The organism is Streptomyces resistomycificus, from assembly GCF_001514265.1.
GTDB lineage: Bacteria > Actinomycetota > Actinomycetes > Streptomycetales > Streptomycetaceae > Streptomyces > Streptomyces resistomycificus.
Genome location: NZ_KQ948992.1, coordinates 600,907 through 697,917 on the forward strand (window position 1 = coordinate 600,907; position 97,011 = coordinate 697,917).

85 protein-coding genes, 1 tRNA gene and 2 pseudogenes (1 of these 88 only partly in view) are annotated in these 97,011 nt (G+C 71.4%); 52 read left to right on the forward strand and 36 right to left on the reverse strand.

Annotated features, from left to right (window positions below):
* The 7 genes from AQJ84_RS20895 to AQJ84_RS20925 all read left to right on the forward strand — a co-directional run.
* A protein-coding gene (locus tag AQJ84_RS20895) for a LysM peptidoglycan-binding domain-containing protein (protein WP_030040948.1) crosses the window boundary here: on the forward strand, positions 1 to 2 show a 2-nt sliver of it. The gene continues 697 nt to the left of window position 1, outside the view; only 2 of the gene's 699 nt are visible here; the start codon falls outside the window, past its left edge; its stop codon straddles the left edge of the window (only 2 of its three bases are visible, at positions 1 to 2).
* Between the two features lie 324 nt (positions 3 to 326).
* Entirely contained in the window at positions 327 to 1,607 is a 1,281-nt protein-coding gene (gene eno, locus AQJ84_RS20900) for a phosphopyruvate hydratase (RefSeq protein ID WP_030040947.1), read from the forward strand.
* Between the two features lie 111 nt (positions 1,608 to 1,718).
* The gene (locus tag AQJ84_RS20905; protein WP_030040946.1) at positions 1,719 to 2,195 is read left to right on the forward strand and encodes an FtsB family cell division protein; all 477 of its coding nucleotides are present in this window, start codon (positions 1,719 to 1,721) and stop codon (positions 2,193 to 2,195) included.
* 22 nt (positions 2,196 to 2,217) lie between these two features.
* On the forward strand, positions 2,218 to 2,748 hold the full coding sequence (locus AQJ84_RS20910; protein ID WP_030040945.1) for a DUF501 domain-containing protein: 531 nt from the start codon (positions 2,218 to 2,220) through the stop codon (positions 2,746 to 2,748).
* Complete coding sequence (locus AQJ84_RS20915; protein WP_030040944.1) at positions 2,745 to 3,698, forward strand: Ppx/GppA phosphatase family protein; 954 nt, start codon at positions 2,745 to 2,747, stop codon at positions 3,696 to 3,698. The genes AQJ84_RS20910 and AQJ84_RS20915 overlap by 4 nt, the downstream gene beginning before the upstream one ends.
* A 453-nt stretch (positions 3,699 to 4,151) precedes the next feature.
* Positions 4,152 to 5,546, forward strand: coding sequence for an NAD(P)/FAD-dependent oxidoreductase (locus AQJ84_RS20920; RefSeq protein ID WP_037803026.1), 1,395 nt, complete (start codon positions 4,152 to 4,154; stop codon positions 5,544 to 5,546).
* Positions 5,547 to 5,745: 199 nt separating this feature from the next.
* Positions 5,746 to 7,038, forward strand: coding sequence for a class I SAM-dependent methyltransferase (locus tag AQJ84_RS20925; RefSeq protein WP_030040942.1), 1,293 nt, complete (start codon positions 5,746 to 5,748; stop codon positions 7,036 to 7,038).
* 53 nt (positions 7,039 to 7,091) lie between these two features.
* Here AQJ84_RS20925 and AQJ84_RS20930 read toward each other — a convergent pair whose 3' ends face one another.
* Together AQJ84_RS20930 and AQJ84_RS20935 are read right to left on the reverse strand one after the other, a co-directional pair.
* The gene (locus AQJ84_RS20930; RefSeq protein WP_053191346.1) at positions 7,092 to 9,620 is read right to left on the reverse strand and encodes an ABC transporter permease; all 2,529 of its coding nucleotides are present in this window, start codon (positions 9,618 to 9,620) and stop codon (positions 7,092 to 7,094) included.
* Positions 9,620 to 10,390, reverse strand: a complete 771-nt coding sequence (locus AQJ84_RS20935; protein WP_030040940.1) for an ABC transporter ATP-binding protein — start codon at positions 10,388 to 10,390, stop codon at positions 9,620 to 9,622. Before AQJ84_RS20935 ends, AQJ84_RS20930 begins: the two co-directional genes overlap by 1 nt.
* A 414-nt stretch (positions 10,391 to 10,804) precedes the next feature.
* Between AQJ84_RS20935 and AQJ84_RS20940 the strand changes: the two genes are divergently transcribed.
* The 3 genes from AQJ84_RS20940 (at position 10,805) to AQJ84_RS20950 (ending at position 13,258) form a co-directional block, all read left to right on the forward strand.
* Positions 10,805 to 10,888: transfer RNA gene (locus tag AQJ84_RS20940), tRNA-Leu, on the forward strand.
* A 150-nt stretch (positions 10,889 to 11,038) separates the two neighbouring features.
* Positions 11,039 to 12,211, forward strand: coding sequence for a 4-hydroxybenzoate 3-monooxygenase (locus AQJ84_RS20945; protein WP_030040939.1), 1,173 nt, complete (start codon positions 11,039 to 11,041; stop codon positions 12,209 to 12,211).
* Between the two features lie 150 nt (positions 12,212 to 12,361).
* The gene (locus AQJ84_RS20950; RefSeq protein ID WP_030040938.1) at positions 12,362 to 13,258 is read left to right on the forward strand and encodes a Bax inhibitor-1/YccA family protein; all 897 of its coding nucleotides are present in this window, start codon (positions 12,362 to 12,364) and stop codon (positions 13,256 to 13,258) included.
* A gap of 72 nt (positions 13,259 to 13,330) precedes the next feature.
* On the opposite strand, the gene AQJ84_RS20955 is transcribed toward AQJ84_RS20950, so the two are convergent.
* Complete coding sequence (locus AQJ84_RS20955) at positions 13,331 to 13,561, reverse strand: DUF4287 domain-containing protein (RefSeq protein WP_030040937.1); 231 nt, start codon at positions 13,559 to 13,561, stop codon at positions 13,331 to 13,333.
* 134 nt (positions 13,562 to 13,695) lie between these two features.
* Between AQJ84_RS20955 and AQJ84_RS20960 the strand changes: the two genes are divergently transcribed.
* The gene (locus tag AQJ84_RS20960; protein ID WP_030040936.1) at positions 13,696 to 13,977 is read left to right on the forward strand and encodes a hypothetical protein; all 282 of its coding nucleotides are present in this window, start codon (positions 13,696 to 13,698) and stop codon (positions 13,975 to 13,977) included.
* A 25-nt stretch (positions 13,978 to 14,002) separates the two neighbouring features.
* Here the strand turns inward: AQJ84_RS20960 and AQJ84_RS20965 are convergent, their stop codons facing one another.
* From AQJ84_RS20965 to AQJ84_RS20975, 3 genes are all read right to left on the reverse strand, one after another.
* On the reverse strand, positions 14,003 to 14,785 hold the full coding sequence (locus tag AQJ84_RS20965; RefSeq protein WP_030040935.1) for a hypothetical protein: 783 nt from the start codon (positions 14,783 to 14,785) through the stop codon (positions 14,003 to 14,005).
* Positions 14,786 to 15,067: 282 nt separating this feature from the next.
* Positions 15,068 to 16,285 (reverse strand): acetyl-CoA C-acetyltransferase, encoded by a 1,218-nt coding sequence (locus AQJ84_RS20970; protein ID WP_030040934.1) that lies wholly within the window; start codon positions 16,283 to 16,285, stop codon positions 15,068 to 15,070.
* A 97-nt stretch (positions 16,286 to 16,382) separates the two neighbouring features.
* Positions 16,383 to 17,408, reverse strand: coding sequence for an SGNH/GDSL hydrolase family protein (locus AQJ84_RS20975; protein WP_030040933.1), 1,026 nt, complete (start codon positions 17,406 to 17,408; stop codon positions 16,383 to 16,385).
* 159 nt (positions 17,409 to 17,567) lie between these two features.
* On the opposite strand from AQJ84_RS20975, the gene AQJ84_RS20980 reads away from it, so the two are divergent.
* Positions 17,568 to 18,956, forward strand: coding sequence for a cystathionine beta-synthase (locus AQJ84_RS20980; RefSeq protein ID WP_030040932.1), 1,389 nt, complete (start codon positions 17,568 to 17,570; stop codon positions 18,954 to 18,956).
* 395 nt (positions 18,957 to 19,351) lie between these two features.
* Here AQJ84_RS20980 and AQJ84_RS20985 read toward each other — a convergent pair whose 3' ends face one another.
* The gene (locus AQJ84_RS20985; RefSeq protein ID WP_030040931.1) at positions 19,352 to 19,780 is read right to left on the reverse strand and encodes a hypothetical protein; all 429 of its coding nucleotides are present in this window, start codon (positions 19,778 to 19,780) and stop codon (positions 19,352 to 19,354) included.
* A 222-nt stretch (positions 19,781 to 20,002) separates the two neighbouring features.
* Here AQJ84_RS20985 and AQJ84_RS20990 point away from each other — a divergent pair, with 222 nt between their 5' ends.
* Positions 20,003 to 20,905 carry a MurR/RpiR family transcriptional regulator gene (locus AQJ84_RS20990; RefSeq protein WP_225889113.1) on the forward strand — a complete coding sequence of 301 codons (903 nt, stop codon included), beginning with the start codon at positions 20,003 to 20,005 and terminating at the stop codon, positions 20,903 to 20,905.
* Between the two features lie 144 nt (positions 20,906 to 21,049).
* Positions 21,050 to 21,634, forward strand: a complete 585-nt coding sequence (locus AQJ84_RS20995; protein ID WP_107082711.1) for a hypothetical protein — start codon at positions 21,050 to 21,052, stop codon at positions 21,632 to 21,634.
* Positions 21,635 to 21,642: 8 nt separating this feature from the next.
* On the opposite strand, the gene AQJ84_RS21000 is transcribed toward AQJ84_RS20995, so the two are convergent.
* The 5 genes from AQJ84_RS21000 to AQJ84_RS21020 form a co-directional block, all read right to left on the reverse strand.
* Positions 21,643 to 22,017 carry a roadblock/LC7 domain-containing protein gene (locus tag AQJ84_RS21000; protein WP_030044401.1) on the reverse strand — a complete coding sequence of 125 codons (375 nt, stop codon included), beginning with the start codon at positions 22,015 to 22,017 and terminating at the stop codon, positions 21,643 to 21,645.
* 20 nt (positions 22,018 to 22,037) lie between these two features.
* Positions 22,038 to 22,556 carry a roadblock/LC7 domain-containing protein gene (locus AQJ84_RS21005; RefSeq protein ID WP_030044402.1) on the reverse strand — a complete coding sequence of 173 codons (519 nt, stop codon included), beginning with the start codon at positions 22,554 to 22,556 and terminating at the stop codon, positions 22,038 to 22,040.
* Positions 22,557 to 22,602: 46 nt separating this feature from the next.
* The gene (locus tag AQJ84_RS21010) at positions 22,603 to 23,472 is read right to left on the reverse strand and encodes a hypothetical protein (protein WP_053191348.1); all 870 of its coding nucleotides are present in this window, start codon (positions 23,470 to 23,472) and stop codon (positions 22,603 to 22,605) included.
* Positions 23,469 to 23,876, reverse strand: a complete 408-nt coding sequence (locus AQJ84_RS21015; protein ID WP_030044403.1) for a hypothetical protein — start codon at positions 23,874 to 23,876, stop codon at positions 23,469 to 23,471. Before AQJ84_RS21015 ends, AQJ84_RS21010 begins: the two co-directional genes overlap by 4 nt.
* A gap of 168 nt (positions 23,877 to 24,044) precedes the next feature.
* Complete coding sequence (locus tag AQJ84_RS21020; protein ID WP_078632361.1) at positions 24,045 to 25,493, reverse strand: type III PLP-dependent enzyme domain-containing protein; 1,449 nt, start codon at positions 25,491 to 25,493, stop codon at positions 24,045 to 24,047.
* Positions 25,494 to 25,608: 115 nt separating this feature from the next.
* On the opposite strand from AQJ84_RS21020, the gene hutU reads away from it, so the two are divergent.
* The 4 genes from hutU to hutI are packed head-to-tail and all read left to right on the forward strand — an operon-like array spanning position 25,609 to position 31,110.
* On the forward strand, positions 25,609 to 27,273 hold the full coding sequence (gene hutU, locus AQJ84_RS21025; protein ID WP_030044405.1) for a urocanate hydratase: 1,665 nt from the start codon (positions 25,609 to 25,611) through the stop codon (positions 27,271 to 27,273).
* A gap of 2 nt (positions 27,274 to 27,275) precedes the next feature.
* A complete protein-coding gene (locus tag AQJ84_RS21030; protein ID WP_374935399.1) occupies positions 27,276 to 28,565 on the forward strand; it encodes an allantoate amidohydrolase in 1,290 nt (429 codons plus the stop codon).
* Positions 28,562 to 29,905 (forward strand): formimidoylglutamate deiminase, encoded by a 1,344-nt coding sequence (locus AQJ84_RS21035; RefSeq protein ID WP_030044407.1) that lies wholly within the window; start codon positions 28,562 to 28,564, stop codon positions 29,903 to 29,905. Before AQJ84_RS21030 ends, AQJ84_RS21035 begins: the two co-directional genes overlap by 4 nt.
* A gap of 32 nt (positions 29,906 to 29,937) precedes the next feature.
* Complete coding sequence (hutI, locus tag AQJ84_RS21040) at positions 29,938 to 31,110, forward strand: imidazolonepropionase (RefSeq protein ID WP_030044408.1); 1,173 nt, start codon at positions 29,938 to 29,940, stop codon at positions 31,108 to 31,110.
* A gap of 109 nt (positions 31,111 to 31,219) precedes the next feature.
* Here the strand turns inward: hutI and AQJ84_RS21045 are convergent, their stop codons facing one another.
* Positions 31,220 to 32,113 carry an RNA polymerase sigma factor SigF gene (locus tag AQJ84_RS21045; RefSeq protein WP_107082712.1) on the reverse strand — a complete coding sequence of 298 codons (894 nt, stop codon included), beginning with the start codon at positions 32,111 to 32,113 and terminating at the stop codon, positions 31,220 to 31,222.
* A gap of 250 nt (positions 32,114 to 32,363) precedes the next feature.
* On the opposite strand from AQJ84_RS21045, the gene AQJ84_RS21050 reads away from it, so the two are divergent.
* From AQJ84_RS21050 to AQJ84_RS21070, 5 genes are all read left to right on the forward strand, one after another.
* Positions 32,364 to 32,750, forward strand: a complete 387-nt coding sequence (locus tag AQJ84_RS21050; RefSeq protein ID WP_030044411.1) for an STAS domain-containing protein — start codon at positions 32,364 to 32,366, stop codon at positions 32,748 to 32,750.
* 220 nt (positions 32,751 to 32,970) lie between these two features.
* Positions 32,971 to 33,537, forward strand: coding sequence for an ATP-binding protein (locus AQJ84_RS21055; protein ID WP_030044412.1), 567 nt, complete (start codon positions 32,971 to 32,973; stop codon positions 33,535 to 33,537).
* A gap of 148 nt (positions 33,538 to 33,685) precedes the next feature.
* A complete protein-coding gene (locus AQJ84_RS21060; protein WP_030044413.1) occupies positions 33,686 to 34,393 on the forward strand; it encodes an LPXTG cell wall anchor domain-containing protein in 708 nt (235 codons plus the stop codon).
* Positions 34,394 to 34,540: 147 nt separating this feature from the next.
* A complete protein-coding gene (locus AQJ84_RS21065) occupies positions 34,541 to 35,617 on the forward strand; it encodes a hypothetical protein (RefSeq protein ID WP_053191372.1) in 1,077 nt (358 codons plus the stop codon).
* Positions 35,614 to 36,939, forward strand: a complete 1,326-nt coding sequence (locus AQJ84_RS21070; protein ID WP_374935397.1) for a hypothetical protein — start codon at positions 35,614 to 35,616, stop codon at positions 36,937 to 36,939. The genes AQJ84_RS21065 and AQJ84_RS21070 overlap by 4 nt, the downstream gene beginning before the upstream one ends.
* 85 nt (positions 36,940 to 37,024) lie before the next feature.
* Here AQJ84_RS21070 and AQJ84_RS21075 read toward each other — a convergent pair whose 3' ends face one another.
* A complete protein-coding gene (locus tag AQJ84_RS21075; RefSeq protein WP_030044416.1) occupies positions 37,025 to 38,521 on the reverse strand; it encodes an oligopeptide:H+ symporter in 1,497 nt (498 codons plus the stop codon).
* Positions 38,522 to 39,022: 501 nt separating this feature from the next.
* On the opposite strand from AQJ84_RS21075, the gene AQJ84_RS21080 reads away from it, so the two are divergent.
* Together AQJ84_RS21080 and AQJ84_RS21085 are read left to right on the forward strand one after the other, a co-directional pair.
* The gene (locus AQJ84_RS21080; protein ID WP_030044417.1) at positions 39,023 to 39,700 is read left to right on the forward strand and encodes a response regulator transcription factor; all 678 of its coding nucleotides are present in this window, start codon (positions 39,023 to 39,025) and stop codon (positions 39,698 to 39,700) included.
* Between the two features lie 62 nt (positions 39,701 to 39,762).
* On the forward strand, positions 39,763 to 41,037 hold the full coding sequence (locus AQJ84_RS21085) for an ATP-binding protein (RefSeq protein WP_030044418.1): 1,275 nt from the start codon (positions 39,763 to 39,765) through the stop codon (positions 41,035 to 41,037).
* Positions 41,038 to 41,047: 10 nt separating this feature from the next.
* Here the strand turns inward: AQJ84_RS21085 and AQJ84_RS21090 are convergent, their stop codons facing one another.
* Positions 41,048 to 41,596, reverse strand: a complete 549-nt coding sequence (locus AQJ84_RS21090) for a GtrA family protein (protein ID WP_030044419.1) — start codon at positions 41,594 to 41,596, stop codon at positions 41,048 to 41,050.
* Between the two features lie 153 nt (positions 41,597 to 41,749).
* Here AQJ84_RS21090 and AQJ84_RS21095 point away from each other — a divergent pair, with 153 nt between their 5' ends.
* The 3 genes from AQJ84_RS21095 to AQJ84_RS21105 are packed head-to-tail and all read left to right on the forward strand — an operon-like array spanning position 41,750 to position 44,594.
* The gene (locus tag AQJ84_RS21095; RefSeq protein ID WP_030044420.1) at positions 41,750 to 42,889 is read left to right on the forward strand and encodes a 5-(carboxyamino)imidazole ribonucleotide synthase; all 1,140 of its coding nucleotides are present in this window, start codon (positions 41,750 to 41,752) and stop codon (positions 42,887 to 42,889) included.
* Positions 42,886 to 43,410: a 5-(carboxyamino)imidazole ribonucleotide mutase gene (gene purE / locus AQJ84_RS21100; RefSeq protein ID WP_078632363.1), complete on the forward strand. Its 525-nt coding sequence runs from the start codon at positions 42,886 to 42,888 to the stop codon at positions 43,408 to 43,410. The genes AQJ84_RS21095 and purE overlap by 4 nt, the downstream gene beginning before the upstream one ends.
* A gap of 5 nt (positions 43,411 to 43,415) precedes the next feature.
* Entirely contained in the window at positions 43,416 to 44,594 is a 1,179-nt protein-coding gene (locus tag AQJ84_RS21105; RefSeq protein WP_030044422.1) for a dipeptidase, read from the forward strand.
* Here the strand turns inward: AQJ84_RS21105 and AQJ84_RS41100 are convergent.
* Positions 44,543 to 45,003 (reverse strand): annotated as a pseudogene (locus tag AQJ84_RS41100) (oxidoreductase); the annotation flags it as partial. The gene AQJ84_RS21105 and the pseudogene AQJ84_RS41100 overlap by 52 nt on opposite strands.
* Here AQJ84_RS41100 and AQJ84_RS21115 point away from each other — a divergent pair.
* Complete coding sequence (locus AQJ84_RS21115; RefSeq protein WP_030044424.1) at positions 44,966 to 45,334, forward strand: MerR family transcriptional regulator; 369 nt, start codon at positions 44,966 to 44,968, stop codon at positions 45,332 to 45,334. The pseudogene AQJ84_RS41100 and the gene AQJ84_RS21115 overlap by 38 nt on opposite strands.
* 5 nt (positions 45,335 to 45,339) lie before the next feature.
* Here AQJ84_RS21115 and AQJ84_RS21120 read toward each other — a convergent pair whose 3' ends face one another.
* The gene (locus AQJ84_RS21120; protein ID WP_030044425.1) at positions 45,340 to 46,029 is read right to left on the reverse strand and encodes a response regulator transcription factor; all 690 of its coding nucleotides are present in this window, start codon (positions 46,027 to 46,029) and stop codon (positions 45,340 to 45,342) included.
* 149 nt (positions 46,030 to 46,178) lie between these two features.
* Between AQJ84_RS21120 and AQJ84_RS21125 the strand changes: the two genes are divergently transcribed.
* Positions 46,179 to 47,303, forward strand: a complete 1,125-nt coding sequence (locus AQJ84_RS21125; RefSeq protein ID WP_030044426.1) for a dipeptidase — start codon at positions 46,179 to 46,181, stop codon at positions 47,301 to 47,303.
* Between the two features lie 26 nt (positions 47,304 to 47,329).
* On the opposite strand, the gene AQJ84_RS21130 is transcribed toward AQJ84_RS21125, so the two are convergent.
* Positions 47,330 to 47,722 carry a VOC family protein gene (locus AQJ84_RS21130; RefSeq protein WP_030044427.1) on the reverse strand — a complete coding sequence of 131 codons (393 nt, stop codon included), beginning with the start codon at positions 47,720 to 47,722 and terminating at the stop codon, positions 47,330 to 47,332.
* 25 nt (positions 47,723 to 47,747) lie between these two features.
* On the reverse strand, positions 47,748 to 48,107 hold the full coding sequence (locus AQJ84_RS21135) for a VOC family protein (RefSeq protein WP_030044428.1): 360 nt from the start codon (positions 48,105 to 48,107) through the stop codon (positions 47,748 to 47,750).
* 102 nt (positions 48,108 to 48,209) lie between these two features.
* On the opposite strand from AQJ84_RS21135, the gene AQJ84_RS21140 reads away from it, so the two are divergent.
* On the forward strand, positions 48,210 to 48,713 hold the full coding sequence (locus tag AQJ84_RS21140; RefSeq protein WP_030044429.1) for a CGNR zinc finger domain-containing protein: 504 nt from the start codon (positions 48,210 to 48,212) through the stop codon (positions 48,711 to 48,713).
* Between the two features lie 319 nt (positions 48,714 to 49,032).
* Here AQJ84_RS21140 and AQJ84_RS21145 read toward each other — a convergent pair whose 3' ends face one another.
* Entirely contained in the window at positions 49,033 to 50,376 is a 1,344-nt protein-coding gene (locus AQJ84_RS21145) for a UDP-glucose dehydrogenase family protein (protein ID WP_030044430.1), read from the reverse strand.
* Positions 50,377 to 50,578: 202 nt separating this feature from the next.
* On the opposite strand from AQJ84_RS21145, the gene AQJ84_RS21150 reads away from it, so the two are divergent.
* Positions 50,579 to 51,736, forward strand: coding sequence for an acyl-CoA dehydrogenase (locus AQJ84_RS21150; protein ID WP_030044431.1), 1,158 nt, complete (start codon positions 50,579 to 50,581; stop codon positions 51,734 to 51,736).
* Between the two features lie 80 nt (positions 51,737 to 51,816).
* On the opposite strand, the gene AQJ84_RS21155 is transcribed toward AQJ84_RS21150, so the two are convergent.
* Positions 51,817 to 52,374, reverse strand: coding sequence for an acyl-CoA thioesterase (locus tag AQJ84_RS21155; RefSeq protein WP_030044432.1), 558 nt, complete (start codon positions 52,372 to 52,374; stop codon positions 51,817 to 51,819).
* Between the two features lie 119 nt (positions 52,375 to 52,493).
* Here AQJ84_RS21155 and AQJ84_RS21160 point away from each other — a divergent pair, with 119 nt between their 5' ends.
* Positions 52,494 to 53,786: an LCP family protein gene (locus tag AQJ84_RS21160; protein ID WP_053191352.1), complete on the forward strand. Its 1,293-nt coding sequence runs from the start codon at positions 52,494 to 52,496 to the stop codon at positions 53,784 to 53,786.
* Positions 53,783 to 54,409 carry an HAD family hydrolase gene (locus tag AQJ84_RS21165; protein ID WP_053191354.1) on the forward strand — a complete coding sequence of 209 codons (627 nt, stop codon included), beginning with the start codon at positions 53,783 to 53,785 and terminating at the stop codon, positions 54,407 to 54,409. The genes AQJ84_RS21160 and AQJ84_RS21165 overlap by 4 nt, the downstream gene beginning before the upstream one ends.
* A gap of 66 nt (positions 54,410 to 54,475) precedes the next feature.
* On the opposite strand, the gene AQJ84_RS21170 is transcribed toward AQJ84_RS21165, so the two are convergent.
* Both AQJ84_RS21170 and AQJ84_RS21175 read right to left on the reverse strand, forming a co-directional pair.
* Complete coding sequence (locus AQJ84_RS21170; protein ID WP_030044435.1) at positions 54,476 to 54,835, reverse strand: ferredoxin; 360 nt, start codon at positions 54,833 to 54,835, stop codon at positions 54,476 to 54,478.
* Between the two features lie 119 nt (positions 54,836 to 54,954).
* Positions 54,955 to 56,418 carry an LCP family protein gene (locus AQJ84_RS21175; protein WP_079022660.1) on the reverse strand — a complete coding sequence of 488 codons (1,464 nt, stop codon included), beginning with the start codon at positions 56,416 to 56,418 and terminating at the stop codon, positions 54,955 to 54,957.
* A gap of 126 nt (positions 56,419 to 56,544) precedes the next feature.
* Here AQJ84_RS21175 and AQJ84_RS21180 point away from each other — a divergent pair, with 126 nt between their 5' ends.
* Positions 56,545 to 57,582 (forward strand): glycosyltransferase family 2 protein, encoded by a 1,038-nt coding sequence (locus AQJ84_RS21180; protein WP_030044438.1) that lies wholly within the window; start codon positions 56,545 to 56,547, stop codon positions 57,580 to 57,582.
* A gap of 15 nt (positions 57,583 to 57,597) precedes the next feature.
* Here the strand turns inward: AQJ84_RS21180 and AQJ84_RS21185 are convergent, their stop codons facing one another.
* The 6 genes from AQJ84_RS21185 to AQJ84_RS21210 all read right to left on the reverse strand — a co-directional run bounded on the left by AQJ84_RS21185 (position 57,598) and on the right by AQJ84_RS21210 (position 67,194).
* Entirely contained in the window at positions 57,598 to 59,088 is a 1,491-nt protein-coding gene (locus tag AQJ84_RS21185; RefSeq protein ID WP_051870227.1) for an LCP family protein, read from the reverse strand.
* A gap of 226 nt (positions 59,089 to 59,314) precedes the next feature.
* Positions 59,315 to 61,015 carry an LCP family protein gene (locus tag AQJ84_RS21190; RefSeq protein ID WP_079022661.1) on the reverse strand — a complete coding sequence of 567 codons (1,701 nt, stop codon included), beginning with the start codon at positions 61,013 to 61,015 and terminating at the stop codon, positions 59,315 to 59,317.
* A 198-nt stretch (positions 61,016 to 61,213) separates the two neighbouring features.
* The gene (locus tag AQJ84_RS21195; RefSeq protein ID WP_198536315.1) at positions 61,214 to 62,908 is read right to left on the reverse strand and encodes an LCP family protein; all 1,695 of its coding nucleotides are present in this window, start codon (positions 62,906 to 62,908) and stop codon (positions 61,214 to 61,216) included.
* Between the two features lie 76 nt (positions 62,909 to 62,984).
* Positions 62,985 to 64,730 carry an LCP family protein gene (locus AQJ84_RS21200; RefSeq protein ID WP_079022662.1) on the reverse strand — a complete coding sequence of 582 codons (1,746 nt, stop codon included), beginning with the start codon at positions 64,728 to 64,730 and terminating at the stop codon, positions 62,985 to 62,987.
* 230 nt (positions 64,731 to 64,960) lie between these two features.
* Positions 64,961 to 66,244 (reverse strand): LCP family protein, encoded by a 1,284-nt coding sequence (locus AQJ84_RS21205; protein ID WP_078632369.1) that lies wholly within the window; start codon positions 66,242 to 66,244, stop codon positions 64,961 to 64,963.
* A 194-nt stretch (positions 66,245 to 66,438) separates the two neighbouring features.
* A complete protein-coding gene (locus AQJ84_RS21210; RefSeq protein ID WP_030044446.1) occupies positions 66,439 to 67,194 on the reverse strand; it encodes a TIGR03089 family protein in 756 nt (251 codons plus the stop codon).
* A 121-nt stretch (positions 67,195 to 67,315) separates the two neighbouring features.
* Here AQJ84_RS21210 and AQJ84_RS21215 point away from each other — a divergent pair, with 121 nt between their 5' ends.
* Complete coding sequence (locus AQJ84_RS21215; RefSeq protein WP_030044447.1) at positions 67,316 to 68,854, forward strand: peptidoglycan recognition protein family protein; 1,539 nt, start codon at positions 67,316 to 67,318, stop codon at positions 68,852 to 68,854.
* A gap of 166 nt (positions 68,855 to 69,020) precedes the next feature.
* Complete coding sequence (locus tag AQJ84_RS21220) at positions 69,021 to 70,103, forward strand: mannose-1-phosphate guanylyltransferase (protein ID WP_030044448.1); 1,083 nt, start codon at positions 69,021 to 69,023, stop codon at positions 70,101 to 70,103.
* A 143-nt stretch (positions 70,104 to 70,246) separates the two neighbouring features.
* Here the strand turns inward: AQJ84_RS21220 and AQJ84_RS21225 are convergent, their stop codons facing one another.
* The 4 genes from AQJ84_RS21225 to AQJ84_RS21240 form a co-directional block, all read right to left on the reverse strand.
* Positions 70,247 to 71,251: a DNA-3-methyladenine glycosylase family protein gene (locus tag AQJ84_RS21225; protein ID WP_030044449.1), complete on the reverse strand. Its 1,005-nt coding sequence runs from the start codon at positions 71,249 to 71,251 to the stop codon at positions 70,247 to 70,249.
* Between the two features lie 138 nt (positions 71,252 to 71,389).
* Positions 71,390 to 72,817 (reverse strand): coenzyme F420-0:L-glutamate ligase, encoded by a 1,428-nt coding sequence (locus tag AQJ84_RS21230; RefSeq protein WP_374935398.1) that lies wholly within the window; start codon positions 72,815 to 72,817, stop codon positions 71,390 to 71,392.
* Complete coding sequence (gene cofD, locus AQJ84_RS21235) at positions 72,814 to 73,773, reverse strand: 2-phospho-L-lactate transferase (RefSeq protein WP_030044451.1); 960 nt, start codon at positions 73,771 to 73,773, stop codon at positions 72,814 to 72,816. The genes AQJ84_RS21230 and cofD overlap by 4 nt, the downstream gene beginning before the upstream one ends.
* Before the next feature lie 96 nt (positions 73,774 to 73,869).
* The gene (locus tag AQJ84_RS21240; RefSeq protein ID WP_030044452.1) at positions 73,870 to 74,415 is read right to left on the reverse strand and encodes a cysteine dioxygenase; all 546 of its coding nucleotides are present in this window, start codon (positions 74,413 to 74,415) and stop codon (positions 73,870 to 73,872) included.
* Positions 74,416 to 75,082: 667 nt separating this feature from the next.
* Between AQJ84_RS21240 and AQJ84_RS21245 the strand changes: the two genes are divergently transcribed.
* The 3 genes from AQJ84_RS21245 to AQJ84_RS21255 all read left to right on the forward strand — a co-directional run bounded on the left by AQJ84_RS21245 (position 75,083) and on the right by AQJ84_RS21255 (position 80,745).
* Positions 75,083 to 75,346: a WhiB family transcriptional regulator gene (locus AQJ84_RS21245; RefSeq protein WP_003975777.1), complete on the forward strand. Its 264-nt coding sequence runs from the start codon at positions 75,083 to 75,085 to the stop codon at positions 75,344 to 75,346.
* Between the two features lie 198 nt (positions 75,347 to 75,544).
* Positions 75,545 to 79,261, forward strand: coding sequence for a glycosyltransferase (locus AQJ84_RS21250; protein ID WP_079022663.1), 3,717 nt, complete (start codon positions 75,545 to 75,547; stop codon positions 79,259 to 79,261).
* Positions 79,258 to 80,745 carry a DUF5719 family protein gene (locus tag AQJ84_RS21255; protein ID WP_030044455.1) on the forward strand — a complete coding sequence of 496 codons (1,488 nt, stop codon included), beginning with the start codon at positions 79,258 to 79,260 and terminating at the stop codon, positions 80,743 to 80,745. The genes AQJ84_RS21250 and AQJ84_RS21255 overlap by 4 nt, the downstream gene beginning before the upstream one ends.
* Positions 80,746 to 80,856: 111 nt before the next feature.
* On the opposite strand, the gene AQJ84_RS21260 is transcribed toward AQJ84_RS21255, so the two are convergent.
* Positions 80,857 to 81,306, reverse strand: coding sequence for a metallopeptidase family protein (locus tag AQJ84_RS21260; protein WP_063753196.1), 450 nt, complete (start codon positions 81,304 to 81,306; stop codon positions 80,857 to 80,859).
* A 292-nt stretch (positions 81,307 to 81,598) separates the two neighbouring features.
* On the opposite strand from AQJ84_RS21260, the gene AQJ84_RS21265 reads away from it, so the two are divergent.
* The 9 genes and pseudogenes from AQJ84_RS21265 (at position 81,599) to AQJ84_RS21290 (ending at position 89,543) form a co-directional block, all read left to right on the forward strand.
* Complete coding sequence (locus AQJ84_RS21265; RefSeq protein WP_078632371.1) at positions 81,599 to 82,024, forward strand: DUF3499 domain-containing protein; 426 nt, start codon at positions 81,599 to 81,601, stop codon at positions 82,022 to 82,024.
* A gap of 124 nt (positions 82,025 to 82,148) precedes the next feature.
* Positions 82,149 to 82,436: pseudogene (locus AQJ84_RS44755) on the forward strand (hypothetical protein); the annotation flags it as partial.
* A 79-nt stretch (positions 82,437 to 82,515) separates the two neighbouring features.
* The gene (locus tag AQJ84_RS44240) at positions 82,516 to 83,244 is read left to right on the forward strand and encodes an L-lactate permease (protein ID WP_259294309.1); all 729 of its coding nucleotides are present in this window, start codon (positions 82,516 to 82,518) and stop codon (positions 83,242 to 83,244) included.
* Positions 83,172 to 83,777: an L-lactate permease gene (locus AQJ84_RS44245; RefSeq protein WP_225877434.1), complete on the forward strand. Its 606-nt coding sequence runs from the start codon at positions 83,172 to 83,174 to the stop codon at positions 83,775 to 83,777. Before AQJ84_RS44240 ends, AQJ84_RS44245 begins: the two co-directional genes overlap by 73 nt.
* A 111-nt stretch (positions 83,778 to 83,888) precedes the next feature.
* The gene (locus tag AQJ84_RS21275; protein ID WP_030044458.1) at positions 83,889 to 85,256 is read left to right on the forward strand and encodes a phosphomannomutase/phosphoglucomutase; all 1,368 of its coding nucleotides are present in this window, start codon (positions 83,889 to 83,891) and stop codon (positions 85,254 to 85,256) included.
* Positions 85,257 to 85,833: 577 nt separating this feature from the next.
* A complete protein-coding gene (locus tag AQJ84_RS41115) occupies positions 85,834 to 86,004 on the forward strand; it encodes a Trm112 family protein (protein ID WP_007382472.1) in 171 nt (56 codons plus the stop codon).
* A 60-nt stretch (positions 86,005 to 86,064) separates the two neighbouring features.
* Positions 86,065 to 87,192, forward strand: a complete 1,128-nt coding sequence (locus tag AQJ84_RS21280) for an SIS domain-containing protein (RefSeq protein ID WP_053191364.1) — start codon at positions 86,065 to 86,067, stop codon at positions 87,190 to 87,192.
* 108 nt (positions 87,193 to 87,300) lie between these two features.
* On the forward strand, positions 87,301 to 88,452 hold the full coding sequence (gene manA / locus AQJ84_RS21285; RefSeq protein ID WP_030044461.1) for a mannose-6-phosphate isomerase, class I: 1,152 nt from the start codon (positions 87,301 to 87,303) through the stop codon (positions 88,450 to 88,452).
* Positions 88,453 to 88,562: 110 nt separating this feature from the next.
* Entirely contained in the window at positions 88,563 to 89,543 is a 981-nt protein-coding gene (locus AQJ84_RS21290; protein WP_030044462.1) for a cation diffusion facilitator family transporter, read from the forward strand.
* A 127-nt stretch (positions 89,544 to 89,670) separates the two neighbouring features.
* On the opposite strand, the gene AQJ84_RS21295 is transcribed toward AQJ84_RS21290, so the two are convergent.
* Positions 89,671 to 91,842 (reverse strand): fructose-specific PTS transporter subunit EIIC, encoded by a 2,172-nt coding sequence (locus AQJ84_RS21295; RefSeq protein ID WP_030044463.1) that lies wholly within the window; start codon positions 91,840 to 91,842, stop codon positions 89,671 to 89,673.
* 469 nt (positions 91,843 to 92,311) lie between these two features.
* Here AQJ84_RS21295 and ahcY point away from each other — a divergent pair, with 469 nt between their 5' ends.
* Positions 92,312 to 93,769: an adenosylhomocysteinase gene (gene ahcY, locus AQJ84_RS21300; RefSeq protein WP_053191366.1), complete on the forward strand. Its 1,458-nt coding sequence runs from the start codon at positions 92,312 to 92,314 to the stop codon at positions 93,767 to 93,769.
* 156 nt (positions 93,770 to 93,925) lie between these two features.
* Positions 93,926 to 94,540 (forward strand): hypothetical protein, encoded by a 615-nt coding sequence (locus AQJ84_RS21305; RefSeq protein WP_030044465.1) that lies wholly within the window; start codon positions 93,926 to 93,928, stop codon positions 94,538 to 94,540.
* Between the two features lie 43 nt (positions 94,541 to 94,583).
* Here the strand turns inward: AQJ84_RS21305 and AQJ84_RS21310 are convergent, their stop codons facing one another.
* Positions 94,584 to 95,627: an RDD family protein gene (locus AQJ84_RS21310; RefSeq protein ID WP_079022664.1), complete on the reverse strand. Its 1,044-nt coding sequence runs from the start codon at positions 95,625 to 95,627 to the stop codon at positions 94,584 to 94,586.
* 133 nt (positions 95,628 to 95,760) lie between these two features.
* Between AQJ84_RS21310 and AQJ84_RS21315 the strand changes: the two genes are divergently transcribed.
* A complete protein-coding gene (locus tag AQJ84_RS21315) occupies positions 95,761 to 96,768 on the forward strand; it encodes a stage II sporulation protein M (RefSeq protein WP_030044466.1) in 1,008 nt (335 codons plus the stop codon).
* Positions 96,769 to 97,011: the final 243 nt, after the last annotated feature.

The window sequence follows — 97,011 nt, forward strand, 5'->3', positions numbered from 1 at the left end:
GACACGCGGCTTCCAGCTGAACCACAGGCCCCGCACATCCGTGGACTCCATCGTGGAGGCCTCGTGAGGGCCACCCCCGTCCCCACGGGCTCCCCGCTCCGGTGCGTCTTCCCCCGTACGCACCGGGGCGGGGTTTTTTCACGTCCGACACTCCGGGACTCTTTTGTTCCGTTCGGAAACAATTTACTCTCGGTTCTGTCCAACGGGCGGTCGACCGCTGGCCGAACGCCCGGAGCCGGTTAGGCTCGTCTCGCGGAGCCGACCGCGGCTCCGACCAAGGGCCCCCGGCCCCGCGTACCCGCGTCACATCCATAAAGGAGATGCTCGTGCCGTCCATCGACGTCGTCGTAGCCCGGGAAATCCTGGACTCCCGAGGCAACCCCACGGTCGAGGTCGAGGTCGGCCTCGACGACGGCAGCACGGGTCGTGCCGCCGTTCCGTCCGGCGCCTCCACGGGTGCCTTCGAGGCCATCGAGCTTCGTGACGGCGACCCCAACCGCTACCTGGGCAAGGGTGTGGAGAAGGCCGTCCTCGCGGTCATCGAGCAGATCGGCCCGGAGCTCGTCGGCTACGACGCCACCGAGCAGCGCCTGATCGACCAGGCGATGTTCGACCTGGACGCCACCGACAACAAGGGCTCGCTCGGCGCCAACGCCATCCTGGGCGTCTCCCTCGCCGTCGCCCACGCCGCCTCCGAGGCCAGCGACCTGCCGCTGTTCCGCTACCTGGGCGGCCCGAACGCGCACCTGCTGCCCGTTCCGATGATGAACATCCTGAACGGCGGCTCGCACGCCGACTCCAACGTGGACATCCAGGAGTTCATGATCGCCCCCATCGGCGCGGAGTCCTTCTCCGAGGCGCTGCGCTGGGGCGCCGAGGTCTACCACACCCTCAAGAAGGTGCTGAAGACCAAGGGCCTGTCCACCGGCCTCGGTGACGAGGGCGGCTTCGCCCCGAACCTGGAGTCCAACCGCGCCGCCCTCGACCTCATTCTCGAGGCCATCAAGGAGGCCGGCTACACCCCCGGCGAGCAGATCGCCCTCGCGCTCGACGTGGCCGCCTCCGAGTTCTACAAGGACGGCGTCTACACCTTCGAGGGCAAGGAGCGCTCCGCCGCCGACATGACGGAGTACTACGCCGAGCTCGTCGAGGCGTACCCGCTCGTCTCCATCGAGGACCCGCTGTTCGAGGACGACTGGGCCGGCTGGAACGCCATCACCGAGAAGCTGGGCGACAAGGTCCAGATCGTCGGCGACGACCTGTTCGTCACCAACCCGGAGCGCCTGGCCCGCGGCATCGAGGAGGGTTCCGCCAACGCCCTGCTCGTCAAGGTCAACCAGATCGGTTCGCTGACCGAGACCCTGGATGCCGTCGAGATGGCCCAGCGCAACGGCTTCAAGTGCATGATGTCCCACCGCTCCGGCGAGACCGAGGACGTCACCATCGCCGACCTCGCCGTCGCCGTGAACTGCGGCCAGATCAAGACCGGCGCCCCGGCCCGCTCGGACCGCGTCGCCAAGTACAACCAGCTGCTGCGCATCGAGGAGATCCTCGACGACGCCGCGGTGTACGCCGGCCGCAGCGCCTTCCCGCGCTTCAAGGGCTGACGGCACTGACCCAACCAGGGTCAAGCCTTAGCCAGTCGTACGTACGTCCCCGTACTCGGTCCCGTACCGTGTGCGGGGACGTACGCACGTGGAAGGGGAGGCGGAGAGCCGATGGCCGTGAAGGACCGCGACCGTTTCTCCACCGCGACCAGGATCAAGCTGCTCGGCGAGCAGACCGCGGCCCGCGTCTACCGCTCCCAGACCAAACGGCAGGCCCGCCGATCCCGGCTCACCGGCCGGGCCGCGCTCCTGGCCCTGGTCCTGTGCACGCTGATCGTGGCGCTCGCCTATCCCATAAGGCAGTACGTCTCCCAGCGGGCCGAGATCGCCGACGTCCAGCGGCAGCAGGAGCAGGCCGCACAGCGGGTCGAGCAGCTGCGCGACCTCAAGGCGCGCTGGCAGGACGACGCGTACGCGGAGCAGCAGATCCGGCAGCGGCTGCACTATGTGATGCCGGGGGAGACGGGCTTCATCGTCATCGACCCGGACGCGGCCAGGCGGTCCCGCACCGATCTGGGGGCGGCCGACCGCCCCTGGTACGCGAACGTCTGGGACGGCGTCGACAAGTCCGACGCCTCCGACCAGTGAACTGACCGATAGAAAGACAGGCATGCACACGCCCCCGCCGACCACCCCGCGCACCGAGCCCACCGACGCGGACGTCGAGGCCTTCAACCAGCAGCTCGGACGCCCGCCGCGCGGCCTGCGCGCCATCGCGCACCGTTGCCCGTGCGGGCAGCCGGACGTGGTCGAGACGGCCCCCCGTCTCCCCGACGGCACGCCCTTCCCCACGCTGTACTACCTGACGTGCCCGAAGGCGAACTCCGCGATCGGCACCCTCGAGGCGAACGGCGTCATGAAGGAGATGACCGAGCGGCTGGAGAAGGACCCGGAGCTGGCCGCCGCCTACCGCGCCGCCCACGAGGACTACGTCCGGCGCCGCGACGAGATCGAGGAGCTGAAGGGCTTCCCCAGCGCGGGCGGCATGCCGGACCGGGTGAAGTGCCTGCACGTCCTGGTCGCCCACTCCCTGGCCGCCGGCCCCGGCGTCAACCCGCTGGGCGACGAGGCGCTGGAGATGCTGCCGGAGTGGTGGCGCAAGGGCGCGTGCGTGACCCTCACGCAGGAGGACGGTCAGTGACCCGGGTCGCCGCCATCGACTGCGGTACGAACTCCATCCGTCTCCTCGTCGCCGACGCCGACCCGGCGACCGGTGAACTGGTCGACCTGGACCGGCGGATGACGATCGTCCGCCTCGGCCAGGGCGTCGACCGCACCGGGCGGCTCGCCCCCGAGGCGCTGGAGCGGACCTTCGCCGCCTGCCGTGAGTACGCGGCGGTCATCAAGGAGCATGGCGCCGAGCGGCTGCGTTTCGTGGCGACCTCCGCCTCCCGGGACGCGCAGAACCGGGACGAGTTCGTGCGGGGCGTGCTGGACATCCTCGGCGTCGAGCCGGAGGTCATCACCGGCGACCAGGAGGCGGAGTTCTCCTTCACCGGCGCCACCAGGGAACTGACCGGCCGTGACGACCTCGCCAGGCCCTACCTGGTCGTCGACATCGGCGGCGGTTCGACCGAGTTCGTCGTCGGCGACGACGGGGTGCGCGCGGCGCGCTCGGTCGACGTCGGCTGCGTCCGGATGACCGAGAGGCACCTGGTGCGCGACGGGGTGGTGAGCGACCCGCCGTCCGAGGAGCAGATCGCGGCCATGCGGGCCGACATCGAGGCGGCCCTCGACCTCGCCGAGCAGACGGTCCCGCTGCGGGAGGCGCACACCCTGGTGGGCCTGGCCGGCTCGGTGACCACGGTCTCGGCGATCGCCCTGGACCTGGCCGAGTACGACTCCGCGGCCATCCACCACTCCCGTGTCTCCCACGACCGGGTCCGCGAGATCACCGACCGGCTCCTGCGCTCCACCCACGCCGAACGCGCGACGATCCCGTCGATGCACCCGGGCCGTGTGGACGTGATCGGGGCGGGCGCCCTCGTGCTGCTGTCGATCATGGAGCGGATCGGCGCGGCGGAGGTCGTCGTGAGCGAGCACGACATCCTCGACGGGATCGCGTGGAGCGTGGCGGGAGAGCGCGCGTAACACCGTCGGCGATCTCCGCCCGCCCCCTGCGGGACTCTGCTGAGCAGGGCGGACGCCCGTTTGAGCATGATCGAGAGGCCTTCGCGGGCCTCTCGGCAACACCCCGTCGGAAAAGTTCGTGAAGTTCTTCACAAGGAATTCGGCCCTGTCGGAGGACGAACGCGTCCCGGTTGACCCTTCCGGGGGCCCAGCACCCCTGTGAACGTGTTCAAAAGAGGTGAGCGCGGACGTTGCGCGAGGGTGCCGCAAGGGTGTGTCGCGGGCGCCTCACGAGGGCGCCCAGAGTGCAGAGAGGCAGCTCACGCGGCATTGACAACGCCCCGCCCTACACGCTGGTTCCCGCTCCGCGCCATGACGTGGATCACGCGAGCGGCGGAGGATAGCACACACCCCGAGGATGCTTGTGAAGGGGCGCACGAGCGACCCCCCTGAGGCGGGTGGATACTCGATGGCATGAGCACCACGGAGCGTCCCAGGATCCTCGTAGTAGGCGGTGGGTACGTAGGCCTGTACGCAGCTCGGCGCATCATGAAGAAGATGCGCTACGGCGAGGCGACCGTCACGGTCGTCGACCCCCGGTCGTACATGACCTACCAGCCCTTCCTCCCCGAAACCGCCGCCGGCAACATCTCCCCGCGCCATGTCGTCGTCCCGCTGCGACGCGTGCTGCCCAAGGCGGAGGTTCTGACCGGCCGGGTCACCACCATCGACCAGGACCGCAAGGTCGCCACCGTCGCCCCGCTGGTCGGCGAGGCGTACGAGCTGCCCTTCGACTACCTGGTCATCGCGCTCGGCGCGGTCTCCCGCACCTTCCCGATCCCCGGCCTCGCCGAGCAGGGCATCGGTATGAAGGGCATCGAGGAGGCCATCGGCCTGCGCAACCACGTCCTCGAGCAGCTCGACAAGGCCGACTCCACGAACGACGAGGACATCCGCCGCAAGGCGCTCACCTTCGTCTTCGTCGGCGGTGGCTTCGCGGGTGCGGAGACCATCGGCGAGGTCGAGGACATGGCCCGCGACGCGGCCAAGTACTACAGCAACGTCTCCCGCGAGGACATGCGGTTCATCCTCGTCGACGCCGCCGACAAGATCCTGCCCGAGGTCGGCCCCAAGCTCGGCCTGTACGGCAAGGAGCACCTGGAGAGCCGGGGCGTGGAGATCTACCTCTCCACCTCCATGGACTCCTGCGTCGACGGCCACGTGGTGCTGAAGAACGGCCTCGAGGTCGACTCCAGCACCATCGTGTGGACGGCCGGCGTCAAGCCGAACCCGGTCCTCGCCCGCTACGGCCTCCCGCTGGGCCCGCGCGGCCACGTGGACACCCAGGCCACGCTCCAGGTGCAGGGCACCGACTACATCTGGGCCGCCGGCGACAACGCCCAGGTCCCGGACCTCGTCGGCCGCAAGGCCGGCAACGAGAACGCCTGGTGCCCGCCGAACGCGCAGCACGCGCTCCGTCAGGCCAAGGTGCTCGGCGACAACGTGATCTCCGGTATGCGGGGCTTCCCGCAGAAGGAGTACAGCCACGGCAACAAGGGCGCCGTCGCGGGTCTCGGCCTGCACAAGGGCGTCGCGATGATCGTCATGGGCAAGATGAAGATCAAGCTCAAGGGCCGTCTCGCCTGGTACATGCACCGTGGCTACCACGGTCTCGCGATGCCGACCTGGAACCGCAAGGTCCGCGTCTTCGCCGACTGGACCCTCGGCATGTTCCTCAAGCGCGAGGTCGTCTCCCTCGGCGCGATGGAGCACCCGCGCGAGGAGTTCTACGAGGCCGCCAAGCCGGCCCCGATCGCTCCGGCCAAGGCCGAGGAGAAGCCCAAGGTCGAACAGGCCAAGGCCTCCTGACCTCCGGTCACTGATCCACCCGAAGGACCTCCCGCCATCCGTGGTGCGGGAGGTCCTTCGGCGTTTCCCGAGGCAAGGCCTGTGGTGCGTACACGCGTTTTGCCCAGCCGTAACGCGAACGAGGGACTGCGGTCCGGCCCCGCAGGTGTTTACGTGGATGTCGGACATTCCGGGATCCCCCGTCATGGAGGTGTACGCCATGGCAGACGCCGCGTTGCGGCTGAAGAGCCTCGTCGAACAGTTGTTGGGTGTGCCGCTTCGGGTGCGCGTTCGCGCCTGGGACGGTTCGGAGGCGGGGCCGCCGGGCGCGCCGACCCTCGTGGTGCGCAACCGGCGGGCCGTGCGCCGGCTGCTGTGGAAGCCGGGCAGGCTGGGCCTGGCCCGTGCCTGGGTGGCCGGGGACCTGGACATCGAGGGGGACCTCTACGCCGCACTCGACCGGGTGTCCGGCCTGGTCTGGGAGCGCGACGAGGACGCCCCCGGGCTCACCCGGACGCTGCGCGACCCGCAGGTGCGGGCCGCCGTCCGGGGGCTCGTCGCCCTCGCCGGGCCCCCGCTGCCGCCCGCCCCGCCCCGTGAGGAGATCCGCAGACCACGGCGCCATCTGCACACCAGGCGCACCGACCGGCGCGCCATCAGCCACCACTACGACGTCGGCAACGACTTCTACGAGATCGTCCTCGGGCCGAGCATGGTGTACTCCTGCGCATACTGGCCGGCCCCCGACGCCACCCTCGAGAACGCCCAGCACGACAAGCTCGAACTCATCTGCCGCAAGCTCGGCCTGACGCCCGGTCAGCGCCTTCTGGACGTCGGCTGCGGCTGGGGTTCGATGGCCATCCACGCCGCCCGCGAGCACGGGGTCGGCGTCGTCGGCATCACCCTCTCCCACGAGCAGGCCGCGTACGCCCGTAAGCGCGTCGCCGGCGAGGGGCTCACCGACCGGGTCGAGATCCGCGTACAGGACTACCGGGACGTGGCCGACGGGCCGTACGACGCGATCTCCTCCGTGGGGATGGCAGAGCACGTCGGCGCGGACCGGTACCTGGAGTACGCCGAGGATCTCTTCCGGCTGCTGAGGCCGGGCGGACGGCTGCTCAACCACCAGATCGCGCGTCGGCCGCACCGGGACGAATCGGCCTACTCCGTCGACGAGTTCATCGACTCCTATGTCTTCCCCGACGGCGAACTCGCCCCCGTCGGCACCACCGTCACCCAGCTCGAACGCGCCGGGTTCGAGGTGCGGGACGTCGAGTCGATCCGCGAGCACTACGCCCTCACCCTGCGCCGCTGGGTGACCAACCTGGAGGCCGACTGGCCGCAGGCCGTGCGCGTCGCCGGTGCCGGGCGGGCCCGCGTGTGGCTGCTGTACATGGCCGCGTCCGCGCTCGCCTTCGAACACAACCGCATCGGCGTCAACCAGGTGCTCGCCGTGCGCGCCCCCGAGTCCGGTGTCTCGGGGCTGCCCCTGCGTTCCCGTACCTGGAACTGAACACGACGGGGCCCCGCCCGCGGAAGCGGAACGGGGCCCCGACCGCCGTACGGCTACTCGGACTTGATGGCCGCCAGCATGTTCAGGCGCCCCGCCCGACGGGCCGGCCACAGCGCCGCAAGGACGCCCACCGTCGCCGCCAGGAGCAGGAAGATGGCCATCCGGGCCCACGGCAGGACCAGCTCGTACGTCGCCAGGGTCGATCCGAGCAGTTCGCCCGCCGCCCAGCCGAAGAACACGCCCAGGCCGATTCCGAGGACCCCGCCGAAGAGGCAGATGACCAGGGACTCCAGGCGGACCATCCGCTTGACGCCCCTGCGGTCCAGGCCGATCGCGCGGAGCATCCCGATCTCCTGGGAACGTTCGAAGACCGACATGGCCAGGGTGTTGATGACACCGAGGACGGCGACCAGGACGGCCATCGCGAGCAGACCGTAGAGCATGTTCAGCATCAGCGTGAACATCTGCGCGATGTCGTTGGAGAGGTCCTTCTTGTCCTGGACCTTGATGGCCGGGTTGGAGCCGAGTGCCTTCTCCAGCTTGTCCTTGGTCGCGCCGGAGGCGCCGTCGGACGTCTTGACCATCACCTGCATGTCGGCGGGGTCGGTCTGGTGCGGGGAGAGCGTGGCGAGGTCCAGCATGATGCCCTGGATCATCTCGTTGCCCTCGTACACCCCGGCGACGGTGAGCTTCTGCTTCTTTCCGTCCTCGTAGGCGACGGTGAAGCTCGAACCGGCCTTCCAGCCATGCGACTCGGCCGTCCGGTCGTCCACGACGACCTGGGTGCCGCCCACCTTGAAGGAACCGCTGTCCACCTTGAGGTCGGTCAGCTCGCCGATCGTGCTGCCCGTGACGCCGGTGAGGTACTCGGTCTCGCCGCCGATGCGGGAGGGCGCGTTGCGCAGCGGGCTGGTGGCGGTGACGTCGTCGATCCGCCCCAGCTTCCTCGCGACGTCCGGGGACAGCTGGTTGCCGTTGGCCATGGAGACCACGTAGTCCGCCCGGATCGCCGACGAGGCCATCTTGTCGATCGACTTCTGCAGGCTGCCCGCCATCACCGTCATGCCGGTGATCAGGGTGAGGCCGATCATCAGCGCCGAGGCGGTGGCCGCCGTGCGGCGCGGGTTGCGCACCGAGTTCTGGCGGGCCAGCTTGCCCGAGACGCCGAAGACGCGCAGGACCGGCGCCGCGGCCGCGATCAGCGGGCGGGACAGCAGCGGGGTCAGGACGAACACGCCGATGATCAGCAGGACCGCGCCGAGACCCATGGGAGCCTGGCCGTCCGAGCCGGACATCGTCGTCGCCGCGAGGACCACCGCGACGCCCGCCGCCGAGAACAGCGCGCCCAGCGTGTTGCGCAGCACCAGCGATTTGGTGGTCGCCTGTGCGTGCACGCTGCTCATCGCCGCCACCGGCGGGATCTTCGCCGCCCGGCGGCCCGGCAGCCAGGCCGCCAGCATGGTGACGAGGACACCGACCGCGAGGGCCGCCAGGACCGTACCGGGGGTGATGACCAGGGGCCCGTCCGGGACGGTCGCGCCGAGCGTGCCCATCAGCGACCGCAGCCCCGCACCGATGCCGACACCGGCGGCGAGGCCGGTCACCGCGGCGACCACGCCGACCACGAACGCCTCGATGAGGACGGAGCGGGTGACCTGCCGGCGCGAGGCGCCCACGGCCCGCAGCAGGGCCAGTTCCTTGGTGCGCTGGGCGACCAGCATGGTGAAGGTGTTGGCGATGATGAACGTGCCGACGAAGAGCGCGATGCCCGCGAAGACCAGCAGTCCCTGCTTCAGGCCGGACATCGAGGCGGAGATCGCCTCCGCCTGGCTGTCGGCCAGTTCCTGTCCGGTCGTGGTCTCGACGGTGTCCTTCGGCAGGGCCTTGTCCAGTTCGGCCTTCAGCGCCGACTGGCTGACGCCCGCCTTCGCCTTGACGTCGATCTGGTCGTACGTGCCCGGCTTGCCGAACAGCTGCTGGGCCGCCGCCGTGTCGAAGAGGGCGAGGCTGCCACCGGCGGCGACGTTGCCGTCGTCGGTGCTGAAGATGCCGGTGATCTTCGGGTCGAGGACCGGCCCGTCCACCGACAGCCGTACGGTGTCGCCGACCTCGTACCCGGCCCGCTTCGCGGTCTGCGAGTCGATGAGGACCTCGCCCTCGCCGCTGGGCGCGTGCCCGCTGACGAGCGGATACCGGGGGTCCTCGGCGCCCCAGTAGTTGCCGCCCTGGGACTGGAAGCCGCCGCCGATCAGCTTGCCGTCCTTGTCGGCGATGGCGGTGAAGCCGTTGACGACGCCGATGGCGGAGGCGGCCCCCGGCACCTTCGCGCTCTCGTCGAGCAGCGCCTGGGTCAGCTCGGCCCGCTTGCCGACGGTGTCGCCCTTGTCCTCCTGGAGTTCGGCCTCCACGGCCACGTCGACCTGGTCGAAGCCCTTGGCCGAACTCTTCTGGTAGGCCTGGGAGATGGTGTTAGTGAAGACCAGCGTGCCGGACACGAACGCGACGCCGAGCATTACGGCGAGCACGGTCATGAGCAGCCTGGCCTTGTGCGCGAAGACGTTGCGCAGGGCGGTGCGGAACATCAGCTGGTACGGCCCTTCGCGTCGAACTGCTTCATGCGGTCGAGTACCGATTCGGCCGTCGGGCCGTGCACCTCGTCGACGATCCGGCCGTCCGCCAGGAACACCACCCGGTCCGCGTACGCCGCCGCCACCGGGTCGTGGGTCACCATCACCACGGTCTGCCCGAGCTCCCGTACGGAGTTGCGCAGGAAGCCCAGCACCTCGGCGCCTGAGCGGGAGTCGAGGTTTCCGGTCGGCTCGTCGCCGAAGATGATGTCGGGCTTGGAGGCGAGGGCGCGGGCCACGGCGACGCGCTGCTGCTGGCCGCCGGACAGCTGGGAGGGACGGTGGCCGAGCCGGTCGGCGAGGCCCACCATCGCGATGACGGAGTCCAGCCACTGCTTGTCCGCCTTGCGGCCCGCGATGTCCATCGGGAGGGTGATGTTCTCCAGGGCCGTCAGGGTCGGCAGCAGGTTGAACGCCTGGAAGATGAAGCCGATCTTGTCCCGGCGCAGCCTGGTCAGCTGCTTGTCCTTCAGGGAGCCCAACTCGGTCTCGCCGATGCGCACCGAACCGGAGGAGAAGGTGTCCAGGCCCGCCACGCAGTGCATCAGCGTGGACTTGCCGGAACCGGACGGGCCCATGATCGCGGTGAACTCGGCCTGCCGGAAGTCGACGGAGACCCGGTCGAGGGCGACCACCTGGGTCTCGCCCTGTCCGTAGATCTTCGACAGATCCGTGGCACGCGCGGCCACGGCGGTGGCCCGGCCGGCGATGGATGCGGTGGTCACGAGAAGGCACTCCAGGAGGACGAGGATGTGTCGGAGGGACGTCATCCATCGTCCGGCCCGCGAGCTGCCGTGTAGTCAGCCGTTGTTCCGGTTCCGAAGGCAGCCTCGGGTCGGACCACACCGAGCGGTGTCATACCTGGGGATGACGGCCACCCCTCATACCTGCCTCATACCTGCCCCGCGCGCCACCGTGCAGAGAACAGGTGGAGCCCCCTCGTTCGGGCGGTGAAATTCCGTCATTCCGCATACGCGGCCCGGGGCCGCGCGTAAGGCTGTTGGCAAGTGCGGACGGCCTGTTCCGTGGGCTGATGCACCCTCAGACGTCAATAGAATAAGACAACATCGGTCCGCTCTTCCGCTGTTCGGGGGACGGGTCCCGATAGGCTCGGAACCTCGTTGCGGAGCCCATGGCCTGCCCGGATGGTGGAATGCAGACACGGCGAGCTTAAACCTCGCTGCCCCTTCGCGGGCGTGCCGGTTCAAGTCCGGCTCCGGGCACTTCCGACACCTGCACCCTCCATTGAAGACTTCAACCGCATGACCGTTGACAGCGGGCGTATGCCGTCGGAGACTCACGTCAGGAAGTTGGTGAAGAAAACTTCACCACGCGAACGCCGTGACGCACACGCGAACAGAGAGGCGGGGTCGATGCGCACCACCGTCGGCATCATCGGAGCGGGCCCCTCGGGACTCCTCCTCGCCCGGCTGCTGCACAACGCCGGCATCGACTCGGTCGTCCTGGAGAGCCGCGACCGCTCCTACGTCGAGCAGCGACAGCGGGCCGGAATCCTCGAACAGGGCACGGTGGACGTGCTGCGCGCGGCCGGCGCAGGGGACCGCATGGACCGCGAGGGCCTGCGCCACGACGGCATCGAGCTGCGGTACGCCAGGCAGCGCCACCGCGTCGACTTCCCCGCCCTCACCGGCGGCCGGTCCGTGATGGTCTACGCCCAGACGGAGGTGTGCAAGGACCTCATCGCGCTCCAGCTCAAGGAGGGGGGCCCGCTGCTGTTCGAGGCGGAGGCGCTGGCCGTCGAGGGCGCCGACACCGACAGCCCGCGCGTCCGCTTCCGGCACGAGGGGGTCGAGGACGTCCTGGAGTGCGACTACGTCGTCGGCTGCGACGGCTTCTGGGGAGTCGCCCGGCAGGCGATACCCGCCGAGCTGACCCGCATCTTCGAACGGACGTACCCCTTCGGGTGGCTCGGCATCCTCGCCGACGTCCCGCCCTCCCACGACGAGCTGGTCTACGCCCACCACGACCGCGGTTTCGCCCTGCTGTCCATGCGCTCCCCGTCCGTCTCGCGTCTCTACCTCCAGGTGCCCGAGGGCACCGACGCCGAGGCGTGGAGCGACGACGACATCTGGGCGGAGCTGGAGCGGCGCTTCGAGACCGCCGACGGCTGGCGCCTGGAGCGCGGCCCGATCACCCAGAAGTCGGTCACCCCGATGCGCTCCCACGTCCACGAGCCCATGCGGCACGGCCGCCTCTTCCTGGCCGGGGACGCGGCCCACATCGTGCCGCCCACCGGCGCCAAGGGCCTCAACCTCGCCGTCGGGGACGTCGTCACCTTCGCCCGGGCCCTGACGCACGAGCGGCAGACCGGTTCGGCGGAACTGCTCGACGCGTACTCGCCGACCTGTCTGCGCCGCGTCTGGCAGGCCGAGCGCTTCTCCTACGACATGACGACCCTGCTGCACCGCGCCCCCGACGCCACCCCCTTCGAGGACCGCCTCCGGCTGGCCCGGCTGGAGCGGCTGGCGTCCTCCCGGGCCGCCGAGACCGAGCTCGCCGAGGCGTACACGGGGTTCCCGTTCTGAGCCGCCCCTCCGTGGCCGGGAATCGCCGGGCCGCGTAGCGTGTTGCGGAACACGACGAGGGAAAGATCCTCCCCAAGCACTAGGGTCATTCCTTTGCCTACCTATTACTCTTGAGCCAAGGCCCACACAGGGTGGCCATGGAGGAGTGAAATGAGGAGCAGCAACCCGGTCTTCTCGCGACGGGGGTTCAGCCGCGACAACGGCTACGCGGGCTTCAACACCGCGCCGCAGGCCGGGGGCGCCGCTGTAGGCACGCAGGCCAACCCGTACGCGCAGCCGCAGGCCGGCAACCCGTACGCGCAGAACCCTTACGCGCAGCAGGACCTACAGCAGGGCGCACCGCCCCAGGCCCCGGTCACCACCGGCCGGATGACGATCGACGACGTCATCCTGCGCACCGGCACCACGCTCGGCGTCCTGATCGTCACGGCCGCGCTCGCCTGGGCGCTGCTGCCGGTCGACGACGCGAACATCGGCCGGTCCTACGGCATCGGTATCGGTGCCGCGCTGATCGGCATGGTCCTGGCCTTCGTACAGTCCTTCAAGCGCAAGGCCTCGCCCGCGCTGATCCTGACGTACGCGGCCTTCGAGGGCGTCTTCCTCGGCGTCCTGTCCAACATCGTCGACAGCCGCATCGCCGACGGCGCGGCCATGCAGGCCGTCATCGGCACCATGGCGGTCTTCGCCGGTGTGCTGGTGGCGTACAAGGCCGGCTGGATCCGCGTCAACCGCCGGTTCTACGGCTTCGTGATGGCGGCCGCGCTCGGCTTCGTCCTGCTGATGATGGTGAACCTGCTGTTCGCCGTCTTCGGCGGCGGTGACGGCCTCGGCTTCCGCAGCGGCCCGCTCGGCGTCATCTTCGGCGTCGTCGGCATCCTGCTCGGCGCCTGCTTCCTCGCCCTGGACTTCAAGCAGGTCGAGGACGGCGTCGCGTACGGCGCGCCCCGCGAGGAGGCGTGGCTGGCGGCCTTCGGGCTGACGCTGACGCTGGTGTGGATCTACATGGAGTTCCTGAGGATCATCGCGATCCTCAACAGCAGCGACTGACACCCGCCGCGGTAGTCGCGAAGGGGCCCCGGGTCACGACCCGGGGCCCCTTCGTCGTGTCGTGGTGCGCGCCTAGGCGAATTTGCGCGCCGCCCTCCTCAGGTCGTACTCGTGGATGATCGCCTTCGCGTGGCCGTACGCGAGGTTGTGTTCGTGGCGGAGCCAGCTGACCTTCTCCTCGAAGCGGAAGAGTGAGGGGCCTTCTTCGACGGTGCGGAGCCAGTCGGAGACTTCACGACCGGTGCAGTGGGGGATACGGGCGAGCATGTTGCGGTGGGTCTCCTCGGAGAGGACGTGGGACATCGGCGCCTCCGGACGCAAAAGGGATGTAAGCCGGTCCTTCAGGTCACCGTGCCTGAGCGTTCGCCCGTTGGCAACAGTCTCGGTGCGACGCGTAGGCTCGCGCCGTGGTGGATACGACGCGTCTGACCCAAGCGGTGGATCACTTTGCCGATCGTCTTCGGGCGGCGCCGCAGAGCCGGTTGCAACGAGGGGCCGCCGCCGAGGCACTGGGGCTGGCGAGGGAGTTCGCCCGCAGGACCCAGCTCGTGGAGGCGCCGGAGGCCGAACCCCGTCAGATGCCGGACGCCGGGATGTTCGCCGCGGCCGACCAGATCACCGTGGCCGTGCACGACCTGGCCCTCGTCCTCACGGACGAGGGCCAGGTCGACGAAGCGGTGCAGCTGGTGGAGGAGGCGCAGAAGCGGGCCGGTGTGTGACCCGCCGGGCCCGGCCTGACGAACCCTAGAGGGACGCGATGACCCGGTCCGCCAGGATGTAGACGTTCTCCTCGCCGCACGCGAAGGTCAGCGTGTAGGCGCCGGAGATGCCCGAACCGCCCAGCAGGGTCGGGGTCTCGCCGGCGTTCAGGGCCGCGGCCAGGCGCTCCGCGGTCTCCCGGTGGCCGGGCGTCATGCACAGGGTGGTGCCGTCGGCGAAGACGTAGACGTCCAGGGTGCCGAGCGGCCCCGGGCGGACGTCGGCCAGCTCGACCTGGGACGCGGCCAGTTCCTCCAGCGTGGCGACCGTGCGCTCGTGGTCGTTCACGACGGGTGACGCGACCGGTACGAAGTCCGGGTGCGAGGGGTGGCGGCGGCGGGCCGCGGCCAGCTCGGCGGACTCCCCGGCGAACTCGTCGGCGTCCACGCCGGACTCGGTGACCGGCTCCAGCGGCTCCAGGCCCACGAAATCGGCCTGCCGGGGCAGGAACAGCTCGCTGTCGGGCAGACCCAGCAGCGAGGGCGCGTCGGAGGCGTCACGCGCCTCCTGGGCGGCCCAGAAGGCCCGCGCCTCGGCGAGCTCGCGCTCCCGTTCCTCGGCCAGGGCCTCGGAGACGGCGGCGCGTATCTCGTCGACGTCGGCCGAGTGGCGGGCGGCCGGCACGAGACCCCGCGCGGCGGTGGCGTTGCCCTCGGCGATCTCGGCGTGCAGGGCGGCGACCTGTCGGCGCAGCACCATGAGGGTGCGCAGGACGGCGACGCCCACGGCGCCCGTGGCGGCCGTGGTGACCAACAAGGCGATCGGCATGGCGCTCACTGACGTACTCCCGGTTCAAAGTCGACCCCCGACTTCCTACATCAGCTTGAAGGGCGGACTATCCCGCTGTCAGTGCGTAACGTCACGAATCGGACAGGGCTTTGGGCTCGGGGGTACCTGCTGAACTGTCCTGACCTGCGTGAATCCCTTCCCGGAGGGAGATAGGTCACATCCTGGGGGAGATTGGATCACAAAACGGCCCGGAACCCAGGCGGTTCAAGGGTTCCGGGCCGATGTATGACTCTGGGTTCCCGTACGGCTACGGGAGGTTGGTCAGCTCAGCCGCTCGATGACCATCGCCATGCCCTGGCCGCCGCCGACGCACATCGTCTCCAGTCCGAACTGCTTGTCGTGGAACTGGAGGGAGTTGATGAGCGTGCCGGTGATACGGGCGCCGGTCATGCCGAAGGGGTGGCCGACGGCGATGGCGCCGCCGTTGACGTTCAGCCTGTCGAGGTCGATGCCGAGTTCGCGGTAGGAGGGGATCACCTGGGCGGCGAACGCCTCGTTGATCTCGACCAGGTCGATGTCGTCGATGGTCAGGCCGGCCCGGCGCAGGGCCTGCTGGGACGCCTCGACCGGGCCGAGGCCCATGATCTCGGGGGAGAGTCCGGAGACGCCGGTCGACACGATGCGGGCCAGGGGCGTGAGGCCGAGCTCGCGCGCCTTCGTGTCGCTCATGACGACGACCGCGGCGGCGCCGTCGTTCAGCGGGCAGCAGTTGGCGGCGGTGACCAGGCCGTCGGGGCGGAAGACCGGCTTGAGGCCCGCCACGCCCTCCAGGGTGACGCCGGCGCGCGGGCCGTCGTCCTTGGAGACGACCGTGCCGTCCGGGAGGGTGACCGGGGTGATCTCGCGCTCCCAGAAGCCGTTCTTGAGGGCTTCCTCGGCGAGGTTCTGGGAGCGGACGCCGAACTCGTCCATGTCCTGGCGGGTGATGCCCTTGGCGCGGGCGAGGTTCTCGGCGGTCTGCCCCATCAAGATGTACGCGTCGGGGATGAGCCCGTCCTCGCGCGGGTCGTGCCAGGTGGTGCCCTCCTGCGCGGCGACGGCGACGGTACGGGCCTCGGCCTCGGCGAACAGCGGGTTGTGCGTGCCCGGCATGTCGGAGGTGCCGTTGCCGTAGCGGGAGACCGTCTCGACACCGGCCGAGATGAAGACGTCGCCCTCGCCGGCCTTGATGGCGTGCAGGGCCATGCGGCTCGTCTGCAGCGAGGAGGAACAGTAACGGGTGATCGTGCAGCCGGGCAGGTGGTCCATGCCCATCTGTACGGCGACGATCCTGCCGAGGTTGTGGCCCTGCTCGCCGCCGGGCAGACCGCAGCCGAGCATCAGATCGTCGATGTCCCTCGGGTCCAGCTCGGGGACCTTGGCGAGGGCCGCCTGGATGATCGTGGCGGTCAGGTCGTCCGGGCGCAGGTCCTTGAGGGAGCCCTTGCCGGCGCGGCCGATGGGGGAGCGGGCGGTCGAGACGATCACGGCTTCGGGCATCACGGCTCCAGACAAGAGGCGGCACGGCTGTCTGGGAAGTTACCCGTACGTATGGTCAGGGTCACGCCTTGGGCGGTGTGACCCTGACCGCAATTTACTAAGCGCTTGCTTGGGTCTCCGGTTCGGTCGCGGCGACCCGCCGCCGTCGACGCCGCTTGAGCAGTGCCCACCGCCCCTTCGGGCCGGTCGACACGGCCGCGACCTCCGTGCCGGCCTCCGACGCCGCCTCCGCGGCGGCCCGCGCGACCGGCAGGAAGCCCTCCCGGCGGGAGGCGTCCGGGCGCTCCTCGTCGGCCGGCCACAGACCCAGCGCCGCGCACACCGACGGCAGCACGGCCATCGCCGCGGTGGCGTAGCCCTCGGCCGAGGGGTGGTAGTTGTCCGGGCCGAACAGTTCGCGCGGGTTCGCCGCGAACTCGGGGCCCAGCAGGTCGCCCAGCGAGACCGTCCGGCCGCCCTGCTCGACGACGCCGATCGTCTGGGCGGCGGCCAGTTGGCGGGAGGCCCGGCGGGCCAGCCAGCGCAGCGGCTGCTGCACGGGCTCGATCGTGCCCAGGTCGGGACAGGTGCCGACCACCACCTCCGCGCCGGCCGTACGCAGCCGTCGTACCGCCGCCGCCAGATGACGTACCGAACGGGTCGGCGGCATCCGGTGGGTCACGTCGTTCGCGCCGATCATGATCACGCAGACGTCGGGGATCCGGTCCGGGTCCGCCACGGTCAGGGCCACCTGACGGTCCAGGTCGTCGGACTGGGCCCCCGGGGAGGCGACGTTACGCAGTTCCACCGGGCGTTCCGCCACCGCCGCCAGCCCCGACGCCAGCAGCGCGCCGGGCGTCTGCCCGCCCCGGTGGACGCCCTGGCCGGCGGCCGTGGAGTCGCCCAGCATCACCAGACGCAGGGGCGGTTCCCCGGGGACCGTGTAGGAACTGCCGTACCGGCCGTTCGCCTGCGGGACGTGCGGTCTCGCCCCGTTGCCGTTGCCCACCTGGCGCCTGGCGAGCCGCACCTCCGCCAGGAGCAGACCCATGGCCGCCGCGCCGACCAGACCGATACCACCGCCGCCGTACGCGGCACCGGCCGCGATCCGCCGGGCCACCCGCGCCCTCGACATGCTCGTCATGCGTCGCCGCCACCTCCTCGTGTCCGTACATCCACTCCTTGCCCCGTACGGACCGTCGCCCAATCTCGACGGTGAGTGAACGCCCGTCACGGATCGCAGTAAGGCCATAGGCTGGCTCCACCATCACGACCATTTCTTTTGCGGCATCCGGAGACAACGGTGCAATTCCACGACTCGATGATCAGCCTCGTCGGCAACACCCCGCTGCTGAGGCTCAACAGCGTGACCAAGGGCATTCGGGCGACCGTCCTGGCCAAGGTGGAGTACTTCAACCCGGGCGGATCGGTGAAGGACCGCATCGCCCTGCGCATGATCGAGGCCGCGGAGGAGAGCGGTGCGCTCAAGCCCGGCGGCACCATCGTCGAGCCGACCAGCGGAAACACCGGCGTCGGACTCGCGATCGTGGCCCAGCAGAAGGGCTACAAGTGCATCTTCGTGTGCCCCGACAAGGTGAGCACCGACAAGATCAACGTGCTGCGGGCGTACGGCGCCGAGGTCGTCGTCTGCCCGACCGCGGTGGACCCCGAGCACCCCGACTCCTACTACAACGTCTCCGACCGGCTGGTCCGCGAGACGCCGGGAGCGTGGAAGCCGGACCAGTACTCCAACCCGAACAACCCGCTCTCCCACTACCACTCGACCGGCCCTGAGCTGTGGGAGCAGACGGAGGGGCGGATCACCCACTTCGTGGCGGGCGTGGGCACCGGCGGCACCATCTCCGGGACCGGGCGCTACCTGAAGGACGCGAGTGACGGCCGGGTGCAGGTCGTCGGCGCGGACCCCGAGGGCTCCGTCTACTCGGGCGGCTCGGGACGGCCGTACCTCGTCGAGGGCGTCGGTGAGGACTTCTGGCCCACCGCGTACGACCGGACCGTCGCCGACGAGATCGTGCCGGTGTCGGACAAGGACTCCTTCCAGATGACCCGTCGGCTGGCCAAGGAGGAGGGTCTCCTGGTGGGCGGCTCCTGCGGGATGGCCGTCGTCGCCGCGCTGAAGGTCGCCGAGCGGCTCGGCGAGGACGACGTGGTGGTCGTGCTGCTGCCGGACAGCGGGCGCGGCTACCTCAGCAAGATCTTCAACGACGAGTGGATGGCCGACTACGGCTTCCTGGAGGACGAGGGCCCCAGCGCCCGCGTCGCCGACGTCCTCAACGACAAGGTGCACGGCGCCATCCCGTCCCTCGTGCACATGCACCCGGACGAGACCGTCGGCCAGGCCATCGAGGTGCTGCGCGAGTACGGCGTCTCGCAGATGCCGATCGTCAAGCCCGGCGCCGGCCACCCGGACGTGATGGCCGCCGAGGTCGTCGGCTCCGTGGTCGAACGCGAGCTGCTGGACGCCCTGTTCACCCAGCGGGCCTCGCTGGAGGACCCGCTGGAGAAGCACATGTCCGCCCCGCTGCCCCAGGTGGGTTCCGGCGAGCCGGTCGGTGACCTGATGTCCGTACTGGGCACGGCCGACGCGGCGATCGTCCTCGTCGAGGGCAAGCCCACCGGTGTGGTCAGCCGGCAGGACCTGCTGGCCTTCCTCGCCAAGGGCGGGAAGTAGCGGGAAACGTCCGGTGAACCGCCGGTGTCCACGGGGAACTTGCGGTTCTCCGGGCCGAAGGGCGGACTTCGCGGAAGTGGTACGAGCGTGTCACGTCCGCGCAGCACGCGCTTAACACGGGTCCGGCACATTAGTGGGTGTCGGCAGGGCGGGAGCGGCTCCCCGCTCCGGCCGGCAACCGAACGGCGTCACGGACAACCGGAGCGGCTCCCGGACCTCCATCGACGCCACGGACGCGCAAGCCCGGCCTGACCGGCCCGCGTCCCTCGCGGGGACCGCCGTCGTCCCGCCCCCCGGTAACGGGGGTGCGGCGGTCCCCGCGACAACTCCTGTGGCAGTCCCGCACCTCACGTGAGTGACGCCCAATTCCCCCGCGAAGCCCGGCCGTTTCGCGGTCAGTCCTCCCAGTCACCGTCCTGGGACGATTTCCGCGGCCGCGCCCTGAAGAGCCCAGGGTTGGTGCGGGCGGCCTGGACGGCGTTGACGCCGACGATGCCGATCCAGGCCACGATCAGGCCCGGCAGATGGCCGACACCGCCGCCGATCGCGGACAGCGGGATCGCCAGCACCAGCGAGACGATGCCGAACCCGAAGCGCTCGCCCCAGGAGTCGGTGGCCTTCGGCGACCGGGAGCCCCGGGCCGCCACCATCTGCTGCTCGGCGAGATGCCTGCGCAGCCGGCGCTCCACCGCGCCGTCGATGCGCTGGTCGACCTTCTCCAGGAACGAGTCGACCAGCGCGGACTCGTACTCCACGCCCAGCTCCCTGCGTGCCTGCAGGGTGGCGTCGAGTTCCTTCTTGAGTTCGGTGTCCCGCGCGTCCATTCCGGTCATGCGCCTCACGGTAGGCAGCCGCGAAGCCGGCCGCACTGGGGTTAGCCCCCCTGTTCGGACGGGGGTGTCCAACAGGGCTTCGCTCAGGAGATGTCCTTGCCCGGCTGTATAACGACATGCAGAGTTCTCGGCATCTGAATAGGTTGGACGAGCGGGTTGCCGGGAGCTCGCGGTGGGCCGGGTGCGGCAGCTGATCTGGAGGGGGAGCGAGGCATGAGCGGGGACGCGGAGACGGAGACGGGTGCGGCCGCCCGGGGCGCGGGCGCGCCGGGCGCGGCCGGGCCGGACAGCCCCGCCGCACGGCTGCAGGCGCTGTTCGAGGGGCACCGGCTGACGCCGACCCAGCGGCGCATCGCGCACAGCATGGTGCGGCGGGCCGCCGACGTGCCGTTCCTGTCCAGCGTGGAACTGGCCGAGCTGGCGGGGGTCAGCCAGCCGTCGGTGACCCGTTTCGCGGTCGCCCTCGGCTTCGACGGCTACCCCGCCCTGCGCAGGCACCTGCGCGAGGTCGCGCCCACCGAGCAGTCGGCGTCCTCGGCCTCCTACAACGCGTACCAGCAGGCGGTGGAGGCCGAGATCGAGAACCTCCGGCACCTGGCGGAGGTGCTGGCCGACCCACGGCCCGTGCAGCGGGCGGGCCGGCTGCTCGCCGCCTCGCGTCCGCTGCCGGTGCTCGGGCTGCGGGCTGCGGCCTCCCAGGCCTACGGCTTCGCCTACTTCGCCGCCAAGGTCCATCCGGACGTACGGCTGCTCCACGAGGGCGGCACGATGATCCACGACCGGATCGACGCCGCCGTCCGCGCCGGCGCCACCACGCTGCTGTGCTTCGCGCTGCCCCGGCATCCGCGCGAGGTCGTGGACACGCTGGCGTACGCGAAGGAGGCGGGGCTGACCGTGGTCACGGTCGCCGACTCCGCCTTCGCGCCGGTCGCCAAGGTCTCCGACCTCCTGCTGCCCGCCGCCGTCGGCACGGGCCTCGCCTTCGACACCGCCTGCGCCCCGATGCTGCTGGGCCGCGTGCTGCTGGAGGCGATGTGCGACGACCTGCCCGACGCGCAGGCGCGACTGGAGGACTTCGACGCGAAGGCGGCCGGCCGGGGGCTGTTCGTCGAATGAGGGGCGGGCCGCTCCGGGTGGTGCGAGGGCCCGCCCGGTGTGAAGGCTGGAGAAAACCGGCGCGCCGCTCTCAGACTTGTCTCACGTTCGGTCGCTAGTCTGCGCGACCGGAATCGCATGCTGTGGGACGACGAGGAGGCGGACGTGGCACGCGGAGGTCAGGGACTGGCTCGGGTGGCCGTCGTGGTGCGGGCCGGAGCCGCGCCGATGTGGTGGCTCGGGGTGTTCGCGGCGGGTGTCGGCGTACTGGTGCCGGGCGTCACGGGCCGGCGGATCGGGGTGTTGGCGGGGGCCGCCGGGTTCATCCTCGCGGCGGCCGTCGTGGCGTACTGGCGGCGCAAGCGGTACGTCGGCCTCGCCCGCTCGGCGGTCCGCGCCGGGAAGCACGACGTGCTCCAGGACCGTGCCGTGAGCGTGCGCAACTGGCGCCGCGGCCACCGCTGGTGGCTGCTGCTCGCCTTCGCCGCCGCGCTGGGCAGCGCGTTCGCCGTGCCCGCGGCCGGCGGCATGCTGCTCGCGGGCTGCGGTACGGGACTGCGGCTGAAGGCGGCCTGGCTGGGGCGGCTCGAGCGGGCCGAGAGCGCGCTGCTGTGGGTGCGCGTCGACTGGCTCGCCGCGAACGGCGGCCGTCCGGCCGGCAGGACGGTCAAGGCCTGCCGCAGCACGGGTATCGCGGCGGGCGACGCGGCCCCGGGTGGAGCGCGCCGCCGCACCGCGGCTCTCGTCTAGGGCCGGACTCAGACCTCGAGGTCCTCCTCGATCCTCCTGAGCTGGTGGCGGGCCATCGCGAGGTTGGAGCGCTTGGCGTCCAGCACCAGGTAGATGAACAGGCCGTTGCCGCCTCGGCCGCTGATCAGGCGGATCAGGTGGTACTGGTCGGAGAGGGTGATCAGGATGTCCTCGATCTGGCCCTTGAGCCCGAGGTGCTCCATGGTGCGCAGTTTGGCGCGGACCACGTCGGTGTTCCCGGCGGCGGCGACATTGAGGTCGAAGCTCTTGCTGCCGCCCAGGGTGCCCAGCGCCATCCCGCTGGTGTAGTCGACGAGCGCGACGCCGGTGGCGCCCTCGATGGAGGCGAGTGCTTCCTTCAGCGCGGTTTCGGTATTGGCCATGACTCTTTCCTCGGTTCCCTTCAACTTTCGGTGGTGGTGCGGGCCACTGCGGGCGCAGTGGGCGGGTCGGTGGCTTGGGCCGGGGCCCCGGCGGGCTTGGCGCGGGAGGCGCGGGTGGCCCTGGGGCGGGGGGCGGTCGGCTTCGCGGCGGGCTTCACCGGGGCCGCGGGTGCGGCGTCGACGAGCTCGCCGATCCGGGCGCCGGCCCGCCGGCCCTCCAGATGGAGCCGGCCCACGTTCACGCGGTCCTGGGCCAGCAGGGTCAGGACCGCGCCGCGGCCCGCCGCGTACGTCGCGACATAGCCGAACACCCCGCGTACGAGCAGTTCGCGGAAGTCGCCCTGTCCGGTCGCGTCGGCCAGCTGCGCGGCGAGGCCCCGGGCGGACGTGGTGAGCGCGGCCACGCTCTCCGGGTCGACGCCAGGGGTGTCCTGGGCGAGGACGAGACCGCGGGCGTCGGCCGCGAGGGCACCGGTGAGCTGGGGTACGCGGGCTCTGAGACGGCGTAACTCCTCCAGGATGTCGGCCTCCGCTGCCATCAGGTCTCTCCTCTCGGCGCGGGTCCGCTGCTGCTGCCGCTGCCGCTCAAAGGGCCTCCAGCGCATCCCTGAGCCTTTTCAGCAGCGTGATGTGGGGGTCGGTGACATCGGCCGGGATCCCTTCGTACGGGCCGGGTGCCTGTGGTGCGGGGGACGGTTCGGGGAGGGCCGGCGGGCGGGGCGAGACGACGCCGGCCGCCGCCAGCCGCCGTACGTCCACCAGCGTGTGGAAGGCCGGGCGGCCCAGGTCCCGCGCGATGTCGGTCGCCGTGCGTACCTCGTCCAGTTCGGCCAGGACCGCCCGCTGGCGGGCCGTGGGCTTCGGGGGCGCGGCGCGGTGCGCCCGGACCAGCGGGGCCTCGTCGGTCGCCGGGTCGGGCCAGATGCGGTGCAGCAGGTCCCGGCGGCGCAGCGTCTCGCGCTCCAGGGCGGCCACCGGCACAGGGCACTCGCATCCGGGGCCCGGCTTCGGTTCGCTCTCGCCGTCCGCCTCGGTGCCGTAGCGGAAGCGGCCGGGCGTGCTGCTGGGGGAGAGGGCGAAGTACGCGGCGTCGTACAGCGCGGTCAGCTGGCACACCTCCAGCGCGCCCCGGGTGAGGTGCCCGCCGTCGACCAGCAGGTGGCCTGCGCGGTGCCGGTCGCCGGTCTCGGTCAGCGCCTGTCGCCAGGTGTCGCCGTCGAGGGTGCCGCGCGCGGTGAGCAGGACGTCCAGGCCGGGGGCTGACGGGCTGTCGGCGTGCACCACCCGCCCCTCGGCGAGATGGAGCGTGCCGCGTTCGCGGATGAGGACGCCGGTGGCCCGCTCCGCGGCGAGCCGGGTCAGCATCGGCGAGACGCCGCCCCAGCCCCGGTCCCGGGCCGCCGCCTTGTCCCGCACCGGCAGCCGGGGCGGCGGGGTGGTCTGCACGGCCGTCATCCCAGCACCAGCCGACCGGCCATCTCGCCGAGCCGTATGCGGGCCAGCGCGAGGTTGCCCTCCGCGCGGGCCAGCCACAGGTGGAGGCACACACTGCTGTCGAAGGACGTCCGCACGAACCGCAGCACGTGATAGCTGTCCCGGTTGCTGATGATCAGGTCCTCGACGGGCGGGCCGGCCTCCTCGCCGGTGCCGTCCCCGGCGTCGCCGTCCGGGGCGAAGGCCTGCTGCTCGGCGGCGAGCCGGGCGAGCTCCGCGGCCTCCACCGCGGCCGTCTCCTGGTCGCCGCCCGGGGACTCCCCGACGACGCCCAGGGCCAGCCCGCTCGTCCAGTCGACCAGCGCGGCGCCCCGGGCACCGGGCAATCGCATGGCTTCCAGCAGGCACTCGTCGATTCCGGGCACCGTGGCTTTCCTCCCCCTGAGGTTCGGCTGAGTGACGCCGAAGCTACGCAACGTGTGCGTGAGGGGTGAGGGTTCTGGCATTTTCCGGTGGAACATGCGACGAGTGACTAAGGTGGGTCAACTGACCCCGTTTCCCCATCAGTTGATCAGCACTCCCACCGGCGTGCGTCAATGGCGCCCGGGTGCGCGGAGGACGGTGAGCGCGCCGGCGTGTGCCCCTCCCGACTCGGCCACGATGTCCTCCACGGTCTGCTGCTCGCGCACGGTCGCGAAGGCCGTGCCCCCGCGCCCGTCCGGCGCGAAGCCGTAAATCGCGGGCCGGGCGAGGGAGTTGTACGCGTAGTGGTGCGCGAAGTAGTAGGCCCCCGTGTCCAGCGCGGCCGCGTAGTCGCCCTGTTCGAGGAGCGGCAGCGGGCAGCCCTGGGCGAGCAGGTCGCCCGCGAAGCAGGCGGGCCCGGCCACGTCCTGCACCACCTCGGGGCCCTCCTTCGGCCGCCCCTTGCCGTCGTAGGCGGCGATCCTGAGCGGCCACGCCCCCGGCGCGTACACCGTCCGCGTCGCCACCTGCACGCCCGCGTGCGTCACCGCGACCGGCCGCCCGCCCGCGCTCTTGGCGTACTCGACCCGCGCCACCACCGTCCCGTGCTTCGCCAGCAGTGACCGTCCGAACTCGGTCACCAGCCCGTACCGTCCGTCGAACAGTCCCGGTACCGCCTTCTTCAGCGTCTGCGCGTAGTCCGCGTACGTCGGCGTCGTCACGTCCGAGGCGAAGTTCACCGGCAGCCCGCCACCGATGTCGATCGTGTCGATCTGCGGCCGCCCGATCCGACGGTTGATCTCCTCGGCGAGCGCGTACGTCGCCGCCACGCCCTGCGCCATCAGTGACAGCGGAACGCCCTGCGACCCGGTGTGCGCGTGCAGCCGGGACAGCCACGGGCGCTCGGCGTAGGCCCGCACCACCCACTCGCGCGCCCCCTCGTCCCGCAGTGCCACCCCGAACTTCGAGGTCGCCGTCGCGGTGGACAGCGCCTCGATGGACCCGGCCCCCACCTGCGGGTTCACCCGGATTCCGAGGGGAGAGCGACTGGGTGCCGACCGCATGAGCGCGTCGATACGGTCCAGCTCCTGCGGATTGTCGGCGTTCACGGCGATCCCCAGCGCCAGGGCCTCCCTGAGCTCGGCCGGCGTCTTGGCCGGGGAGTCCAGCACGGTCCGGTCCGGCGTCAGACCGGCCGCCCGTGCCAGCGCCAGCTCGCCCGGGCTCGCCACCTCGGCGCCGATGCCCTCCTCCCGCAGCAGCCCCAGCACCGGCACCAGCGGGGTGGCCTTCACCGCGAAGGCGTGCAGGACGGGCGTGCCCGGCGCCGTGACCTCGTCGAAGGCCGCGCGCAGGGCCACGGCCGACTCCCGGATGCCGGTGACGTCGAGAAGGCCGACGAGGGGGGAGCCCGGCCCGAGCAGCCCCCGCTCCACGGCCGCGCGAACCGCCTCGTCCCGGCGGGCGGCCCCGGCGGTCACGGCCCCGGCGGCGCCCTGCGCGCGTCGGTCGTCCCCGTGGCCCGCGACATCCCCCGTCGTGTACTCCACAGCGTCCCCCTCGTCTCGTCGTCCGCCCATGCGTCCAGCGAAACACCCATGCCCCACCCCCGCTGACGGACACCTCTATTGACTAGCTCTATTCAGAAGGTCAGGATGTGAATAACGGCAGCAACAGTCCGCAAGGAGGCAGACCATGTCAGGACCCCGCCCCGTACGAGCGCCGCGCGGTACGGAACTGAGCGCCCTGGGATGGCAGCAGGAAGCCGCCCTGCGGATGCTGCAGAACAACCTCGACCCCGAGGTCGCCGAGCACCCCGACAAGCTCGTCGTCTACGGCGGCACCGGCAAGGCCGCCCGCGACTGGCGCTCCTTCGACGCCATGGTCCGCACGCTGCGCACCCTCAAGCAGGACGAGACGATGCTCGTCCAGTCCGGCCGCCCCGTCGGCGTCATGCAGACCCACGAGTGGGCCCCGCGCGTCCTCATCGCCAACTCCAACCTGGTCGGCGACTGGGCCAACTGGGAGGAGTTCCGCCGCCTGGAGGCCCTCGGCCTCACCATGTACGGCCAGATGACCGCCGGCTCCTGGATCTACATCGGCACCCAGGGCATCCTCCAGGGCACCTACGAGACCTTCGCCGCCGTCGCCGCGAAGAAGTTCGGCGGCTCCCTCGCCGGGACCATCACCCTCACCGCCGGGCTCGGCGGCATGGGCGGTGCCCAGCCGCTCGCCGTCACCATGAACGACGGCGTCGCGATCTGCGTCGACTGCGACCCGCGCGCCATCGAACGCCGTATCGAGCACCGCTATCTCGACGTGAAGGCCGACTCCCTGGAGCACGCCTTCCAGCTGGCCGTCGAGGCCCGTGACGCCCGCCGCCCGCTCTCCGTCGGCCTGCTCGGCAACGCCGCCGAGCTGCTCCCGCGGATGCTCGCCGAGGGCGCCCCCGTCGACATCGTCACCGACCAGACCTCCGCGCACGACCCGCTGGCCTACCTGCCGACGGGCATGGACTTCGAGGACATGGCGTCCGCGGCGGCCAAGGACCCGGCCGGCTTCACCACCCGCGCCCGTGAGTCGATGGCCCGCCACGTCGAGGCGATGGTCGGCTTCATGGACGCCGGCGCCGAGGTCTTCGACTACGGCAACTCGATCCGCGGCGAGGCCCAGCTCGCCGGGTACGACCGGGCGTTCGCCTTCCCCGGCTTCGTCCCCGCCTACATCCGCCCCCTCTTCTGCGAGGGCAAGGGCCCCTTCCGCTGGGCGGCGCTGTCCGGCGACCCGGCCGACATCGCGAAGACCGACAAGGCGATCCTCGACCTCTTCCCCGAGAACGAGTCCCTCGCCCGCTGGATCAAGCTGGCGGGGGAGCGGGTCCACTTCCAGGGCCTGCCCGCCCGGATCTGCTGGCTCGGCTACGGCGAGCGCGACAAGGCCGGCGAGCGGTTCAACGACATGGTCGCGAGCGGCGAGCTGGCGGCACCGCTGGCGATCGGCCGCGACCACCTGGACTGCGGGTCGGTGGCCTCGCCGTACCGCGAGACGGAGGCCATGCTCGACGGCTCGGACGCGATCGCCGACTGGCCGCTGCTGAACGCCATGGTCAACGTGGCGTCGGGCGCCTCCTGGGTCTCCCTCCACCACGGCGGCGGCGTCGGCATGGGACGGTCGATCCACGCCGGGCAGGTGACGGTGGCCGACGGCACCACACTGGCCGGCGAGAAGATCCGCCGCGTGCTGACGAACGACCCCGGCATGGGCGTCATCCGGCACGTGGACGCGGGCTACGACATCGCGGAGTCGGTCGCCGCAGAGCGCGGCGTGCGGGTCCCCATGCGCGAGGGTGACCAGGCGTGACGGTGAGCGAAGGCGGCCACGGCAACTCCGCGGCGGGAGCGCAGGTGTCCTCGCCGACCGCGGCCGGCAGCCTGCCCTCCTTCCAGGAGATGTGGCGCGAGCTGCGCCCCATCGGCCGGCATCCCGACTCCCACGGCTACCGCCGCTACGCCTGGACCGGGGCCGACGCCGAGTGCCGGGCCTGGTTCCGGGGGCAGGCCGAGGCGCGCGGGCTGGCCTACGAGCTCGACCGGAACGGCAACCAGTGGGCCTGGCTCGGGGATCCCGCCGCAGGGGACGCGGTGGTCACCGGGTCCCACCTCGACTCCGTGCCCGACGGCGGGGCCTTCGACGGGCCCCTCGGTGTCGTGTCCTCCTTCGCCGCGCTCGACGAACTCCGGGCCCGGCAGGCGACGTTCACCAGGCCCCTCGCCATCGTCAACTTCGGCGACGAGGAGGGCGCCCGGTTCGGGCTCGCCTGTGTCGGCTCACGGCTCACCGCCGGGCAGCTCACCGCCGAGCAGGCACACCGGCTGACCGACGGGGACGGGGTGACCCTGCCGCGTGCCATGGAGGCCGCCGGGTACGACCCCGACGCCATCGGGCCGGACCCGGAGCGGCTCGCCCGGATCGGAGCGTTCGTCGAGCTGCACGTCGAGCAGGGGCGTGCGCTCGACCTCGGCGGCGACCGCGTCGGCATCGCCAGCGCCATCTGGCCGCACGGACGGTGGCGGTTCGACTTCCGGGGCGAGGCCAACCACGCCGGCACCACCCGGCTGGGCGACCGGCGCGACCCCATGCTGTCCTACGCCGAGACGGTGCTCGCCGCCCGCCGCGAGGCCGAGCTCGCCGGTGCCGTGGCCACCTTCGGCAAGATCGTCGTCGAGCCGAACGGCGTCAACGCCATCCCCTCCCTGGTACGCGGCTGGCTCGACTCCCGCGCCGCCGACCAGGCGAGCCTCGACACGGTCGTCGGCGGCGTCGAGCAGGCCGCCCGCGAGTACGCCGAGGCCCACGGCGTCGACCTCGCCGTCGTCCGGGAGTCCTTCACCCCGGTCGTCGAGTTCGACCACGCCCTGCGCGACGAACTCGCCCGGATCCTGGGCCGGGACGCGGATCTCAAGGTCCCCGTCCTGGGCACCGGAGCCGGACACGACGCCGGAATCCTCTCCGGGACCATCCCGACCGCCATGCTGTTCGTGCGCAACCCCACCGGCGTCTCGCACTCCCCGGCCGAGTACGCGGCGGAGGACGACTGCGTGGCCGGGGTGAGCGCACTCGCCGACGTACTGGAAGGGCTGGCCTGCACGTGACCCACCCCACGCGGACGTACTGGCTGGAGCACGCCTGGCTCGACCACCACGTCGAGCCGGGGGTCGTCGTCGAGGTGGGGGACGGCCGCGTCACCGCCGTCCGCACCGACACGCCCACGCCTCCCCCCGGTGCCGAGACCCTGCGCGGACTGACCCTCCCGGGCCTGGCGAACGCCCACTCGCACGCCTTCCACCGGGCCCTGCGCGGCACCGTCCAGGTCGGCTCCGGCACCTTCTGGACCTGGCGCGAGGTCATGTACTCCGTCGCCGACCGGCTGACCCCGGAGACCTACCACGCCCTGGCCCGCGCGGTGTACGCGGAGATGGCGCTGGCCGGCGTCACGGCCGTCGGCGAGTTCCACTACCTGCACCACGCCCCGGGCGGCACGCCATACGCCGACCCGAACGCGATGGGCGAGGCCCTCCTCGACGCCGCCGCCGAAGCCGGTGTCCGCATCACCCTCCTCGACACCGCCTATCTCTCCTCCGGCTTCGGACAGCCGCCCAACAGGCACCAGCTGCGCTTCTCCGACGGGAGCGCGGACGCCTGGGCAGAACGCTGTTCAGTTCTCAAGGACCGGGATCACGCGAGGATCGGGGCCGCCATCCACTCCGTGCGGGCCGTGCCCGCCGGGCAGTTGGCGACGGTGGCGCGGTGGGCCGAGGAGCGGCGGGCCCCGCTCCATGTGCACCTGTCCGAGCAGACCGCCGAGAACGACGCCTGCCGCGAGGCCCACGGGTGCACCCCGACGCGACTGCTCGCTGACCACGGTGTGCTCGGCCCGCGCACCACCGGCGTGCACAACACGCACCTCACGGACGAGGACATCGCCCTGCTCGGCGGATCGGGCACCGGCACCTGCATGTGCCCCACCACCGAACGCGACCTGGCCGACGGCATCGGACCCGCGGCCGCCCTCCAGAAGGCGGGCTCCCCGCTCTGCCTGGGCTCCGACAGCCATGCCGTCATCGACCTGCTCGAAGAGGCACGCGCGATGGAGCTCGACGAACGCCTGCGCACCCGTACCCGAGGCCACTGGACGGCCGCCGCGCTGCTGCGGGCCGCCTCCGCCGACGGTCACGCGGCCCTCGGCTGGGAGGGGGCCGGCAGCATCGAGCCCGGCGCCCTCGCCGACCTCACGACGATCGCGCTCGACTCGGTCAGAACAGCGGGGCCGCTGCCCAGGCTCGGCGCCGAGACGGCCGTATTCGCGGCGACGGCAGCGGACGTGCGGCACACGATCGTGGGCGGACGGCAGGTCGTCCGCGACGGGGCGCACACGCTCGTACCGGACGTGCCGCAAGCCCTGGCGCGGGCCGTCGAAGCCCTGCGCGCCTGAAGACCTCCGCACCCCGCCCCCACGAGGACACGATGAGCAGCACAGTCATCACCAACATCGCCACGCTGGTCACCAACGACCCCTCCCTACGTGACAGCTCCCCTCTCGGCCTGATCCAGGACGCGGCCGTCGTCATCGACGGCGGCCGTGTCGCGTGGACCGGTGAATCAAGCAAAGCACCCGCCACTGACAACCGGGTCGACGCCGCCGGCCGCGCGGTCCTCCCCGGCTTCGTCGACTCCCACTCCCACCTGGTCTTCGCGGGCGACCGCACCCAGGAGTTCAACGCCCGGATGTCGGGGCGCTCCTACACCGCCGGCGGCATCCGCACGACGGTCGCCGCCACCCGCGCCGCCACCGACGCCGAACTGGAGGCCAACCTCACCCGTTACCTCGCCGAGGCCCTCCGCCAGGGCACGACCACCTTCGAGACCAAGTCCGGCTACGGCCTGACCGTCGCCGACGAGTCCCGCGCCCTGCGCATCGCCGCCGCCCACACCGACGAGGTCACCTACCTCGGCGCCCACATCGTCTCCCCCGACCACGCCGACGACCCCGCCGCGTACGTCGCCCTCGTCACCGGCGAGATGCTCGACGCCTGCGCCCCGTACGCCCGCTGGATCGACGTCTTCTGCGAGAAGGGCGCCTTCGACGGCGACCAGGCCCGGGCCATCCTCACGGCGGGCAGGGCGAAGGGGCTGCACCCGCGCATCCACGCCAACCAGCTGTCCTACGGCCCCGGAGTGCAGCTCGCGGTCGAACTGGACGCGGCCAGCGCCGACCACTGCACGCACCTGACGGACGCGGACGTCGACGCCCTGGCCGCCGGCGACACGGTCGCCACCCTCCTGCCCGGGGCCGAGTTCTCCACCCGCGCCGAGTGGCCCGACGCCCGCCGTCTCCTCGACGCCGGGGTCACGGTCGCCCTCTCCACCGACTGCAACCCGGGCTCGTCCTTCACCTCGTCCGTGCCCTTCTGCATCGCGCTCGCGGTGCGGGACATGGGGATGACGCCGGACGAGGCGGTGTGGTCGGCGACGGCGGGCGGGGCGCGCGCGCTGCGCCGCGACGACGTCGGCCGCCTCACGCCGGGCGCGCACGCCGACCTGACACTCCTCGACGCGCCGAGCCACGTCCATCTGGCCTACCGGCCGGGCGTGCCGCTGGTCAGCGGGGTGTGGCGGCGGGGTGTCCGGGTGGTGTGACGCGCGGCGGGGTGACGCGGCCCGGGAGCGGCAAACCAACAAAACACGACAACTGAGACCCGGCCCGTCCCGGGCCGGGTCTCTCAGTCACCGTCGGCGGCGCTCGCCGTCACTCCTCGACGGTCAGGCCCTTCCGCAGCCGCACCAGCGTCCGCGACAGCAGCCGGGACACGTGCATCTGGGAGATGCCGAGTTCGTCGCCGATCTCGGACTGGGTCATGCCGGCGACGAAGCGCAGGGAGAGGATCGTGCGGTCGCGCGAGGGGAGTTCCGCGATGAGCGGCTTCAGGGACTCGACGTACTCGATGCCTTCGAGCCCGTGGTCCTCGTAGCCGATGCGGTCCGCGAGGGCGCCCTCGGAGTCGTCCTCCTCCGGCTGTGCGTCCAGGGAGGAGGCGGTGTACGCGTTGGACGCGGCCATGCCCTCGACGACCTCGTCGTTGGAGATGCCCAGGCGCTCGGCCAACTCCGTGACCGTGGGCGCGCGGTCGAGCTTCTGGGCCAGCTCGTCGCCGGCCTTCGCCAGGTCGAGCCGGAGCTCCTGCAGCCTGCGCGGTACGCGGACGGACCACGACGTGTCCCGGAAGAAGCGCTTGATCTCGCCCACGATGGTTGGCATCGCGAAGGTGGGGAACTCGACGCCTCGGCTGAGTTCGAAGCGGTCGATCGCCTTGATCAGGCCGATGGTGCCGACCTGGATGATGTCCTCCATCGGCTCGCTGCGGGAGCGGAACCGGGAGGCGGCGAACTTGACCAGGGCGAGGTTGAGTTCGACGAGCGTGTTGCGGACGTAGGAGTACTCGTGGGTGCCTTCCTCGAGCGACGCCAGGCGCGCGAAGAGGGTCTTCGACAGGGCCCGTGCGTCCACCGGCCCCACCTCGTCGTAGGGCGGGATCTCCGGAAGCCCGGCGAGTACGTCGTCCTGCTCGATGGGATTCAGATGTTCCGGGGGGGATGTCGACGTCGCCGGATGGGTATGCGATGCGTCGAGCCGGGGTGACATGATGTCCTCCATCGTTCTCGGCATATGGCTGCCGAAGCCAATTCGTGCACTGCGGTGTGCGGCGCCTCCAAAGCCGGCCGTGTCGGGTACGTGTCTCTACTAGCCCTACCCGGTTTCCTGAGGCCACCGCAAGTGCGTTATGTGCGGTTATGTCCGTTTGTGGATGGTTGTTCGGGTGTCGGAGGGTGTGGAGAAGGCGTAGTGTTCGAGGGCGTCAGCAGCAGCCACGACGTCGGGAGAGAGAGACGGCATGGACCGCGGGACGGTCGGTAGCGCACAGTCGGGCCGACTTCTGGTTGAAGTGCGCGAAGAGGGCTCCAGTGCCGTTGTGACCCCGGCGGGTGAGTTGGATCACCACACCGCCGATCTGTTGCGTGAGCCACTCGAGGAGTGCCTCGCGAAGGGTTTCAGTCGGCTGGTGGTCGACTGCACGCGCCTGGAGTTCTGTGACTCCACCGGGCTGAACGTGCTCCTGGGTGCCCGCCTGAAGGCGGAGGCGGCCGGCGGCGGCGTGCATCTGGCGGGGATGCTGCCGGTGGTGGCGCGGGTCTTCGAGATCACGGGGGCGGATGCGGTCTTCACTGTCCATGACACTGTGGAAGCGGCCCTGGCAGGCGAGACGGGCGAGACCGGCTGAGCCGGTGGACGCCCTCCCGACCATGGTGACCGTGCCTCGCTCGTCCCCCTGTGACCGGCACTTTCGGTTCGTCACGCGTTTCGTGCCGAATACAGGGTGTTCTGCCGGTCGGGTCGGGCAGGAGACTCCCGTACCGAGTGTTCGGTGCCCCGCTGCGCAGGGACGGACTGCGCAGTGAATTCTGAATCGTGAACTGGTGAATCGGTGAGGTGAAGCGCTGATGAGCACCACCCGGCCTTACCCGCCGGGCGACCGCCGCCCGGAGCCCAGCGGCGCTTCCGGAGCGTCCGAGAGGGGCGCGCCCGTGACCGGCGTGCCCGAGGGAGGCGTGCCTGTGACCGGGACGTCCGACGGGGGCTCGGCCGTGTCGTCGGCGGGGCGTGAGATCCGCAGGCTCGACTTCGAGGGGGAGAGCGGGGTCGTTCCGCTCGCCCGCGACTTCACCCGCCAGGCGCTGTACGCGTGGGGCTGGCTGCCCGCCGCGACCGCGGACCAGCGGGCCGCCGCCGAGGACGTGCTGCTCGTCGTCTCCGAACTCGTCACCAACGCCTGTCTGCACGCCGAGGGGCCCGACGAGATGTGGATCACCTGCGACAACAAGGTGATCCGGGTCGAGGTCTCCGACAAGGGCACGGGCCAGCCCGCCCCGCGCACCCCGCACCGCGCCGGCCGCCCCGGCGGCCACGGCATGTTCATCGTGCAGCGGCTCTGCCTGGACTGGGGGGTCGTCCGCACCCCCGGCGTCTCGGGCAAGAGGGTCTGGGCCGAGCTGGGGGCACCGGCGTAACCCGCCTGGCCCCTGCCGACGTACGTCACTGTCCGCGCGCCGAATCGCCACACATCCGGCGCGCGTTGTGTCTTCCCTCCTCATGACCCCCGGCGTACCTTGACGGCCCATCTGATGTGCCGTCAGGAATGAGGGGACGGTGGGCGCCGTGTCGCACCGGACGTACCAGAAACGAACCGCCGCGCTCGCGTCGGCCGCGGCCCTGGCCGGCTCGGCGGTGCTGATGGCCGCCCCCGCGGCCCATGCCGAGGTCGTCGACGTCAACTACCAGTGCAAGACGCCGATCGGTGACAAGAGCGCCGTCTCGCCCATCGACATCAAGGCGGTCGAGAGCGGAAGCGCCTACAAGGTCACCATGTCGTGGCAGAAGGGTGTCTCCTCCAGCCCCGTCGAACTGGGCAAGGGCGCGATGAGCCCGAGCGCCACCATCAGGCTGGGCGGCGCCGACAGCGGCACCCTCGCGGTGACCGGGCCCGCCAACCAGGCCGCGATACCCGCCAACACCCCCATCAAGATCAACGACCTGTCGGGCACGTACACGCCGAAGAAGACCGGGAAGGTCACCTTCACCGCGGGCGTGCTCACCATCAAGGCGCTGGGCACGACGACGACCTGCACGCCGACGAACAGCCCCGAGCCGTCGCTGAGTCTGGACGTCTCGGCGGCGGGCGGCGGGGCCCCGCAGGGCGGCTCCGCGTCGGGCGGCGGCTCCGGCGGCGACTCCGACGCCGGGCTCCCGCAGACCGGCCCCGAGGACTCCGCGATCGCCCTCGGCACGCTCGGCGGCACCGTGCTGCTGGCCGGCGCGGCGGGCGCGCTGTGGCTGACCCGGAGGAACCAGACGGCCCGCCGCTGACGGACGTACCCCCACCGCCTCAGCCGCCGCTGTCGTTCACGCCGGTGGGTGGAACCTCAGGGACAGGCTGCCCAAACGCCCGTGTAAGGGAGCCGAGTTGACGGGAGTGACGACGTGAGCGGCAAGCTGCGGATCCCGGTGTGGGCGATGGTGCTGGCGCTGCTCGTGCCGCCCCTGGCGGGAAGCTTTACGGGCACCGCCTCGGCGGCGGACGGACCTGCCGTGAGGCTCTCCGAGTCGCAGGCGGGGACCGGGGGTTCGATCACCGTCACCGGGGACGGATGGCGGGCCCGGGCGCTGCTGATGATCCTGATCTGCGGGCAGTCCGTGCCGTCACGCGGGCTGACCGGCGGCACCAACTCCTGCGCCAACCCGGACGGCCGGGCCGTCACCACCGACGCCGAAGGGCGCTTCAGCAGGAGACTGCCGGTCGCCGAGCCGCCGGTGCCGTGCCCCTGCGTGGTGCACGTGGCGACGGTGACCGGGGCGAAGGCGGAGGCCGACGCGATCTTCCAGGTGGCCGGACACGCGGTCGAACCGCTGCCCGCCGAGTCGTCCGGCGGACGGCTGTCGGTGCTCACCGACACCCGCCTCGACGGCTCTAGCGGCCTGCTGACCTGGTTCGGGGCCCCGCCCGCCCGCACCCTCGTCGTCACCGTCGGCAACGTCGGGACCTCCGCCGTCGAGAACCCCGTCTTCCAGGTCGGTACCTCGCACGGCGTGTTCGCCCCGCAGTGGGAGGAACAACGGTGGCGCGGCACGATCGAGCCGGGGCGCAAGGCACGGATCGAACTGCCCGTCGAGCTCGCCGGCGGCGCCCACGGCGACTACACCGTCTCCCTGAAGTACGGCGGGAAGGTCCTCGCCGAGCAGCCCTGGGGCGTGGGCCGGCCGTGGGGCGTGACGCTGTTCTGGGTCCTGGCCTGCGTGGTCGTGCCGGCCGCGGTGTTCCGCGCCGGGATGGCGGTGGTGGACCGGGTCCGGCCGCGGCGCCCCCGCGGAACCCGAGGCGGCCGCCGCGGGCCGCGCCTGCCCGAACCCTCCCTGCGCCTGCCCGGCTCGAAGACGTCCCGGACTCCCGGGAAGGGGTCCCCTTCGGCTTCGGCCCTGCCGTGGTTCACCCCGGACGCCGATCCGGGGACGGGGACGGCGGGCCGGCTCTCCGCACAGCGCGACGACAGCCCGACGAGTCCTGCGACTCCCACCAGGAAGGGACCCACGTGAGCATGCGAAGGAGAGCCACACCGGACCGGGGACGCGGGGCCCTGAGAGCGGGGGCGGGCGCGGCGGGTGTCGCCCTGGTGCTCGGCGTCGCCGTCGCGCCCGCCCAGGCCGCCGAGGTGGCGTACGCGACCCGGTGCGTGCCGCCCGCGGCCGCCGGCCTGCCCCCTGTCGACGGCACCACCGAGGTGGAGATCACCGCACCGGCCACCGCGACCGTCGGCGACGAGGTCGAGGTGGTGTGGAAGTTCGTGCGGGCCGCCTCGAAGAACCCCGACCTGATCGACCTGCCCGCGAACTCCGTGCAGCCGTCCGGCACGCTGAAGGCGGCCGGCGCGCAGACCGCCCAGGTCGCGATGCGGGGGCCGCGGGAGAACCCCGCGATCCCCAAGGGCGGGAACATGGTCCTGTCCGACATGAAGGGCACCCTGAAGCTCACGGCGCCGGGGGAGGTCACGCTGACGCCGGACGCGTACGACATCAACGTGATGTCGACGGACACGAAGTGCGCGCCGACTCAGGTCGTGCGGCCGGCGGCGACCATCACGGTGGCCGCGGGCGATGGGACGTCCACGCCGACGCAGACCCCGGACCCGACCGAGAGCGCCTCCCCGACCCCGACGGCCACCCCGACCGCCTCGGCCGGTGAGAGCGACGGCACGGACACGGGCGGCTCCGGTGGCGGCGGCGACGGGCAGACGGACTTCACCGGCAAGGAGGTCCGGGTGCCGTACGCCTGCAAGACGCCCATCGGCGACAAGGAAGCGACCTCGCCGGTGCAGATCAACGCCAAGAAGAACGGCGGGAGTTACGACCTCACCGTCCAGTTCAAGGGATCGGTGATGGACAGTCCGGCCGACATTCCCGAGGACTCGGTCAAGCCGTCGATGGAGGTGGTCCTGGGCGGCGCCGACACGGGCACCGTGCACGTGGAGGGGCCGGCCAACGCGGAGGCCGTCAAGTCCGGTGACCCGATGACCATCCCGGACCTGACGGGCACCTATAGACCGGGCGCGAGCGGCGAGTCGACGCTGTCGCCTGGGGTGCTGACGGTCAAGGCACTCGGGACGACCACGACGTGCACGCCGACCGAGTCGGCGGTCTCCCTCACCCTCGACACCACCCAGCAGGCGAGCGGCGCGGCCGGCGGCTCCGCGGCCTCGGGGTCGGGGTCGGCGGGGGGCTCGTCGGCGAGCGGCGGCGGTCTGGCGGACACCGGCGCGGACGACGACGGGGCGTTGCAGGCACTGGGTCTGGTGGCCGGGACGGCGGTCCTGCTGGGCGGGGCGGTGTTCACGTTCCTGCCGGGACGCGGAAGGCGCTGACCCACCCGGGCCGGAACGCACGGAGGGCCGTCGCATCCCACGCGGGTGCGGCGGCCCTCCGTCGGCCCGGTCGGCCGGGCAGGCGTCAGCGGACGCTGCCCATGAGCTCCTTGACCTTGTTGCGGTACATCCACACCGCGACACCGGCGACCACGGCGAGCGTCGCCTCGAGGGCCACGACGCCGGTCTTGTTGAGGTCGACACCGGCGATGGACAGGAGGCCGGTCGTGGCGTCACCGGCGGTGACGGCGAGGAACCAGACGCCCATCATCTGGGAGGCGTACTTCGCGGGCGCCATCTTCGTGGTGACGGACAGGCCCACCGGCGAGAGCAGCAGCTCGCCGACGGTCTGGATGAAGTAGATCCCCACCAGCCACAGCGCGGCCGCCTTGTGGCCGCCCTCGGCGATCGTCAGCGGGGCCAGGAAGAGGAAGAAGGAGGCGCCGACCAGGACCAGGCCCGAGGAGAACTTCACGATCGTGCTGGGCTCCTTGCCGCGCCGGTTCAGCGCGAGCCAGAACCAGGCGAAGACCGGGGCCAGCGCCATGATCAGGACCGGGTTGACCGACTGGTACCAGGAGACCGGGAACTCCCAGCCGAAGACGCTGTTCTCGGCGGAGGAGTCGGCGAAGATCGACAGGGTCGAGCCGCCCTGGTCGTAGATCATCCAGAACACGGCCGCGGCCACGAAGAACCAGATGTACGCGGACATCGACTTCTGCTCGGAGCGGTCCAGGTCCTTGTCGCGCTTGATGCGGGTGAGGACCATCACCGGGATGATCACGCCGAGCAGGGTCAGCGGGACCAGGATCCAGTTCAGCGTGTAGTGGCCGGTGAAGCCGACGATCGCGTAGAAGACCACGGCGATCCCGGCCCAGACCGCGGCCTTGCGCAGCGTCGAGGACTTCTCCTCGGCGGACAGCGGCGTCGGGACCACGCTGGAACGCTCCGCGAGGTGGCGGCTGCCGAGCAGGAACTGCACCAGGCCCAGCGCCATGCCCAGCGCGGCGAGCGCGAAGCCGAGGTGCCAGTTGACGTTCTCGCCGACGGTGCCGATGACCAGCGGTGCCGCGAAGGCGCCGAGGTTGATGCCCATGTAGAAGACGGTGAAGCCACCGTCACGGCGCGGGTCGTCCGGGCCGGAGTACAGGTGGCCGACCATCGTCGAGATGTTGGCCTTCAGCAGACCCGAGCCGATCGCGACCAGGCCGAGACCGGCGTAGAACGTGCCGGAGGACGGCAGGGCCAGCGTGAGGTGGCCGAGCATGATGACCGCACCGGCGACGGCCACGGTCTTGCGCGGACCCCAGACGCGGTCGCCGAACCAGCCGCCCGGCATGGCGAGCAGGTACACCAGCGACACGTACACGGAGTAGATCGCGGTAGCCGTGGCCGCGTTCAGGTGTAGGCCGCCCGGAGCGACGAGGTACAGCGGGAGAAGAGCCCTCATGCCGTAGTAGGAGAAACGCTCCCACATCTCGGTCATGAAGAGAGTGGCCAGTCCGCGGGGGTGGCCGAAGAAGGTCGTCTCGGAACCGGGGGTGCCCGGGGTGACCGAGTCCTTCGTCAGGCTGGACGCCATGGTCGATCCTTGCTGGTCGGGACGCGCGCCAGAGCGAATGCGCGCCCGGTGGGGGGCGGCCGGCACCGGCGGCTCGGCCCGTCCACCCCACGCCCACGGGGAGCCCGCCCCGGGTCACGGGGCGGTGGACGGCGACCGCCGGGATCCACGCCCCCGCCACGGGGGCCCGGCCACAGGTCGTTCCTTTCGAGGCCGGCGGAAACCGGCCCGCACACAAAAGAGACCCTCGGCGTCAAACGGCCGCCAAAGGCCCCGCGGTGCTACAGGCGTTTCATTCACCATACGGCAGGACAGAGCATGATATGGAAGGACTTGAGACGCGGATCACAGGTGAGGGTGGAACCGTGCACCTCATTTCCAAGGTCTATTCACGAATCTCACCCTAGAGGCATAGGTTCATACCAAGGTAAGGACGGCTGTGAAGTCCGGCATGTCCCTAGGTAAGAATCACCCTTGCCGATCACACCCCAGCTCTTGTCGTGAGCGGACTACCATCAGCTCATGACCCGTGTACTGCTCGCCGAGGACGACGCGTCCATCTCGGAGCCGCTGGCCCGCGCCCTGCGCCGGGAAGGGTACGAGGTCGAGGTGCGTGAGGACGGCCCCACCGCACTCGACGCCGGCATCCAGGGCGGCATCGACCTGGTCGTGCTCGACCTGGGGCTGCCAGGGATGGACGGCCTGGAGGTGGCCCGCCGGCTGCGCGCCGAGGGCCTCACCGTCCCGATCCTCATCCTGACCGCGCGCGCCGACGAGGTGGACACCGTCGTCGGTCTCGACGCGGGCGCCGACGACTACGTCACCAAGCCCTTCCGGCTCGCCGAACTGCTCGCCCGCGTCCGGGCCCTGCTGCGCCGCGGCGCCTCGGAGCCGGCGCAGCCGCCCGCCACCCACGGCGTGCGCATCGACGTCGAGTCGCACCGGGCGTGGATGGGCGACGAGGAGCTCCAGCTCACCGCCAAGGAGTTCGACCTGCTGCGGGTCCTCGTGCGGGACGCCGGGCGGGTCGTCACCCGCGACCAGCTGATGCGCGAGGTCTGGGACACCACGTGGTGGTCCTCGACCAAGACGCTGGACATGCACATCTCGTGGCTGCGCAAGAAGCTCGGGGACGACGCCGCCAACCCGCGGTACATCGCCACCGTGCGGGGCGTCGGGTTCCGCTTCGAGAAGAGCTAGCCGGCTGCGCCGGGGCGTCGCCCCCTCCGCACTCCCCCTGTAGTCACCGCCCGGAGGGCCCTGTGCGTCGCCGTCTCATCCAGTCCACCCTCGCCGTGGTCCTCGTGGTCATCGCGGTGTTCGGTGTCTCGCTCGTCATCGTCGAGACCCGCACCATCAGCAACAGTGCCCAGGAGCGGGTGGAGCTCGAGGCGGCCCGGCTGGCCAGCATCGTGGACAGCCGGCTGCTCGGCGCCGGGAACGTCGACGCCGAGGTCCTGAAGAACCAGGTCTCCGGGGACCGCTACGCCGTGATCCGGATCCCGGGCGAGAAGGCCATCGAGGTCGGCACCAAGCCGCCCACCGACGACGTCATCGAGGGCGAGGCCAAGGGCGAGGAGGGCGAGACCGTCGTCGTCCAGGAGCCGCGCTCCTCGGTGACCCGCGAGGTCGGCCGTACGCTGCTGATCATCGGGCTGGTGGCGCTGCTCGCGGTGATCGCCGCGGTGCTGCTCGCGATCCGACAGGCCAACAAGCTCGCCTCGCCGCTCACCGACCTCGCCGAGACCGCCGAACGCCTCGGCTCCGGCGACCCGCGCCCCCGGCACAAGCGGTACTCCGTGCCCGAGCTGGACCGGGTCGCGGACGTCCTCGACTCCTCAGCCGAACGCATCGCCCGCATGCTGACCGCCGAGCGCCGGCTCGCCGCCGACGCCTCCCACCAGCTGCGTACACCGCTGACCGCGCTGTCCATGCGGCTCGAGGAGATCACCCTCACCGACGACCCGGACACGGTGAAGGAGGAGGCCACTATCGCGCTCACCCAGGTCGAGCGCCTCACCGACGTGGTGGAACGGCTGCTCACCAACTCCCGCGACCCCCGTACCGGATCCGCGGTGACCTTCGACCTCGACGAGGTCATCCAGCAGCAGCTCGCCGAGTGGCGCCCCGCCTACCGCGGGGTGGGCCGGGCCATCGTCAGCTCCGGCAAGCGGCACCTCCAGGCGGTCGGCACGCCCGGGGCGGTCGCGCAGGTGCTGGCCGCGCTGATCGAGAACTCCCTCATGCACGGCGGCGGCACGGTCGCGCTGCGCACCCGGGTCACCGGGAACCAGGCGGTCATCGAGGTCACCGACGAGGGCCCGGGCGTCCCGGCCGACCTGGGAGCCCGCATCTTCGAGCGGGCGATCAGCGGCCGTAACTCCACGGGGATCGGCCTGGCGGTCGCCCGGGACCTGGCGGAGGCCGACGGGGGCCGTCTGGAGATGCTCCAGGCCCAGCCCGCGGTGTTCGGCCTGTTCCTGTCGCGTACGCCGGTCAGGAAGTCGGCGGGCGCGTCGGAGCCGACGGTTCGCTAGCGGGACCCGGTCACGGCACGCGCTGCCCGGTGCGCGGCTTCTTCGCTTCCCTGGCCAGGAGCGACTCCGCGCTCGCCACCGCCTCCATGGCCGGAAGCGTGCGGAAGACCCAGGTGCGGTACGACCAGAAGCGGAACAGGGTGGCGACGCCGATGCCGACGAACTTGAAGATGTTGCTCTGCAGCGGGCTGTCCCAGCCGAAGCCGTACGTCGCCGCGTAGAGCAGGCCGTTCTCGATGACCAGGCCCACCGCGCTGAAGAGCAGGAACAGGGTGAGTTCCTTGGTGCGGCCGGACTTGTCGCGGTCACGGTAGGTGAAGTAACGGAACCCGACGTAGTTGAAGGCGATGGCGACGACCGTGGCTATGACACTGGCGCGCACGACCTGAAGCTCGGTCGTGTGCCGCACCAGGTTGAACACGAGGAGGTTGACCAGCACGCCGGCCCCGCCGACCGCGCCGAACTTCGCAGCCTCGCGCACCAGCCGGGCGAAGCGCTGTCGTGCCGCGCTGGGGGGCGCCGAGCGCGCCGTACGAGACCCCGAGGAACCACGTTCCATGGCTGTCCAGGCCCCCGTCTGTCGGTTTCGTCAACGCTGCCATGCTAACCACCCCCCCTTCGTGATCGCCTGTGGATGGGTTCACCGCAGGGCAAAGGACCGGCCCGCCGGAGGTGAAATCGGCCACCGTGGCGTGGCCGATACCCTAGGGGCGTGACGTTCCCGGTAGTCGGCATGGTCGGCGGGGGCCAGCTCGCTCGTATGACACACGAGGCAGGCATCCCGCTCGGCATCAGGTTCAAGCTCCTCAGTGACACCCCTCAGGATTCCGCGGCGCAGGTGGTGAGCGAAGTCGTTGTCGGCGACTATCGCGACCTCGACACGCTGCGTGAGTTCGCGCGGGGCTGCGACGTGATCACGTTCGATCACGAACACGTACCCACCGAGCACCTCAGGGCCCTGGAGGCGGAGGGCATCCCCGTCCGCCCCGGCCCCGACGCGCTCGTGCACGCCCAGGACAAGGGCGTGATGCGGGCGAGGCTCGACGCGATCGGGGTGCCGTGCCCACGGCACCGGATCGTGAGCGACCCGCAGGACGTGGTGGCCTTCGCGGCGGAGGGCGACGGCTTCCCCGTCGTCCTCAAGACCGTCCGCGGCGGCTACGACGGCAAGGGCGTGTGGGTCGTCGACTCCGTCGAGGAGGCCGCCGACCCCTTCCGGGCCGGGGTGCCGGTCCTCGCCGAGGAGAAGGTCGACTTCGTCCGCGAGCTCGCCGCGAACGTCGTGCGCTCCCCGCACGGCCAGGCCGTCGCCTACCCGGTCGTGGAGTCCCGGCAGGTGAACGGCGTCTGCGACACGGTGATCGCGCCAGCCCCCGACCTCGACCGGACGCTGGCCCTGGAGGCGGAGCAGCTCGCGCTGACCGTCGCCAAGGAACTGGGCGTCGTCGGGCACCTCGCCGTCGAGCTGTTCCAGACCCGCGACGGGCGCATCCTCGTCAACGAGCTCGCGATGCGCCCGCACAACTCCGGCCACTGGTCGATGGACGGGGCGATCACGTCCCAGTTCGCCAACCACGTCCGCGCGGTCCTGGACCTGCCCCTGGGCGACCCGCGCCCGCGCCAGCCGTGGACGGTCATGGTGAACGTCCTCGGCGGCGACTACCCGGACATGTACTCCGCGTACCTGCACTGCATGGCCCGCGACCCCCAGCTGAAGATCCACATGTACGGCAAGGACGTGAAGCCCGGCCGCAAGGTGGGCCACGTCAACACCTACGGCGACGACCTGGACGACGTGCTGGAGCGCGCCCGTCACGCAGCCGGCTACCTGAGAGGCACGATCACCGAATGAGCCCCGTTGTTGGCATCGTCATGGGTTCGGACTCCGACTGGCCCGTGATGGAGGCCGCGGCCCAGGCCCTCGCCGAGTTCGAGATCGACTTCGAGGTCGACGTCGTCTCCGCGCACCGCATGCCGCGCGAGATGGTGGCGTACGGCGAGCAGGCCGCGGAGCGCGGACTGAAGGTGATCATCGCGGGGGCCGGCGGCGCCGCCCACCTCCCGGGCATGCTCGCCTCGGTCACCCCGCTGCCGGTGATCGGCGTGCCCGTGCCGCTGAAGTACCTCGACGGCATGGACTCCCTGCTGTCGATCGTGCAGATGCCGGCCGGCGTGCCCGTCGCGACCGTCTCGGTCGCCGGTGCCCGCAACGCCGGACTGCTCGCCGCCCGCATCCTCGCCGCGCACGACGAGGAACTCCTCGGTCGGATGCGGGAGTTCCAGCAGGAGCTGAACGACCAGGCCACCGAGAAGGGCAAGCGCCTGCGCGCCAAGGTCGAGGGAGCGGGCAACGGCTTCGGTTTCGGGAAGTGACCCGGATGAGCTCGGCTGAACAAGCCCGGGCGCTCCTAAGGGAGTTCCCCGTCGTCGACGGCCACAACGACCTGCCCTGGGCGCTGCGCGAGCAGGTCCGCTACGACCTCGACGCCCGTGACATCGCCACCGACCAGGGCGCCCACCTGCACACCGACATCCCCCGGCTGCGCGCGGGCGGGGTCGGCGCGCAGTACTGGTCGGTGTACGTGCGCTCGGACCTGCCCGACGCGGTCCCCGCGACGCTGGAACAGATCGACTGCGTACGGCAGTTGCTGGCGCGCTATCCGGACGACCTGCGGGCCGCACGCACCGCCGCCGACATGGAGGAGGCGCGTGCGGAAGGCCGTATCGCCTCGCTGATGGGCGCGGAGGGCGGGCACTCGATCGCCGACTCCCTCGCCACGCTGCGGGGGTTGTACGCCCTGGGCGTCCGGTACATGACCCTCACCCACAACCACAACGTGGCGTGGGCCGACTCCGCGACGGACGAGCCGGGTGTGGGCGGCCTGTCGGCGTTCGGCCGTGAGGTCGTGCGGGAGATGAACCGCGAGGGCATGCTGGTCGACCTCTCGCACGTGGCGGCCACCACGATGAGGGACGCGCTGGACGCGACGGCCGCGCCGGTGATCTTCTCCCACTCCTCGTCGCGGGCCGTCTGCGACCACCCGCGCAACATCCCCGACGACGTGCTGGAACGCCTTCCCGCCAACGGCGGTGTGGCGATGGTGACGTTCGTCCCGAAGTTCGTGCTCCAGGCGGCCGTCGACTGGACGGTCGCGGCCGACGAGAACATGCGCGCGCACGGCTTCCACCACCTCGCCACCACCCCCGAGGCGATGAAGGTGCACCGCGCCTTCGAGGAGCGCACCCCGCGTCCGGTGGCGACCGTTTCGACGGTGGCGGACCACCTCGACCACATGCGCGAGGTCGCGGGCGTCGACCACCTCGGCATCGGCGGCGACTACGACGGCACGGCCTTCACCCCGGACGGCCTCGGCGACGTCTCCGGGTATCCCAACCTTCTCGCCGAACTGCTCGACCGCGGCTGGTCGAAGGCCGACCTGGCCAAGCTGACCTGGCAGAACGCGGTACGGGTGCTGGGCGCGGCGGAGGACGTGGCCCGTGACCTTCAGGCCCGGCGGGGCCCGTCCAACGCCACCATCGGCGAGCTGGACGGCTGATCGTCGAGGGCGGGGTAGTCGGTGTAGCCGGTCGCCCCGCCCACGTACATCAGGTACCGCCGAGCCGCAGCCGGGCCACCAGGTCGGGGTTGGCCAGGAAGGGCCGGCCCAGGGCGATCAGGTCGGCGCCGGCGGCCAGCAGCTCGGCGGACGCCCGGCGGACCGCCTCCGTGGTGACCTCCCCCAGCACGGGGTTGGCGATCAGGGTCCCCGGCCAGTCCTCGCGGATGCGGCGGTAGACCGGCGAGGCCGGATCGGCGTACACGAGGTGCAGGTAGGCGGGTCGCAGGTCCCGCAGTCGCTCGACGAGTGCCGGGTAGAGGACCTGCGTGTCGTGCTCCTCGACGCCGTTGACGGTGTGGCCGGGGGAGATCCGCAGTCCCGTCCGCTCGGGTCCGACCTCGGCGACCCAGGTCAGCGAGCGGTCGCTGCGCTACTACGAGCAGCAGGGGCTGCTGGCGGCCGGGCGCACGGCAGGCGGTCACCGGGACTATCCCGAGGCGGCCGTCGACCGGGTCGTCAGGATCCAGGAGCTGTTCGCGGCCGGGCTGCACAGCTCGAAGATCGCGCGACTGCTGCCCTGCATGCGGGACACCGACGGCGGCCCGTCGGCCGTGGTCACGCCGAAACTCGTCGCCGACCTCACCGAGGAACGCGAGCGCATCGACCGGATGATCGCGGACCTGGTCCGCTCCCGGGACACGCTCGACGAGGTGATCGACGCGGCGCGGGACAGCTGAGCCGGTCAGTCGCGCACCATCGTGTAGCCGACGCCGCGCACGGTCCGGATCAGCCTCTGGTCGCCGTCGCCCAGTTTGCGGCGCAGATAGTAGATGTACGTCTCGACGGTCCCGGTGCGGAACGGCGCCCCCCAGACCCGCTCCAGGATCTGCTTCTTCGTGACGACCTGACCGGCGTGGTCCAGCAGGTAGCCGAGCAGTTCGAACTCCCGGGCCGAGAGCTCGACGCGGGTGCCGTCCCGCCAGACCCGGCGGCGTGCCGGGTCCACCGACAGGTCCCCGTGGCGCAGCAGCCGGCTCTCGTCGGCCAGGTCGCGGGCCAGCAACTCCCGGCCGTGCGCGACGACTTCGGCGACCTCGTACGGCTTGGTGAGATGCCCGTCCAGGGCCGCCATCGTGCGCCGCACCGCTGCGGCGGCCTCGGTGTCCTCGCCGGCGGAGAGGAACAGCACCGGTGCCCGGACACCGGCCGCGCGCAGTCCGTCGTACGTCCCGACGGCGTCGTCGTCCGGCAGGGCCATGTCGAGGATGACGAGGTCGGGCCGCACCGAACGGCCGACGGGCGTCGCGAACCGGCCGCGGCTGGCGGCGTACACCTCGAAGCCGAGGTCGCCGAGCTCCTTGATCAGGGGCCGGGCGGCGGGGTCGGCGTCCACGACGAGGACGCGGAGCGGGGTGGGTCTTTGAACGTTCACGTACTAGAGGACGAAAAGCCATGGCCAAAGGTGCCCGCGTCCATACCCCGAACGCCCCGCCCACCAGGAAGGCCCCGTGGCTCCGTGCGACGGTGACCGTACGGCGATCAGGACGATCACGACGTACCTCACGACGTACGGAGCCCGCCATGGCAGACCTCCAGGACGAACTGCACACCACCACAGAGGTCGGCGACTTCGACGACCTGCCCGAGCCGCTCCCGGAGCCCTTCCCGGTGGAGCCCTGCGCCCCCGCCGCCGCCGGCACCACCCCACTGGAGCGGGCCCGCACCATCCTGGAGGCGTACCCGGTCGCCGACGGCTACAACGGCCTGCCCTGGGCGCTGCGGCACCTGCCCTGGTACGACCTGGAAGTCGGGGAGAGCGCCGTCGACACCGATGTGCCGCGGCTGCGCGAGGGCCGTGTCGGCGCACTGCTGTGGTCGCTGCACCTGCCCGAGGGCCTCGACGGCGACCGGGCCGTCGGCGCCACCCTGGAACAGCTCGACCTGATCAAGACGGTCGTACGCAACCACCCCGAGGGCCTGCGCCTCGCGCACACCGCCGGCCAGACCACCGACGTACGCAACTGCGGCCGCATCTCCGTGCTGCTCGGCCCGGCCGGAGCCGCCGCCCTCGGCGACTCCCTCGGCATCCTGCGCTCCCTGTACGCCCTGGGGGTGCGGGTCCTCACCCTGACCGGCGTCACCTGGGCGAGCGAGGCCGGACTGACCCGGTTCGGCGAGGAGGTGCTGCGGGAGATGAACCGCCTCGGCGTCCTCGCCGACCTCTCCGGCGCCTCGGCGGACACCATCCGACGGGCGCTCGCGGTGTCCAAGGCGCCGGTCATGTGCACCCGTTCGGCCGCCCGCGCGCTGCGCCCGCACCCGGCCAACCTGCCCGACGACCTGCTCGCCGCGCTGGGCGAGAACAAGGGATTGTGCATGGTGCCGCTGACCGCCGAGCAGACCGGTCCGACGGTCCGGGACGTCGCCGACCACCTCGACCATGTGCGCGAGGTGGCGGGAGCGGAGTGCGTGGGCCTGTCCGGCACCTACGACGTCGGCACCGCCCACCCCCAGGAGCTGGGCGACGCCTCCTGCTACCCGCACCTCATCGCCGAACTCCTGCGCCGCGGCTGGCCCGAGACCGATATCGCCCTGCTGACCTGGGGCAACGTCCAGCGTGTCCTGCGCGGCGCCGACTTCACCGCGCACGCCACCAGCCAGCGCCGGGAGCCGTCCACGGCGAAGATCTCCGACCTGGACGGCTGAGGCGGGCGACTGCCCGAGGCGGGCGACTACAGCGGATCGATCCGGCAGAGGCAGAAGGGGTGGCCCGCCGGGTCGGCGTACACCCGGAAGTCCTTCTTCTCGTAGTCCTCCCCGTCCAGGACCCGGGCCCCCAGCGCCAGCACCCTCTCCTCGGCCGCGTCCATCTCCTCCCACGTGGTCCCGCCCTCGAAGTCGAGGTGGAACTGCTGCGCGTTCCGGTCGGCGCGCGGCCACTCCGGCGGGGTCAGGCCGGGGGCCCGCTGGAAGGCGAGCCGCGGCCCGTCCGGGATCCGCAGGACGACCCAGTCGTCGTCCTCCGCCTCGGGCGTGCCGCCGCCGATCCGGGCGTAGAAGGCGGCCAGCGCGTGCGGGTCGGGACAGTCGACGACGACGGAACGCAGACGGGCGACGGGTGCCATGGGATCCTCCCGGTTCGACAGGTGATCAGCAGGCGCAGAGGCAGAACGGGTGCCCCGCCGGGTCCGCGTAAACCCGGAAGGTCCGCGAGCGGTCCTCCGTCTCCAGCGGCCTCGCCCCCAGCGCCAGCACCTCCTTCTCGGCCGCGTCCAGGTCCGGCACCTCCAGATCCAGGTGGAACTGCTGCGAGTGGTCGGGCGAGGGCCACCGGGGCGGCACGAAGTCGGGGGCGGCCTGGAACGCCACCGTCTGCCCGCCGGGCAGCTTCAGGTCCACCCAGTCCTCCTGCCCCACCACGGTGCCGCCGAGCACGTCGGCGTAGAACCCGGCGAGGGCGGCGGGGTCGGGACAGTCCAGGACGACGGCACCCAGTGTGGCGACAGCCATGACTCCTCCTTGGCGTCGGAATTACCCGCAGACGTTACCTGTAGGAGCGGGTAACCAGTAACGGTTACTGCATGCTCCCTCATTGGAGGTAACGTCGCAAGCATGAGTGAGAGATCGCCCGCGCCCGGTGGCCTGGCCCTGGTCGAGTCCCTGGTGAACACGCTGGACGTCGAGTCGGGCGCCGACTCGCTGGACGGGGTGGAGGGCCGGGCCCGGTTCGGACTGACTCAGGACGAGCTCCCGGCCGCCCGCGAACTGCGCGAGTCCCTGCGCGCGACGCTGCTCGCCCACGCGGGCCATCAGGCGCACCGCACGGTGACCCCGCTGGGCGAGCTGCTCGCGCGGGCGCCCCTGGTGGTGACGGTCGACGCGGGCGACGGCTCGGCGGCCCTCGCCCCGGCCGACGAGGGCCCGCTGCTCTCCCGCGTCGCGGCGGCCGTCGCCCAGGCCCTGGTGGAGGGAACCTGGACCCGGCTGAAGGCCTGCGAGGCCGTCGACTGCCTCTGGGCGTACTACGACCGCAGCCCGGCCGGCCGCGGCCGCTGGTGCTCGATGCAGGTGTGCGGGGCCCGCGCGAAGATGCGCCGCTACCGGGCGAAGGGCTGAGGCGCGGGGCGCCGGGGGCGGCCGGCAGGGTGAGGGGTGAGGGCCCTCATGCCGGGGACGCGAGAATCCCGGCCCCACCTTGGAAAGCGGTTCCCGAAGCACGGGGGAGACGTGGAGAATGGGACGCGCGCCGCTCCGGCCGGCTGAGCCCCGGCCGGAGCGGCGTTCTTGTGCCGCGGGCCGCGTCGGCGGGCCGTCACTCGGTCTGCCCGAACCGCCGGAGCTGCGCCGAACCCCGCTGCGAGCCGAGGAGACCCGGCAGCACGGAACCCGGAGTACGGAGCGAGGCGGCCGGGTTCTGCGCCCCGGCCGGACTCCGTCAGGCCGTCGGCCGCCCCATCGCCCGGTACGTCCAGCCGGCCTTCCGCCACAGCGCCGGGTCGAGGGCGTTGCGCCCGTCCAGGATCAGCCGGGTCGCCGCGACCTCGCCGAGCGCGGCCGGGTCCAGCTCGCGGAACTCGCGCCACTCGGTGAGGTGGAGTACGACGTCGGCGCCCCGGACCGCGTCCACGGCGGAGTCGGCGTACCCGAGCGTCGGGAACAGCCGGCGGGCGTTGGCCATGCCCTTCGGGTCGTACACCGTGACCTGGCCGCCCTGGAGATGGATCTGCCCGGCGACGTTCAGCGCGGGCGAGTCGCGCACGTCGTCCGAGTCGGGCTTGAAGGTGGCGCCGAGCACCGCGACCCGCTTGCCCAGGAAGGACCCGCCGCCCAGCACCTGCCGGGTCAGCTCCACCATCTGACCGCGCTGGCGCATGTTGATCGAGTCGATCTCCCGCAGGAAGGTCAGCGCCTGGTCGGCCCCCAGCTCACCGGCCCGGGCCATGAAGGCGCGGATGTCCTTCGGCAGACAGCCGCCGCCGAAGCCGATGCCCGCCCGCAGGAACTTCTTGCCGATCCGGTCGTCGTAGCCGATCGCCTCGGCCAGCTTCGCGACATCGCCGTCGGCGGCCTCGCACACCTCCGCCATCGCGTTGATGAAGGAGATCTTGGTGGCCAGGAAGGAGTTCGCGGACGTCTTCACCAGCTCGGCGGTCGGGAAGTCGGTGACCACGAACGGCGTGCTCTCCGAGAGCGGGGTGGCGTACACCTGGCGCAGCAGCTTCTCGGCCCGCTCGCTGCGCACGCCGACCACGATCCGGTCCGGGTGCAGCGTGTCCTGGACCGCGAAGCCCTCGCGCAGGAACTCCGGGTTCCAGGCCAGCTCGGCGCCCTCGCCGGCCGGGGAGTTCTCCACCAGGTAGCGGGCCAGCCGGTCCGCGGAGCCCACCGGCACGGTCGACTTGCCCACCACCAGGGTGGGGCCGGTCAGGTGCGGCGCGAGCGCGGCGAACGCGGAGTCGACGTACGACATGTCGCAGGCGTACTCGCCGTGCCGCTGCGGGGTGTTCACGCAGACGAAGTGGACGTCGCCGAACGCCGCCACCTCGGCGAAGTCCATGGTGAAGCGCAGCCGCCCGCTCGACCCCTCGATACCGGCGACGTGCTTGCGCAGCAGGTCGTCGAGACCTGGCTCGTACATCGGGACCTCGCCCCGCTGGAGCATCTCGATCTTCTCCGGCACGACGTCCAGCCCCAGCACCTCGAACCCGAGCTCGGCCATGGCGGCGGCGTGCGTGGCGCCGAGGTAGCCGGTGCCGATCACGGTGATCTTGAGGCTCATGTGGTGCTCCAGGGGGGACGGCCGTGGGGGTGCGTCGGGTGCGCGGGAAGAGCATAGTCGGGGCATGGGAGAGGCCTTTGGCGGGCAACTTTCCCGCTGTCGCCAAACTCACGTACGCACGGCCGTGGGCAGGCCTCTAAAATTCGAGTTACTTAACGGTAATTAGCGCCAGCACCGCAGCGTCTTTGGAGCGTGAGAGACCTTGGCCGGATCGGCTGACTTCGACCTGTACCGCCCGTCCGAGGAGCACGACATGCTCCGTGACGCGATCCGTTCGCTGGCCGAGGCGAAGATCGCGCCGTACGCGGCCGCGGTCGACGAGGAGGCCCGCTTCCCGCAGGAGGCTCTCGACGCCCTCGTTGCCAACGACCTGCACGCCGTCCACGTACCCGAGGAGTACGGCGGCGCTGGTGCCGACGCCCTGGCCACGGTGATCGTCATCGAGGAGGTCGCGCGCGCCTGCGTCTCCTCCTCCCTGATCCCCGCCGTGAACAAGCTGGGCTCCCTGCCGGTGATCCTGTCCGGCTCGGAGGACCTGAAGAAGAAGTACCTCGCGCCGCTGGCCAAGGGCGACGCGATGTTCTCGTACGCGCTCTCCGAGCCGGACGCGGGTTCGGACGCGGCGGGCATGAAGACGAAGGCGGTCCGCGACGGCGACCACTACGTGCTGAACGGCGTGAAGCGCTGGATCACCAACGCGGGCGTCTCCGAGTACTACACGGTGATGGCGGTCACCGACCCGACCAAGCGCTCCAAGGGCATCTCGGCCTTCGTGGTCGAGAAGTCGGACGAGGGCGTCTCCTTCGGCGCCCCGGAGAAGAAGCTCGGCATCAAGGGCTCCCCGACCCGCGAGGTCTACCTCGACAACGTCCGCATCCCGGCCGACCGCATGATCGGCGAGGAGGGCACCGGCTTCGCCACGGCGATGAAGACCCTGGACCACACCCGCATCACCATCGCCGCCCAGGCCCTCGGTGTCGCCCAGGGCGCCCTCGACTACGCCAAGGGCTATGTCCAGGAGCGCAAGCAGTTCGGCAAGCCGATCGCCGACTTCCAGGGCATCCAGTTCATGCTCGCCGACATGGCCATGAAGGTCGAGGCCGCCCGCCAGCTCACGTACGCGGCGGCCGCCAAGTCGGAGCGCGGTGACAAGGACCTCACCTTCCAGGGCGCCGCCGCCAAGTGCTTCGCCTCCGACGTGGCCATGGAGGTCACCACGGACGCGGTCCAGCTGCTCGGTGGCTACGGCTACACGCGGGACTACCCGGTGGAGCGCATGATGCGCGACGCGAAGATCACGCAGATCTACGAGGGCACGAACCAGGTCCAGCGGATCGTCATGGCGCGCAACCTGCCGTAACCGACGCTCCGGCCCGGCCGGCACGACTGAGGGCGCCCGCTTCGTGGGTGCCCTCACGCGTTCCGGCCGGGCCGGCGACCTCAGTCCTCGAACCCCTCCGCCGCCCGCCGCTCCCGCAGCTCCATGATCGCCCGGCGTCGCGCCAGCCGGTGGGTGCGACGGATCTGGGCCTCCTGGCAGCGCCGCTTGTCGCGCTCGGTCTCCGGAAGCACCGGCGGCACCCGGCGCGGCTTGCCGTCGGCGTCCACGGCGGCGAAGACGAGGTAGGCGGAGCCGACCTGGGTGGCCGGGGCGGACTCGTTCCAGCGCTCGGCCAGGACCCGCACACCGACCTCCATCGAGGTCCGGCCGGTCCAGTTGACCTGGGCCTTCACATGGACGAGGTCGCCGACGCGGACCGGCTCCAGAAACGCCATCTCGTCCATGGACGCGGTGACGGCGGGCCCGCCGCTGTGCCGTCCGGCCACGGCACCGGCCGCGTCGTCGACCAGCTTCATGATCACGCCACCGTGCACGGTGCCCAGAAGGTTCGTGTCGTTGTGGGTCATGATGTGGCTGAGCGTGGTCCGGGACGCGGAGGTCGGCTTGCCCGGGATATCCGGAGTCTCCGGGTCCGCGACTGAGGCCTGTTCTGTCATGGCCTCCACCTTATGCCGAGGCGACAACCCGGGAATTTGTGTCAGCTTGGCAACAGCGGTGCCCTTATTTTCCGACGAACCTTGAAAGGTACATAGCCCTGCCCTGCACACTGGGGCCCATGAGTGATTGGCCCGAGGGATGGTCCGGCGACAACCGCGGCGACCGGTACGGACGCGGCAGCGCGGGCGCGCAGCCCGAGAGCGCCCGCGTGATGCGGCAGGTCCGGCGCGGCCGGCCGGCTCCGCCCGGGCAGCAGGGCGCCTACGGCAACCAGGCGCCGCCGTACGGCGGCGTCCCGCAGCAGCCGTCCTACGTCAACGGCGGTGACGACACCGCCTACGACAACGGGTACGACAGCGGCTACAACACCGGCCAGGTCTACGGCGGCGGCCCCGGCGGCCCGGTGGGCGGCGGCACCGGCGGTCCGCGCCCCGCGCCGAACTGGCGTCGCCGGATCAAGGTGACCACGATCACCGTGGTGACCCTGCTGGTCGTGACGAGCGTCGCCACCTATTTCTGGGCCGACTCCAAGCTCAACCGCGAGGTCGACCTGTCCAAGGTCATCGACCGGCCGGAGACGGGCGAGGGCACGAACTACCTGATCGTCGGCTCCGACAGCCGGGCCGGCATGTCCGCCGAGGAGAAGAAGAAGCTGCACACCGGGTCCGCCGAGGGCAAGCGCACGGACTCGATGATGATCCTGCACACGGGCGGCAACGGCGACACCCTGATCTCCCTGCCGCGTGACTCGGACGTCGAGATCCCCACGTTCAAGGGCTCCGACTCCGGCAAGACCTACCCGGGCACGGGCCGGCACGTGAAGCTGAACGCGGCCTACGCCGAGGACGGCCCCGAGCTGCTGGTGCGGACCGTGGAGTTCAACACCGGTCTGCACATCGACCACTACGTGGAGATCGGCTTCGCCGGCTTCGCGAACATCGTGGACGCGGTCGGCGGGGTCGAGATGGACATCCCGCAGGACATCAAGGACACCAAGTCCGGCGCGGACTTCAAGAAGGGCAAGCAGACCCTGAACGGCGAGGAGGCTCTCGCCTTCGTCCGCACCCGGTACGCGCTGGCGGGCTCCGACCTGGACCGTACGAAGAACCAGCAGAAGTTCCTCGCGGCCCTCGCCAACCAGGTAGCCACCCCGAGCACGGTCCTCAACCCCTTCAAGCTGTACCCGACGATGGGCGCGGGCCTGGACTCGCTGATCGTCGACAAGGACATGGGCCTGTACGACCTGGCCACCATGTTCTGGGCGATGAAGAGCGTCAACGGCGGTGACGGCAAGTCGATGAACATGCCGATCTCCGGCTCCAGCAACGGCAACCTCGTCTGGGATAAGGCCAAGCTGAAGACGCTGGTGGAGCAGCTCAAGAACGACGAGAAGGTCACGGTGTCCTCGTGAGCGACGGCCCTGGCAGAGCACCCTTCGACGCGGTGCTCTGCGACGTCGACAACGTGATCCGCTTCTACGACTCCTCCCGGCTGCACGCTCTCGAGCGGGCCGCCGGGCTGGCCGAGGGCACCACCATGAAGGTCGCCTTCGCCCCCGAGCGGGACCTCCCTCTCCTGCTCGGGCGGATCGACGCCCAGGAGTGGGTCCGCTCGATCGCCGAGACCCTCACCGGACAGGTCCCCGAGCCGACGGCCTGGGAGCTGGGCGCGGCCCTCCTGGAGTCCCCGTTCCACGCGAACGACGAGGTCGTCGCCCTGCTCCGCCGGGCCCGCGTCCACGTCCCCCTCGTCCTGGTGACCAACGCCACCCTCCGCCTGGAGGACGACCTCACCTCCCTGGGGCTCGCCGACCTCGCCGACCACGTGGTCAGCAGCGCCCGGGTCGGCCTCGCCAAGCCGGATCCCTGCATCTACCGGCTCGCCGCGTCCCTGGCCGCCGTACGTCCGGACCGCTGTCTGTTCGTCGACGACTCCGAGGAGAACGTCGAGGCGGCGGCAGCCGAGGGCATGCTGCCGGTCCACTTCCGCGGCGCGGGCGACCTGGCACGGGCGCTGGAGCCGCTGTTCCCCTAAGCGGATCGAGGGCACCCCAGGGGTGCCCTCGAAGCGTCAGGCGTCAGCCTTCGGTGGTCGGCCGGGTCACATCGTGGCGCCGGCCATCGCGCGGCAGGTCTGCGCGCAGCGGCGGCAGGCCGCGGCGCAGGCCGTCATCTGCGGGTCGTCGGGCATGGACATGCAGGCCTCGGCGCACATGTCGCAGGCCCTGGCGCACAGGGCGCACATCTCGGCCGAGAGGGACGAGCGGCGCATCATCATGTCCGAGCACATGCGGGTCGTCTCGGAGCAGTCGATGAGGGCGCGCATGATCTGCATCTGGGCCTGGCCGCCCATCTGCATACAGGAGCTCATCGTCTCCTCGCATGCGCTGTGACAGGACATGCACGCCTCGACGCAGTCCTGCATTTCCTTGCTGAGTGGGGTCGCGGTGGGCTGCTGCATGGTTCCTCCTCCGGTGGCGGGAACCGCGGGACCGGCTCCCGCCCTTCCGTCCTACGCCTGTCGGCCCGCCTCCGCCACGGGGCGGAGCGGAGGAATCCGCCCCGCCCGCCCCCGAACGCCTACGGGCACAGCGCCTCGTCGCCCCGCAGCACCCCGAACTCGCCCTGCGCGGGATCCACCGCCCGCACCTTGCGCACCTCCCGGAAGTCCGCCCCGGCGATCACCTTCAGCGTCGCGCCCTGCCCCTCGACGGCCCGCAGCTCGCTGCCCGGCAGCGCGGCCGCCAGGGACTTCGCGGAGCGGTCCCAGCGCGGGTCGTAGGCGACGACCGTGCGCTTCAGGGTGCGGTCGGCGGCGTTCACCGGTAGCCGCGTGGTGGCGAAGCCCGTCGCGGCGAGGGCCGCGTCCACCCGCCTGCCGAGGCCGGGGGTCGCCGTGCCGTTCTCCACCTGGACCCGGATCTGCTGCGGGGCCACGTCCACGCGCAGCGCCTGGTTCCGCGGCTTGGGCGCGGACAGCGGCTTGTCGTCGCGCAGGGCCTTGAAGAGACGGCCCGCCTTACGGGCGTCCCACTTCAGCGTGGAACCGACGCCCTCGACGGCGTATCCCATCTGCCCGATCGGCACGGTCGTGAACTCGGAGGAGGAGGGGGAGAAGTTGCGCATCGCCCGCCCGAGGTCGAGCAGCTCGCCCGTGCCGAACTCCTTGTCGGCCCGCACCGAGCCCAGCACCGCCCGGGTGATGTCCCGGAACTTCATCGGGTTCAGCAGGATTCCGGAGGACGTGGTGCGGTCGACCAGCGCGGCCAGGAACCGCTGCTGGCGCTGCATCCGACCGAGGTCGGAGGCCCCGTCGACGTGCCGGGCGCGGACGTACTGCAGGGCCTGCCCGCCTCGGAGGGTGTGGGTGCCGGTCGCGAGGTCGAGACCGGTGTACGTGTCCTTCAGCGGCTCGGCGGTGCAGATCTTGACCCCGCCGATCACGTCCACCGTCTTCATGAAGCTGGTGAAGTCGACCTCCAGATAGTGGTCGATCTTCACGCGGGTCATGCTCTCCACGGTGCGCACGGTGAGGTTCGGCCCGCCCTCCGCGTACGCCGCGTTCAGCTTGAGGGGGTGCCCGCGGTGCCGCTTCCCGGTCGTCCGGTCGGTGTGCGAGGGCGTCATCGCGTACGAGTCGCGCGGCAGGCTCACCACGCTCGCCCGCTCCCGGTCCTCCGAGATGTGCACGATCATCATCGTGTCGGTGCAGTGGCAGGGGGCGCCGCCGAGCCGGTACTTCCGCCGCTCGGCCTCGGTGATCCGGTCGCGGCCGTCGGTGCCGACGAGCAGCACGTTCATGCCGTGGCCGGCCTGCGGGCGGTTCTTCATGTCCTTGAAGGGATCGACCCGGGCGATGTCCGCGTCCAGGCTGGTCACCACCGCGTGGCCGATCCCGGCCGAGGCGAGCACGACCACCGACAGCGTGGTCACCGCCCGCATGGCCCAGCGCGGCTTCTTCCGTCGTACGAGGGACCGCGACGGCCCGGGCGGCTGCGGGCGGCGCCGGGGACGGTCGACGGGGGAGCGGGGCGGCGTGGGCATGGGGGACACCTCCGCTGGGGCCGGACGTGGGATCTTGAGCACCGTAGGCCCATACGATCTGCTGTCCGGTGCACCACCCGGGCGGGGCGCACTCGTGTCCCCCGTTCGCGGTAACGTTTGCCGTCTATGAACGCCAAGCCCGACGTGCAGCTCCCCGCCGTGTCTGTGATCATGCCCGTCCTCAACGAGGAACGGCACCTGCGCGGAGCCGTCCAAGCGATCCTCGAGCAGGAGTACGCCGGCGAGATGGAGGTCGTGATCGCCCTCGGTCCCTCCACGGACCGTACGGACGAGATCGCCGCCGAGCTCGTGAGCGAAGACCCCCGCGTCCACACCGTCCCGAACCCGACCGGTCGCACGCCGGCCGCCCTCAACGCCGCGATCAAGGCCTCCCGCCACCCGGTCGTCGTCCGCGTCGACGGCCACGGCATGCTTTCGCCGAACTACATCACCACCGCCGTACGGCTCCTGGAGGAGACCGGCGCGCAGAACGTCGGCGGCATCATGCACGCCGAGGGTGAGAACGACTGGGAGCACGCGGTCGCCGCCGCCATGACCTCGAAGATCGGGGTCGGCAACGCCGCCTTCCACACCGGCGGCGCGGCCCAGCAGGCCGAGACCGTCTACCTCGGTGTCTTCAGGCGCGAGGCCCTGGAACAACAGGGCGGGTACAACGTGGAGTTCATCCGCGCCCAGGACTGGGAGCTCAACTTCCGGATCCGCGAGGCAGGCGGCCTCATCTGGTTCTCGCCCGAGCTGAAGGTGTCGTACCGCCCGAGGCCCTCGGTCAAGGCCCTCGCCAAGCAGTACAAGGACTACGGCCGCTGGCGGCACGTCGTCGCCCGCTACCACGAGGGCTCCATCAACCTGCGCTACCTCGCCCCGCCGACCGCGGTGTGCGCGATCGCGGCGGGCCTCGTGGTGGGCGCGGCGCTGACGCCCTGGGGCTTCGTGATCCCGGGCGGCTACCTCGCGGCGATCGTCCTCGGGTCCCTGCCCGCCGGCAAGGGGCTGCCGCTGAAGGCACGGCTGCAGATCCCCGTCGCCCTCGCCACCATGCACATGTCGTGGGGGTGGGGCTTCCTGACCAGCCCCCGTTCGCTCGCCCGCAAGGTGATCGCGAGCCGGCGCCCCGCGGTGCACGCGGACGCCGGCACGCACTAGCGGGTCCGCCGGCCGTCAGGACCAGGTGAACCCCGGGCTCACATGCATGCAGGCGTCCGTGTCGGCGCCGTTGAGGGCCTCGGCGGACTCGGGGGTCGTGTCGTCCTCCGTGGGCGCCTTGTAGGCCGTCCCGGTACGCCAGTCGGCGCCGACGACGAGCGTGACCCCGGACACGTCCGTCGACCGCTCCACCGAGCTCGCCGGTATCCCCAGGGCCTCGGCGACGCGCCGCGCGTCGCCCGCCAGCTCGGCGCTCGGGTAGCGGACGACCGTACGCTCCTCGCTCAGCGCCGACGCGGTGTCCGCGGTGGCCCTGGTGAAGCCCTCCTCGGCCAGCAGCCCGGCCACCGTGCTCGCACGTCCGCCCGCCACGCCCAGCGTGTCGGTGCGGGTGCCGTTCTGGACGAGGATCCCGATCCTGTCGTCGTCGGCGGCGGGGTCGCCGGACGCGGTCGCCGACGGGCTCGGGGCCGCCTTCCTCTCGTCCTTGCCGTCCAGCGCGATGTCCTCCCGCACCAGCCGGAACAGCTTCCGGGCGTCCTCGGTGGGCTCGACGCGGGCACCGACGTACCGGTTGGGCATCGTGGTCATGGTGATGCGCTCCGGCTCGACCTTGCGCAGCTCGTCGCTGAGGTCGTAGAGCTTCTTGACGGTGTCGAGGCCCGGGTCGACCGTCAGCGCCTCGGTGGCCTTCTCGGCGAGCCTGCGCAGCTTGTTCGGGCTGCTGAGGGTGGCGTTCTCGCGCAGCGTCCGGACCATCGAGTTCATGTACATGTGCTGGGCCTTGGAGCGGGCGAGGTCACTGCCGTCCTCGAAGCCGTAGCGGGTGCGCAGCCACTGCAGGGCCTGCTCGCCCTTCACCGAGGTGGTGCCCTTCTTCAGCTTCAGACCGGAGCCGTGGCCCTGGCTGTCGCGGGAGAGGATGTTGGCGTCCACGCACACCGGGACCCCGCCGACGGCGTCCGCCATGGACACCACGCCCGCGAAGTCGACCATCACGAAGTGGTCGATGTGGATGCCGGTGAGCTCCTGCCAGGTGGCCACCGTGCAGCCGGGCCCGCCGTGGCCGAGGCTCTGGTTGGTCATGACACGGCCCTCGCTCGCCGGGTACACCTCGTCGTCGTCCGGGTCGGTGCACTTCGGGATCTTCACCAGGGTGTCGCGGGGCATGCTGACGACCGACATGTTGGAGCGGTCGGCGGACAGGTGCACCAGCATCTGCACGTCCGCGAGCGGCTTGGAGCCGAACGTCTCGCGGGCGCCGCCCAGTTGCTGGTTCTCCTCGGTGTCGCGGGCGTCGGAGCCGATGAGCAGGATGTTCAGCGGGGTCTGTCCGGCGGCGTTCGGCGTCGGTTCGGCGACCTTGTTGTCGCCCAGGTTCAGCTCCTCCTGCCGGATGTTGTCGTTCAGGTGCCGGTAGTAGAGGTACCCGGCGGTGGCCGCGCCCATGGTCAGCACGGCGAGGGACACGGTGAACCAGCGCAGCAGCCCGTTCCCGCGAGGCACCCGGCTCCCGCCGCGCCGTCCCGCAGCGGCACCGGCGTCACCCCCACCGGCCCCGCCGACCTCTCTGGTGGCCCGTTCGACCTCCCGAACACTGTTCCGCGTCACTGCCCGTCCTCCGCCCTTTTCCCCACCCGGTTCGCCCTCTTCAGGCCATGACACGGGCCCGCCGTACGTCCTGGAGACATACGACGGGCCCGTGAGGTTGCTCTACGGCCTCAAACGGTTGCTAGCTCGCGCACTGGACCTCGTCGGCGGTGGACTTCGGCACGTCCGGCGTCTTCGCCGAGGCTGCGTCGAGCGGCACGCCCGCGCCCTTGAAGTCCTCGCCCAGGATCAGCGTCATCGTCGGCAGGCCCTGCGCGTTGGCCACGCTCTCGCCCGGCTTCATCGCCGAGCCGGACAGCCCCATGATGTCGGCCAGCCGACGGGCCTGGTCGGCCTGGTCGGGCGCGTACTCGAGGGTCGTCTTCGCCTGGTCGGCGTCCGCGTTGCCCGCGTTCTCGGACTTGGTGACGCCCGCGCTGTTCTGCAGCCAGTCCAGCTGCTGCTGCGCGCTGCCGGAGGCGGCACCCCCGTTGAAGACACGCACCCGCACCTCGGAGGCGTCGGCCTTGGTGCCCTTGAGCCGGGCGGCCACGGCGGCCGCCTCCTTCTTCTTCTGCGCCTTGACCTCGGTGAACGAGATGTCGTTCTTGATCATGTCGAACACCTGGGGCGCGGTCGCCTCGTCGACGACCACCGTCGCCTTGATCTTCTCGGCGGGGTTGTCCCGCACCGGGATCGTGGTGAAGGTGATGTTCTTCGGCGGCACCTTCTTCAGCTCCAGGGCCACGTCCTTGAGCGTGTTGACGTCTCCGAGGGCGGAGTCGACGGTCAGCGCCTCGGTGGCCGCCTCGGCCAGCTTCAGCAGCTTCCTGGGACTGGTGAGGGTGTCACCGGAGGACATCTTGCGCATCAGCGAGCCCAGGAACTGCTGCTGCACCTTGATGCGGTCGAGGTCGCCCTGGTTGCCGAAGCTGTGCCGGGTGCGCAGGAAGGCGAGGGCCTGCTCGCCCTCGACCGTGGACTCGCCCTTCGGAAGGACGAGCTTCGACTCCTTGTCGTTGACGGCCTTGGTCACACAGACCTCCACGCCGTCCACCGCCGACGTCAGCGTCTTGACGGCGTTGAAGTCGGCCATCATGAAGTGGTCCGGCGCGATGCCGGTGGCCTCCTTCACCGTGCGCATGGTGCAGCCCGCGTCCCGGCCGCCCTCCCCGAGGCTCCGGTTGAAGCGCACCCCCTGCAGGGCCGCCACGGTCACCTTGCTGCCGTCGTCCTTGGTCGCCGTGCACTCGGGGATGTCGACGATCAGGTCGCGCGGGATGCTGAGCGCGGTCGCGTTCGTGCGGTCCTTGGACACGTGCAGCAGGATCGTGGTGTCGGCGTGGCCGGCGCTGCCCTTGTCGCCGTAGCCCTCGTTGCCCTCGCCGGTGCGCTTGTCGGTGCCGACGACGAGGATGTTGAAGGCCTCGTCCTTCCTGAAGTTGCTGGCGCCCGCGTCACCGACGTCCGTCGTCCTGACGTTGCCCTCGAGGTGCTTGAGGTAGAAGTAACCCGCGCCCGCGGTGGCCACCAGGACGAACGCCATGGTGCCGCCGGTCCACAACAGGGCCTTCTTCGCCCCGGACTTCTTCTTGGCCGGCCGGCGTCCGCGCCTGCCCGGCAACGGCTCCTCGGGGTCGGGAGCGGGTGTGCGTCTGCGCGGTGGCGGGACGTCGCGGCCCGGCGCCGTGGGTGGCGCCGTACGGCCGCCACGGGGCTGGGGAACGGTCCGGCGCGGCGCTGAGGGCGTCAACCGCAGTTCGTATTCACCGGTGTTCGGATTGAGTACCCACTGGTCTGCGGGGTCGATGTGCTCCGCCCGCCCACGGCCTGGTGCGTCCAAGGTTGTCCGAATCCTTCGTCAGGGCCACACGGCGCCTACCCCACTCGATCGCTCACACTATCCGCACGATTCGGCGACGAGTGGCCCCATGACGAATATCCGCGCCCCTACAACCGGGCAATCCCTCCTATTTCTTTGTGTTTTTTTGGGAGAAGTTCGAAAGAGGGCTCGAAAAACGGGTGCGCCAGGCCGGTTCGACTACCAGCGGTAGGGCTTGTAGACGTCCATGCACTGTTCGGTGTCCGAGCCGTTGATGGCGTCGGAGTTGCCCGGGAGGTCGCCGGCCTTCGGGGTCTCCTGCTTCGGGTAGCCGGTGCCGCTGCGCCAGTCGGCGCCGACCACGACGGTGACGCCGGAGACGTCCGTCGACTTCTGCACCGAACTCGTCGGGATCCCGAGGGACTTGGCCACCGCCCGGGCGTCGCCCGCGAGTTCGGCGCTCGGGTAGCGCACGAGGGTCCGCGCCTCCGCGAGCGCCGCCGTGGTGTCCGTAGTCGCCTTGGTGAACCCCTTGCCCACCAGCGCCCGGGCGATGTCACTCGCCCGGCCGCTGACCGGGCCGAGGGTGTCGGAGCGGGTGGCGTTCTGCACCAGGACGCCGATCTCGCCCTTCGCCGCGGCCGGATCGTCGGTGGCCTGGTCGGAGCCGGTCGTGCTCGCCGTCTGCGTGGCCTTCGTCTTCGCGCTCTCGCCGCCCTTGTCGTCGAACGGCACGTCGTCGCGGAGCATCGCCCACATCTTCTCGGCGTCGGCCCCGGCCGGCAGCAGGTGGTTGGCGTCCTCGGGATCCTCGACGGTCGGCATCGTCGTCATGGTGATGCGGTTGGTGGGCACCGTCTTGAGCTGCATGCCGAGGTCGTACAGCTCCTTGACCGAGGCGATCTCCTCGGAGACCTTCAGGGACTTGGTGGCCGCCTCGGCCAGGCCCATCAGCCGACCGCCGTCGGTGAAGACGTTCTGGTCCTTCAGCGTGCGGATCATCGAGTTCATGTACATGTGCTGGGCCCGGGCCCGCAGCGGGTCGCTGCCCCAGGCGTGCCGGGTACGCAGCCACTGCAGGGCCTGCTCCCCCTTGACCTTCTTCGAGCCGGCCTTCATCTTCAGGCCGGAGCCGCCGGGCACGCGGGGCAGCGGGCGGTCCCACACGTTCTGGTTCACACAGACCTCGACGCCGCCGATGGCGTCCGCCATGCTCACCACGCCCGCGAAGTCGATCGTCATCCAGTGGTCGATGTAGACCCCGGTGAGGTTCTCCCAGGTGGTCAGCGTGCAGCCGGCTCCGCCGCGGCCCAGCGTGGTGTTGATGATGTCGTTGGTCGCCGCGTAGGTCTTGCCGGTGTCCGGGTCCTTGCACGCCGGGATGTCGACCCGGGTGTCACGCGGGATGCTCACCACCGCGGCGCTCTTGCGGTCCGCGGAGAGGTGGATCAGCATCTGCACGTCGGCCAGCGGCGGGTTGTCGCGGGTGTCCTTGCCGCCGCCGAGTGCCACGTTCGCGTCCGAGCTGCGGCTGTCGGAGCCGAGCATCAGGATGTTCAGCGGCGTCTGCCCGGCCGCGTTCGGCTCGGTCCTGCGCGCCTTGGAGTCGCCACCGCTGCGCTCGCCCTTCTGGATGTTGCCGTTGAGGTGCTGGTAGTAGAGGTATCCGGCGCCGGCCGTCCCCAGTATCAGCACCGCGAGACTCGTCGCCGACCAGCGCAGCACCCGGTGTTTGCGTCTGGGCCGCCGTCGGCTGCGCCGGCCGCCGTGCCCGCCGTCCCCGCCCCGCGAGGGGCCGCCGGGTCTGCCGGAGCCGCCCCCGTCGTCCCCACGACGGTCGCCCTCCCGCCCCGGCTCACTCGCGCGCCGGACACCCGGCCGCGTTCCCTCCCCGTGCACACTGCTGTGCGTCATCCCCTGTCTCCCCACCCTCGCGCCATCGAACGGGCCTGCTCCTACGCCCGGTAAGACGCAAGGCAGGCCCGTCAGGTCACTTGGCGCACTCGACCTTGTCCGCTGTGGACTGCTGAACCCCCTCAGGCGCCTTCGTCGGTGTGGTCAGCGACACACCGGCCTCCTTGAAGTCCTCGCCCAGAGTCAGCGTCATCGTCGGCAGGCCCTGTGAGTTGGCCACGCTCTCGCCCGGCTTCAGCGCCGAGCCGGACAGGCCCATGATGGCGGCGAGCCGGCGGGCCTGGTCGGCCTGCTCGGGCGCGTACTCGAGCGTCGTCTTCTTCAGTTCCTTGTCCGCGTTGCCCGCGTTCTCGGACTTCAGCACGCCTTCGTCGTTCTGCAGGTACTCGAGCTCCGCCTGCGCGCTGCCGGCCGCCGCACCGCCGTTGAAGATGCGCACCCGCACCTCGGAGGCGTCGGCCTTGGTGCCCTTGAGCCGGGCGGCCACGGCGGCGGCCTCCTTCTTCTTCTGCGTCTTGACCGCGGTGAACGACACGTCGTTCTTGATCATGTCGAAGACCTGGGGGGCCGACGCGTCGTTGAGGACGACCGTCGCCTTCACCTTCTCCGCCGGGTTGTCGACCACCGGCACCGTGGTGAACGTCAGGTTCTTGACGTTGAGCTTGCCCAGCTCCAGACCGAGGTCCTTCAGCTTGTTGATGCTGTCGAGCTGGGCGTCGACGGTCAGCGCCTTCGTCCCCGCCTCGGCCAGCTTGATCATCTTCGACGGACTGGACAGCGTGTCGTTGGACTTCAGCTTCCGCATCAGCGCGCTGAGGAAGTTCTGCTGCAGGGTGATCCGGCTCAGGTCGCCACCGAACCCGACCGCGTGCCGGGTGCGCACGAACGCGAGCGCGTTCTCGCCCGAGATGTGCTGCATCCCCTTCTTCAGGTTCAGGTGCGAGTCCGGGTCGTTGATGTCCTTGCCCAGACAGACGTCCACCCCGCCGACCGCCGTGGTCAGCGTCTTGACCGCGTTGAAGTCGGCCACCATGAAGTTGTCGGGGGTGATGCCGGTCAGCTCGGTGACGGTCCGCATGGTGCAGCTGGGCGTGCGGTCGTCCTGGCCCAGGCTCGTGTTGAAGCGGACGCCGGTCGAGCCCTTGATGATCTCCTTGGTGCCGTCCTCCCGCGTGGTCGGACAGTCCGGGATGTCGACGATCAGGTCGCGCGGGATGCTGAGCGCGGTCGCGTTCGTACGGTCCTTGGAGACGTGCAGCAGGATCGTGGTGTCGGCGTGCCCGACGCTGCCGGAGTCGCCGTAGCCCTCGTTGCCCGAGCCGGTGCGCTTGTCCGTGCCGATCAACAGGATGTTGATCGCCTTGTCCTTCTGGAAGCCGCCGGTGCTCGCGCCGTCGTCGGCGACGGACGTGATGTTGCCGTTGAGGTGCTCGATGTAGAGGTACGCGGCGCCCGCGGCGGCCACCAGCACGAACGCCATGGTGCCGCCGGTCCACAACAGGACCTTCTTCGCCTTGCCCTTCTTCTTGACCGGCCGGCGCCCGCGCCGGCCCGGCAACGGCTCCGGGGGCGCACCCCGTCGCCGACGCGGCGGCGGCACCTCACGGCCCGGAGCCTCCGGCGCCACGGGAGTCGCCGTACGGCCGCGCGCCGGCGCGCCCGCTCTGCGGGTGGCGGATCTACGGGGGCCCGGAACGGCCGACTGCGATGACTGCGGTGCGGAAGGGCTCAGTCGCAGTTCGTATTCGCCGGTGTTCGGGTTGAGCACCCACTGGTCTGCGGGATCGATGTCGTCCGCCCGCCCACGGCCTTGCGCGTCCACGGTTGTCTGAGTCCTCCGTCGGGGCCACGCGGCGCCTTCCCCCTCCAAGGCGCTCGGGTCTCGGTCACTCAGTGCTCGACCCCAGGTTGGACCTCTGGCCGGGTGCACCGGATCGCTCACACTAACCGCCTTGTTCGGCTGTGGGCGACGCCGGTGATTAATTCCACGTCACTACACCTGGGCAATCCGCCCATTTGCCCGGACAGCCCTTCACCACCTTGGCGAACGCTTTACTCGCAGGTGTCCTCGGCGGCGGTGTTGCCGCGGAAGGTGGGCGCGGGCGAAGTGACGCCGGCCGGCTCCCCGGACCGCTCACCGCCCGTCTCCGCGCCGCCCCCCTCGTCCGGGTTCGCGGTGCTTTTCCCGTCGTTTCCTGGCGAATTGAGGCCTTTCGTCGCCCCGTCCTCCGGCTCCTCGCCGGCGACCTCGACAGGCAGGTCCGCCCGCAACCGCTCGAACAGCCGCTCCGCCTCGGGTTCCACGAGCTGGTCGCGATTGGCGTTGTAGACGTACGACTCCCTCGGCACCGTAAGGAATTGCACACGTTCGGTGGGGATGTCACGCAGTCCGCGCACGAGTTGGTACAAACCGCGCAGACTCGCCAGTCCCGGGTCGGTCGTCAACGACGAGGTGGCCGCGTCCAGCACCGGATACAACTTCACCGGATTCAGCAGGACGTCATCGCTCTGGACCTTGTTGACCAGTGCCCCGAGGAACCGCTGCTGGCGGTCCATCCGGTCGGTGTCGCTGCCGTTGCCGAGGGTCTTGCGGGCGCGCACGTAGCCGAGGGCCTGCTCCCCGTCGAGCGTGACCCGGCCCGCCGGGAGCCGCAGTTTGGCCGCCTTGTCGTGGATGGGCTCGGTCAGACACACCTCGACCCCGTCGACCGCGTCGACCATGTCCTTGAACCCGTGGAAGTCGACGACCACGTGGTGGTCGATCCGGATGTCCGTCAGCCGCTCCACGGTTCGGATCGTGCAGGCCGAGCCCCCCACCTGGAAGGCGTAGTTGAACATCGCGAACATGGGCTCGGTCCGGCTGCCGTCGCGCCGCCGGCAACCCGGCACGTCCACCATCAGATCGCGGGGCAGCGAGACGGCGGTGGCGCTGCCGCGTCCGGCGGCCAGGTGCAACAGGATGGTGGTGTCGGACCGCTCGGTCCCCGAATCCCGCCCGTACGGCCGGTTACCGTTCCCGGACCGCGAGTCCGACCCGATGACCAGGATGTTCCGCGCCCCCCGCACCAGCGAGGTGGGCCGCTCCTTCTCGTATCGCGCCAGCTCGGCCGCCGCCGCGTTGTCCGACGTGATGTTCCCGTCCAGCTTCGCGTAGACCGCCCACCCGGCCCCACCGGCAGCGAGTACGACCACCACGAGGCCGATCCCCACTCCCTGTGCCCACCGCCGCCGACGCCGGCGCCTCAACCCTCCACCGGTCGCCGACGCCCCCACCCCAGGCCCGACCCCTCCGGAACCCCCGGGGGGCGCGGTGGGCACGCCTGCGGTGTCGGTCACGTCGAGATCCATCCCTCATGGCGTACGAGCGTGTCGTGCGGCTGCTTCTACGACCATGGCGCGGATGAGGGGCGGGGGGTGGGTGGAGGGGGGCCGAATGGGTGACGGGCGACCGCCGCCCGTCACCCCGGCGCCCGGCGGGATGCCGGAACCCGCGCCGGGCGCGAACCAAAGACCGCCGCCCGTCACCCCGCCTATCGAGCTGTCACCGAAACCCGCTCGCTCTCGATGCGCTTCGCCAGATCCTCCTCGCCCAGCCGGTCCAGGTTCCGGCACAGCACCACCGACCCCCCGGTGGCCAACGGCGCGTACAGCCCGGCGTTCAACCCCTCCCACGTGTCGAACGGCAGCCCGGACAGCAGCCGCGACCCCGGCCCGGTCAGCCCCACCCCCGGCGCCTCCGCCCGGGCCCGCTCCACGACCTCGGCCGCGCTGAACTCCCGCCCGGCGACGATCAGTGCCGGCTCCTCCGGGTCGACCGGCGCGAACGGCACGAACCGGTCCCCCTGACTCGGCACCTCCACGGCGTAGTCGGCGAATCCGGCCGGCGGCTGCGGGAACCGTCCGCCCAGCGGCCGCAGGGCCAGCGCGACGCGCTCGCCGGAACAGGCACGCGCTGCCTCCAGTCCCTCGGGACCGCTCACCACCACGTCGGCGAGTGCCGGATCGCCGTCGACGTCGGCGATCACTCCCACCGACGAACACGCCAGCAGCCACACCGCCGTCTGCCAGTGCGCGGGCAGCAACAGCGCGACCCGGTCGCCCGGCGCGGCGGCGAGTTCGCCCTGGAGGAGGTTCGAGGTCTTGGCCACCCAATTGGCGAAGGTGGCCACGGACAATTCGACACGTTCGCCCGTGGCGTCGTCGTAGAAGGTCACCAGGGGGCGTCCGGGGTCCGCGGCGAGCGCGGAACGCAGCAGGTCGGCAGGGGTGCGATCGGTGGCGTTCACCCGAGAAAGCGTACGCGGGCACGCGGCGGCGCACCGGTTCACGGGGCCACGGACCGCCACCGGTTCGGCGGAACGGGAGCCGACGGCCCGTCAATTCCCCAATGGACAGATATGTATGACTATGTCCAAGATCAGGGGCATGCGTGGATTCCTTGCTTCCTCGATCGGCGTCACCTGTGCGGCGGCCCTGGCCCTTCCGCTGACCCCGCCCGCGGCCGCGACAACCGCGGCGACCGTCCGGACGGCGACCGTCCTCCCCGACGCGACCGCGAGACAGGTGCCGAGCGCGGAAGCGCCGGGCAGCACCCAGTCCCTCGCCCTCGCGCCCCTCCCGTCACCCACCCACGACCGCGTCCGCGGCCCCGCCGCCGAACAGGGCCTGTCCCGCCAGGACGTACGGCGCTTCTCGCTCGTCGGCGTGATCTGGGACGACCCCGACGTCGAACTCCACGGCCGGGTCCAGGTCCGGACCCGCGCCGCCGGCACCGGCACCTGGACCGACTGGCAGGACGTCGAGACGCACAACGGCGACCACGCGGCCGACCCGGGCACCGCCGAGCGCACCTCCGGCCGCGTGCGCGGCGCGACGGCACCGCTGTGGGTGGGCGACTCGGACGGCGTCGAGGTCCGCGTCCGCGCGGAACCCCCGGCCCCCCGCGTCGAGGACACCGCCCGCGGCCCCCATACGGCGACGGACACCGCCCCGCTCCCCTCCGGCCTCCGCCTCGAACTCGTCGACCCGGGCGCCGAGCCCCCGACCACCCCGGACGCCGAGCCCCCGACCCCGGACGCCGCCCTCGGCGCCGCCGGCACCCGGCAAGCCCTCCAAGCCCTCCAAGCCCCTCAAGCCCCTCAAGCCCCTCAAGCCCCTCGCGATCTGGCCCCGACCGCCGAACCGGTCGAAGCCCCGGCCGCGACGGACGCCTCCGCCGCCAACGCCGGACTGGCACCGCTCGGCGCCACGGAGATCCCGGCACTGACCCGGCAGGAGACCGAGCAGGAACTCCTCACCCTGCGCACCCCCCAGCTGCCCGAAGAGCAGCGCGTGAAGCCCAAGATCGGCCCGCGTCCGCGGATCGTCACCCGCCGGGGCTGGGGCGCGAACGAGAGCCTGCGGGAGAGGACCTTCGTGTACACGAAGAAGGTCAAGGCGGCCTTCGTGCACCACACGGCGTCCGGGAACGGATACCGCTGCGCGCAGGCGTCCTCCGTCATCCGTGGTATCTACCGCTACCACGTCAGGAGCATGGGCTGGCGCGACATCGGCTACAACTTCCTCGTCGACAAGTGCGGAAACATCTACGAGGGGCGTGCGGGGGGCGTGGCGAAGCCGGTCCTGGGTGCCCACACGCTGGGTTTCAACACCAACAGCGCGGGGATCGCCGTCCTCGGCAGCTTCGGCTCCAAGAAGCCGTCCGCCGCCGCGGTGAAGGCCATCGCCAGGCTCACCGCGTGGAAGCTCGGCCTGCACGGGGCCAATCCACGCGGAAAGACATACCTGAAGTCGGGTGGTGGCAATCTCTACCGCAAGGGGAAGAACGTACGACTGAATGTGATCTCCGGTCACCGGGACGGTTTCGCCACGGCGTGTCCCGGATGGCAGCTGTACCGGAAGCTCGGTTCGGCGCGTTCGACCGCGGCCCGCTACCAGGGCCGTTAGGCAACCGTCCGGACTGCGCGGGTGTCTGTCCGGGGGACACGTTCACCGCCGTCGGGGGGCAAGGGCGGAATGCCGCACGGCCGACGAAGGCGCTGCACAACGGTCTGCATACACTGGCCGGCCGAAAGACAGTTCGGCCGGTCCCGGCAGGAAGCAGAGACGACAGGTGACAGAAGCGATACTCCTGGTCGGCGGCAAGGGCACCCGGCTGCGCCCGCTCACGGTGCACACACCCAAGCCCATGGTCCGCGCGGGCGGGGTCCCGTTCCTCACGCACCAGTTGGCGAGAGCGAGAGCGGCGGGCGTCGACCACATAGTGCTGGCCACCTCCTATCTCGCCGAGGTCTTCGAGCCGTACTTCGGTGACGGTTCGGCCCTCGGACTCCACATCGAGTACGTCACGGAGGACGAACCCCTCGGCACCGGCGGCGCGATCCGCAACGTGGCCTCCCGGCTGCACTCCGGCCCCGACGACCCGGTCCTCGTCTTCAACGGCGACATCCTGACCGGCCTGGACATCAGGGCGCTGGTGGAGACGCACGAACGGACGTCCGCGGACGTCTCCCTCCACCTCACCCAGGTCACGGACCCACGCGCCTACGGCCTGGTTCCCACGGACGAGACCGGCAAGGTCCTGGCGTTCCTGGAGAAGCCGCAGACGCCCGAGGAGATCGTCACCGACCAGATCAACGCGGGGGCCTACGTCTTCCGCCGCTCGGTGATCGACACGATCCCGGCGAGCCGCCCGGTCTCGGTGGAACGGGAGACGTTCCCGGACCTCCTGGCGGCCGGCGCCCACCTTCAGGGCATGGTCGACTCCACCTACTGGCTGGACCTCGGCACGCCCGCCGCCTTCGTCCGCGGCTCCGCCGACCTCGTCCTCGGCCGCGCCCCGTCCCCCGCGATCCCCGGTCGCTGCGGTGACCGCCTCGTCCTGCCGACGGCACGCGTCGCCCCGGACGCCAAGCTCACGGGCGGCACGGTGGTCGGCGAGGGCGCGTTCGTGGCGGAGGGCGCGCGGGTCTTCGGCTCGACGATCCTGCCCGGCGCCGTCATAGAACCCGGCGCCGTCATCACCGACTCCCTCATCGGCACCCGGGCCCGCGTCGGCGAACGCTCCGTCCTCACCGGCACGGTCATCGGCGACGGCGCGGTCATCGGCCCCGACAACGAACTCCGTGACGGCATGCGCATCTGGTGCGACGCCCGCATCCCGGCCGGGGCGGTCCGCTTCTCGTCGGACCAGTAGCTTTCAGCCCGTCCGGCGTCCGAGGACGAGGTCCACCTCTCGGCCGACCGAGTCGCGTGGTGGGTGGGCACAGGCCCGGGGGTCTGGGGGCGCAGCCCCCAGCACCACCCCCACCCCGCCGCCCCCGGGGCGTCGCCACAGGGTCACAACCGCCCGATATCCCCCCGCGGCATCCGCGGCGCCCGCCGAGCCGGAACCCTCCCGCTCAACAGAATCAACCGAGCCGCCCGATGCCGCTGCCCCGCATAGGGCTCCAGCAGCTCCAACATCAGCGCGTCATCCGCGTCCCGGTCCCCGGCCAACGCCCATCCGACGATCCCCGGCAGATGCAGATCCCCCACCGTCACCGCGTCCGCCGCCCCGTGACTGCGCTGTACGACCTCCGCCGACGTCCACGGTCCGATCCCGGACACGACCTCCAGCCGAGCCTGCGCCGCGGCCGGAGCCATCCCCGCGGCCTCCTCCATCCGCGCGGCCACCCGGACGGCCCGCAGGATCGTCGACGCCCGCTTGTTGTCCACCCCGGCCCGGTGCCACTCCCAGGACGGAATCAAGGCCCACGTCCGAGGCGCCGGCATCACCCACAGGCGCCCGCCCGCCGCCGGCCCCGGCGCGGGCTCTCCGAACTTCCGCACCAGCGACCGCCACGCCCGATACGCCTCGTCGGTCGTGACCTTCTGCTCGAGAATCGACGGAATCAACGACTCCAGCACCAGCCCGGTACGCGTCAACCGCAACCCCGGCCGCCGATGCCACGCCCCCGCCACCACCCGGTGCCGAGGCAGGAACACGGACGGATCGTCGTCCGCCCCCAACATCCCCGGCAACCGCTCCAGCAGCCACTCCGCCCCCGGCCCCCACGCCTCCCCGCGCACCGCCCCACCGACCACGGCGACCCGTAGCGTGCCGGGCCCGGCCGGGGTCAGACTCGCCCGCCACACGGATCCGTCGGGCATCGCCCGGAAGGTGGGATCCGCGGGTCCACGCCGCAGCGGCCCGAGCACCAGCCCGAGATCGACCGGGAACCCCGGCGCCCACGTCCGCACCCGCCCCGCCGCCGACGCCTGCCGCGGCACCCCCGCGGGCACGGCGACCTCCCCACCGCGCACGGTCGTACGCGTGGGCCGAGGGGTGAACCGTCCTGCCACGAATGAAGTCCCGGAGTCGAAAGCGGTAGAGGCGAGGCGCCCTGCGAGAGAAGCGGTAGCGGCGCCCTACGAGTAAGGCGCCCTACGAGAGTAGAGCCACGGCCCACCGCTCAGACCCCACCGCTCAGACCCCACCGCTCACCGCACCTCGACGAACGCCGCCGCATCCCGCTCCGGCCGGGGCCGAGGCTCCTCCGCCGGATGTCCGACCGCCACGGCCCCCATCGGGTCCCACCCCTCCGGCAGCCCCAGCGCCTCCCGCACCACGTCCCGGCAGAACATCGTGGACGACACCCAGGCCGACCCGAGTCGCTCCCCGGCCAGCGCGACCAGGAGGTTCTGCACCCCGGCGCCCATGGCGACCACGAACATCTCCCGCTCGGCCCCGTCCCGTCGCGCGTCGCCGTACGAGTGCGACCCGTCCATCACCAGGCAGGGCACGACCAGGTAGGGAGCGTTGCGCAGCACGTCCCCCCGCCGCACCCGCTTGGCGATGGACTCCTCGCTCTTCCCGTCCCGCCGCAGGTCCGCGACCCACGCGTCGCGCATGGCGTCCAGCAGCCCGGTCCGCGCGGCCTGCGACTCCAGCAGCACGAACCGCCACGGTGTCGTGTGGTGCGGCGCGGGCGCGGTCACGGCCGCCGCCACGGCCCGTCGTACGGCTCCGGGGTCGACGGGCTCGTCGGTGAAGGCACGTACGGTACGGCGCTGGGTGACCGCCTCCCGTACCGCCTCCGAGGTCCCGAGCCGGAACATGTCGTCGCGCGCCCCGCGCGCCATGGCCCGCGTCCCCTCGCCGTGGTCCTCGGCCACCACGTGGGCCAGCCCGCGCACCACGGCGACGGGCAGTCCGGCGGCCTTGCCCTTGACGAGATCGCCCGCCGCGGCCAGCTCGTCCGCCGTCGCCACGACGGTGGCGCTGAGCGGATTGCCGTACGCGTCCGTGCCCCCGCGCAGGTCGTCGAGGACCCGCACCCCGGCGGCGCCGATCGCCACGTCGGTGAGCCCGGTGCGCCACGGGCGTCCGAAGGTGTCGGTGACGATCACGCCGACGTCGACGCCGAGGGCGTCGCGCAGCCCGTCCCGGACGGCCCGCGCGGACGCGTCCGGGTCCTCGGGCAGCAACAGCACGGTGCCGGCGGGTGTGTTGGAGGCGTCGACCCCGGCGGCGGCCATCACGAGGCCCTGCCGGTTCTCCACGATCCGCAGCGCGCCGCGTCTCGCCACGACCCGCACGGTCTCGGCGTCGATCGCGGCCTCCCGGTCGGCGGCCTCGACGACCCGGCCCTCGGCCTTGGACACGATCTTGGAGGTGACGAGGAGCACGTCCCCGTCCGCCAGCCCCGGCTCGGCGGCGGCGATCAGTTTGCCGAGGTCGTCCCCCCGCGCGACCTCGGGAAGGCCGGCGACGGCCCAGACGCGATATCCGTCCGAAGGCACGGGACCGCCCCCGCCGTCCGAAGGCACGGGACCGCCCCCGCCGTCCGAGGGCACCGGAACGCCCCCGCCGACCGTGGGCGCGCCACCCGGTGTCCCCGGCCCGCCTTCGCCGCTCCCACCGCTCATACCGCCCGCACCTCCTCCGCCAGCGTCAGCGCCTCACGCGCCATCCGGGCGGTCGCGTCCAGGTCGGTCATCATCAGTGGCACGGCCCGGCACCGGATTCCGGCGGCCTCCACGCGCTCCACGACACCCGCGTCCACGGTGTCGACCAGCCAGCCGTCCAGCAGTCCCGAGCCGTAGTGCTCGGCGACCGCCGAGGCCGTCGACTCCACGCCGATGGCGGCGAGCACCTTGTCGGCCATCCCGCGCACGGGCGCGTCCCCGACGATGGGGGACAGCCCCACCACCGGCACCCCGGCCTCGGCGATCGCCTCGCGGATGCCGGGCACGGCGAGGATGGTGCCGATGGAGACGACGGGGTTGGACGGCGGGAAGAGGATGACGTCCGCCTCCGCGATCGCCTCCAGGACACCCGGCGCCGGCTTGGACTGCTCCGCCCCCACCGGCACGATCGCCTCGGCCGGAACGGAGGCCCGCAGCCGCACCCAGTACTCCTGGAAGTGGACCGCCTTGCGCTCCCCGTCGACGTCTACGGCGACATGCGTCTCGACCCGGTCGTCGGTCATGGGGAGCAGTCGCACGCCCGGCTTCCACCGGTCGCACAGCGCCTCGGTCACCGCACTCAGCGGGTATCCGGCAGCGATCATCTGTGTCCGCACGATGTGGGTGGCGAAGTCGCGGTCGCCGAGGCCGAACCACTCGGGCCCCACGCCGTACGCCGCGAGCTCCTCCTTGAGGTGGAAGGTCTCGTCCGCCCGCCCCCAGCCCTGCTCCTCGTTGATGCCGCCGCCGAGCGTGTACATCACCGTGTCGAGGTCCGGGCAGACCTTCAGCCCGAAGAGATGAATGTCGTCCCCGGTGTTGCCGATGACCGTGACGTCCGCGTCCGGCGCGGCCTGCTTCAGACCACGCAGGAACCGGGCACCACCGATGCCGCCTGCCAGAACCACAATGCGCATGAGCCAAGTCTTGCAGGCGGGTACGACATCGCGTCAGGCGGTCACGACATCGCGTCAGGCGGGTACGACATCGCGTCAGGCGGTCACGACATCGCGTCAGGCGGTCACGACGTCCACGTCCTCGTGGCCGGCGGGCGCCGTGCAGGCCAGGGGGGCCACCCCGGTCGCACGGGGCTCGGACTGGGGGAGCATGGGCATCTCGGTCAGGCCGGGGTAGTAGACGTGCAGGCTTATGGCCGGCTCCAGGGTGTCGTTGACCACCTCGTGCACGTACCCGGGAGCGAACACCCGCTGCGAGCCGGCCCCCAACGCGCGCGTGCCCCGATCGGTCCGTTCGGTCAGCGTGCCCTCCAGCACGGTCAGGACGCCGGAGGAGCCGCCGTGGTCGTGCAGTCCGCTGCCCTGGCCGGGCACCCAGGACAGCAGCCACACCTCGTAGCCGGGCCCGGTGCGCAGCCGGTGGTACCAGCGGGTGGTCGCGTCGTACTGGACGAGGTGTTCCCACAGACCGCGGTCGGCGGCGATGGAGCGGGCCAGGCCGACGAACTCGGCGACGGTGGCCGGGTGCTCGCGCGGGGGCTGGAGCAGGTGGGGGACTTCGAGGATGTCGCCGGCGATCTGGAGGTCGCTGTCGCTGTTCATGGGTGCGGTGTTCCTCGGCGGAAGAGTGCGGGGGGTGGCTGGGTGTCGCGTACCGTCCGCCCGGGTCGCGGGGGACGGAGGGGCCCTGGTCCGGGCGTGGGGAACAAGCAGCCGAGTCGCGGTGGACTCAGGAGCAGCCGGAGCGCGCGTGGCTCAACAGCTGGAACGGCAACAACAGCTACAGCGAGCGTGGGCAGCACCGAGGGACCCGGCGGAGCGGGTCGAGGTGAGTGCCAAGTTCGCGAGCATGCCCATAAGGACAGCGGCTCACACCTCCGCTGTCAACTCGACACCCGGCATGTGGGACATGTTTCACCTCATCCGGTCCATCTCCGAGGTGAAAGGTTTGTGCAGGCACCTGCCGGGACACATGGCGCACAACCAAGCGCACGGGCCTCGGAACGAGATCGAAGTCCTGGGCGTCCTTCTCCGTACAGGCCCGAGGGTGCGGCGGGGGAGCGGGGCTCCGGGTCTCGCCTGCCTGTCAAGGTTTATGCCGATTTGAACACTTTCCGCTAGGCCTTGGTTCCGCAGAGTGAATAAGGGGCCCAATAGCAGATCTCGGCTTGACTCGCCCGGAGCAGCACACTTGTAATTTCACTCGTGTCGTTCAGCCGAAATCGGTACGGCTAATCACGGGGACGCGAAAGACAGACGAGGGGCGCACATGACCGAGCTGGTGCAGCAACTGCTGGTCGACGACGCGGACGAGGAACTCGGCTGGCAGGAGCGCGCGCTGTGCGCCCAGACCGACCCCGAGTCCTTCTTCCCCGAGAAGGGCGGCTCCACCCGCGAGGCCAAGAAGGTCTGCCTCGCCTGTGAGGTCCGTTCCGAATGCCTCGAGTACGCCCTGGCCAACGACGAACGGTTCGGCATCTGGGGCGGCCTGTCCGAGCGCGAGCGACGCAGACTCAAGAAGGCCGCGGTCTGATCCGGGTGGTTCCTGGCGACACCTCCCACGTCCACAGACCCGACCCGTTCACGAACGGCCCGTCGCAGGTGGGTTATCCACAGGCGGCGGGCCGTCGCCATGCCCAGCCGATAGTGTGGTCGCTCGTCCGATACGCCCCGCTGCCCCCTCGGGGCGCAGGCGTCCACCGCAGTCCACCGAACCGGGGCCCGTACCTCGATGTCCGCGCACAGCCACCCGGCAGCTCGACACGACGCCGCCACAGCAGTGTTTGACCCGGCCCGCCCGCCAGAGTTCCCGCGGCACGTGGTGACCGCGGTCCTCGTCTCCCACGACGGCGCCCGCTGGCTGCCCGACGCGCTCGCCGGGCTGCTCGGCCAGGAGCGCCCGGTGCAGTGCGCCCTGGGCGCCGACACCGGCAGCGCGGACGCCTCCGCCCAGCTGGTCACCGACGCCCTCGGCGCCGACCGGGTGCTGCATCTCGCCCGGCGTACCGGCTTCGGCCAGGCCGTCGAGGAGGCGGGCCGCACGGCCCCCGTCCTCACCCCGGACGACCTTCCGTACCTGAAGCGGCCCAGCGGCTGGGACCCCGTCACGCGCACCTGGCGCGACGACGCGTACGACCTGCCGGAGCTCCCGCACGGAGAGCCGGTCCAGTGGCTGTGGCTCCTGCACGACGACTGCGCCCCGGAACCCGACGCCCTGGCCCAGCTGCTGCGGGTCGTGGAGACCGAGTACGAACTGGGCCGGGACGACGTGGCGGTCGTGGGCCCCAAGCTCCGCGGCTGGTACGACCGGCGGCAGCTGCTGGAGGTCGGCGTCAGCATCGCCCACTCCGGCCGCCGCTGGACCGGCCTGGACCGCCGTGAACAGGACCAGGGCCAGCACGACCACGTCCGTCCGGTGCTGTCCGTGTCCACCGCCGGGATGCTGATCCGGCGCGACGTCTTCGAGGAGCTCGGCGGCTTCGACCGCCGGCTGCCCCTGATGCGTGACGACGTGGACCTGTGCTGGCGGGCGCACTCGGCCGGCTACCGCGTCCTGATCGCCCCGGAAGCCGTCGTACGACATGCCGAGGCCGCCTCCCGCGAGCGTCGCGCCGTCGACTGCGCGGGTCGCACCACCGCCTCCCCGCACAAGGTCGACAAGGCCGGCGCCGTCTACACCCTGCTCGTCAACTCGCGTTCGGCCCTGCTGCCCTGGGTCCTGGTGCGCCTGATCCTCGGCACCCTGCTGAGGACCGTCGCCTATCTCGTCGGCAAGGTCCCCGGACAGGCCGTCGACGAGATCCGCGGTCTGGTGGGCACGCTGCTGCGGCCCGAGCGAATCCTCGCCGGGCGCCGCGGACGCGGCCGTCCGGCGGTGGACAAGGACGAGATGCGGCAGCTGTTCCCGCCGCCGGGCGCCACCGTCCGTGCCACGGTCGAACAGGCCGCGGGCAACCTCTTCGGCAGCTCCGACCCCGAGGCGACCTCCGGGGCCGGCCGGCACGGCGGCGCCGTCGAGTCCGGGCCCGGCGGCGACGACGCCGACTTCCTGGAGGTCGAGCAGTTCGTCCGCCTCAAGCGCATCGCCCGCAAGCCCGGCCCGGTGCTCTTCCTGGTGCTGCTGCTGGTCTCCCTGGTCGCCTGCCGCGCCCTCCTCGGCGGCGGCGCGCTCGCGGGCGGCGCCCTGCTGCCCGCCCCGGGCGACTCGAGCGAGCTGTGGTCGCGCTACCTGGACGCCTGGCACGCGGTGGGCGCCGGTGGCACCTCGTCCGCGCCGCCGTACCTCGCGATCGTCGCGATGTTCTCGTCCGTGCTGTTCGGCTCGACCGGCCTCGCGGTCACCGTCCTGATGGTCTGCTCGGTGCCACTGGCCGGCTTCACCGCCTACTTCGCCTCCCGGCCGCTCGTCGAGTCGCGCCTCCTGCGCGCGTGGGCGGCCGTCGTCTACGCCTTCCTGCCCGCCGCCACCGGAGCCCTCGCCGGCGGCCGCATCGGCACCGCCGTCCTGGCCATCCTGCTGCCGCTCATGGCGCGCGCGGGCATCGCGGCCAGCGGCCTGGCGCACAGCCCGGGCACGCGCGGCAGCTGGCGTGCCACCTGGGCGTACGCCCTGCTGCTGACCATCACCACGGCGTTCACGCCGATCGTGTGGCCCATCGCGCTCGTCCTCGGCATCGGCCTGCTGGCCGTACGCCGCGCCGAGATCACCGCCTACGGCCTGCGCTTCCTGGCCCAGTTCGGCACCCCCCTGCTGATCCTCGCCCCCTGGTCGCTGTCCCTCCTCCCGTTCGGCTTCTTCAAGGAAGCCGGCCTGGAGTACGGCGCCTCGGCGGCCTCCGCCCTCGACCTCCTCGGCATCAGCCCCGGCGGCCCCGGCACGGTCAGCGGCCTGATGCTCATCGGCGTCGTGCTGGCCGCGCTGGCCGCCCTGCTGCGCTCCGAGCGGCAGTTCGGCATCTGGACCGCCTGGGCCGCCGCCCTGGTGGGCCTGGTTTTCGCCGTCCTGTCCAACGCCTCCACCTGGGCCGGCCCCGCGACGCTCGTCTACGGCCTCGCCCTGCTCGTCGCCGCCGCCCTCGGCGCCGACGGGGCACGTTCGCGGGTGGCCGAGCAGAGCTTCGGCTGGCGCCAGCCGGTCGCCGCGCTGATCGCCTTCGCCTCGGCCGCGGGCCCGTTGCTCGTGGCCGCCGGCTGGATGCTGGGCGGCGCCGACGGCCCGCTGGAGCGGCGCGACCCCGTACAGGTGCCCGCGTTCGTCGCGGAGGAGAGCGGCACCCGCGACCAGGCCCGCACCCTCGTCCTCGACAGCGACTCCGCCGCCCATGTCGGCTACATGCTGGTGCGAGGCTCCGGTGCCCGTCTCGGCGACGCCGAACTGGCCGCGGCCGACGGCGAGAACAGCGCCCTCGACAAGATCGTCGCCAACCTCGTGGCCGGCTCCGGTGCCGACCAGGCCGACCAGCTCGGCAAGTTCGCCGTGCGCTACGTCCTGGTGCACAAGGGCGCGCCCCGCGAGGTCACCCGCGTCCTGGACGCCACGCCCGGCCTGTCCCGGCTCAGCCAGCAGGACGGCAGCGGCCTGTGGCGGGTCGACCAGGAGGTCGCGCGCGCCACGGTCGTCACCGGATCGGGCGAACCGCAGCCCGTCGCCGCCGGCCCCGTCGAGATCCACACCACGATCCCCGCGGGCGCCGACGGCCGCGTCCTGCGCCTCGCCGACGCCGTCGCCGAGGGCTGGACCGCCACCCTGGACGGCGAGCCGCTGACCAGGACCACCGTCGACGGCTGGGCCCAGGGCTTCGAACTCCCCGCCTCCGGCGGCAGGCTGGACGTCACCTTCGACGACCCGATCACCCACACCGCCTGGCTGTGGGCCCAGGGTGCCCTCGCTGTCGTCCTCGTCGTGCTGGCCCTGCCCGGGCGTCGCCGCGACGTCGACGACGACCTCCCCGAGGAGGAGGCCGTCCCCGCCCAGGCCGTCGAGGGCGAGGGCCGCCGCGCCCGCCGCCTGCGCGCCCAGGCCGAGGCCGAGTCCGAGTCCGACTCCGACTCCGAAGAGGGCGGCCGGCCCGACGGGTTCCCGCCGCCGCCGGAGGCGGCCCCCGCCCCCGCGGCGGTTCCGCAGCAGCAGTCCTACGGTGAGTGGGACGCGCCGAGTTACGCGGGCACCGAGTACGGAAGCGGTTACGGCGAGCAGTACCAGGGCGCCCAACAGCCTTACCAGGCAGGCCAATACGACCAGCAGCCGTACCAGGCGGACCCGTACCAGGGCGGCCAGTACGACCCGTACGCGTACGGCGGCCAGTCCCAGCAGGCGCCGTACGACCAGGGCTACGGCGGCCAGTACCAGCAGCAGGGCTACGACGAGGGGTACGACCCGGAGTACGACCCCAACGCGCCGCACCCGCACGGCAACGGCAGTGAGCGCCCCGACGGGAGTCAGCAGTGAACCGCACCACCCTGTCCCTGATCGCCGGCACCACCGCGCTCGCCGCCGTCACCGGATTCGCCGTGCTCACCGCCCCGGACGCAGGGGACACGGACACCGCGAAGACAGCCGCGGTGCTGCCCGTGGAGCGCACCAGCCTGCTGTGCCCGGCGCCCAGCATCTCCGACCTCGCGGAGACCTCGTACACGTCGTTCACGCCCGTCACGAAGGGCACGGCGAGCGACGGCAAGGCCGAACTCGACTCCGCCACGGGGCAGTCGGAGGGCGGCGAGGGCGGTAAGAAGAAGGCCGACAAGCCGGTCCTCACACCGAAGGAGCCCGGTGCCCCCGTCACCGGCGACACCTCCGGCGGTGACGCGCCCGCGCTCGTCGGCACCGCCGAGGGCAAGTTCGCCCCCGGCTGGACCGTCCAGGAGACCACCGAGGTCGCCGCGGGCACCGGCCGTGGCCTGCAGGGCGTCAACTGCACGGCACCCGACACGGAGTTCTGGTTCCCCGGCGCCAGCACCGCCGCCGACCGCACCGACTACGTGCACCTGACCAACCCCGACGACTCGGCCGCCGTCGTCGACATCGAGCTCTACGGCAAGGACGGTGCCCTGGAGTCCACTGCGGGGGAGAGCCTCACCGTCCAGCCGCACTCCAGCGAGCCGGTCCTGCTGTCCACGCTCACGGACGAGAAGCAGGAGAACCTCACCGTCCACGTGAACGTGCGCAGCGGGCGCCTGGGTGCCGCCGTGCAGGCCCTGGACGACAAGCTCGGCGGTGACTGGCTGGCCGCGTCCACCGACCCGACGGGCAGTCTCGTCCTGCCCGGCATCCCCAAGGACGCCACCGCCGTACGCCTGGTCGCCTTCACGCCCGGCGACTCCGACGCCGACCTGAAGGTCCGGCTCTCCTCGCCGTCCGGCCAGATCACCCCGGCCGGCAACGAGACGCTGCACGTCAAGGCAGGCATGACCACCGCGATCGACCTCGGCGACGTCACCCGCGGCGAGGCCGGTTCGCTGATCCTGACCCCGACCGACCAGACCGTGCCGGTGGTCGCCGCCCTGCGGGTCGTGCGCGGCAAGGGCGACGACCAGGAGACGGCGTTCATCCCCGCGACCCGCCCGGTCGGCACCCGCGCGACGTCCGCGGACAACAGTGCCAAGGGCAGCACCCTGTCCCTGGTCGCACCCGGCCAGGCCGCGAAGGTGAAGGTCACCGCGTCGGCGGGCAGCGACGGTGGCACGGCCGTCTCGAAGACGTACACGATCAAGGCGGGCACGACCCAGAGCGTCGAGGCCCCGAAGCCGAGCGGCGGAAAGGGCACGTACGCCCTGACCGTCGAGCCGCTCTCCGGGGGGCCGGTCTACGCGGCCCGCACCCTGGCGGCGACGGAGGACGGCGTGCCGGGCTTCACCATCCAGACCCTCCCGGACGACCGGGGGACGGTGGCCGTACCGGAGGCGGACGAGGACCTGTCGGTGCTGCAGAAGTAGGCGGCGGAAGAGGATATGGGCAAGAGCCCGCCGAACCTGTGGCCCGGGGAAGGCGCAGAAGGAGACCGGACGCGGGCAGCGGTGCGGCGACCGGCGTGATCCCCGGGAGGTTCAGTCCTCGCCGTACCGGGGATCCACGGTCTCCGGCGTCAGCCCCAGCAGCTCGGCGACCTGCTCGACCACGATCTCGTGCACCAGCGCGGCCCGCTCGTCGCGCCCCTTGGTGCGGATCTCCACCGGACGCCGGTAGACGATCACCCGGGCCGGCCGTCCCTCCCGGGAGGCGATCGTGCCGCCCAGGGGCACCGCCTCGTCGTTCCAGACCTGCCCGGGCCCGTCCAGCCGAGGCACCTCCAGGACCAGGAAGTCGATGTCGGCCAGCTGCGGCCAGTGCCGCTCCAGTCGCTCCACGGAGTCCTGCACCAGGTCCGCGAACGCCTCGGCACGGCTCGCCGCGAGCGGCACCTGCGGTGGCGCGATCGGCCCACGCATGCCCCGGCCGTGGCGATCACGACGGCGGGGCCCGGGGCCGGCGGCAGGGGGCGGTACGGGGTTGTCCATCACTGGTGAAGCGTAGTCCCCGCCCGAGGCGGGCGCCCGGCCCCACGCGGCAACGAGGACCGAGTCGGGCGGCCTGATACGGCCTGTCGGCGGTCGACCATTCCAGCCAAGGTTGGGCTCGATTCCGTATCTCTCCCAGACCGTCGATCTCGAGGCAATTGGCGTGGTTTGTATGGAGTGATGACCGGTTTCAGGTCCGTTCGAACCCTCGAAAAAGGCGGTCCCCGCAGGTCAACGATCTGTGTCCGAGGGGGCGTGTGGGGTGTTTCACAACACGACACGGTGGAGTGACCTGGGGGAGAGTCGTCGCGGCCCGCTCAAGAGTGCGGTACCGTCCAACGTCGTGAGCCCTGTACGTCGCTGTTCGCGCACCGCTTGCGGCCGCCCCGCCGTCGCGACGCTGACGTACGTCTACGCCGACTCGACCGCGGTCCTCGGCCCGCTCGCCACCTACGCCGAACCCCACTGCTACGACCTGTGCGCCGAGCACTCCGAGCGCCTCACCGCCCCGCGCGGCTGGGAGGTCGTCCGCCTCCTCGACGCCTCGGCCCCGGCCCGGCCCAGCGGCGACGACCTGGAAGCGCTTGCCAACGCCGTGCGCGAAGCGGCCCGTCCGCAGGAGCGGGCGGCCGAGGCCGGTGGCGGCGGGCGCGGCGGGGATCCGATCGAGGTCGGGCGCCGCGGTCACCTGCGGGTACTGCGCTCGCCGGACAACTGATCCTCCCAGTCGCCCCTGTGTGAACCCGGGTTCCGTCGAGCGACGCGCGCCCATTGACGCGCGGCTGGCGCGGACACGACCATTCCGGTACGTCGAAACGAGAAATCGCTTTCCGCGTGACGGAATGGGGGGTACCCGTGTACGTCCAGGAACCGGAACCCGTCGCCCACTCGCTCGGCCTGTCCGCCCTGGTGGCGGCCGTCCCCCTCGTGATCGTCCTCGTCCTGCTCGGCGCCGTCCGCGTCAGGGCGCACCTGGCGGGCCTCACCGGCCTCCTGGCGGCCGCTCTGGTCGCCTGGCTCGCGTACGGCATCCGCTGGACCAGACGCTCTCCAGCGCCGCCCAGGGAGCCGTCTTCGGCCTCTTTCCCATCCTGTGGATCGTCGCCAACGCCCTCTGGGTGTACCGGATGACGGTCCGGACCCGGCACTTCGACATCCTGCGCCGCTCCTTCGGGCGACTGTCCGACGACCCCGCGCATCCAGGTCCTCGTGGTCGCCTTCTGCTTCGGCGCCCTCCTGGAGGCCCTCGCCGGCTTCGGGGCACCCGTCGCGATCTGCTCGGTCATGCTCGTGGCGCTGGGCTTCGAACCGGTGCGCGCCGCGGTCGTCGCGCTGGTCACCAAACACCGTGCCGGTCGCCTTCGGCGCGATGGGCACGCCGGTGGTGACCCTCCCCAGGTCACCGAACTTCCCCTGGACACCGTGGCGTCCGTGGTGGGCCGTCAGACGCCGTTGCTGGCCCTGGTGGTGCCGCTGGTGCTGGTCTGGCTCGTGGACGGGCGGCGCGGTCTGCGCGAGACGTGGGTGCCCGCCCTGGCGTGCGGAATCGCCTTGGCCATAGCCCAGTTCGCCGCCTCCAACCACCTCTCCGCCCAACTCGCCGACATCGCCGCCGCCTTGGCCGGCGCGGGCGCCCTGGTCGCCGTACCGCAGGCACGCAGGCCCGCCGCCGAGCCGGTACGCGCGGCCGTGCTGACCGGCACGCGCGGCGAGGACCTCGACGAGGACGACCCGCGCGGGGAAGTCCTGCGCGCCTACGCCCCGTACGCCCTGATCGTCGCCGTCTTCTCCCTCGCCCTATCCCGGCGGTCAAGGACTGGCTGGCCCGCGCCACACAGACCTACGACTGGCCGTTTCTGGACGTCGTGGACGCGGACGGCGACCCGGTCGGCGCCAACGTCTTCACCTGGCCGGTGGTCTCCACCGGCGGCACGCTAGTGCTGCTCGCCGGTGTCATCACGGCGATCGTCCTCGGGGTGCACGCGCGCGTGGCGGTCAGGGAATGGGCCGCCACGGTGCACGAGTTGCGGTTCGCCATCCTCACCGTGACGTCCGTCCTCGCCCTGGCCTACGTCATGAACCTCTCCGGGCAGGCCGCGACGATCGGTCACTTCGTGGCGGCGGCCGGCGCCGGACTGGCCTTCCTCTCCCCGGTCCTCGGCCGGTTCGGTGTCGCCGTCTCCGGCTCGGACACCTCGGCCAACGTCCTCTTCGGCGCGCTGCAGGTGACCGCGGCCGAGGAGTCGGGGCTCTCGTCCGAACTCCTGGCCGCCGCCAACAGCTCGGGCGGCGTCCTCGGCAAGATGATCTCGCCGCAGAACCTCACCATCGCCTGCGCGGCGGTGGGGCTCGCGGGCCGCGAGGGGGACCTGCTGCGCAGGGTCCTGCCCTGGAGCCTCGGGCTGCTGCTGGTGATGTGTCTGATCGTGGTCGGACAGAGCTCGCCGGTGCTGGGCTGGATGCTGCCCTGAGCCACGCGGAGCCCTGACCTCCGGTTATCTTCCGCGGTCCAGTCGGCCACCCCACGGCGCACTGTCGGCGGGGGCGGGTAGTTTGTGGTGACCACAGGACTTTCAGAAGGGGTGGCCGTGGCTGATCTGTCACAGCTCGTCAAGGCGTACGACGTGCGCGGGGTCGTCCCGGACCAGTGGGACGAGACCCTGGCCGAGCTCTTCGGCGCCGCCTTCATCCGGGTGACCGGCGCGAGCGCGATCGTGACCGGACACGACATGCGGCCCTCGTCCCCCGGCCTCTCGCGCGCCTTCGCGCGCGGCGCGGCCACCCAGGGCGTCGACGTGACAGAGATCGGCCTGTGCTCGACCGACCAGCTGTACTACGCCTCGGGTGCGCTGGACCTGCCGGGCGCGATGTTCACGGCCTCGCACAACCCGGCGCAGTACAACGGCATCAAGCTGTGCCGGGCCGGCGCCGCCCCGGTCGGCCAGGACACCGGCCTCGCCGAGATCCGCGTACTCGTCGAAGGGTGGATCGAGTCGGGCGCCCCGGCCTCGACGGCCACCACCGGCGTCATCACCCAGCGGGACACGCTCGAGGACTACGCGGCCCACCTCCGCTCCCTCGTCGACCTCGCCTCCCTCCGGCCCCTGAAGGTCGTCGTCGACGCGGGCAACGGGATGGGCGGTCACACGGTCCCGACGGTCTTCGAGGGCCTGCCCCTGGACCTCGTGCCCATGTACTTCGAACTCGACGGCACCTTCCCCAACCACGAGGCCAACCCCCTCGACCCGGCCAACCTCGTGGACCTCCAGCAGCGCGTCCGCGCAGAGGGTGCCGACCTCGGCATCGCCTTCGACGGCGACGCCGACCGCTGCTTCGTCGTCGACGAGCACGGCGACCCGGTCTCCCCGTCCGCGATCACGGCCCTGGTGGCCTCCCGCGAGCTCGCCAAGCACGGCGGCAAGGGCACGATCATCCACAACCTGATCACGTCCTGGTCGGTGCCGGAGGTCGTCAGGGAGAACGGCGGCACACCGGTACGCACACGCGTGGGCCACTCCTTCATCAAGGCCGAGATGGCGAAGAGCGGCGCGATCTTCGGCGGCGAGCACTCCGCGCACTACTACTTCGCGGACTTCTGGAACGCCGACACGGGCATGCTCGCCGCCCTGCACGTCCTCGCCGCCCTCGGCGGTCAGGACGGCCCCCTCTCCGACCTCGTCGCCGAGTACGACCGCTACGCCGGCTCCGGCGAGATCAACTCCACCGTCGACGACCAGACCGGTCGCCTGGCAGCCGTCAAGGACGCCTACGAGGGCCAGGAGGGCGTCACCCTGGACACCCTCGACGGCCTCACCGTCACGTCCGCCGACTGGTGGTTCAACGTCCGCCCCTCCAACACCGAACCGCTGCTCCGCCTCAACGCGGAGGCCCGCGACGAGGCCACGATGGCGAAGGTGCGGGACGAGGTGCTGGGGATCATCAGGGGCTGAGGCTCTTCAGCCCGCCGGCGTCCGAGAGCGAGGTCGTGTGCCGTCAGGCATTCCCAGCCCGTCCGGCGTTAGAGACCGAGGCCCCTTCAGGGCCGATCGCGGGGCGAGGGGTGGAGCCCCTGGCGGGGTGGACGGGGCGAAGCGCCTGGTGAGGGGACGGGTAGTTGCAGCGGGGGCAACCCCTCAACGGCCCACCCGGCACGCGCGGCCCGCCTTGCCCGCCCCCGCACCCCGCCGCCCCCGTCCCGCGCGTGCGTCCGCGTCTCACCGCTCCGGTTCGGCGCGCCCCCGGTGCGCGCATCCGGGTCTTGCTGCTCCGGTTCGGCGCGCCCTCGGCGCAAGCATCCGCGCCTCACCGCTCTGGCCCGGTGCGCCCCGGGGCGAGCATCCCGGCTTCGTTGCTCCGGTTCGGCACGCCCCCGGGCCCGGCGCGGGTGGGAGACGGCGGCCCCGGGTCCGCGCCTCACCGCTCCGGCCCGCCACGACCCCCGCACGAACATCCACACCGGCGGTACCCTGACCAGGCACATCCGCACCGACGCTCGTCCACACGACTCCCGCCCCGAAGGGACCCCTCATGCCGCTCGAAGCCGGCCTCCTGGAGATCCTCGCCTGCCCGGCCTGCCACGCCCCCCTCAAGGAGCAGGACACCGAGCTGATCTGCACCGGCCAGGACTGCGGCCTCGCGTACCCCGTCCGAGACGGCATCCCCGTCCTCCTCGTCGACGAGGCCCGCCGCCCGGCGTAAGACCACCGGCGACCCGGAGACGCGCGAAACCGACGACCCGGCGACCGGAGGCTGCCGCCCATGCTCGACGAATCGCTGCTCGACACCCCCGAGGCCCTCTCGGAGGCCGACCGACGCGGCCTGCTCCGCGGAGCCGCCGAAGCAGGCGCCCGCGTCCGCACCGCGGCCCGCCACGCCGCCGAGGCTGGCGTGGGCGACCTCAAACCCGACGGCCGCCCCCGAGCCGTCCTCATCGCCGGCCCCGGTGCCGCCGCCACGCACACCGCCGACCTCCTCGGCACCCTCGCCGGCGCCGGCAGCCCCGTCACCCGCCTGGCCCCCACCGGAGTGGCCCCCGCCGGGGGCGCGCTGCGCTGGGAGCTGCCCGGCTGGGCGGGGTCCGTGGACCTGCTGCTGATCGCCACCCCGGACGGCGCCGAGCCGGGTCTGTCCGTGCTCGCCGAACAGGCCTACCGCCGCGGCTGCGCCGTCGTCGCCGTGGCCCCGCCCCGCTCCCCCCTCGCGGAGGCGCTGCACGGCGCCCACGGCCTCTTCGTACCGATGGCGACCGCCCCCTACGACCAGGACGAACCCCTCGCCGCGTCCTCCGCCGGCGTGTTGTGGGCGCTGCTCACCCCGCTCCTCGCGCTCCTCGACCGCACCGGCCTGCTCGCCGCCCCGCCCGAGGCCCTGGAGAAGGTCGCCGACCGCCTCGACCGGATCGCCGAGCGCTGCGGCCCCGCCATCGCCACCTACAGCAACCCTGCCAAGACCCTGGCCGCCGAACTCGCCGACGCCCTCCCGGTGATCTGGACCGAGGGCACCTCCGCGGGCCCGGCGGGCCGCAGGTTCGCCGCCGCGCTCGCCGAACTCTCCGGACGCCCGGCCCTCGTCTCCGAACTGCCCGAGGCCCTCGCCGCGCACAGCGCCCTGCTCGCCGGTTCGCTCGCCGCGAGCGCCGACCCGAACGACTTCTTCCGCGACCGGGTCGAGGAGCCGCCCGCCCTGCACGCACGCGTGGTGCTGCTCCGGGACCGTCCGATCGGCGGCCTCAGCGCCGCCCCGGCCGCCCGTGACCTGGCCCTCGACCACGACACGCCGATCAGCGAACTGGAGCCGGAGGCCGGCGGCGAACTGGAGACCCTCGCGGAGCTGATCGCCGTCACGGATTTCGCCGCCGTTTACCTGGCGCTCGCCTCGAGGGCCTGATCTTGCCCAGGACGCCCTGACCGCCGTACCCGCCCTCCACCGGCGGCAAGGCGCCTCGTACGTCCCGCCAGCCGTCCGTGTCGTAGAGAGAACCGGCAGAGAGAACCGATGGACCGCCTCGACAACACCGTCCGCCCCTACGCCTGGGGTTCCCCCACCGCCATCCCCGCCCTGCTCGGCACCGAACCGACCGGCGCACCGCAGGCGGAGATGTGGATGGGCGCCCACCCGGGCGCCCCTTCGCGCACCGACCGCGGCACGCTCGTCGACGTCATCGCGGCCGATCCGGAGCGGGAGTTGGGGGAGCAGGCCGTCGCCAGGTTCGGACCCCGCCTGCCCTTCCTCCTGAAGATCCTCGCCGCCGGCGCCCCGCTCTCCCTCCAGGTGCACCCCGACCTGGCACAGGCCAGGGAGGGCTACGAGGACGAAGAGCGCCGCGACATCCCGGTCGACGCCGGCCACCGCAACTACAAGGACGCCAACCACAAGCCCGAACTCATCTGCGCGCTCACCGAGTTCGACGGCCTCTGCGGCTTCCGCACCCCGGCCCTGGCCGCCGACCTCCTCGACGGCCTCGGCGTCGACTCCCTCAAGCCGTACGTCGACCTCCTGCACGCCCAGCCGGAAGAGGCAGCCCTACGCGAGGTCCTCACGGCGGTCCTCACCGCCGACCGCGAGGAGATGGCCCGCACGGTCGCCGAGGCCGCGGCCGCCTGCGACCGTCTCGGCGGCGCCTACGCGCCCTACGCGGACATCGCCCACCACTACCCGGGCGACCCCGGAGTCATCGCCGCGATGCTCCTCAACCACGTCCGGCTCCAGCCGGGCGAGGCCCTCTTCCTCGGCGCCGGCATCCCGCACGCCTATCTGAACGGCCTCGGCGTCGAGATCATGGCCAACTCCGACAACGTCCTGCGCTGCGGCCTGACCCCCAAGCACGTCGACGTCCCCGAACTCCTGCGCATCGTCCGCTTCGAGGCCGGCGACCCGGGCGTGCTGCGCCCGGAGGCGAGCCCCGACGGCGAGGAGGTCTACGAGACGCCGATCGACGAGTTCCGCCTTTCCCGGTACGTCCTTCCGGCGGGCGGCGCAGCACACGACCTCACCCGCGCGACCCCGCAGATCCTCCTCTGCACCGCGGGCTCGGTCCGTGCCGGCGACGTGGAACTCGCCCCCGGCCACTCCGTGTTCGTACCGGCCGGGGAAACGGCCCAAGTGTCCGGAAGCGGCACGGTCTTCCGGGCGACCGTCGTCGTCTGAGCCCACGACTCGGCGCCCTGGCGCACCATTGTCGTCCCGGGCTGCAACAATGGCCCACCGCAAAGGACGGGCAAAGCCCGGGACGGCGTACGAAGGGACAACGCGAACACATGAGCGCGTCAGGCGGCACCAAGGCGATCGTGGCGGCACTCGCCGCCAACCTCGCGATCGCGGTAGCGAAGTTCGTGGCGTTCCTCTTCAGCGGATCGTCGTCGATGCTCGCTGAGTCCGTGCACTCGCTCGCGGACTCCGGCAACCAGGCCCTGCTGCTCGTCGGCGGCAAGAAGGCCAAGCGGGAGGCCACCCCGGAACACCCCTTCGGCTACGGCCGCGAGCGCTACATCTACGCCTTCCTCGTCTCCATCGTCCTCTTCTCGGTCGGCGGCATGTTCGCGATCTACGAGGGCTACGAGAAGATCAAGCACCCGCACGAGATCGATCACTGGTACTGGCCGGTGGGTGTCCTGGTCTTCGCGATCATCGCCGAGACCTTCTCCTTCCGCACGGCCATCAAGGAGTCCAACACCCTGCGGGGCCGGAAGTCGTGGACGGAGTTCGTCCGGCACGCCAAGGCGCCTGAACTGCCCGTGGTCCTCCTGGAGGACCTGGGCGCCCTCGTCGGCCTGATCCTGGCCCTCGGCGGCGTCGGCCTCGCCCTCGCCACCGGCGACGGCGTCTGGGACGGCATCGGCACTCTCTGCATCGGTGTCCTCCTCATCCTGATCGCGCTGGTCCTGGCCGCCGAGACCAAGTCCCTGCTCCTCGGCGAGTCCGCCGGCATCGAGGACGTCAGGAAGATCGAGGCCGCCGTCGTCGACGGCGACACCGTCACCGGCATCATCCACATGCGCACGCTCCACCTCGGCCCCGAGGAGCTGCTGGTCGCCGCCAAGATCGCCGTCCAGCACGACGACACGGCCACCGAGATCGCCACCGCCATCAACGCGGCCGAGTCCCGCATCCGCGAGGCCGTCCCGATCGCCCGCGTCATCTACCTCGAACCCGACGTCTTCAGCGAGACCGAGGCGGCCAAGGGGGCGGACCCCGAGGCCACCCCGGGCGGACCGTCCCATCCCGGCGCGGACCACTGACGTCTCGTACGGCTGTCCCGTACTTGCTGTCTCGTACGACTGTCGGCCACGGCTGTTTCGAACGGCTGTTCCGTTCGGCAGAGGGGTCCACCGAGTCGCTCGGTGGACCCCGTCGTACGTCCCGCGCCTAGCGGATCTCGCCCAGCACGCCGAGCACGGCGTCCGCCTCTGTGGCCGCCGTCAGCCGCTCACGGAACCCGGCGTCCATCAACTTCCGTGACAGCAGCGCCAGAATCCGCAGATGCTCGTCACCCGCAGCCGCCTCCGGTACGGCGATCATGAAGACGAGCCTGGCCTTCGTCCCGTCCAGGGAGCCCCACTCGACCCCCTCGACGGACCGCGCGAACCCGACCACGGGTGAGGTCACGGCGTCCGTCTTGGCATGAGGGATCGCGATCTCCTCGCCGAGCCCGGTCGTGCCCTGCTCCTCGCGCCGCAAAGCGGTCCGCACCAGCTCGTCCTGGTCCGCCACCTTGCCGCTGCGCGCGAGCAGCCCAGCCATCTCCCGGATCGCGGCCTCCTTGTCACGCGCGTCGAGCACGACCTTCACGGTCTGCCCGGTGAGGTAGCCGGAGAGGACCTCGTTGTTCTGACCAGTCTCGGCGGCGGCCTCATCCGCTGAGACCGCGGGAACGGGCGCCGGAGCGTTCGAACCCTCCACGACAGGGCCGCTCGCGACCGTGCCTCCGGCTACCGGCGTCTTCACAGCGCGTGTCCCCGACACAGCAGTCGCACCTGACACACCAGTCGCACCTGACGCACCAGCCGTACCGGGTGCCCCCGCGCCCACCCCGACCAGCGCGGGCCCGGTCCCCAGCGCGTCGGCGCCGGTAACCGGCCCACCCCGGCGCTTCCGCTCGCTGATGTCGACGAGCGCGACCGTCGTCAGCGCGGTGACCACCGTGCCGATCGCCACGGCCACGAAGAACATCGGCACGCCGCTCACCGCGCCCAGCACCGCCACGATCGGCCCGCCGTGCGGCACCGCGTCCTCCACACCGGCGACCCCGGCGATCGCGCCGGCCACCGCGCCGCCCAGCATGTTGGCCGGGATGACCTGCGCCGGCCGCGCCGCCGCGAACGGGATCGCACCCTCGGAGATGCCGAAACAGCCCATGAACAGCGAGGCGAGGCCGGTCTCCCGCTCCTGCTCGGTGTACAGCCGCTTCCGTATCAGGGTGGCCAGGCCCTGCCCCAGCGGCATGACCGGGATCGCGGCCGCGCACATGCCCATGACCGTCTGGTTGCCGGTCGCGATGAGCCCGGCGCCGAAGAGGAAGGCCGTCTTGTTGACCGGTCCGCCCATGTCGAACGCGATCATGAGACCGAGAATCGCGCCCAGCAGGATCGCGCTGGCGCCCGTCATCCCGCCGAGCCAGTCCGTGAGGTTCTCGAAGACCCAGGAGATCGGCTTCCCGATGACGTAGATGAAGAACAGCCCGAGCGCCGTGGTCGCCACGATCGGGATCACGATGATCGGCATGATCGGCTGGACGAACTTCGGGACCCTGATCTTCTTGATCCACAGCACCAGATACCCGGCGAGGAACCCGGTCACGATCGCCCCGATGAACCCGGCGCCCGCCTTCGAGTCGTACAGCGATCCGGTGTTGGCGATCCACCCGCCGATCATGCCCGGCACCAGCGCGGGCCGGTCGCCTATCGCGTAGGCGATGTATCCGGACAGGATCGGGACCATCAGCGTGAAGCCGATGACACCGATGTTGTTCACGTCCATCCAGAAGGAGTTCTTCGGGATGACGAGGCCCCCGGACGGGTCGGTGTGCCCGCCGAGCGACAGCGAGACGGCGATCAGCAACCCGCCGACCACCACGAACGGGATCATGTAACTGACCCCGTTCATCAGCGCCTTGTACGCGACGCTGCGCTCCTTGCCGCCCCTCTCGGCAGCGGGGTCGGCCGAGCCGGCCTCGGTGTGTACGGGCGCCGACCGCACCCGCTCGATCAGCCGCTCGGGGTGGTGGATGCCCTCCGCCACACCCACGGTGAGGACGCGCTTGCCCACGAAACGGCTCAGGTCCACGTCCTTATCCGCGGCGATGATGATGCCGTCCGCAGTGCTGACATCGTTGTCATCGAGTACGTTCTCAGCCCCGATGGACCCTTGCGTCTCCACCTTCATGTCGATGCCGCGGCTCTCGGCAGCCTGCACGAGCTTCTCCGCCGCCATGTACGTGTGCGCGATGCCGGTCGGGCACGCGGTCACGGCGAGCAGCTTCAACCGCCCGTGCTCACCGTCTCCGCTGCCCGTGGGGGGAGGGCCGGCCGGACTTGTCACGTCGATCTCCTAACGCCTTTGTCACGCGGAACGCCGTCCCGGACGCCCCGCAGGATCGATCAGAGGTTCCGATCTCCTGGCATCCTGCAACACCCGTCCCCAGGCTCAAAGGCGCGAAAGTCACCTGTTGTCCCGTTCTGTTGCCGCCTGCACACCCATTCGTAGGTGTCCTGTTATCGCTGTCACGGCCGCCCGCCGCCGCGGCCGACGACACCACGTGATCGGCCCGATGTGTTCCGAGGCGGACTGGGGGCGGTCGGGCCCACCGGTGTAGCTTGGGTGGGAGCCAGACGTCGCTGCTGATGGCGGTCGGGCGGTCCCACCCGGACCGGCCGAGGGAGAGAGGGCCTCCGACGGACTGCGCTGCGCACCCGCGGGCATGCCTGTGCCCTCCTTTGGGCACCCTTGTGTCCGCTGCCGCGCAGACCAGCCGTACCCACCTCGCCCCAACCCCGAGGAGCAGCTCGCAATGACGACTGTCGACAACCGACAGGACTTCAAGGTCGCCGACCTCTCCCTGGCCGCCTTCGGCCGCAAGGAGATCACCCTCGCCGAGCACGAGATGCCCGGCCTGATGGCGATCCGCAAGGAGTACGCCGAGGCGCAGCCCCTGGCCGGCGCCCGTGTCACCGGCTCCCTGCACATGACCGTCCAGACCGCGGTGCTCATCGAGACCCTGGTCGCCCTGGGCGCCGAGGTCCGCTGGGCCTCCTGCAACATCTTCTCCACCCAGGACCACGCGGCCGCCGCCATCGCCGTCGGCCCCCACGGCACGGTGGACAACCCGCAGGGCGTCCCGGTCTTCGCCTGGAAGGGCGAGACCCTGGAGGAGTACTGGTGGTGCACGGAGCAGGCCCTGACCTGGCCGAACACCCCCACCGGCGGCCCGAACATGATCCTCGACGACGGCGGTGACGCCACTCTCCTCGTCCACAAGGGCGTCGAGTACGAGAAGGACGGCAAGGTCCCCTCGGTCGACACCGCCGAGAACGACGAGCACCGCGTCATCCTCGAGCTCCTGAACCGCACGATCAGCGACGGCTCGCAGAAGTGGACCCAGCTCGCCTCCGAGATCCGCGGCGTGACCGAGGAGACCACGACCGGCGTCCACCGCCTGTACGAGATGCAGCGCGACGGCGTCCTGCTGTTCCCGGCGATCAACGTGAACGACGCCGTCACCAAGTCGAAGTTCGACAACAAGTACGGCTGCCGCCACTCCCTGATCGACGGCATCAACCGCGCCACCGACGTCCTCATCGGCGGCAAGACCGCGGTCGTCTGCGGCTACGGCGACGTGGGCAAGGGCTGCGCGGAGTCCCTGCGCGGCCAGGGCGCCCGCGTCATCGTCACCGAGATCGACCCGATCTGCGCCCTCCAGGCGGCGATGGACGGCTACCAGGTCACGACCCTCGACGAGGTCATCGACAAGGCTGACATCTTCATCACCACGACCGGCAACAAGGACATCATCATGGCCTCGGACATGGCCAAGATGAAGCACCAGGCCATCGTCGGCAACATCGGCCACTTCGACAACGAGATCGACATGGCCGGCCTCGCCAAGATCCCCGGCATCGTCAAGGACGAGGTGAAGCCGCAGGTTCACACCTGGACCTTCTCCGACGGCAAGGTGATCATCGTCCTGTCCGAGGGCCGCCTGCTGAACCTGGGCAACGCCACCGGGCACCCCTCCTTCGTGATGTCCAACTCCTTCGCGGACCAGACCCTGGCCCAGATCGAGCTGTTCACGAAGCAGTCCGAGTACCCGATCGGCGTCTACACGCTGCCCAAGCACCTGGACGAGAAGGTCGCCCGCCTCCACCTGGACGCGCTCGGCGTGAAGCTCACCCAGCTCCGCCCCGAGCAGGCCGCGTACATCGGCGTCGAGGTCGATGGCCCGTTCAAGTCGGACCACTACCGCTACTGAGCCCGCACCCCGGCTCGCGAGGAGCACGTCCGTGCACTGACGCGCTCCCGCAACAGCAGGTCCTCCGAGGCAGGCCCCCGCACCCCCGTGCCGGGGGCCTGCCCCTTTGGCCACCGAGGCCGGACCAGCCCGTCACGTCCCAGGACCAGGATCCACATGCCCCGCGGCCGCTATTCGCTCCACGATCCGCACGATCGCACCCCCCTCGCGGAAGAGCACTTCCACTGCGCCCCCGGCCCCTCCGGCTGGCGTTACGTCTCGCAACTGACCACCCCCTCCGGCGACCACAGCGGCTCCGTCGACCTCACCCTCGACGAACTCGGTCGCCCCATCCGCCTCGAACTGCATGCCGCGAACTGGCAGGTCCGCGGTGCCGCCCTCGACGGCGTCACCTGGGTCCGCACGGACCCCACCGGAACGCACGCCACGGAAGGCAACGTCCCCGCCCACGCCTTCACCGGCACATCCCCCGCGTTCCTCGTCGCCACCACCCGTCTCCTCCGCCTCACCCCCTCCGCCTCGGCGACCCGCGTACGCCTCGTCTTCTTCACGGATCCGGTCCTCGCGCCGCGCACCGTGGACCAGTCCTGGGCCCTGCTGAAAAGAGAAGCACACGCCACTGACAACGGCCCTCTGACCGTGGACGAATACCAGGTCACAGCCCTGGACACGGGCGAACAGCACACCGTTCACCTCGCCGGCGACGTGGTGCTCGCAGCGCCCGGAATCGAGCTGGAGGACCTCGAATCCCCGCCCTCGGCGTTCACCTGAGCGGGGATGCGAGCGGATCGGTCTGCCGACGGCTCCGGCCGGTTCAGGAGGGCGGGACGAATCCGGTCCCGGGACGATCGGCAGCCGGAGCCTCGCGGGGCGGTACCGATGGCTGATCCGCCGGCATAGGCGACTGGGCGGACGGCACCGGGCCGCCCTCAGCTTGCCCCGCAGCCGGAGCCACGGCCTGGGCACTTCCTGCCGGACCCGTCCACACGTTGTGCCCGGGAACCGGAGGCGCGTACACACCCTGGGAACCAGAGACCTGCGGCGCACCGCCAACGCCCGGCAGGCCACCCGCAGGCCCCGGACCGCCCGGCGCCCCGCTCACCCCCGCACCAGCCCCGAAGGCCCGCCGCGCCTCTCGCGCCTGCCGCTCCTGCACCACGGCCGCCAGGTACGCGGCCGGCGGCACGCCCTGCGGCGCCGGAGCCCCCGTACAGGCCGTGAGATCGGCGGCAAGCCGTTCCGCCATGGCCCAGCCGACCTGCGGATCCAGCTGCTGCATCCGCGTCAGGTACTGGCGGATCGCAAGCCACAGACCGTCCGGGACCGCCGACAGGTCAAGCGCCGAGAAACGCCCCGACAACCAGGGCGGCGGCGGGGGAACGAAGCCCGTCCGCGCGGTCGGCACCCGTTCCCGTACGACCAGGGTGCCCGCGAACACGTCGCCGAGCCGGCGTCCGCGCGCCGAGACGAGGGAGGAGATGCAGGCGACGACTCCGAACGTCATCAGAATCTCGACCACCCCGATCGCGCCCCGCACCAGCGCGTGACGGAACCGGATCGGTCCGCCGTCGTCCCGCACCACCCGCAGCCCGCACGCAAGCTTCCCGAGCGAACGCCCATGGCTGAGCGTCTCGACCGCGATCGGCACCCCCACCAGTACGAGCAGGAACGTCGCAATCGACACCGCGACCTGAGCCGCGTCGTCCAGAGAAGCAGTGGATACGGCGAGAGCGATGGTCACGACGATGTACGCGGTCACGGCCAGGGCCAGATCGATCATCACCGCCAACGCCCTGCTGGGCAGCTTCGCGGGGCGCAGCTCAAGCGCCACCGCCTCGCCCGTCACCAGATCACTCACGTCCGTACGCCGTCCTTCCCCTGACCTGCCCCGAGAACGGCCAGTCTGCCAAGCTGAGGGCGCATCGCGCCGCAGTACGACAAGCTGACCCCGCGACGAATCGCCGACGACCAGCCGAGGAGCAGGCAGACAGATGGACCTCGACGTCTTCGTCAGCGCCCACCGGGCCGAGTGGGACCGCCTCGACGCGCTGCTGCGGCGCCAGCGCCGCCTCACGGGCGCCGAGGCCGACGAACTCGTCGCGCTCTACCAGCGCACCGCCACCCACCTGTCCCTGATCCAGTCCAGCGCCCCCGATCCGCAACTGACCGGTCGGCTCAGCCAGCTGGTGGCACGCGCGCGTAGTGCCGTGACAGGCACCCGCCGAGCATCTTGGCGGGACGTCACCCGCTTCCTGGCCCACAGCTTCCCCGCCGCGGTCTACCGGTCCCGCCACTGGTGGGTGCCCACGGCGCTCCTGTCGACGGTCGTGGCGGCTCTGCTGGGCTGGTGGATCGGCACTCATCCCGAAGTGCAGGCCTCGATCGCGGCTCCGAACGAGCTGCGCGAACTCACCCGCCCAGGCGGCCAGTACGAGACGTACTACTCCAGCCACCCCGCGGCCTCCTTCGCCGCCCAGGTCTGGACGAACAACGCCCAAGCGGCAGCCATGTGTCTTGTCCTGGGCGTGTTCCTGGGCCTGCCGGTCCTCTGGATCCTCTTCCAGAACATGCTCAACCTCGGCGTCGGCTTCGGCCTGATGTCCTCGGCCGGCCGCTTGGACACCTTCCTCGGCCTCATCCTTCCGCACGGCCTTCTCGAGCTGACCGCAGTGTTCGTCGCGGCCGGCACAGGTCTGCGTCTGGGCTGGACGGTGATCGACCCAGGCCCGCGCTCCCGCCGCTCCGCTCTGGCAGAGGAGGGCCGAGCCGCAGTGGGCATGGCCATAGGCCTCGCGCTCGTCCTCTTCGTCTCCGGCGCCATCGAAGGCTTCGTCACCCCTTCCGGCCTGCCCACCTGGGCCCGCATAGCCATTGGCATCGCCGCCGAACTGGCATTCCTCGCGTACGTCTATGTGCTGGGCGCCCGTGCGGCCCGAGCGGGCGACACCGGGGACGTCGAGGCGGCCGAGCGCAGCGCCACCGTGCCGACAGCGGCCTGATGTGCGTCCACCCTCGCTGAGCTGCTACTGTCTCCTTCGCCCCACAAGAGACGTTGACACGGCTCGTGCGGGGAGGTAGATTCGAACAGTTGCCTGGAGCTTGGTTGATCCGGCTCGGCAGCGGTGAAGTATCTGTCTGCTTCTCGGAACGTCGTTAGAACGTCGCTTTCGAAGAAGCCTCTTCCCGATAAATCGGAAACGGATGGCCGGTCAGACCGGCGCAGAAGTTCTGATAATGTTGGG

What these genes read in the sequence shown, in the direction of transcription:
- AQJ84_RS21180 (WP_030044438.1), top strand. Translation starts at nt 56,545, where the DNA reads ATGAACGCCAAGCCCGACGTGCAGCTCCCCGCCGTGTCTGTGATCATG.
- hutI (WP_030044408.1), top strand. Translation starts at nt 29,938, where the DNA reads ATGAGCAGCACAGTCATCACCAACATCGCCACGCTGGTCACCAACGAC.
- AQJ84_RS21250 (WP_079022663.1), top strand. Translation starts at nt 75,545, where the DNA reads ATGTCCGCGCACAGCCACCCGGCAGCTCGACACGACGCCGCCACAGCA.
- AQJ84_RS20950 (WP_030040938.1), top strand. Translation starts at nt 12,362, where the DNA reads ATGAGGAGCAGCAACCCGGTCTTCTCGCGACGGGGGTTCAGCCGCGAC.
- AQJ84_RS20920 (WP_037803026.1), top strand. Translation starts at nt 4,152, where the DNA reads ATGAGCACCACGGAGCGTCCCAGGATCCTCGTAGTAGGCGGTGGGTAC.
- AQJ84_RS21170 (WP_030044435.1), bottom strand. Translation starts at nt 54,835, where the DNA reads ATGCAGCAGCCCACCGCGACCCCACTCAGCAAGGAAATGCAGGACTGC.
- AQJ84_RS21175 (WP_079022660.1), bottom strand. Translation starts at nt 56,418, where the DNA reads ATGCCCACGCCGCCCCGCTCCCCCGTCGACCGTCCCCGGCGCCGCCCG.
- AQJ84_RS21010 (WP_053191348.1), bottom strand. Translation starts at nt 23,472, where the DNA reads ATGACGGCCGTGCAGACCACCCCGCCGCCCCGGCTGCCGGTGCGGGAC.
- AQJ84_RS21130 (WP_030044427.1), bottom strand. Translation starts at nt 47,722, where the DNA reads ATGGCACCCGTCGCCCGTCTGCGTTCCGTCGTCGTCGACTGTCCCGAC.
- AQJ84_RS20965 (WP_030040935.1), bottom strand. Translation starts at nt 14,785, where the DNA reads ATGCCGATCGCCTTGTTGGTCACCACGGCCGCCACGGGCGCCGTGGGC.
- AQJ84_RS21240 (WP_030044452.1), bottom strand. Translation starts at nt 74,415, where the DNA reads ATGAACAGCGACAGCGACCTCCAGATCGCCGGCGACATCCTCGAAGTC.
- AQJ84_RS21105 (WP_030044422.1), top strand. Translation starts at nt 43,416, where the DNA reads ATGAGCTCGGCTGAACAAGCCCGGGCGCTCCTAAGGGAGTTCCCCGTC.
- AQJ84_RS20925 (WP_030040942.1), top strand. Translation starts at nt 5,746, where the DNA reads ATGGCAGACGCCGCGTTGCGGCTGAAGAGCCTCGTCGAACAGTTGTTG.
- AQJ84_RS21195 (WP_198536315.1), bottom strand. Translation starts at nt 62,908, where the DNA reads ATGACGCACAGCAGTGTGCACGGGGAGGGAACGCGGCCGGGTGTCCGG.
- AQJ84_RS21005 (WP_030044402.1), bottom strand. Translation starts at nt 22,556, where the DNA reads ATGGCAGCGGAGGCCGACATCCTGGAGGAGTTACGCCGTCTCAGAGCC.
- AQJ84_RS21065 (WP_053191372.1), top strand. Translation starts at nt 34,541, where the DNA reads ATGGTGCTGGCGCTGCTCGTGCCGCCCCTGGCGGGAAGCTTTACGGGC.
- AQJ84_RS20945 (WP_030040939.1), top strand. Translation starts at nt 11,039, where the DNA reads ATGCGCACCACCGTCGGCATCATCGGAGCGGGCCCCTCGGGACTCCTC.
- AQJ84_RS20970 (WP_030040934.1), bottom strand. Translation starts at nt 16,285, where the DNA reads ATGCCCGAAGCCGTGATCGTCTCGACCGCCCGCTCCCCCATCGGCCGC.
- AQJ84_RS21245 (WP_003975777.1), top strand. Translation starts at nt 75,083, where the DNA reads ATGACCGAGCTGGTGCAGCAACTGCTGGTCGACGACGCGGACGAGGAA.
- AQJ84_RS21140 (WP_030044429.1), top strand. Translation starts at nt 48,210, where the DNA reads ATGAGTGAGAGATCGCCCGCGCCCGGTGGCCTGGCCCTGGTCGAGTCC.
- AQJ84_RS21155 (WP_030044432.1), bottom strand. Translation starts at nt 52,374, where the DNA reads ATGACAGAACAGGCCTCAGTCGCGGACCCGGAGACTCCGGATATCCCG.
- AQJ84_RS20975 (WP_030040933.1), bottom strand. Translation starts at nt 17,408, where the DNA reads ATGACGAGCATGTCGAGGGCGCGGGTGGCCCGGCGGATCGCGGCCGGT.
- AQJ84_RS21260 (WP_063753196.1), bottom strand. Translation starts at nt 81,306, where the DNA reads ATGGACAACCCCGTACCGCCCCCTGCCGCCGGCCCCGGGCCCCGCCGT.
- manA (WP_030044461.1), top strand. Translation starts at nt 87,301, where the DNA reads ATGGACCGCCTCGACAACACCGTCCGCCCCTACGCCTGGGGTTCCCCC.
- AQJ84_RS21090 (WP_030044419.1), bottom strand. Translation starts at nt 41,596, where the DNA reads ATGGAACGTGGTTCCTCGGGGTCTCGTACGGCGCGCTCGGCGCCCCCC.
- AQJ84_RS20905 (WP_030040946.1), top strand. Translation starts at nt 1,719, where the DNA reads ATGGCCGTGAAGGACCGCGACCGTTTCTCCACCGCGACCAGGATCAAG.
- AQJ84_RS20990 (WP_225889113.1), top strand. Translation starts at nt 20,003, where the DNA reads ATGAGCGGGGACGCGGAGACGGAGACGGGTGCGGCCGCCCGGGGCGCG.
- AQJ84_RS21055 (WP_030044412.1), top strand. Translation starts at nt 32,971, where the DNA reads ATGAGCACCACCCGGCCTTACCCGCCGGGCGACCGCCGCCCGGAGCCC.
- AQJ84_RS21230 (WP_374935398.1), bottom strand. Translation starts at nt 72,817, where the DNA reads ATGAGCGGTGGGAGCGGCGAAGGCGGGCCGGGGACACCGGGTGGCGCG.
- AQJ84_RS21280 (WP_053191364.1), top strand. Translation starts at nt 86,065, where the DNA reads ATGCTCGACGAATCGCTGCTCGACACCCCCGAGGCCCTCTCGGAGGCC.
- AQJ84_RS21145 (WP_030044430.1), bottom strand. Translation starts at nt 50,376, where the DNA reads ATGAGCCTCAAGATCACCGTGATCGGCACCGGCTACCTCGGCGCCACG.
- hutU (WP_030044405.1), top strand. Translation starts at nt 25,609, where the DNA reads ATGTCAGGACCCCGCCCCGTACGAGCGCCGCGCGGTACGGAACTGAGC.
- AQJ84_RS21020 (WP_078632361.1), bottom strand. Translation starts at nt 25,493, where the DNA reads ATGGGCGGACGACGAGACGAGGGGGACGCTGTGGAGTACACGACGGGG.
- AQJ84_RS21215 (WP_030044447.1), top strand. Translation starts at nt 67,316, where the DNA reads ATGTCCAAGATCAGGGGCATGCGTGGATTCCTTGCTTCCTCGATCGGC.
- AQJ84_RS20955 (WP_030040937.1), bottom strand. Translation starts at nt 13,561, where the DNA reads ATGTCCCACGTCCTCTCCGAGGAGACCCACCGCAACATGCTCGCCCGT.
- AQJ84_RS21080 (WP_030044417.1), top strand. Translation starts at nt 39,023, where the DNA reads ATGACCCGTGTACTGCTCGCCGAGGACGACGCGTCCATCTCGGAGCCG.
- AQJ84_RS21135 (WP_030044428.1), bottom strand. Translation starts at nt 48,107, where the DNA reads ATGGCTGTCGCCACACTGGGTGCCGTCGTCCTGGACTGTCCCGACCCC.
- AQJ84_RS21290 (WP_030044462.1), top strand. Translation starts at nt 88,563, where the DNA reads ATGAGCGCGTCAGGCGGCACCAAGGCGATCGTGGCGGCACTCGCCGCC.
- AQJ84_RS21315 (WP_030044466.1), top strand. Translation starts at nt 95,761, where the DNA reads ATGGACCTCGACGTCTTCGTCAGCGCCCACCGGGCCGAGTGGGACCGC.
- AQJ84_RS20930 (WP_053191346.1), bottom strand. Translation starts at nt 9,620, where the DNA reads ATGTTCCGCACCGCCCTGCGCAACGTCTTCGCGCACAAGGCCAGGCTG.
- cofD (WP_030044451.1), bottom strand. Translation starts at nt 73,773, where the DNA reads ATGCGCATTGTGGTTCTGGCAGGCGGCATCGGTGGTGCCCGGTTCCTG.
- AQJ84_RS21125 (WP_030044426.1), top strand. Translation starts at nt 46,179, where the DNA reads ATGGCAGACCTCCAGGACGAACTGCACACCACCACAGAGGTCGGCGAC.
- AQJ84_RS21050 (WP_030044411.1), top strand. Translation starts at nt 32,364, where the DNA reads ATGGACCGCGGGACGGTCGGTAGCGCACAGTCGGGCCGACTTCTGGTT.
- AQJ84_RS20985 (WP_030040931.1), bottom strand. Translation starts at nt 19,780, where the DNA reads ATGGACGCGCGGGACACCGAACTCAAGAAGGAACTCGACGCCACCCTG.
- AQJ84_RS20910 (WP_030040945.1), top strand. Translation starts at nt 2,218, where the DNA reads ATGCACACGCCCCCGCCGACCACCCCGCGCACCGAGCCCACCGACGCG.
- AQJ84_RS21160 (WP_053191352.1), top strand. Translation starts at nt 52,494, where the DNA reads ATGAGTGATTGGCCCGAGGGATGGTCCGGCGACAACCGCGGCGACCGG.
- AQJ84_RS21045 (WP_107082712.1), bottom strand. Translation starts at nt 32,113, where the DNA reads ATGTCACCCCGGCTCGACGCATCGCATACCCATCCGGCGACGTCGACA.
- AQJ84_RS21000 (WP_030044401.1), bottom strand. Translation starts at nt 22,017, where the DNA reads ATGGCCAATACCGAAACCGCGCTGAAGGAAGCACTCGCCTCCATCGAG.
- ahcY (WP_053191366.1), top strand. Translation starts at nt 92,312, where the DNA reads ATGACGACTGTCGACAACCGACAGGACTTCAAGGTCGCCGACCTCTCC.
- AQJ84_RS21075 (WP_030044416.1), bottom strand. Translation starts at nt 38,521, where the DNA reads ATGGCGTCCAGCCTGACGAAGGACTCGGTCACCCCGGGCACCCCCGGT.
- purE (WP_078632363.1), top strand. Translation starts at nt 42,886, where the DNA reads ATGAGCCCCGTTGTTGGCATCGTCATGGGTTCGGACTCCGACTGGCCC.
- AQJ84_RS21305 (WP_030044465.1), top strand. Translation starts at nt 93,926, where the DNA reads ATGCCCCGCGGCCGCTATTCGCTCCACGATCCGCACGATCGCACCCCC.
- AQJ84_RS41115 (WP_007382472.1), top strand. Translation starts at nt 85,834, where the DNA reads ATGCCGCTCGAAGCCGGCCTCCTGGAGATCCTCGCCTGCCCGGCCTGC.